At 71.0% G+C, this 111920-nt stretch carries 106 protein-coding genes, 8 tRNA genes and 1 other RNA gene (2 of these 115 cut by a window edge); 58 read left to right on the plus strand and 57 right to left on the minus strand.

The window, feature by feature from the left end:
* The 8 genes from ACZ7LU_RS22565 to ACZ7LU_RS22600 form a co-directional block, all read left to right on the plus strand.
* Positions 1-53, plus strand: partial view of an Lsr2 family protein gene (locus tag ACZ7LU_RS22565; RefSeq protein WP_398301551.1) — the 3' portion only. It extends 265 nt beyond the left edge of the window; 53 of the gene's 318 nt are visible here — the last part of the coding sequence; the start codon falls outside the window, past its left edge; it ends in the stop codon at positions 51-53.
* Between the two features lie 123 nt (positions 54-176).
* Positions 177-248 (plus strand) — tRNA-Gly (locus ACZ7LU_RS22570).
* A gap of 79 nt (positions 249-327) precedes the next feature.
* Positions 328-403, plus strand: a tRNA-Gly gene (locus tag ACZ7LU_RS22575).
* A gap of 149 nt (positions 404-552) precedes the next feature.
* Positions 553-1524, plus strand: coding sequence for an ABC transporter ATP-binding protein (locus tag ACZ7LU_RS22580; RefSeq protein WP_468561828.1), 972 nt, complete (start codon positions 553-555; stop codon positions 1522-1524).
* Positions 1521-2300, plus strand: coding sequence for an ABC transporter permease (locus tag ACZ7LU_RS22585; protein WP_471917818.1), 780 nt, complete (start codon positions 1521-1523; stop codon positions 2298-2300). Before ACZ7LU_RS22580 ends, ACZ7LU_RS22585 begins: the two co-directional genes overlap by 4 nt.
* A 13-nt stretch (positions 2301-2313) precedes the next feature.
* Positions 2314-3621, plus strand: a complete 1308-nt coding sequence (locus tag ACZ7LU_RS22590) for a sensor histidine kinase (protein ID WP_471917819.1) — start codon at positions 2314-2316, stop codon at positions 3619-3621.
* A complete protein-coding gene (locus tag ACZ7LU_RS22595) occupies positions 3618-4226 on the plus strand; it encodes a response regulator (RefSeq protein ID WP_471917820.1) in 609 nt (202 codons plus the stop codon). The genes ACZ7LU_RS22590 and ACZ7LU_RS22595 overlap by 4 nt, the downstream gene beginning before the upstream one ends.
* Before the next feature lie 23 nt (positions 4227-4249).
* Positions 4250-4325 (plus strand) — tRNA-Gly (locus tag ACZ7LU_RS22600).
* Positions 4326-4372: 47 nt separating this feature from the next.
* Here ACZ7LU_RS22600 and ACZ7LU_RS22605 read toward each other — a convergent pair.
* The 6 genes from ACZ7LU_RS22605 to ffs all read right to left on the minus strand — a co-directional run bounded on the left by ACZ7LU_RS22605 (position 4373) and on the right by ffs (position 13733).
* Positions 4373-5269 carry a phosphoribosylaminoimidazolesuccinocarboxamide synthase gene (locus ACZ7LU_RS22605; protein ID WP_398301560.1) on the minus strand — a complete coding sequence of 299 codons (897 nt, stop codon included), beginning with the start codon at positions 5267-5269 and terminating at the stop codon, positions 4373-4375.
* 173 nt (positions 5270-5442) lie between these two features.
* The gene (locus ACZ7LU_RS22610) at positions 5443-6924 is read right to left on the minus strand and encodes a N,N-dimethylformamidase beta subunit family domain-containing protein (RefSeq protein WP_398301562.1); all 1482 of its coding nucleotides are present in this window, start codon (positions 6922-6924) and stop codon (positions 5443-5445) included.
* A gap of 357 nt (positions 6925-7281) precedes the next feature.
* A complete protein-coding gene (locus ACZ7LU_RS22615) occupies positions 7282-9096 on the minus strand; it encodes a M48 family metalloprotease (RefSeq protein ID WP_471917821.1) in 1815 nt (604 codons plus the stop codon).
* A 379-nt stretch (positions 9097-9475) separates the two neighbouring features.
* Entirely contained in the window at positions 9476-10729 is a 1254-nt protein-coding gene (gene purD / locus ACZ7LU_RS22620; protein ID WP_471917822.1) for a phosphoribosylamine--glycine ligase, read from the minus strand.
* Between the two features lie 524 nt (positions 10730-11253).
* Complete coding sequence (locus ACZ7LU_RS22625) at positions 11254-13590, minus strand: DNA polymerase III subunit gamma and tau (protein ID WP_471917823.1); 2337 nt, start codon at positions 13588-13590, stop codon at positions 11254-11256.
* Positions 13591-13634: 44 nt separating this feature from the next.
* Positions 13635-13733: signal recognition particle sRNA small type (gene ffs, locus ACZ7LU_RS22630), an RNA gene on the minus strand.
* 120 nt (positions 13734-13853) lie between these two features.
* Between ffs and ACZ7LU_RS22635 the strand changes: the two genes are divergently transcribed.
* Positions 13854-13938, plus strand: a tRNA-Ser gene (locus ACZ7LU_RS22635).
* Between the two features lie 77 nt (positions 13939-14015).
* Here the strand turns inward: ACZ7LU_RS22635 and ACZ7LU_RS22640 are convergent.
* From ACZ7LU_RS22640 to ACZ7LU_RS22680, 9 genes are read right to left on the minus strand one after another with little or no spacing between them, the layout of a single operon-like run.
* Positions 14016-14279 (minus strand): hypothetical protein, encoded by a 264-nt coding sequence (locus ACZ7LU_RS22640; RefSeq protein ID WP_398301580.1) that lies wholly within the window; start codon positions 14277-14279, stop codon positions 14016-14018.
* Positions 14266-14493 (minus strand): hypothetical protein, encoded by a 228-nt coding sequence (locus ACZ7LU_RS22645; RefSeq protein WP_470973233.1) that lies wholly within the window; start codon positions 14491-14493, stop codon positions 14266-14268. Before ACZ7LU_RS22645 ends, ACZ7LU_RS22640 begins: the two co-directional genes overlap by 14 nt.
* Before the next feature lie 42 nt (positions 14494-14535).
* Entirely contained in the window at positions 14536-15390 is an 855-nt protein-coding gene (locus ACZ7LU_RS22650; protein ID WP_468715175.1) for a peptidoglycan-binding protein, read from the minus strand.
* 17 nt (positions 15391-15407) lie between these two features.
* Complete coding sequence (locus ACZ7LU_RS22655; protein ID WP_468715174.1) at positions 15408-16043, minus strand: hypothetical protein; 636 nt, start codon at positions 16041-16043, stop codon at positions 15408-15410.
* 46 nt (positions 16044-16089) lie between these two features.
* Positions 16090-16266 (minus strand): hypothetical protein, encoded by a 177-nt coding sequence (locus tag ACZ7LU_RS22660; protein WP_398301587.1) that lies wholly within the window; start codon positions 16264-16266, stop codon positions 16090-16092.
* Positions 16263-18644 (minus strand): hypothetical protein, encoded by a 2382-nt coding sequence (locus ACZ7LU_RS22665; RefSeq protein ID WP_471917824.1) that lies wholly within the window; start codon positions 18642-18644, stop codon positions 16263-16265. Before ACZ7LU_RS22665 ends, ACZ7LU_RS22660 begins: the two co-directional genes overlap by 4 nt.
* Positions 18631-19449 (minus strand): hypothetical protein, encoded by an 819-nt coding sequence (locus tag ACZ7LU_RS22670; RefSeq protein WP_471917825.1) that lies wholly within the window; start codon positions 19447-19449, stop codon positions 18631-18633. Before ACZ7LU_RS22670 ends, ACZ7LU_RS22665 begins: the two co-directional genes overlap by 14 nt.
* A gap of 45 nt (positions 19450-19494) precedes the next feature.
* Positions 19495-20607: a hypothetical protein gene (locus ACZ7LU_RS22675; protein WP_398301593.1), complete on the minus strand. Its 1113-nt coding sequence runs from the start codon at positions 20605-20607 to the stop codon at positions 19495-19497.
* A gap of 41 nt (positions 20608-20648) precedes the next feature.
* On the minus strand, positions 20649-21215 hold the full coding sequence (locus ACZ7LU_RS22680) for a hypothetical protein (protein WP_468561846.1): 567 nt from the start codon (positions 21213-21215) through the stop codon (positions 20649-20651).
* A 67-nt stretch (positions 21216-21282) separates the two neighbouring features.
* On the opposite strand from ACZ7LU_RS22680, the gene ACZ7LU_RS22685 reads away from it, so the two are divergent.
* Positions 21283-21816 (plus strand): hypothetical protein, encoded by a 534-nt coding sequence (locus ACZ7LU_RS22685; protein ID WP_471917826.1) that lies wholly within the window; start codon positions 21283-21285, stop codon positions 21814-21816.
* Between the two features lie 16 nt (positions 21817-21832).
* On the opposite strand, the gene ACZ7LU_RS22690 is transcribed toward ACZ7LU_RS22685, so the two are convergent.
* The 7 genes from ACZ7LU_RS22690 to ACZ7LU_RS22720 all read right to left on the minus strand — a co-directional run bounded on the left by ACZ7LU_RS22690 (position 21833) and on the right by ACZ7LU_RS22720 (position 24984).
* On the minus strand, positions 21833-22234 hold the full coding sequence (locus tag ACZ7LU_RS22690; protein WP_468561850.1) for a hypothetical protein: 402 nt from the start codon (positions 22232-22234) through the stop codon (positions 21833-21835).
* A gap of 8 nt (positions 22235-22242) precedes the next feature.
* Entirely contained in the window at positions 22243-22533 is a 291-nt protein-coding gene (locus ACZ7LU_RS22695) for a hypothetical protein (protein ID WP_471917827.1), read from the minus strand.
* Positions 22534-22692: 159 nt separating this feature from the next.
* The gene (locus ACZ7LU_RS22700; RefSeq protein WP_398301603.1) at positions 22693-23301 is read right to left on the minus strand and encodes a phage tail tube protein; all 609 of its coding nucleotides are present in this window, start codon (positions 23299-23301) and stop codon (positions 22693-22695) included.
* Positions 23302-23387: 86 nt separating this feature from the next.
* The gene (locus ACZ7LU_RS22705; protein WP_471917828.1) at positions 23388-23789 is read right to left on the minus strand and encodes a hypothetical protein; all 402 of its coding nucleotides are present in this window, start codon (positions 23787-23789) and stop codon (positions 23388-23390) included.
* 240 nt (positions 23790-24029) lie between these two features.
* A complete protein-coding gene (locus ACZ7LU_RS22710; protein ID WP_471917829.1) occupies positions 24030-24227 on the minus strand; it encodes a helix-turn-helix domain-containing protein in 198 nt (65 codons plus the stop codon).
* A complete protein-coding gene (locus ACZ7LU_RS22715) occupies positions 24224-24778 on the minus strand; it encodes a hypothetical protein (RefSeq protein WP_471917830.1) in 555 nt (184 codons plus the stop codon). The genes ACZ7LU_RS22710 and ACZ7LU_RS22715 overlap by 4 nt, the downstream gene beginning before the upstream one ends.
* Positions 24778-24984 carry a hypothetical protein gene (locus ACZ7LU_RS22720; protein WP_398301611.1) on the minus strand — a complete coding sequence of 69 codons (207 nt, stop codon included), beginning with the start codon at positions 24982-24984 and terminating at the stop codon, positions 24778-24780. Before ACZ7LU_RS22720 ends, ACZ7LU_RS22715 begins: the two co-directional genes overlap by 1 nt.
* A 529-nt stretch (positions 24985-25513) precedes the next feature.
* Here ACZ7LU_RS22720 and ACZ7LU_RS22725 point away from each other — a divergent pair.
* The 5 genes from ACZ7LU_RS22725 (at position 25514) to ACZ7LU_RS22745 (ending at position 30066) form a co-directional block, all read left to right on the plus strand.
* Positions 25514-25870 (plus strand): helix-turn-helix domain-containing protein, encoded by a 357-nt coding sequence (locus ACZ7LU_RS22725; RefSeq protein ID WP_468302169.1) that lies wholly within the window; start codon positions 25514-25516, stop codon positions 25868-25870.
* Between the two features lie 52 nt (positions 25871-25922).
* Entirely contained in the window at positions 25923-26771 is an 849-nt protein-coding gene (locus ACZ7LU_RS22730; RefSeq protein WP_471917831.1) for a hypothetical protein, read from the plus strand.
* Positions 26772-26893: 122 nt separating this feature from the next.
* Positions 26894-28348, plus strand: a complete 1455-nt coding sequence (locus ACZ7LU_RS22735; protein ID WP_471917832.1) for an FG-GAP-like repeat-containing protein — start codon at positions 26894-26896, stop codon at positions 28346-28348.
* A 99-nt stretch (positions 28349-28447) separates the two neighbouring features.
* Positions 28448-29254: a hypothetical protein gene (locus ACZ7LU_RS22740; RefSeq protein WP_471917833.1), complete on the plus strand. Its 807-nt coding sequence runs from the start codon at positions 28448-28450 to the stop codon at positions 29252-29254.
* The gene (locus tag ACZ7LU_RS22745) at positions 29191-30066 is read left to right on the plus strand and encodes an ankyrin repeat domain-containing protein (RefSeq protein WP_471917834.1); all 876 of its coding nucleotides are present in this window, start codon (positions 29191-29193) and stop codon (positions 30064-30066) included. The genes ACZ7LU_RS22740 and ACZ7LU_RS22745 overlap by 64 nt, the downstream gene beginning before the upstream one ends.
* A 69-nt stretch (positions 30067-30135) precedes the next feature.
* Here ACZ7LU_RS22745 and ACZ7LU_RS22750 read toward each other — a convergent pair whose 3' ends face one another.
* A complete protein-coding gene (locus ACZ7LU_RS22750; protein WP_471917835.1) occupies positions 30136-30711 on the minus strand; it encodes a GNAT family N-acetyltransferase in 576 nt (191 codons plus the stop codon).
* A gap of 129 nt (positions 30712-30840) precedes the next feature.
* On the minus strand, positions 30841-32442 hold the full coding sequence (locus tag ACZ7LU_RS22755; protein WP_471917836.1) for an ABC-F family ATP-binding cassette domain-containing protein: 1602 nt from the start codon (positions 32440-32442) through the stop codon (positions 30841-30843).
* A gap of 171 nt (positions 32443-32613) precedes the next feature.
* Between ACZ7LU_RS22755 and ACZ7LU_RS22760 the strand changes: the two genes are divergently transcribed.
* The 3 genes from ACZ7LU_RS22760 (at position 32614) to ACZ7LU_RS22770 (ending at position 33882) form a co-directional block, all read left to right on the plus strand.
* The gene (locus tag ACZ7LU_RS22760; RefSeq protein WP_471917837.1) at positions 32614-33222 is read left to right on the plus strand and encodes an HhH-GPD-type base excision DNA repair protein; all 609 of its coding nucleotides are present in this window, start codon (positions 32614-32616) and stop codon (positions 33220-33222) included.
* 88 nt (positions 33223-33310) lie between these two features.
* Entirely contained in the window at positions 33311-33640 is a 330-nt protein-coding gene (locus ACZ7LU_RS22765; protein ID WP_471917838.1) for a hypothetical protein, read from the plus strand.
* 71 nt (positions 33641-33711) lie between these two features.
* Positions 33712-33882 (plus strand): hypothetical protein, encoded by a 171-nt coding sequence (locus ACZ7LU_RS22770; protein WP_471917839.1) that lies wholly within the window; start codon positions 33712-33714, stop codon positions 33880-33882.
* Between the two features lie 60 nt (positions 33883-33942).
* On the opposite strand, the gene ACZ7LU_RS22775 is transcribed toward ACZ7LU_RS22770, so the two are convergent.
* Positions 33943-35589: a helicase HerA-like domain-containing protein gene (locus ACZ7LU_RS22775; protein WP_471917840.1), complete on the minus strand. Its 1647-nt coding sequence runs from the start codon at positions 35587-35589 to the stop codon at positions 33943-33945.
* Positions 35590-35735: 146 nt separating this feature from the next.
* Here ACZ7LU_RS22775 and ACZ7LU_RS22780 point away from each other — a divergent pair, with 146 nt between their 5' ends.
* The gene (locus tag ACZ7LU_RS22780) at positions 35736-36032 is read left to right on the plus strand and encodes a type II toxin-antitoxin system VapB family antitoxin (protein WP_003955420.1); all 297 of its coding nucleotides are present in this window, start codon (positions 35736-35738) and stop codon (positions 36030-36032) included.
* A gap of 165 nt (positions 36033-36197) precedes the next feature.
* Positions 36198-36857, plus strand: coding sequence for a LytR C-terminal domain-containing protein (locus ACZ7LU_RS22785; RefSeq protein ID WP_398301636.1), 660 nt, complete (start codon positions 36198-36200; stop codon positions 36855-36857).
* A 141-nt stretch (positions 36858-36998) separates the two neighbouring features.
* On the opposite strand, the gene upp is transcribed toward ACZ7LU_RS22785, so the two are convergent.
* Positions 36999-37634 (minus strand): uracil phosphoribosyltransferase, encoded by a 636-nt coding sequence (gene upp / locus ACZ7LU_RS22790; RefSeq protein WP_398301638.1) that lies wholly within the window; start codon positions 37632-37634, stop codon positions 36999-37001.
* 156 nt (positions 37635-37790) lie between these two features.
* On the opposite strand from upp, the gene ACZ7LU_RS22795 reads away from it, so the two are divergent.
* The 9 genes from ACZ7LU_RS22795 (at position 37791) to ACZ7LU_RS22835 (ending at position 43399) form a co-directional block, all read left to right on the plus strand.
* Positions 37791-37961, plus strand: coding sequence for a hypothetical protein (locus ACZ7LU_RS22795; protein ID WP_362992040.1), 171 nt, complete (start codon positions 37791-37793; stop codon positions 37959-37961).
* Positions 37962-38164: 203 nt separating this feature from the next.
* Positions 38165-38719: a tRNA adenosine deaminase-associated protein gene (locus tag ACZ7LU_RS22800; protein ID WP_471918126.1), complete on the plus strand. Its 555-nt coding sequence runs from the start codon at positions 38165-38167 to the stop codon at positions 38717-38719.
* A gap of 105 nt (positions 38720-38824) precedes the next feature.
* Positions 38825-39256 (plus strand): tRNA adenosine(34) deaminase TadA, encoded by a 432-nt coding sequence (gene tadA, locus ACZ7LU_RS22805; RefSeq protein ID WP_471918127.1) that lies wholly within the window; start codon positions 38825-38827, stop codon positions 39254-39256.
* Between the two features lie 71 nt (positions 39257-39327).
* Positions 39328-39415 (plus strand) — tRNA-Ser (locus ACZ7LU_RS22810).
* Positions 39416-39789: 374 nt separating this feature from the next.
* Entirely contained in the window at positions 39790-39969 is a 180-nt protein-coding gene (locus ACZ7LU_RS22815) for a hypothetical protein (protein WP_150169725.1), read from the plus strand.
* Positions 39970-40024: 55 nt separating this feature from the next.
* Positions 40025-40318 (plus strand): Dabb family protein, encoded by a 294-nt coding sequence (locus ACZ7LU_RS22820; RefSeq protein ID WP_030780402.1) that lies wholly within the window; start codon positions 40025-40027, stop codon positions 40316-40318.
* Positions 40319-40559: 241 nt separating this feature from the next.
* The gene (locus ACZ7LU_RS22825; protein ID WP_471917841.1) at positions 40560-41420 is read left to right on the plus strand and encodes an RNA polymerase sigma factor SigF; all 861 of its coding nucleotides are present in this window, start codon (positions 40560-40562) and stop codon (positions 41418-41420) included.
* A gap of 244 nt (positions 41421-41664) precedes the next feature.
* Complete coding sequence (locus ACZ7LU_RS22830; protein ID WP_471917842.1) at positions 41665-42528, plus strand: RNA polymerase sigma factor SigF; 864 nt, start codon at positions 41665-41667, stop codon at positions 42526-42528.
* 628 nt (positions 42529-43156) lie between these two features.
* Positions 43157-43399 (plus strand): hypothetical protein, encoded by a 243-nt coding sequence (locus ACZ7LU_RS22835; RefSeq protein WP_471917843.1) that lies wholly within the window; start codon positions 43157-43159, stop codon positions 43397-43399.
* Positions 43400-43718: 319 nt separating this feature from the next.
* Here ACZ7LU_RS22835 and ACZ7LU_RS22840 read toward each other — a convergent pair whose 3' ends face one another.
* On the minus strand, positions 43719-43919 hold the full coding sequence (locus tag ACZ7LU_RS22840; RefSeq protein WP_398301646.1) for a hypothetical protein: 201 nt from the start codon (positions 43917-43919) through the stop codon (positions 43719-43721).
* 175 nt (positions 43920-44094) lie between these two features.
* Here ACZ7LU_RS22840 and ACZ7LU_RS22845 point away from each other — a divergent pair, with 175 nt between their 5' ends.
* The 4 genes from ACZ7LU_RS22845 to ACZ7LU_RS22860 all read left to right on the plus strand — a co-directional run bounded on the left by ACZ7LU_RS22845 (position 44095) and on the right by ACZ7LU_RS22860 (position 49126).
* Positions 44095-44598: a MarR family winged helix-turn-helix transcriptional regulator gene (locus ACZ7LU_RS22845; RefSeq protein WP_468301919.1), complete on the plus strand. Its 504-nt coding sequence runs from the start codon at positions 44095-44097 to the stop codon at positions 44596-44598.
* 97 nt (positions 44599-44695) lie between these two features.
* Positions 44696-47170: an MFS transporter gene (locus ACZ7LU_RS22850; RefSeq protein ID WP_471917844.1), complete on the plus strand. Its 2475-nt coding sequence runs from the start codon at positions 44696-44698 to the stop codon at positions 47168-47170.
* Between the two features lie 264 nt (positions 47171-47434).
* A complete protein-coding gene (locus tag ACZ7LU_RS22855) occupies positions 47435-48256 on the plus strand; it encodes a YceI family protein (protein ID WP_398301652.1) in 822 nt (273 codons plus the stop codon).
* Between the two features lie 228 nt (positions 48257-48484).
* The gene (locus ACZ7LU_RS22860) at positions 48485-49126 is read left to right on the plus strand and encodes a DUF4232 domain-containing protein (protein WP_471917845.1); all 642 of its coding nucleotides are present in this window, start codon (positions 48485-48487) and stop codon (positions 49124-49126) included.
* 415 nt (positions 49127-49541) lie between these two features.
* Here the strand turns inward: ACZ7LU_RS22860 and ACZ7LU_RS22865 are convergent, their stop codons facing one another.
* From ACZ7LU_RS22865 to ACZ7LU_RS22905, 9 genes are all read right to left on the minus strand, one after another.
* Positions 49542-50318 (minus strand): TetR/AcrR family transcriptional regulator, encoded by a 777-nt coding sequence (locus ACZ7LU_RS22865; RefSeq protein WP_468561885.1) that lies wholly within the window; start codon positions 50316-50318, stop codon positions 49542-49544.
* A 59-nt stretch (positions 50319-50377) separates the two neighbouring features.
* The gene (locus ACZ7LU_RS22870; RefSeq protein WP_471917846.1) at positions 50378-51880 is read right to left on the minus strand and encodes an MFS transporter; all 1503 of its coding nucleotides are present in this window, start codon (positions 51878-51880) and stop codon (positions 50378-50380) included.
* Positions 51881-52090: 210 nt separating this feature from the next.
* Positions 52091-52840 (minus strand): response regulator transcription factor, encoded by a 750-nt coding sequence (locus ACZ7LU_RS22875; protein ID WP_398301659.1) that lies wholly within the window; start codon positions 52838-52840, stop codon positions 52091-52093.
* Between the two features lie 144 nt (positions 52841-52984).
* Entirely contained in the window at positions 52985-53899 is a 915-nt protein-coding gene (locus ACZ7LU_RS22880; protein ID WP_471917847.1) for an amidohydrolase family protein, read from the minus strand.
* On the minus strand, positions 53880-54224 hold the full coding sequence (locus ACZ7LU_RS22885) for an antibiotic biosynthesis monooxygenase family protein (RefSeq protein WP_398301663.1): 345 nt from the start codon (positions 54222-54224) through the stop codon (positions 53880-53882). Before ACZ7LU_RS22885 ends, ACZ7LU_RS22880 begins: the two co-directional genes overlap by 20 nt.
* A gap of 113 nt (positions 54225-54337) precedes the next feature.
* Complete coding sequence (locus tag ACZ7LU_RS22890) at positions 54338-55234, minus strand: DUF2797 domain-containing protein (RefSeq protein ID WP_471917848.1); 897 nt, start codon at positions 55232-55234, stop codon at positions 54338-54340.
* A gap of 259 nt (positions 55235-55493) precedes the next feature.
* Positions 55494-59072 (minus strand): DEAD/DEAH box helicase family protein, encoded by a 3579-nt coding sequence (locus tag ACZ7LU_RS22895; RefSeq protein WP_471917849.1) that lies wholly within the window; start codon positions 59070-59072, stop codon positions 55494-55496.
* 185 nt (positions 59073-59257) lie between these two features.
* The gene (locus ACZ7LU_RS22900) at positions 59258-60505 is read right to left on the minus strand and encodes a restriction endonuclease subunit S (RefSeq protein WP_471918128.1); all 1248 of its coding nucleotides are present in this window, start codon (positions 60503-60505) and stop codon (positions 59258-59260) included.
* 5 nt (positions 60506-60510) lie between these two features.
* The gene (locus ACZ7LU_RS22905; protein ID WP_471917850.1) at positions 60511-62031 is read right to left on the minus strand and encodes a type I restriction-modification system subunit M; all 1521 of its coding nucleotides are present in this window, start codon (positions 62029-62031) and stop codon (positions 60511-60513) included.
* 311 nt (positions 62032-62342) lie between these two features.
* Here ACZ7LU_RS22905 and ACZ7LU_RS22910 point away from each other — a divergent pair, with 311 nt between their 5' ends.
* Complete coding sequence (locus tag ACZ7LU_RS22910; RefSeq protein ID WP_471917851.1) at positions 62343-63281, plus strand: DUF3800 domain-containing protein; 939 nt, start codon at positions 62343-62345, stop codon at positions 63279-63281.
* A 32-nt stretch (positions 63282-63313) separates the two neighbouring features.
* Here ACZ7LU_RS22910 and ACZ7LU_RS22915 read toward each other — a convergent pair whose 3' ends face one another.
* Positions 63314-63784 (minus strand): NUDIX domain-containing protein, encoded by a 471-nt coding sequence (locus ACZ7LU_RS22915; RefSeq protein ID WP_471917852.1) that lies wholly within the window; start codon positions 63782-63784, stop codon positions 63314-63316.
* A 2-nt stretch (positions 63785-63786) separates the two neighbouring features.
* Positions 63787-64530 carry an XRE family transcriptional regulator gene (locus tag ACZ7LU_RS22920; RefSeq protein ID WP_471917853.1) on the minus strand — a complete coding sequence of 248 codons (744 nt, stop codon included), beginning with the start codon at positions 64528-64530 and terminating at the stop codon, positions 63787-63789.
* 107 nt (positions 64531-64637) lie between these two features.
* Between ACZ7LU_RS22920 and ACZ7LU_RS22925 the strand changes: the two genes are divergently transcribed.
* From ACZ7LU_RS22925 to ACZ7LU_RS22935, 3 genes are all read left to right on the plus strand, one after another.
* Positions 64638-64880: a hypothetical protein gene (locus ACZ7LU_RS22925; RefSeq protein WP_471918129.1), complete on the plus strand. Its 243-nt coding sequence runs from the start codon at positions 64638-64640 to the stop codon at positions 64878-64880.
* 247 nt (positions 64881-65127) lie between these two features.
* Positions 65128-65571, plus strand: coding sequence for a glycine-rich domain-containing protein (locus ACZ7LU_RS22930; RefSeq protein WP_471917854.1), 444 nt, complete (start codon positions 65128-65130; stop codon positions 65569-65571).
* 70 nt (positions 65572-65641) lie between these two features.
* Entirely contained in the window at positions 65642-66478 is an 837-nt protein-coding gene (locus tag ACZ7LU_RS22935) for a protein kinase domain-containing protein (protein WP_471917855.1), read from the plus strand.
* Positions 66479-68030: 1552 nt separating this feature from the next.
* On the opposite strand, the gene ACZ7LU_RS22940 is transcribed toward ACZ7LU_RS22935, so the two are convergent.
* Positions 68031-68516, minus strand: coding sequence for an SCO5717 family growth-regulating ATPase (locus tag ACZ7LU_RS22940; protein WP_471917856.1), 486 nt, complete (start codon positions 68514-68516; stop codon positions 68031-68033).
* A gap of 172 nt (positions 68517-68688) precedes the next feature.
* On the opposite strand from ACZ7LU_RS22940, the gene ACZ7LU_RS22945 reads away from it, so the two are divergent.
* On the plus strand, positions 68689-69012 hold the full coding sequence (locus ACZ7LU_RS22945; RefSeq protein ID WP_471917857.1) for an SCO3933 family regulatory protein: 324 nt from the start codon (positions 68689-68691) through the stop codon (positions 69010-69012).
* A 156-nt stretch (positions 69013-69168) separates the two neighbouring features.
* Here the strand turns inward: ACZ7LU_RS22945 and ACZ7LU_RS22950 are convergent.
* Together ACZ7LU_RS22950 and ACZ7LU_RS22955 are read right to left on the minus strand one after the other, a co-directional pair.
* Positions 69169-69241: transfer RNA gene (locus ACZ7LU_RS22950), tRNA-Arg, on the minus strand.
* 204 nt (positions 69242-69445) lie between these two features.
* Positions 69446-69536 (minus strand) — tRNA-Ser (locus ACZ7LU_RS22955).
* Between the two features lie 241 nt (positions 69537-69777).
* Between ACZ7LU_RS22955 and ACZ7LU_RS22960 the strand changes: the two genes are divergently transcribed.
* Entirely contained in the window at positions 69778-70200 is a 423-nt protein-coding gene (locus ACZ7LU_RS22960; protein WP_468091577.1) for an SSI family serine proteinase inhibitor, read from the plus strand.
* A gap of 167 nt (positions 70201-70367) precedes the next feature.
* A complete protein-coding gene (locus ACZ7LU_RS22965; RefSeq protein WP_471917858.1) occupies positions 70368-74894 on the plus strand; it encodes a PAS domain-containing protein in 4527 nt (1508 codons plus the stop codon).
* Between the two features lie 118 nt (positions 74895-75012).
* On the opposite strand, the gene ACZ7LU_RS22970 is transcribed toward ACZ7LU_RS22965, so the two are convergent.
* The gene (locus ACZ7LU_RS22970) at positions 75013-75591 is read right to left on the minus strand and encodes a TetR/AcrR family transcriptional regulator (protein WP_471917859.1); all 579 of its coding nucleotides are present in this window, start codon (positions 75589-75591) and stop codon (positions 75013-75015) included.
* A 162-nt stretch (positions 75592-75753) separates the two neighbouring features.
* Here ACZ7LU_RS22970 and ACZ7LU_RS22975 point away from each other — a divergent pair, with 162 nt between their 5' ends.
* Entirely contained in the window at positions 75754-77025 is a 1272-nt protein-coding gene (locus tag ACZ7LU_RS22975) for an MFS transporter (protein ID WP_471917860.1), read from the plus strand.
* Here ACZ7LU_RS22975 and ACZ7LU_RS22980 read toward each other — a convergent pair.
* From ACZ7LU_RS22980 to ACZ7LU_RS23020, 9 genes are all read right to left on the minus strand, one after another.
* Entirely contained in the window at positions 77012-78682 is a 1671-nt protein-coding gene (locus ACZ7LU_RS22980) for a long-chain fatty acid--CoA ligase (RefSeq protein WP_471917861.1), read from the minus strand. The two genes, ACZ7LU_RS22975 and ACZ7LU_RS22980, sit on opposite strands and share 14 nt — an antisense overlap.
* 118 nt (positions 78683-78800) lie before the next feature.
* On the minus strand, positions 78801-79382 hold the full coding sequence (locus tag ACZ7LU_RS22985) for a SigE family RNA polymerase sigma factor (RefSeq protein WP_398301676.1): 582 nt from the start codon (positions 79380-79382) through the stop codon (positions 78801-78803).
* Positions 79383-79565: 183 nt separating this feature from the next.
* Complete coding sequence (locus tag ACZ7LU_RS22990; RefSeq protein WP_471917862.1) at positions 79566-80402, minus strand: DUF1906 domain-containing protein; 837 nt, start codon at positions 80400-80402, stop codon at positions 79566-79568.
* A 52-nt stretch (positions 80403-80454) separates the two neighbouring features.
* Positions 80455-81621: a lipid-transfer protein gene (locus ACZ7LU_RS22995; protein WP_471917863.1), complete on the minus strand. Its 1167-nt coding sequence runs from the start codon at positions 81619-81621 to the stop codon at positions 80455-80457.
* On the minus strand, positions 81618-82025 hold the full coding sequence (locus ACZ7LU_RS23000; RefSeq protein ID WP_471918130.1) for a MaoC family dehydratase: 408 nt from the start codon (positions 82023-82025) through the stop codon (positions 81618-81620). The genes ACZ7LU_RS22995 and ACZ7LU_RS23000 overlap by 4 nt, the downstream gene beginning before the upstream one ends.
* Positions 82026-82144: 119 nt before the next feature.
* Entirely contained in the window at positions 82145-83173 is a 1029-nt protein-coding gene (locus tag ACZ7LU_RS23005; protein ID WP_471917864.1) for an acyl-CoA dehydrogenase family protein, read from the minus strand.
* A 1-nt stretch (position 83174) separates the two neighbouring features.
* Entirely contained in the window at positions 83175-84197 is a 1023-nt protein-coding gene (locus ACZ7LU_RS23010) for a bifunctional MaoC family dehydratase N-terminal/OB-fold nucleic acid binding domain-containing protein (protein WP_471918131.1), read from the minus strand.
* An 87-nt stretch (positions 84198-84284) separates the two neighbouring features.
* Positions 84285-85451, minus strand: coding sequence for an acyl-CoA dehydrogenase family protein (locus ACZ7LU_RS23015; protein ID WP_471917865.1), 1167 nt, complete (start codon positions 85449-85451; stop codon positions 84285-84287).
* 265 nt (positions 85452-85716) lie between these two features.
* Entirely contained in the window at positions 85717-86028 is a 312-nt protein-coding gene (locus ACZ7LU_RS23020) for a hypothetical protein (RefSeq protein ID WP_468091597.1), read from the minus strand.
* A gap of 407 nt (positions 86029-86435) precedes the next feature.
* On the opposite strand from ACZ7LU_RS23020, the gene ACZ7LU_RS23025 reads away from it, so the two are divergent.
* Complete coding sequence (locus tag ACZ7LU_RS23025) at positions 86436-87332, plus strand: bifunctional DNA primase/polymerase (RefSeq protein WP_468301883.1); 897 nt, start codon at positions 86436-86438, stop codon at positions 87330-87332.
* Positions 87333-87811: 479 nt separating this feature from the next.
* Positions 87812-89293 (plus strand): MFS transporter, encoded by a 1482-nt coding sequence (locus tag ACZ7LU_RS23030; protein WP_471917866.1) that lies wholly within the window; start codon positions 87812-87814, stop codon positions 89291-89293.
* Between the two features lie 59 nt (positions 89294-89352).
* On the opposite strand, the gene ACZ7LU_RS23035 is transcribed toward ACZ7LU_RS23030, so the two are convergent.
* Together ACZ7LU_RS23035 and ACZ7LU_RS23040 are read right to left on the minus strand one after the other, a co-directional pair.
* Positions 89353-89437 (minus strand) — tRNA-Ser (locus ACZ7LU_RS23035).
* A gap of 54 nt (positions 89438-89491) precedes the next feature.
* Positions 89492-91057, minus strand: coding sequence for a S1C family serine protease (locus ACZ7LU_RS23040; protein ID WP_471917867.1), 1566 nt, complete (start codon positions 91055-91057; stop codon positions 89492-89494).
* 342 nt (positions 91058-91399) lie between these two features.
* Between ACZ7LU_RS23040 and ACZ7LU_RS23045 the strand changes: the two genes are divergently transcribed.
* From ACZ7LU_RS23045 to ACZ7LU_RS23055, 3 genes are all read left to right on the plus strand, one after another.
* On the plus strand, positions 91400-92233 hold the full coding sequence (locus ACZ7LU_RS23045; protein ID WP_468301810.1) for a glycerophosphodiester phosphodiesterase: 834 nt from the start codon (positions 91400-91402) through the stop codon (positions 92231-92233).
* A 53-nt stretch (positions 92234-92286) separates the two neighbouring features.
* Positions 92287-92904, plus strand: coding sequence for an ATP-binding protein (locus ACZ7LU_RS23050; RefSeq protein WP_468561915.1), 618 nt, complete (start codon positions 92287-92289; stop codon positions 92902-92904).
* Between the two features lie 61 nt (positions 92905-92965).
* Positions 92966-93946: a DUF5926 family protein gene (locus tag ACZ7LU_RS23055; protein ID WP_471917868.1), complete on the plus strand. Its 981-nt coding sequence runs from the start codon at positions 92966-92968 to the stop codon at positions 93944-93946.
* A gap of 240 nt (positions 93947-94186) precedes the next feature.
* On the opposite strand, the gene ACZ7LU_RS23060 is transcribed toward ACZ7LU_RS23055, so the two are convergent.
* Entirely contained in the window at positions 94187-94738 is a 552-nt protein-coding gene (locus ACZ7LU_RS23060; RefSeq protein WP_471917869.1) for a hypothetical protein, read from the minus strand.
* Positions 94739-94793: 55 nt separating this feature from the next.
* Entirely contained in the window at positions 94794-95471 is a 678-nt protein-coding gene (locus ACZ7LU_RS23065) for a bifunctional DNA primase/polymerase (RefSeq protein WP_471917870.1), read from the minus strand.
* A 453-nt stretch (positions 95472-95924) separates the two neighbouring features.
* Between ACZ7LU_RS23065 and ACZ7LU_RS23070 the strand changes: the two genes are divergently transcribed.
* Positions 95925-97460, plus strand: coding sequence for a PP2C family protein-serine/threonine phosphatase (locus tag ACZ7LU_RS23070; protein WP_468301797.1), 1536 nt, complete (start codon positions 95925-95927; stop codon positions 97458-97460).
* Positions 97461-97560: 100 nt separating this feature from the next.
* Positions 97561-99024, plus strand: coding sequence for an aminopeptidase P family protein (locus ACZ7LU_RS23075; RefSeq protein WP_398301708.1), 1464 nt, complete (start codon positions 97561-97563; stop codon positions 99022-99024).
* A 77-nt stretch (positions 99025-99101) separates the two neighbouring features.
* On the opposite strand, the gene ACZ7LU_RS23080 is transcribed toward ACZ7LU_RS23075, so the two are convergent.
* The gene (locus ACZ7LU_RS23080) at positions 99102-99659 is read right to left on the minus strand and encodes a carboxymuconolactone decarboxylase family protein (RefSeq protein WP_471917871.1); all 558 of its coding nucleotides are present in this window, start codon (positions 99657-99659) and stop codon (positions 99102-99104) included.
* Between the two features lie 47 nt (positions 99660-99706).
* Between ACZ7LU_RS23080 and pdxR the strand changes: the two genes are divergently transcribed.
* Complete coding sequence (pdxR, locus tag ACZ7LU_RS23085) at positions 99707-101161, plus strand: MocR-like pyridoxine biosynthesis transcription factor PdxR (RefSeq protein WP_471917872.1); 1455 nt, start codon at positions 99707-99709, stop codon at positions 101159-101161.
* 58 nt (positions 101162-101219) lie between these two features.
* On the opposite strand, the gene ACZ7LU_RS23090 is transcribed toward pdxR, so the two are convergent.
* Entirely contained in the window at positions 101220-101681 is a 462-nt protein-coding gene (locus ACZ7LU_RS23090; protein WP_468715117.1) for an ATP-binding protein, read from the minus strand.
* A 250-nt stretch (positions 101682-101931) separates the two neighbouring features.
* Here ACZ7LU_RS23090 and ACZ7LU_RS23095 point away from each other — a divergent pair, with 250 nt between their 5' ends.
* The 9 genes from ACZ7LU_RS23095 to ACZ7LU_RS23135 all read left to right on the plus strand — a co-directional run.
* Positions 101932-102828, plus strand: a complete 897-nt coding sequence (locus ACZ7LU_RS23095; RefSeq protein WP_468561927.1) for a hypothetical protein — start codon at positions 101932-101934, stop codon at positions 102826-102828.
* Between the two features lie 143 nt (positions 102829-102971).
* Entirely contained in the window at positions 102972-103694 is a 723-nt protein-coding gene (locus tag ACZ7LU_RS23100) for a YcnI family protein (RefSeq protein WP_398301717.1), read from the plus strand.
* Positions 103695-103785: 91 nt separating this feature from the next.
* Positions 103786-104472 carry an SCO family protein gene (locus ACZ7LU_RS23105; RefSeq protein ID WP_471149114.1) on the plus strand — a complete coding sequence of 229 codons (687 nt, stop codon included), beginning with the start codon at positions 103786-103788 and terminating at the stop codon, positions 104470-104472.
* A gap of 41 nt (positions 104473-104513) precedes the next feature.
* Entirely contained in the window at positions 104514-104966 is a 453-nt protein-coding gene (locus ACZ7LU_RS23110; RefSeq protein WP_398302598.1) for a copper chaperone PCu(A)C, read from the plus strand.
* Positions 104967-104980: 14 nt separating this feature from the next.
* Positions 104981-106948 (plus strand): copper resistance CopC/CopD family protein, encoded by a 1968-nt coding sequence (locus ACZ7LU_RS23115; protein WP_471917873.1) that lies wholly within the window; start codon positions 104981-104983, stop codon positions 106946-106948.
* Between the two features lie 11 nt (positions 106949-106959).
* The gene (efeB, locus tag ACZ7LU_RS23120; RefSeq protein WP_471917874.1) at positions 106960-108204 is read left to right on the plus strand and encodes an iron uptake transporter deferrochelatase/peroxidase subunit; all 1245 of its coding nucleotides are present in this window, start codon (positions 106960-106962) and stop codon (positions 108202-108204) included.
* A 205-nt stretch (positions 108205-108409) separates the two neighbouring features.
* Positions 108410-109345, plus strand: a complete 936-nt coding sequence (pheA, locus tag ACZ7LU_RS23125; protein ID WP_468301771.1) for a prephenate dehydratase — start codon at positions 108410-108412, stop codon at positions 109343-109345.
* 618 nt (positions 109346-109963) lie between these two features.
* On the plus strand, positions 109964-111241 hold the full coding sequence (serS, locus tag ACZ7LU_RS23130; RefSeq protein ID WP_468561934.1) for a serine--tRNA ligase: 1278 nt from the start codon (positions 109964-109966) through the stop codon (positions 111239-111241).
* Positions 111238-111920, plus strand: the 5' portion of a protein-coding gene (locus tag ACZ7LU_RS23135) for an HAD family hydrolase (protein WP_398301728.1). It continues 142 nt past the right edge of the window; only the first 683 of its 825 coding nucleotides appear in the window; it begins with the start codon at positions 111238-111240; its stop codon lies beyond the right edge, outside the window. The genes serS and ACZ7LU_RS23135 overlap by 4 nt, the downstream gene beginning before the upstream one ends.

Here is a 111920-nt window from a genome sequence, read left to right on the forward strand (position 1 = left end):
CCCGCGGCCGCATCCCCAAGAAGGTCTACGAGGCCTTCGAAGCGGCCAACTGAGCACGGGCCGCACGCCGTCCGGAGCCCCTCGCCGGCACCGACTTGCGCTGCACCCCTCCCGGTCGGCTAAAGTCTGGAGCACGCCGAGGGGCGAGGCCGAAGGGCCGGACCTCACGGAGTCTTGCGGGTGTAGTTCAGTAGTAGAACATCCCCCTTCCAGGGGGAAGGCGCAGTGTGCAATTCCTGTCACCCGCTCTGCATCGCTCACCGACCGGTCCTCCGGTTGCGGTAAGCTGGTGCCCGCGCCGGTCGGTGAAAGCCGATCGGAGGCAATGCGAACGTAGCTCAGTTGGTAGAGCGCAACCTTGCCAAGGTTGAGGTCGCGAGTTCGAACCTCGTCGTTCGCTCCATGTGAGAGGCCCCGGTCCTGTGACCGGGGCCTTCTTCGTATCCCCTGCCTTCTGCTGCCTTCTGCCTCGTGGGCGCTTCTGACATTTGTCATGCGGGCCGGTGACAGCACGCACTGCCGACGTCCCCCGGGCCCCGGGACGCTTGAGTCATGACTGACCAAGTGATCGACGTGACCGATCTGCGGCGCGTGTACGGAGGGGGTTTCGAGGCAGTACGGGGGATCTCCTTCGCCGTGGGACGCGGCGAGCTCTTCGCGCTGCTCGGCACCAACGGCGCAGGCAAGACGTCCACCGTCGAACTCCTGGAGGGGCTCGCGGCACCGGCCGGCGGACGGGTGCGGGTGCTCGGGCACGACCCGTACACCGAGCGGAGCGCGGTGCGCCCGCGGACCGGCGTCATGCTCCAGGAGGGCGGCTTCCCCGCGGAGTTGACCGTCGGCGAGACCGCGCGGATGTGGGCGGGGTGCACCAGCGGGGCCCGGCCCGTCGGCGAGGCCCTGGAGATCGTCGGGCTCGCCGGGCGGTCCCGGGTCCGGGTGAAACAGCTCTCCGGCGGCGAGAAGCGGCGCCTCGACCTGGCCATGGCGCTCCTCGGGCGGCCCGAGGTGCTCTTCCTCGACGAACCCACCACCGGGCTCGACGCGGAAGGCCGGCGCGAGACCTGGCAGCTGGTCGGGGAACTGCGCGACAACGGCACGACCGTGCTGCTCACCACGCACTACCTCGAAGAGGCCGAGAGCCTCGCCGACCGGCTCGCGATCCTGCACGAGGGCCGGATCGCCGCCGAGGGAAGCGTCGCCGACGTGGTGGCCGAGCAGCCCTCCCACATCTCCTTCGAACTGCCCGTCGGGTACTTCGTGGGCGACCTGCCGCCGCTCGCCGAACTCGGCGTGACCGGACACGAGACGGACGGCCGCCGCGTCCGGCTGCGCACCGGAGAACTGCAACGGGCCGCCACCGGGCTCCTGTTGTGGGCCCGTGACGCACGGGTCGAGCTGACCGCCCTTGACGTGCGCGCGGCCACGCTGGAGGAGGCGTTCCTGCGGATCGCGCGGGGCGCGCGGAGCGGGACGGACGAGGCCGCCGGGCGGCGCCTCGGCGACAAGGAGATGGCGGTATGAGCACGGCGACCGTGACGACCCCGGCGGGCCGGATGCGGGCGCTGGCACGCGCCGAGCTGACGCTGTTCGGACGGAACAAGGCGATGCTGTTCGCGGCGCTGTTCGTGCCGATGGTGATCCCGCTCAGCATGCGGCAGGCGGCCGAAGGCATGGACCTGAAGGGCACCGGGCTCGACGTCGGCACCGTCGTCCTGCCCAGCGCCCTCGGCTTCTCCCTGCTCTTCGCCGTGTACTCCGCGCTGACCGCCGTCTACGCCGCCCGGCGCGAGGAGCTCGTGCTCAAGCGGCTGCGCACCGGTGAGCTCCGGGACCCCGAGATCATCGCGGGCGCCGCGCTGCCGTCGGTCCTCATCGGGATCGTGCAGTGCCTCGTGCTCTCCGTGGGCTGCGCGGTGCTCCTCGACGCCGGGGCGCCGAGCGCGCCGCACCTCGTCGTGCTCGGCCTCGCCGCGGGGCTCGTGATGTTCTCCGCGCTGGCCGCCGTCACCGGAAGCGTCAGCAGGACCACCGAGTCCGCGCAGGTCATGAGCATGCCCCTGATCTTCGTGTCGATGATCGGCTCCGGGCTCTTCATCCCGCTGGAGGTCATGCCCGACAAGGTCGCCTCGGTCTGCGAGCTGCTTCCGCTCTCACCGGTCATCGAGCTGATCCGCGGCGGCTGGGCCGGCAGCCTCTCGGCCCGGGACGCGCTGGGCGCCACCGCCACCGCGGTGGCCTGGACCGTACTCGCGGTGTTTGCTGTACGGCGATGGTTCCGCTGGGAACCCCGGCACTGAGGGAGGAGCCTCCGTGATCGACCGCATGCGGGCCTGGCAGCGCGACTGGCACGGGCGCAGCAAGATCGAGAGGGTCGAGCTCCAGAGCACCGCCATGTGGCACGCCATGCCGTGGATCTTCTTCCTCAGCTGGCTCTCGGTGCCGCTCGGCCTGAGCCTGCGCCCGGGACTCGCCGCCCAGCTCTTCGGCTGGTCGCTGATCGTCCTCGCGGCCGCGCAGTGCGTGCACGTCAACCGCTCACTGCGCCGGTCGATCGACCACTACCTCCGGCGGGCGCCCCTGCCGCGCCGTGACCTCACCGCGGCCGCCGTCCTCATGGGCGCCACCATGGGACTGGCCGTCGGCCTCCAGGCCGTGGACGGCGTGGACAACGGAATGCTGGGCCTCACGACCCTGTACATGATGATGCCGTTCGCCCAGGCGCTCGCCTTCTCCGTGCCCATCCGTGGCTTCCTGGCCTGCGTGGCGCTGGTCGACGCCGCGGCCGTGGCCGCCTTCGCGGCCGGCGGGGCCCGCGGCGGGCAGCTCGCCGCGGTCGGCGGCCTCATCGCCTTCGCCGGCCTCCTTGCGCTGGTCTCCACGCGCTGCGGCGCCTGGACGCTCTCCGTGATGTGGGAGGGCGACCGGGCCCGCGAGGTCGAGGCGCGGCTCGCGGTCGCCGAGGAGCGGCTGCGGTTCGGCCGGGACCTGCACGACGTGATGGGGCGCAACCTCGCCGTCATCGCGCTCAAGAGCGAGCTGGCGGTGCAGCTCGCCCGCCGGGGCCGGCCCGAGGCGGTGGACCAGATGGTCGAGGTGCAGCGGATCGCGCAGGAGTCGCAGCGGGAGGTGCGCGAAGTCGTACGGGGCTACCGCGAGGTCGACCTCGCGGTGGAACTCGCCGGGGCCCAGGGCGTGTTGGAGGCGGCGGGGATCGTGTGCCGGGTGACCGGGTCCGCGGCGACGCTGCCCGCATCGGTGCAGTCGGCCCTCGGATGGGTCGTGCGGGAGGCGGCGACGAACGTGCTGCGGCACGGTGACGCGGGGCGCTGCGACATCACGCTGGAGGTGGACGAGAGGCGGGCTGCGCTGGTGGTGGAGAACGACGGAGCGCCGGAGGTCGCGCCCGAACGGCAGGGGTCCGGCCTCGCGGGGCTGCGGGAGCGGCTGGCCGCGGTGGACGGGGTGCTGGACTTCGCGTCCGGCGAGGGCCTGTTCCGGCTCACCGTGGAGATACCCCTGCCGCCGCCCGCGGCACACGACCCGGCACCGGCGCCAGAGCGGGACCGGGACGGGGACCGGGAGCGGGAGCGGGACCGCGGCCAGGGGGTGGCCGCGTGAGCCTGCGCGTACTGCTCGCCGATGACGAGCACCTCATCCGAGGGGCGCTCGCCGCGCTGCTCGCCCTCGAGGACGATCTCGTCGTGGTCGCCGAGGCCGCGTCCGGTCCCGAGGCACTCGCCATGGCACGGGCCCACCGGCCCGATGTCGCCGTGCTCGATCTGCAGATGCCGGGCGCCGACGGTGTGAGTGTGGCCACATCCCTGCGGGAAGAACTCCCGCAGTGCCGCACCATGATCGTGACGAGCCACGGCAGACCGGGACATCTCAAGCGGGCCCTCGCGGTGGGGGTGCGCGGCTTCGTGCCGAAGACCGTGAGCGCCCAGCGGCTCGCCGAGATCATCCGCACCGTGCACGCAGGAAACCGCTACGTGGACCCGGAGTTGGCTGCCGACGCGATCTCCGCCGGGGACTCGCCGCTGACCGCCCGCGAGGCCGAGGTGCTCGAACTCGCCGCCGACGGGGCGCCCGTCGCGGAGATCGCCGAGCGCGCCGCGCTCTCCCAGGGGACCGTCCGCAACTACCTCTCGTCGGCGGCCACCAAGATCGGGGCGGAAAACCGTCATGCCGCGGTGCGTCTCGCACGCGAGCGAGGTTGGGTATAGTTGGTCTCGCGCTTCGGCGCAACGCGGACGTAGCTCAGTTGGTAGAGCGCAACCTTGCCAAGGTTGAGGTCGCCAGTTCGAACCTGGTCGTCCGCTCCAGATGAAAGGCCCCGGTCGTCTCGACCGGGGCCTTCTTCGTGCGCCGGCTACCAGGACGTGCCGGTCAGCCGCTCGTACGCCTCGATGTACTTGGCGCGTGTGGCGTCCACCACATCCTGCGGCAGCGCCGGCGGCGGCTGCTCGCTGTGGCGGTCCCAGCCCGAGGCCGGGGAGGTCAGCCAGTTCCGCACGAACTGCTTGTCGTACGACGGCTGGGCGCGGCCCGGCTCCCACTGGTCCGCGGGCCAGAAGCGCGAGGAGTCCGGCGTCAGGACCTCGTCGCCGAGGATCAGCGCCTCCCCGTCGAAGCCGAACTCGAACTTCGTGTCGGCGAGGATCAGGCCGCGGTCGCGCGCGACGTCCCGCGCCCGGCTGTAGACCGCGAGGGTCGACTGGCGCAGCCGCGCCGCGGTGTCCGCGCCGACCTGGCGGGCCACGTCCTCGTACGACACGTTCTCGTCGTGCTCGCCGACCGCGGCCTTCGCCGCCGGCGTGAAGATCGGCGCGGGCAGCTCCGAGCCGTCGACCAGGCCCTCGGGGAGGGCGAGGCCGCAGACGGTACGGGTCGCGTTGTACTCCAGGAGGCCCGAGCCCGTCAGATAGCCGCGGGCGACGCACTCGACCGGGACCATCTGCAGGGACTTGCAGACGAGGGTGCGGCCCTCCCAGTCGGCGGGCGCGCCCTGCGGCACGTCCGTCGAGATGACGTGGTTCGGGACGAGGTCCGCGAGCTGGTCGAACCACCACAGGGAGAGCTGGGTGAGGACGCGGCCCTTGTCGGGGATCTCCGAGGGCAGCACCCAGTCATAGGCGGAGAGGCGGTCGCTGGCGACCATGACGAGCTCGCCCGCCTCGTTCTGGTACAGCTCGCGCACCTTGCCGGTGTGGAGGTGGACCAGGCCCGGCACCTCAAGGGGCTCGGGCTTTTCTACGAATCCGGACACGGTTCCCTCCCGTGGTTCTGGCCAAGTGAGGTCGATTCTCCCGTATGGGAGGCGTGGTTTTGGCCATGGGTCGAGCGGGGCTGTGCGGTGGCGCGTACCGGTGCGGTGCCCGCCGCGCGCGGCGGCGGGGTCAGTCGCGCCTGGCGGCGGGGCCGGTCACGCCTGCGGCGGGGTCAGTCGCGCTTGCAGATGCGGTCCAGGAGATTGGCGGTGGCGCGCTGGATGCGCGTGTCCACATGGCCCGGGCGGTCCAGCGCAGGGGACCAGGCGAAGGTGCCGGACGCGAAGACCAGGGCGCCGGACGGGGCGCGGTAGAGCGACGACTCCTGGTGGCGGGTGACGCCCTCGGTGTCCTCGTACGGCGAGTGGGCGAGCAGGATGCGGCCCTGGTGCTGGGGGAGCGCGGTGCGCGGGAAGTAGCGGTCGGCCTCGCCGGCGACCAGGCCTTCGATCTCGTCGTTCTCGTGCGCCCCGGTGGCCTCCCACAGCCAGTGGTCGGCGTTGCGGACGACGAGGGGGCGCGGCTCGGGGACGCGGCCCGCGTACTGGATGCCGAGCAGTTGCTGCTCCGCCTTGTCCTGCTCGCGCCACAGGGCGGGGCGGCCGGGGCCGCGGCGCTTGCGGCAGGTGAGGAGGCGGTCCTCGACGCCGGACGCGGACGGGCCGAGCTCCACCTGCCAGTACATGGTGTTGGCGGAGAGGAAGACCAGGGAGGTGCCGTGCTCGCGGGCCAGCTCGGTGGTGCGGCGCATGCTCGGCGACCAGTACTCGTCGTGGCCGGGGAAGACCAGGCCTCGGTACCGGGTGGGGTCGATGCGGCCGGCGTGCAGGTCGCGGGCGTCGGCGTACGCCAGGTCGTAGCCGTACCGCTCGGCCCAGCGGATGAAGTCGTAGGCGTGGCCGACGTGCAGGGGCAGGCCCGCGCCCGCGTACGGCCGGTCGAAGGAGACCGTGACGGCGGCCTCGCTCTCGCCGAGGAGGCTGCCCTCCTCGTCCCACGCGTGGTAGAGGCTGGCGCCCGTGCGGCCGTCCTCGGGGTAGAGGTTGTACGCCTGCCAGGTGATGTCCGGCAGGAGCAGCAGGAGGTCGGCGGGGTGGCTGTCGCGGACCGTGAAGGGGACGTGCGAGCGGTACCCGTCGGCGGTGGTGAGGACCGCGACGTACGCCCCGATGCTCCAGTAGCTCGGGATCTGCAGGCGCCAGGAGAGCCACCAGTGGTGGCAGGAGACCGTGCGGTCCGCGGTCAGCGGGGCGGGCTGGACGATGCCGGAGAGGCGCGGGCTGGTGGTGATCTTCGAGGCTCCGTCGCCTCCGTAGTGCCCGATGCGGTAGATGTCGACGCTGAACTGCTGGGGCGGGTCCACGGTGACGTGGAAGTCGATCGCCTCGCCCGGGGCGGCGGCGCCGGTGGAGGTGAAGCCCTTGATCTGGCGGTGCACGTCGTCGGCGGTGAGCGGGCCGCCGGTGCGCGGCTCAGGGATGTTCGCCGCGCCGGGGGCCGGGGCATGGTCGACGTACCACGGCACGACCCGGCCCGTGTCGTCGAAGTAGTGCTCGGATCCGCGCAGCCAGGGCAGTGGGCCCTGGCCGAAAGGATCCGACACGGCGTGCGCCAGCGCGCCCGATTCCCAGCGGCGGATCGGCTCCGACTTCATGTGTGCCCCTCCCTCGCTCCCCCGAGCCTGCGGCGCCTCATGGTGCGTACGGTCCGGCGCGCCGCTCCCAGCACATCACATTACGCACGCGCCTCGTCACCGTTCGTCGCGAATTGGTGTGAACGGAGCGTGATGCTCCGGGTGGGTCGACGGGCGGGGTGGCGGTGGGGTGGCGCCGGGGTGGCGGGCTGCGGCGGGTGGACGGCGGCGGGTGGACGGGAGGTCGGCGGGTCGGCTGTGCGGGCCCTTGGACCGGGGGCGGAGGACTGTGGCGGGTGCGAGCGGCGCGCGCTGGGGCGCGCGGGCCGGTGGGCGCCGGGTTCCTGGGGGCCGGGTGTGGGGCGGTGGGTGCCGGGGTCAGACGAGGCGGACCGGCTTCTCGGGGCGGATGCCCAGGCGGGTGAGCCAGTCCCGCAGCGGGGACGGGTCGCCGTCCTCGACGAGGCTCAGGACGCGCGGCGTGAGGTCCGCCGCGCGCTCGCCGTCGACCAGCAGGGCGGGCCCGTCGAGCCAGTCGAGACCGGGGGTGGCACCCGCGGTGTCCACCGCCGCACAGCACACCATCGCCGTCACGTGGTCGGCGAGGAGCTCGCGGCCCGTGCGCGGCGGCTGGAGCGGGAAGAGCGGCAGCGCACCGTCGTCCCAGAGGGCCTCGTCCGGGCCCTGGCCGGTGGGGGCGGGGCGGGGCGGGGCCGCGGCCTCCTCGCGGGCGAGCTCGGCGGTGAGGCCCGCGGCGAGCATGCCGCCGATGCTGTGCTCGTCGGCCTCGTCGGTGTCGTCGTCCGCCGGGAAGAGGGATGCGGCGTGCTCCGGGGAGCCGGGGGCGAGGCGGTGCCGTGGGGTCTTCGACGCCGGGCCGACGCCCGCGGAATCGTCACTCTGCGTGCTGTCCGGGCCAGGCGTCGTCAGGTGTTCGAGGACGCGGCCGAGCGTCGGCCCGTCGGGGTCGGGGGCCGTCGGGTCGGCGGAGTGGCCGACGCCGAGGGAGTCCAGGACGCGGTGCAGCCGGGCGGCGTCCATGCGCCATTTCCGGTCGACGACCTCGTCCGGATACTCCTGCCACGCCACCGGCGCCCAGTCCGGCCCCGCCTCCGCGGGCCCGCCGTGGAAGAGCCGGGCGGCAAGCAGCGACGCCGCCTCGTCCACCGAACCGGGCTCCTCCAGAAGGTCGCAGGCGGGACGCTCGCCCAGGCGCGAGGCGAAGCCCTCCGCGAGGCGGTCCCTGCGGGACAGCTCGGTGAGCGCGGAGACCACGCCCGCGTCGAGCCGGGAGGGCCAGCGGCCCATGCGCCAGGCGGGCAGCGCGACCCGGGTGAGGAGGCGGTCCCAGCCCGCGTACGCGAGGCCGACCTGTTCCTGAGCGACGATCCGTACGCCATAGTCCACGGCTTGGGCGCGCTCGGCGGCGGCCGCGGCGACGCCGCGCTCCATCTCGGCGGCGTGCACGCGGCAGTGGCGCAGCAGGAGCCGGGCGATCCGGCCGATCCCGGCGAGCACCACACGCGAGACGGGGTCGCGGCCCGGGGCCGTGGCGACCGCGACCGCCGCGTCGAGCCCGCGCACGAAGCGGCGGGCGGCGGCTATGTCGGGGTGCGCCGAGGGTCCCGTCCCCGCCACGACGGGGGCGAGCACCGCGCGCAGCTCACCGACCCGCATCCACCACAGGAAGGGGGAGCCGATGACGAGCACGGGGGCGACGGACGACGGGCGCTGCGGGGTGCGCGGCTGCTCCCCGCGGCCCTGCGCGGGCGTGCCGCCGTGCGCGGGGTGGGTGCGGTCCTCCAGCCAGCTGTCGCAGTCCGGGGTGAGCGCTATCGCCGAGGGCGCGGGCACGTCCAGGCGGTCGGCGAGGTCCCGCACCAGGCGGTACAGGTCGGGGGCGGACTCCTCGGTGATCGGCACCGTCGGACTCAGGGCGGGCCTGGCCCGTGCGACGACCAGGCCGACGCCTGCCGCGACGAGCAGCGCGAGCACGGCCACGCAGGTCACGACCCAGCGGACGGCATCCCAACGCCCGCCGCCCGCATGGCCCATGGCCCCGGCCGCGAGCAGCACGACGGCGACGGCCGCGGGCAGCAGGGCGACGGCCAGTGCCCTGCTGCGCAGCCGCAGCACGGCGAGGGCCCGGGAGCGCGCGGCCTGCGCGCCCACCTCCACACCCGTACCTGACACGACCGATGGCACCCCCTGCCTGCCTATTGCTCGGCCGTCGGCCGGGGCCGACGGCACACATCAACGGCGTTCGTGTTGCTCACTCCCCCACTGTGGCACCCGCCACCGACATCGCAATGCCGGTGGTCTGTTTGGCTCTGGGCGCCTTGAACGCTTTCGCCGCACCCTAGTTGGGGTGCCCGCCATCGTCAGCCGGATGGGCCACCGGTCACTCGATGGAATGGCTTTGGCTAAAGCTGGCTGCCGAAAAGGCCCCGGATCCAGTGTCAGATCCGGGGCCTGGGGTCGGCGGGAGTGGCCGAAAGTCACGCGGGGGTGGCCGGGAGGAAGCGGGGTGTCCGGGAGGAAGCGGGGGTGTCCGGGGGGGGAGGGGGACGGGTTACGCCTCCGCGGCGGCCTTGGCCGCGATGTCCGTGCGGTGCTGGGAGCCGTCGAGGCGGATGCGGGACAGCGCGGCGTATGCGCGCTCCCGCGCCTCGGTGAGGTCGGCGCCCGTCGCCGTCACGGACAGCACGCGGCCGCCCGCGCTGACGACCGCGCCGCCGTCGTGCTTCGTCCCGGCGTGCAGGACGTACGCATCCGGGGCATCCTGTGCCGCGACCTCGTCCAGGCCCTCGATGGGGTCGCCCGTGCGCGGCATGCCGGGGTAGTTGTGCGAGGCGACGACCACGGTGACCGCGGCGTCGTCGCTCCAGCGCAGCGGGGGCAGGTCGGCGAGGTTGCCGGTCGCCGCGGCCATCAGGAGGCCGGCGAGCGGCGTCTTGAGGCGGGCGAGGACGACCTGCGTCTCGGGGTCGCCGAAGCGGGCGTTGAACTCGATGACGCGCACGCCGCGGCTCGTGATCGCCAGGCCCGCGTACAGCAGCCCCGAGAACGGGGTGCCGCGGCGCCGCAGCTCGTCCACGGTCGGCTGCAGCACGGTCTGCATGACCTCGTCGACCAGCTTCGGGTCGGCCCACGGGAGGGGCGAGTACGCGCCCATGCCGCCGGTGTTCGGGCCCTCGTCGCCGTCGAGTGCGCGCTTGAAGTCCTGGGCGGGCTGGAGCGGGACGACGGTCTCGCCGTCGGTGACCGCGAAGAGGGAGACCTCGGGGCCGTCCAGGAACTCCTCGATGACGACGCGGTCGCAGGCGAGGGCGTGCGCGCGGGCCGCCTCGACGTCGTCCGTGACGACGACGCCCTTGCCGGCGGCGAGTCCGTCGTCCTTGACGACGTACGGCGCTCCGAAAGCGGCGAGTGCCTCGTCGACCTCCGTCGGGGTCGTGCAGACGTACGACCGGGCGGTCGGCACGCTCGCGCCCGCCATCACGTCCTTGGCGAACGCCTTGGAGCCTTCCAGCAGGGCGGCTTCCTTGGACGGCCCGAAGCAGGGGATGCCCGCCGCGCGCACGGCGTCGGCGACGCCCGCGACGAGGGGGGCCTCCGGGCCGACGACGACGAGCGCCGCGTCCAGCTGCTGGGCGAGGGACGCCACGGCGGCGCCGTCGAGGGCGTCGACCCGGTGCAGCTCGGCCACGTCTGCGATGCCGGCGTTGCCGGGGGCGCAGTGCAGCTCGGAGACGGCGGGGTCGAGGGACAGAGAGCGGCACAGGGCGTGTTCGCGGGCACCACTGCCGATGACGAGGACCTTCACGTGGTCAGCCTAGCCCGGAGGGCTGGGCCGCTTTGTACGGGCCGCCCACCTTGGGCCTCGGGGGCTTTTGTAGGTTCCTCCAGCTCGCCGGTCCGTTCGGGCCTGTCCCGCCGCTCCGCGGCGGATGCTTCCCACCCACCCGCCCGTGCGCCCTGCACCGTCCGACGGAGGTAGGGGCCCCGGGGGGGAGCGGAAGGAAGCAGGTAGAAGCAGGGGAAGAATCCGCCGCGAAGCGGCGGGCTGGCTACTCCCGACCCCGGCGGGACGCCGCAGGCAGACCCCACGCGTCCCCCCACCCCAGAGGGACGTCGCGGGGCAGCCCCCGCCCACCCCTCCTCCGCTGTACGGCGCGGGGCAGCCCCCCCACCCCGCCCCTGCTCCCGCAGGACGGCGCAGAGCAGCCCCACCCACCCCGCCCCTACCCCCGCAGGACGTCGCGGGGCAAACGGGTGGGTGGGTGGGAAACATCCGCCGCGAAGCGGCGGACTCGGCGCTCCTACCCCAGCGGGGCGGCGCCGAGGGCGCTACTCGTTCGGGTACTCGTCGACCACCGTCGCGCCCAGTTCCCGCACAATCAGGTCGTGGCCCGACAGGGCCGACTCCACCAGGTCCGGGTCGTCGTCCTCGGGAATGTCGTCCTCGGGGGACACGTGTTCCGGCGCCGGAGCCGGGGCGGGGGCCGACGCGCGGGGAGGCGGGGCCGCCTCCGGGGCGGGCCGGGGCGGCGACTGGGGGGCGGCCGGTGCCGGAGCCGGTGACGGCTGCTGCGGCGGCGCGGCGGGGCGGGAGGCCATCGGGGCACCGCCACCGAAGTTACCGCCACCGAAGTTCCCCGCGGCGGGCGGCGGCGCGGAGCCACCGGACGGGTCGACGATCGCCTCGACCTTCCACTGCACGCCGAACTGCTCGGACAGCGCCTGCCGCAGCACGTCCTCGCTGCCGCTGCTCGCGAAGTTGTCCCGCGCGCCCGCGTTGACGAAGCCGATCTGGAGGGTCGTCCCGTCGAACCCGGCCACCTGCGCGTTCTGGCTGAGCAGGATCCAGGTGAAGCGGCGGCGGTTCTTCACCGCTTCCAGGATGTTCGGCCACAGGGTCCGCGGGTCGGGCCCGCCCGCGGGGGGAGCGGCGGCCGCCATGGGGGCGGGTGCCTGGGCGGACGGAGCCGTGGGCGCGGAGGACTTGGGGGCCGGGGCCTGCGGGGCAGGAGCCGCCGGGGCGCTGCTCCCCGCGGAGGCCGCCGTCGGCCAGCCGCCCGGGCGGGGGGCGGCCCCCTGCGGTGCGGGGGCGGCGGCTGCCGGGCCGCTGCCGGGTGCCGAGGCCGTCGGCCAGCCACCGGGGCGCCGCTCGGCCGCCGGAGCAGCGGGAGCGGCAGCAGGAGCCGGAGCCTGCGGAGCGGGCGCCTGCGCCGCCTCAGGAGCCTGCTGGGCCGGCGCGGACTGGGCGAGGGCCTGCGGCCCGCCGTCCGGCGCCTGCCCACCCCCTCCAGCACCAGCACCACCCTGCGGCGCCGCCGCCCCGGCCCCCCGCACCGCCGCACGCGCGGCCGCCGGACCACCCCCCGGCGGAACGGGCGGCCCGGGCGGGACGGGCGCAGGTCCGCCCACGGGCATGGCGACCCCGGGCTGCTGCACGCCCGCGTGGGCCTCGGGCCCGGGAACGTAACCCATCGCGGGGCCGGGGCCCTGGCCACCGGCGACGAAGTTCCCGCCGCGCTCCAGGCGCTCGAGGCGGGCCATCATCGAGCGCTCGTCGTCATAGGCGGCGGGGAGCAGCACGCGGGCGCAAATGAGCTCCAGCTGGAGCCGCGGCGAGGTGGCGCCGCGCATCTCCGTGAGGCCTTCGTTGACGATGTCGGCGGCGCGGCTGAGCTCGGCGCCGCCGAAGACGCCGGCCTGTGCCTGCATGCGCTCGACGACGTCGGCCGGTGCGTCGATCAGCCCCTTCTCTGCGGCGTCCGGCACGGCGGCGAGGATCACGAGGTCGCGCAGCCGCTCCAGGAGATCGGCGACGAAGCGCCGCGGGTCGTTGCCGCTCTCGATGACGCGGTCGACGACCTCGAAGGCCGCCGCCCCGTCCCCGGAGGCGAAGGCCTCGACGACGGAGTCGAGCAGCGAGCCGTCCGTGTAGCCGAGGAGGGAGGTGGCCATGGCGTATGTCACACCGTCGTCGGCGGCGCTGGCGAGGAGCTGGTCCATGACGGACATGGAGTCACGCACGGAGCCGGCGCCGGCCCGCACGACCAGCGGGAAGACACCGTCCTCGACGGCCATCTCCTCGCGCCCGCAGACCTCGGCGAGGTAGTCCCGGAGGGTGCCGGGGGGCACGAGCCGGAACGGGTAGTGGTGGGTGCGCGAGCGGATCGTGCCGATGACCTTCTCGGGCTCGGTCGTCGCGAAGATGAACTTGAGGTGCTCCGGGGGCTCCTCGACCACCTTCAGCAGGGCGTTGAAACCCGCTGAGGTGACCATGTGGGCCTCGTCGATGATGTAGATCTTGTACCGGCTGGATGCGGGGCCGAAGAAGGCCTTTTCGCGCAGGTCACGCGCATCGTCCACGCCACCGTGCGACGCGGCGTCGATCTCGATGACGTCGATCGATCCCGGGCCGTTCCTCGCCAGGTCGCGGCAGGACTGGCACTCGCCGCAGGGCGTGGGAGTGGGACCTTGCTCACAGTTCAGACAGCGGGCCAGGATGCGCGCGCTCGTCGTCTTGCCGCAGCCGCGCGGGCCACTGAACAGGTACGCGTGATTGACCCGGTTGTTCCGCAGCGCCTGCTGCAGCGGGTCTGTCACATGCTCCTGCCCGATGACCTCGGCGAAAGACTCCGGGCGATAACGGCGGTACAACGCGAGAGACGACACGCATACGAGGTTATAGGCGACCACTGACAACCCGGACCGCCCCAACGCAAAGCGCCCCTCACGCACCCGCCAGAGCCGACCTACCCTTGCTGCCTTCCGGCCCTGGGGGAGTTCAGTCAGATAGCGCCACGTGAGGGGCTGACGCCCACCCTAGCGGATCCGGGCCCGCGGAGGCGACGCCGGGACCCACCCTCCCGACCTCGGGAAGCCGCCGAGTGGATCGTGTTCGCGAGCACTCCCCAACGTCTTGTATTGTTTGCGGCGGAGGATTCGCCTAGTGGCCTAGGGCGCACGCTTGGAAAGCGTGTTGGGGGCAACCCCTCACGAGTTCGAATCTCGTATCCTCCGCACCCGCCCGCAAGGGCAGACGAAGGCCCCGACCGGTTCGCCGGTCGGGGCCTTCGTCGTTCTTCGGGCTCACCGCGTCACCTGCCGCCCGCCTGCCAGAGCGTGACCGCCAGGGCCGTGCAGGAGGTGATGGCCGCCAGGGAGGGCAGCGGCCAGCGGGCGCGTTCCAGGGTGTCCAGGCGGTCCTCGTGGTCCGAGAGGGTCTTGTCGGTCTGGTCGGCCCGTTGCAGGAGGAGGGCCAGGTCGCCCCGGGTGGTGGCGAAACCCACGTCTACGGAGCGGCGCAGTCTCTCCAACTCCAGGGGGATGATGCTGACGCTTCCCGTGTCAGTTCCGGGCATCGTGCGGCCCCTTCCTCCGGAGCCACGGAGGCAGCAGCGCCTCCACCGCCGGGAGGGCCATCAGCCGGCTCAGTGCCGTGGCGAAGGCCACCAGGCCCGCGATCGCCGGGATGTCGGTGATGGCCGGGTCCGCCGCGAGGAGCGGAAGCGCGGCGAGGAGGGTGAAGAGTGTCTGCACGGCGGTGCGCAGGCCTCTGCGTGTGGTGTCGCTCATGGGCGTCCTCCCAGGACTCGGTGGACTCGGTGGACTCGGTGGTCAGGAGCGCGGGACGCGCAGCCGGTCCCAGCTGGTCCGGCCGGGGATGCCGTCCGCGTCCCGGCCCCGGTAGCCGAGCTTGTGCTGCCAGGCGGCGTACGAGGCACGGTCGGCCTCGCTCCAGACCGGGCCCGGGCCGACGGCGTACCGTCCGCAGCCCTCCTTGACCAGTCGGCGCCCGACCGCCGTGCACAGCGCGCTGTGCCGCCCGATCGTGAAGAACGCGGCACCGGGGAACGGTGCGTACGCGGTGTCGTCGTCACCCGGCGCTTCGGAGCCGAGGCGCGTGGCCACCCGGCCGCGCATCACCGGCATCGAGAACGTCGGGTCGATCTTCCGGCGCGTCCACTCCTTGTGGCCGATGACGCTCGCGCCCGACCAGCCGTGCGCCCGGCACAGGGCCGCGGACAGGCGCTCCACCGTGTCGAGCTGGGCGGCCGGGAAGGGGTCGCGGCCGTTGCCGAGGTTCTCGATCTCGAAGCCGTAGAAGCGGGCGTTGCCGTCCACGGCGTCGGGGCCCGGCCTGGACGGCGGCACCTTTGACCTGCGTACCGCGTCAAGCACCGCGGTCGAACCGTGGCCGGCGTGGTTGGTGCGGCCGTAGCCGACCAGGTGGAGCGTGCCGTCCTTGGTGATCAGGCCGATGCAGAGCGGGCCCGGCAGGGCGGACATGCCCGTGCGGCAGAGCGCGAGGCTGTCGGTGCCCGCGGTGTGGTGCAGCATGACGCCGTGGACCGGGCCCCAGGCGCCCTTGTGGTTGCGGTTGTGCGTCCTCCAGTTGCCGTGTTCTCTCATGCGGACGCCCTCGCCGCGCAGGGCGCGGACGAGGGCGTCGGGGGTCAGAGGTGTGGCCATGGGCCCTCCCCGGTACGTCAGTTCATGGGCGTGATCGTGAGGAAGCGGTTGGTGAGGCTCGTCGAGGTGGCGGTGGTGCGGAAGGCGCCCGTGACGGTGTGGGCGGCGCCCGCGGTGAGGCCGGAGACCGGGTACTGGATGCTCGCCGAGACCTGGTTCGTGCCGCCGACGGTGGCCGCGCGGGAGTCGGCGGCGGCGGATACGACCCGCGTGCCCTGCTTCACGGAGGCCGAGAAGTAGGTGAGGCCGGCCGCGCTGTTGTTGAACCGGGCGCCGACCGTGATGAGCGCGATGCCGGACGGCGGGGCGATGAACGAGACGGCCAGCGGGTCCGTGGCGCCGGTGAGCGTCTCGACGTACGCGGCCGAATTCGTCGTACCGGTCAGCGTGCTGAACCAGTGCACCGGGCCGGGGACGAGCGGCGCCCACTGCTTGGCGGCGGTGAAGTGGTAGTAGCGGCCGGGGTTGTTGAGCCAGGCGACCATGCCGGGGATCGGGTCGGTGACCTTCGCGTCGCGGGCCGCGGCGTCGGCGAACCGCAGCACGGTGCGGCCGTCGACGGCCTCGGCGAGGGACTGCAGGTGGACGGGGATGTCGGCATTGTCGGTGGGCTGCGGGTAGGGCAGGCTGCCGAGCGGGGTGAGAGCGACCATGGGTTCGGGTTCCTCCTGGCAACGAGGGGCTGATCGGCGGGGTGGGTCAGCCGTCTAGGGGCGGCGGCAGCGTCTCGCTCGGGTCCATGCCCTCGTCGTCCGCCGCCACGAGGGGGTCGTCGATCTGGACGGGGCCGGGCGGGGGCACGTACGCGTCGGTGGCGTCCGTCAGGCCGTCATAGGAGGCGGCCACATCGCCGACCGGGGTCTCGGACTCGTTCATCCCGTCGCTCCCGGGGTCGTGAGCAGCGTCCGGTAGCTGATCGCCGCCGCGGTGAGCGGGGCGAGCGTCGCGTACTGGGCGGTGAGCCGCTGGTACGTCCGCTGCTTGCCGTAAGCGGGGTCGACCGGGCCGTCGGGGGTGAGGCCGTCGTCGGCGGGGACGCCGTTGTAGGCGGTGCCGCGCAGGGTGAGGGTCTGCTGCGGCGCGCTGCCGGCGGCGTGTGTGGTGCGGATGCCCACCACCCAGGCGAACGTGTCCAGTTCGGCGCCCGCGGAGTCGACCACGCGGACCACGTCGCCGAGCTGGATGCGCGGGTCGTGCAGGACCTCGACCTCGCCGAGGAGCGGCACGGGGTAACGCCCCGCGGTGAGCATGGCGTTCGAGAGCGCGGAGGCGGACGTGGAGGTCTGCACCCACTCGGTGGCGGGGGCCGTGTACTGCTGCTTGCCGTAGTGCTGCTGGCTGGTGGTGTTCCACCGGGCGTACGAGCGCTGCTTGGGGTCGGCCGAGCGTTTGATCGGGACGATGCGCACAGAGGGCTTGCCGTCCTTGGTCGCCGTCCACACGCTGGTCGTACCGCGGTTGGAGAACCGTACGAAGTACGTCGGGCCCTCCCGCCAGCAGCTCACCGACACCTTGCCCTTGACCGCGGTGCCGCCGGTCTTCGCGGTGCCGAAGCGCACCCGGTGGCCGTCGTTGACGACGCTGTCGTCCGTGATCACGAGCGGGCCGATGTCGTTCTCGTCCTCGGCCATGGCGTACTGCACGACGACGGCGGTGTTCGGTTTGATCTCGCGCACCACCGTGTCGTCCACCGCCTCCCCCGCCCGGGCGCTGATGCCGTTCCAGTCCTGGTAGGGCTGCTCGCAGTGGTTGCGGCAGGCGTCGATCTCCTCGGTGACGGTGAGCGAGGCGATGTCCCTGCGCGTGGTGACGGTGAGGTCGGGGGCGGCCGGCACCTTGGTGAAACGCGAGGGGCCGCGCCAGCGGAAGATGCCCTGTTCGTCGAATTCGGCGGTGGACATGCTGGCCCGCGCGATCTCGGTGATCACGTCCCACTGGGAGCCGGACACCTTGGGGATGTCGTAGAGCGGCAGTTCGGGGAGGTCGAGGACGGCGCCCTTCGTCCACCAGCCGGGCGGCTCCCACGCCGTGCCCGTGAAGCTGTCGACGTCGGGCAGGAACCGGTCGGTGACTTGGAGGCACTCCACGGCCATGTCGGTGGTCAGGTCGATCCGGTTCAGCTCCGAGATCGGCTGGAACGCGGCTTCGTTGGTGAAGGTGTACTTGCCGCCCACGCGGAGCGCACCGTCGGGGGCGGTGAGGCGTGGCTGCACGGTCGGGGCGACGGTCGTCCCCGTCGACCTGGTGTCCACCAGGAAGCCGAGGTGCCAGATGCCGCGCAGGGAGCCCAGTTTGTCGATGCCCCAGGTGACCTTGGCCGAGCCGACGTCCTTGGTGCCCGCTTCGATGCCGACGACACCGGTGGAGATGTCGAAGGAGCCCTTGATGAAGCCGGTCTTGGTGCCGCTCTGGTCGAAGACCGTCGAGATCTCGACCAGATTGCCGCGCGTGAGCGCCGTGTTGACCCAGCACTCCACCAGGAACACCTTGCCCGGCATGACGAACCGCGAGCGCGGCATCCAGGAGGCGGTGAGCCCGGCGGCCTTCGGCATCAGGGCGATCTCGTGGGGCGCGCCCTCCTGGATCCAGTCGTACGTGGTGGGGCTCGGCAGGACCTCCGGCTGGCCGTACGTCGAGTTGAAACCGCCGTGCAGCGAGGCGTAGAGCACGGTGAACGGGTTCTCGTCCGCCGTGTCGTCCTTGTCGACGAGCGGGGCACGCGGCGGCGGGCAGGTGTGGATACCGCCCTGGCGGAGGAGCTCGTCGACGCACCAGGTGGCGGTGGCGACCGGCCGGCCGTAGTAGTAGCCGTGGTACGGGCGTGGCAGGGAGGCGGGGCCGCGCAGCCGCTCGGCGCCGTCCAGGGCCTGCACGGTGACGGTGTCGCTGCCGGAGGCGGCGGTGCGTGAGCGGACGGTGCCGCGGAAGGCGGGCAGGGTGCGGCTGCCCGCGCCCGCCGTGTGGACGACGGACTGCCCGGGCCGTACGACGTCGCCCGTCCCGCGGTCGGCCCAGGCGGAGTAGAGGCGCGGGGCGGGGATGTTCTCCGTGCCGCCGAGGAGCAGTTCCAGCTGGGCGGAGGCGCTGCCGGAGAAGGCGCGCATCGCCTCGGGCAGGTCGGTGGCGTAGGCCCGCTCGACCTTCCACGACTGGACCTGGCGGCCGAGCTCCTTGCCGCCGAGGCGGGTGGAGTGGGCGGGGACCCGCTCGGGGGAGGAAAGGGCGTTGTCGAGTGCCTCGTCAGAGGGCTGCACGGCGCACCTCCACGAGATCGATACTGATGTTGCGGTACGGCAGCGGGCGCGCCGGGACGTCGCTGTACGCGGTGACGGTCATGGCCGGGCAGCCGTCGCCGAGGGCGTGTGCGACGGGGGTGTCGCCGAGGGTGAGGCAGGCGCCCGCGAGTCCGAACAGGCCGATGGCGCCGGGCCGTCCGACGGGCGTGGCGAAGGCGGCGCCCGTGGGGGCGGTGGCGGTGAGGGTGGTGCCGTTGGTGTGGCTGGTGCTGAGGTATGTGCCGTCCGCGGCCTTCCAGTCCAGCTGGGCGGTCGCGGTGGCCGGGTCCCAGCCGGCCGGCAGCAGCCAGGAGGCCTGCATGCCCGGCACGACCGGCCACCCCACCCATGTGCCGTGCACCCAGCCGACGGCGGCTGCCGGGTCCTGGCAGTCGGCGGTGGTGACGGCGTCGGCGTTGCGGGTGAGCGCGATGTCGCCGTTCATGGTGAACCAGTGGTCCCAGCCGCCGGAGACGTCCGACTGCCCGGCCGCCTGGTAGGGGTCGAGGAGGTTGACGGAGGCCGGGTCGAGCACGACGAGCGGGCCGCGGCCGGTGCCGACGCGGCGGGCGAGCCGGGCGAGGTGCTGGGCGTCGGCGGGTTCCAGCGCGTCGAAGGAGAGCTTGATGCGGCGGACGGTGCGGGTGGGCGCGAAGGTGGTGACGCGCCCTTCGAGCGCCTTGAACTCGGTGACGTTGAGCTCGGCGGTGCGCTCCCAGCTCTTCGCCGCCTGGTGGATCTCGCGGAGCCGGCCGGGGGCTCCGATCCACAGGTTCCTGGCCATGGAGTCCTCCTGTTCTGTCGTGGGTCGCGGGATGGGAGGCGGCGGCTAGCGGCGGGCGAGGGCGCGCTGTCCGGCGAAGACGGCGCGGGCGATGGTCTGCGAGTCCACGTCGACGTGCACGGGCCGCTCCGCGAGCCGCTCCATGGCCTCGGCGAGGCGGCGCAGGGCGGCGCCGTTGCCGCCGCCGCGGGCGAGCATGCGTTCCAGCTTGGAGAGCGGGATGACGGCCTCGGACTCGCCGGCCTCGCCGATGAGGGCGAGGGTGCCGCCGTTGCGGGCCTGGACGACGCCACCCTGGGCGAGGTGCGGGACGGGCACGTGGAGGCGCGGGAAGCCGAAGGACTTGCCGCCCCACTTGGGCACCCAGCCGGGGATGGAGATCTTGATCCCGGCGAGGACGCCGAACACGCCGTTCAGAGCGGTGGCCAGCCCCTTGATGGGGGTCAGGATCAGATTGCCGAGCCCCTTGACCAGCGGCTTGATGAAGTCGACGGCGGAACGGGTGCCGGACTTGATGCCCCGCCACGCGGCGTCCATGCCGCGCTTGAGGGCGGCGGTGACCTTGTCCATGTTCACGAACTGGGCGATCAGCGGGGCGGCGAGCGTCATGATCAGCCCGAAGGGGCTGGCCGCCATGGCGAGGTTGAGCCCCTTCTGCGCGGTGCTCGCTCCCTTGAGGCCCTTGCCGAGGCCGTTCATGGACTTTCCGCCCTTGTCGGCGTTCTTGCCGGCCTTGCCGACGGACTTCTCCACGGCGTCGGCCTGGCGTTTCACGTCACGCAGGGCGTTCTTGGTGCGGTCGGCCGAGCCGCGCAGCTTGTCGAGGGAGCTCTTGAACTTGTCGGACCCTTTTCGGGCCTTGGAGAGGGAGCTGTCGGCGTTACGGAGACCGGTGTTCAGTTTCCGTACGGCACTGTCGCCGTTGTTGGCGGACGTACGGAGCCTGCCGATGGCGGTGGAGGCGGTGCCCGTCGACTTGCCGAGCTTGCCGACCGCGGTGGAAGCGGTGCCGCTCGCCTTTCCCAGCTTGGCGACCGGATTGTCGGCGGAGCCGGTCGACTTTCCCAACTTGCCGATCTGGGTGGCGGCTTGGCTCGCGGCGCCGCGCATGCGGCCGAGTTGGGCGGCCGCGGTTCCTATGGATTGGTTCAATGCCATGGGGGTCTACTCCTCGGGGTCTCTACTCCTCGTGTGCCGGGTCAGAAGCGGGCATTGAGCCGGTCGATCTCGTCCTCGAGGGCCTGGACCGTGGCTCTGGTCTGGTGGGCCTCGCGGCGCAGGGCGCTGACCTGAGTGCTCCGCAGCCCTTCGAGCCGGCTGTCCTGCCGGTCCGCGGTCTGCCGGAGGTCGGAGAGGTCGGCCTTGCGGGCGATCTTTCGGTTCAGTTCAGTGGAGAGGTCGGTGATGCGCCGGTCGGTCCGACTGCCGAGGCCGGTCAGGTCCGACTTGATACGGGTGATATCGGACTGGGCGGCGTCGAGATCCAGCCGGAGCTTCTCCGGATCCCTTCGCGCATTTTTGTCCTGCCTCTTCTCCCACTCCGCCTTGATATCCAGCTCGGCGCTCCAGAGTTTTACGCCGGTACTGAATCCGGTGAACTCGGCCGAGGCTCCGGTGGCCGCAGCGGTGGCACCGACGAAGTCCGCCTTGGCGCCGCCGTATTCCATCTTGGTCTTGAAGGACTGGACCGACTCCTCGAGACCCTGGACTGAGCCCTCAAGATCTGTAACTCTGTCTTTCATTGGCTTGCCCTCGCTGCCACTCACGGCTCTCATCTCCTTGGAAGGTTCAGTCATGTCTGGGAAAACCGGTACTCAATTTTCCGGTCGCGGAATGTTCGAGTTCGACGTCCCCAAGCACCTGGTCGGGGGAAAATTCGTTATCGAGGCACGATGCAGGATGTTCGGCCCCGGTTTTGCCCTGCACGGCGAGATCCGTGAGGACGACGTCACGAAGCACGAGCACATAGGCTTCGTGCACTGGGGTGCCCCCATTCACCTGATGATCCCCGGGAAGTACGAAAAGCTGGTCGTCAAGGGCGCATCGAGTGATCGAAAAACCGGCCACTGGAGCCTGGAATGCAATAGCTTCTCGGAACTCCCTGAGCTGTCATGGGAGAACTCGGCCGGCGCATCGCGCATGTTCCTCATACGCGAGGGAGCGAGGCGGGCGGATGTGGAATTCGCGGGCGCAGGCGCTGTATGGCACTTCGATCTCGAAGGCGGCAAGGAGCAGGAGATCGTCAGCAACACCGGCAGCTTCCGCGGCACCATCACGATCCCCGGGCCGGGCGTGGTCGCGGTCACCCAACCCTTCGGCGGCTGGGGCCCGATGCAGAAGTGGAAACTCACCCTTCGCCGTCGCTGACCCCGTCGGCTCCTCGTCAGGAGAAGAAGGCGGCCAACTGCTCCGCCGACGGCATGGCGGGTTCGGAGTCAGGGGTCCGCTCCCCGGCGCGGCCCTCCGGGGGACGAGGCGCGCCCGGGCGCGGCAGTGGCTTCGGCGGGTCCAGAGGGTCCGCGTCCTCGTCGCGGTTGACCGTGGCGAACATCCAGTTCGCGTCCGCCAGTTGGTCCACGACATGGGCGAGGAGATAGTCGCCGACCGACCACTCCGCCGCCTCGCCCTCCGTCTCCCGGGCCACCGCCCCGTCCCGTGGGAGGTGGCGGATCAGGACCGCGAGGCGGCGGGAGGAGAGGCTGCCGCGGTGCCAGTCCAGGAGGTCGAGGCCGTAGAAGCGGAGGAGGTCGGCCTCCAGAGCCTCGGCGTGTTCGTCGACGAACACGCCGAGGCTCAGCCTTCCCCCAGGCCGAGCCCGGTCTCCTTGCCGTACGCCTCCAGGATCGCCGCGATGTCCTGCATGGTGACCTCGTGCCGCTCGAAGCGGACGTACTGCTCCTCCCCCAGGAGGAGTTCGAGCAGGCCGTCCACGTCGTTGTCGTCGAGGTCGCGGAGCTTGCGCGCGGTGGCGCGGGTCAGTTCGGTCGGCAGCTCGAAGCTGTCGGAGTCGAGCTCGAAGGTCCAGGCCCGGCCGAGCGCTTCGAGGCGCTGGGCGCGGGCGGCGTTGACGTTGAAGCCGGACACGGGTGTCTCCTTCGGCAGGGCGACGCCCGGCCGTGCTGGGGGCACGGGCCGGGCGTCGCTCGGATCCTAGACGGTCGCGCGCAAGCGCAACCGGCGATTTCGCGCAATCAATCAGGTGGGCAGCAGGGCGGGTCGCCCTTGCCGGTCACGCGTACCGGCTTACGAGTACGACGTGGCCAGTTCCTTGATGCGGAAGCTCGCCAGCGGGGCGTTGTCGTCCTTGGCGAGCGCCGTGAAGGTGACGCCCAGCTTCACCGCACCGGTGCGGGTCAGACCGATCTCCTCGGTCTCGGTGACCTGACCGCGCGGCACCACGAAGCGGTACTTCGACGCGCCGTCCGTGAACTCGATGCCGAGCGCCCGCTCGTCCGGCGCCGGGGTGTTGGCGAGGTCGTACGTGAACTCCTTGAACTCGTCCCCGGCCAGTGCGTCGAGCGTCGCGGGCGGGGTGGTCGCCGCCTTCACCTCGCCGCCGCCCATGAAGAAGGCGAGGTTCGCCTTGTTCAGCTGCAGCAGCTGGAACTTCACGGTGAGGTCGCGGTCGGAGTAGATGAACCGCGCCGGGCTCACGGACTGCCAGGTGTCGACCGGGTCGATCTTGTCCTTCTTGTTGAACTTGATGCCGTCGGTCGTGGTGTAACCGAGGTCGGTCCACTTCGCCTTGTCCCAGTCGGTGGCGATGGTGGCCGGCGCGTCGGTGCCGACGGGCGCGATCAGGACGCGTCCGGTACCGGCGACGCGGATTTCCTTGCCGTTGTTGCCTGCCATGCGTACTCCTCAGAACTCTGAACGGATACGACGAAGGCCCCGCCGGGGTCGGCAGGGCCTGTGGTGCGCGGGCGGACGGGGGTTGCTCACTCGGGGCGGATCGAGACCCGTACCGTCGACAGATAGCGGCTGCCCGCCGGGCGGTTGTAGTCGGGCAGCCAGCGCGGCCCGTCCGCCTCGGCGACGTCGGTGACGACGGCCCCGCCGTACGAAGTGCCGGCCAGTTCGAGCACACAGGCACGGGCGGCGAGGGAGATGCCGTGCGCGGTGGACTTGTCCGGGCCGTACACCTCGAAGTCGAGCAGCGGCTGGTCGAGATGCCGGTCGTCGACCCACGCGCCGCCGACGCGGGAGACGAGGACGGCCTTCTGGGTGCCGTCGAAACCGGCGGGCGGCTTGTTGTCGACGACCGAACCGGCGAGCTCCGCACGGTTCTTGAGGAAGTCGACGACGAGCCGTTCCGCGTCGGGAAAGGTCAGGATGGACACATGGACACTCCCTGTCATCAGAAGGGATCCCTGTCATCCGGAGGGATGAGTGCGGGCAACACAAAGCGGCAGGTCCGCCGCCCCGGTGTGGGGCGCAGCTCTGCCGCTGCTTCAAGTGTGATCCAGGGCCTCGTATCCCGCAACTGAGGTCGCGGCGGGGTGGGTTGAGGCTGGTGGGAGTACGCGGAGAGGGCCCCGCACCACCCGGTGCGGGGCCCTCTTCACTGCGTCTCCGTAGGACTACGTCTGCGGCCGCGTCGCCCGCGCTCCCCGGACGGAGCGCTCGGCGGCGAACACGTCCTCCAGGCGGTACATCGCCCGCCGCCCCTGCCGGCCCGCGGCCTTCAGATGGCCGAGCTGCACCCACTTGCGGATGGTGGCGGGCGAGACGTCGGCCTCGGTGGCGGCGAGGTCTCCCGAGATCAGCGGCGTGTTCATGCCTTCTCCTCCCCGTCCGGGCCGTCCAGTTCGCCCAGCTCATCCAGTACGTGTCGGCACGGCGGATTCACGCACATCGCGACCCCGCGTTCGGGCAAGGCGCGCAGCGACACGGAGTCGCAGGCGGGACAGCGGCCGGGCAGCCGGACCAGCTGTTCGGGGTCGCCGAGGGCGCGGGCGCAGCGACGGGCCATGCGGCGCGTCTCCTCCTCGACGTGGGCCGCCAGCTCGGGGATGTCCCGTACGGCATCGAGGAGTTCGGCGAGCCGGCGCAGGCGGACCGGCACCGGGGCCGCCGTGATGCGGCGCAGGCCGAGCCGGTCCCGTACGGCCTCCTCCAGTTCGACCACGCCGTCGCCGATGTCGCGGAGGGCGTCGGAGACGTAGAGGCGGACCGGCGCGACGGCGGACGCGGCCGGGCCGCCGCCCCGCACCTCGCGGAACGTCCGTCCCGTGCCGGGCGCCAGCTCCTCCAGGAGCAGGGGGTACCGGCGGCGCAGGGAGTCGATCCAGAGGGCCGCGCGTTCGGCGGCGGTGCTCGTGGTGCTCATCACGGCCTCCCCGCGGCGGACTTGCGCGGCTTGACCTCGCGGCCGTTGCGCCAGAGGCGCCCGCCGCTGACCCCGTCGAACCAGGTGTGCGAGGGATCGACGATGGCCTCGCACTCGCGCCGGATCGGACACTGATTGCAGGCGCGCAATACCGGTGCCGCCTCGGCGGGGCTGCGGGTGAAGACGTACTGCTGTGGGAGATCCACGCAGGCGGCGTTTCGGCGCCAGTCGAGAGCTTCGTCCGAACGTTCCCGGGTGTCTCGTGTGTCAGGAAACGCGCTGTTCAGAGCAGGTGCGAGGAGAACAGTCCGATGAGACATGCGCAGCCCCTCCGCGGGTATGCGAACATAAGTTCGAGTCGTGGATGCGTGATCAGAGTTCCACGCTGCGTGCGCATGCGCAACTAAAAACGGAGGGGTGTGGGACAGGAGAGGAAGTCGGAGATGGCTGAAAACGCGTACGCCTGCGCGGGATCTTCACAACAACGTGCGAGCGCGCACATATTTCGGTGCGCGCGCGATCGGTACGCTCGCCCTGCGACGAGGGGAGAGCGACGACATGGTGTCCAGCTCACGGGCCAGCGCCCGCAGCGACCAGGTGTACCGATCCGGACCCGGACCCAGACCCGGTTCCGGCCACGGCCACGGCCCGGGCCAAGGCCGGGAGAGCGGCAGAGAGAGTGGCCGGAACCGGGCGGACGAACTGGACGAGTTCGCCGAGTGGATCGAGGGCGTGATGCGCGAGCGCGGTTACGACATCGACAGCCCGCGCGGCGGCGGCAAGTCGAAGCTGGCGGACGACGCCGGCGTGCACCGGGCCGCGGTCAGCCGCCTCATCCAGCGGCAGAGCATGCCCGACCTGGAGACGATGCGACGCCTGGCGACGGTGCTCGGAGTCCCCTTGCGGGACATGCTGATCCGCTCCGGCCGACTCTCCGAGAACGACCTGCCGATCGCGGGCGTCCGGGGCGGTGACACCGACGCCCCCCGACTGCTCAGCCCCGAGGAAGCGGCCCGGAAGATGGGGATTCCTCCGGAGTTGCAGGCGGTCTTCGTGAGAGTCACGAAGGCGTTTCTGCCGCAGGTCGAGTAGTCGAACAGCAGGGGGCCGACTTACGCAGCCCGGGCGCAGAGGGAGTGCGAACATGCCGACTGACGAAGCGGAGGGGCCGTCCGGCGGCGCACGTCGTCGCGGAGCGGGACACCACGGCACCGGGCACCACGGTGCGGGACACCACGGAGCGGGACACCACGACGTCGTGAGGGAGACGACCGCGGCGGAGGAGGTGGCCTACCTCGTCGGCGGGCTGCTGATCGAACTCGGTTCGAAGATCCAGGAGGCCGGGATCGACGGCGTACGGATCCTCACCGAGGAGGAGGCGCAGCAGACCCAGTTGCGCTGGTTCCGCGAGGGCTGGGCGGAACACGCCCGCGCGACGGAGCACGCACGGGCGGCCGACGCGGAGCACGGGGGCCGGACCGGGGCCTGGGCCGGGGCCGGAGCCGGGGGCGGACCTGGCTCCAGGGACGGAGAGGCGGCCGGCCACGACGACGCCGATACCCGCGCCGACACCGATACGTGCGCCGACACGGACCCCAGCGCCGGCACCGGTACTTGCACCGGCACCCATGTCCGCCCCGCCGCCGACACCCACGCCTGCCCCGACAGCCATGCCTGCCCCGACACCCACACCGCTGCCGACACTCACGCCGACGCCGACGCCCACACCGACGCCGCTATCCACCCCACTACCCACCCCACCGCCGACACGAGGCCGTCTCCCGACTCCTCCGCCCGGCTCCTCCACTTCCCCGCGGGCCCCCGAGGCACCCACCCCCTCCCCATCGTGGGGACGGACGAGGCCCGCGGCACGCGGGACCTGATGGCGCACCGGCCGCGCAGGCGCCGCGACGACGCACCGAGGCGCCCGCGATCCGGGCCGGGCCCCGGCCCCGGTCCCGGTCCCGACCCCGACCCCGACGACCAAGACTGAACACTCGTACAACCTCCGTGCCCCCACGAAGGTCTTCTGTGCGCCGAAGCGCCCCGCTCAAGGGCCGCCAGGCAGAGGCGCCCGAATCGCGGGCGTCCCGATTTCCGCGCAGGAGAACCCGCATGCCCAAGATGTTCCGTACGGTCCTGGCCGGTGCCGCCACGGCCGCCCTGACCGGATCCCTCCTCGCCGCCACGGCGGCCACGGCCGGTGCCGCGCCCGCCGACGGCCCGGACGAGGTACGCGCCGACTTCAACGGCGACGGCTACGGCGACCTCGCGATCTCCGCGCCCCTCGGCACCGTCTCGGGCAAGTCCGGCGCCGGTTACGTGGCCGTCGTCTACGGCACCGCGAGCGGCCTCGACACCACCAAGCGCACCCTCATCAGCCAGGCCACCGCGGGCATACCCGGCACTCCGGAGAGCAGCGACTACTTCGGTGACCGGATGACCACCGGTGACCTCGACGCCGACGGCTACACGGACCTGGTCGTCGGCGTGCACGGCGAGCAGCTCGGCAGCACCGGCGACTCCGGCGCGCTCACCGTGGTCTGGGGCGGATCGGGCGGCCTCAAGACGGCGACCGACATCACCTCGCCGCTGCCCGAGAACCGCAACGAGCTGGGCTGGGCCGTGGCGGCCGGCGACTTCGACGGCGACGGCAAGACCGACCTCGCCGCCGCCAACAACGCCTCTCCGGGGCTGAACATCTTCAAGGGCCCCCTCTCGCGGGACGGCAAGGCCGCGGCCCTCACCGGCATCGACACGTACGACGCGACCGGCATCAACACCGACAAGCTCGTCGCCGGTGACGTCAACGGCGACGCGGCCACCGACCTGCTGGTCATGGGCCAGGAGGAGAACGGCGACGGGTACCGCACCCGCAGCGTCCTCTACAAGGGCGGTACGACGCTGAAGCCGGCCGGCAAGGTCGCGGGCGGCTACGCAGCGACGGTCGCCGACGTGAACAAGGACGGTTACGGCGACATCGTCACCGGAAACTTCATGGAGAAGTCGGCCGACGAGCCGAACGGCGGCCCCGGCGGCGCGGTCACGGTGACGTACGGCAGCGCGACCGGCCTCAGCACCCGTACCCCGGTCCGCATCACCCAGGACACGGCGGGCGTGCCCGGCGCCGCGGAGAAGGGCGACGCGTTCGGCTGGAGCCTGTCCGCGGGCGACACCAACGGCGACGGCTACGCGGACATCGCGGTCGGCGCGTACTCCGAGACGCTGGGCAGCGCGAAGAAGGCCGGTTCGGTCGTCGTCCTGCGCGGCTCCGCGAGCGGCCTGACCGGCACGGGCGCGAAGGCGTTCTCGCAGAGCACGGAGGGTGTGCCCGGCACCGCGGAGTCCCAGGACTTCTTCGGGTCCTCGGTGCGCCTGACGGACGCCGACGGCAACGGCCGCGCCGAGCTCGTGGCGGGCGCGTACGGCGAGAACGACGGCGCCGGTTCCGTCTGGCTCTTCAAGACCACCGCGTCCGGCACCACCGCGACCGGCTCGAAGTCGGTCAGCGGCACGGGACTCGGCGGCCCGGCGGGCCTTTCGTACTTCGGAGACGTACTCGCGGGCTGACAGCAGCCCGCCACACCCCCGCAGCTGCCCCGGCCCCTGTCCCTGTCACGTATCCTCCCCATTCGCCCGCCCGAAGCGCATGAAGAGGATGAACAGCTGGTGTCACGCCTGGTCGTCCGTCTTGCGGCCCGGTGCGGGGACGCGCTGCTCCGGGAGTGGCGGAACGTCGTCGTAGAGCCGTTCCGCGCACTCCGGAAGCGCGGCCCCCTGGGGGTCTCCCTGGCCGCCCTCGCCACCCTCGCCGTGATCGGTCTGCACGAGTTCCAGCAGACCGGCACGGGGGCCGGTGTGGTGCGTGTGCTCAGTGAGGTGCGGGCGGACCAGCCCCTCTGGCTCTCCCTGCTCCGCACGCCCGTCTCGGTGTTCGTGCCCGCGGCGGACCTGCCCGCGTGGGGCGGGCTGCCCCGGCTGTTCCTGGCGTTCGCGCTCGCCGAGCTGCTCTTCGGGCGCGTCCGCACGCTGGTGGTCGCGTACGCCGTCACGCTCGCCGGGACTCTCTCGGCGCGCGTGATGATCGCCCTGGGACCCGACCGGCTCGGGCTTCCCGCCGACGCCGCGCACACGGTGGACACCGGTGCGTCCGCGGCGATCGTCGGCCTCTTCGCCTTCACGGCCGTGGCGCGGCGGGCACCGGTCCTCTTCCTCGCCGCGGTGGTCCCGACGGTGGCGGGTTCGCTGGCCGAGCCGAGCCTCGCGGGACGCGAACACCTGGTCGCGGTGGCCGCGGCGATCCTCCTCGCCGCCCTCTGGCACCGGCCTGGGCGAATCGTTTCGCCGGACGGGGAACGGCCGATGTCAGTGCCCGCTGACACAATCGACGGCAGTCGATCAGGAGGTCGGGCATGGCAGTTCTCGACGCGGAGGACCCACTTCTCGACGCAGAGGACCCGCTGGCCGTCGAGGTGACCGGAGCGATCCGTTCCGGTGACGTGAGCGCCCTGCGGCGCCTCCTCGACGCGCATCCCGGACTCGCCGCCACGGGAATCAGACAGACCGGCGAGGCCGCGGGCACCCGCAGCCTGCTGCACATCGCCACGGACTGGCCCGGGCACTTCCCCTCAGGCCCCGAGGCCATCGCCGTCCTGGTCGCGGCAGGCGCCGACCCCGACGCCCGGTTCGTCGGGGCGCACAGCGAGACACCCCTGCACTGGGCCGCGAGCAACGACGACGTAGCGGCGCTCGACGCCCTCATCGCGGCGGGCGCGGACATCGAGGCGACGGGGGCGGTGATCGCGGGCGGCACCCCGCTGGCCGACGCCCGCGCGTTCGGACAGTGGCGGGCGGCCCGGCGACTCCTGGAGCACGGAGCCCGGACAACCTTGCAGGACGCGGCGACGCTTGGCCTCCTACCTCGCGTGACGGCCCTGATCGAAGGCGGCCCCGAAGAGACAGGGACGAGGACGAGGACAGCGACGGGAGGGGGAGCGGGAGCGGCAACGGGAGCGGGAGCGGCAACGGGAACAGAAACCGAAACAAGACCCGACCCCGCCGCCATCACCAGCGCCTTCTGGGGCGCCTGCCACGGCGGGCACCTGCCCACCGCACGCTATCTGGCGGAGCACGGAGCCGACCTCAACTGGATCGGATACGACGGCATGACACCCCTGGACATCGCCACCGCCCCCGGCGCCGGCCCCGGCGCCGAGGACGTCGCACGGTGGCTGCGCACCCAAGGCGCCCGACACAGCAGCGAGTCGACGCCCGGAGAGACGCCATGACCGGCGGCGCCCGGGCAGACGTGCTCACAACCCAGCACGCGGTGGCTGAGCCGCAGGGCCCCGTCGCCGTCACCCCTTAGGCGAAGGCTCCGGTTCCGGTGGGGCCGCGTAGCAGCGCAGGGTGACTCGTTGGTCCGGGCCCCACTCCTGTTCCACGACGGACAGCAGTTGCCAGCCCATGCGTTCGTAGAGCGCGGCGGCCGCCGTGTCGGTGGAGACGACGTCCAGGACCGGATGCAGTCCGCGCGTCCGCGCCTCCCGCACGGCTCGTCCCATCAGCAGGGCGCCGATGCCGTGCCCGCGTGCGTCCGGGGCGACGAAGAGGCGGCTGACGACCGCCGCGCCGGCGGCCCCCACGCCCGCGCGCTCGCCCCACAGGCCGGGGGCTTCGTCCCCCTCACCCGGGTGGGACAGGCCGACATGGCCGACGACCCGACCGTCGAGCTCGGCCACCCAGGCCCCGAGCGAGCCGGCCCCCTCCAGCCAGTCCGCGGGATGGGCAGGCCAGTTGACGGGGTAGCCGTCCGACTTGTGGACGCCCGCGAGCACACCGACGCACGCCTCCAAGTCGTTCTGGCCCGCACGTTCCCTGACCCGGAGCACCGGATGTCCGTCGGCCGCGTCGGCGGCACGGTCTCGCTTCATCGCAGCATCGAACCACAGCGGCCGGTACGGCGCGTATCGCATTCTCAGGTCGCCTCCTCGCGTCGCCTTCTCAAGTCGCCGTCCGGTTCTCAAGTCGCCGTCCGGCCGCAGTGGTTGGAGGTGTCCCGGTCAGGCGAGCGTGACCAGGTCCTTGTAGTCGGGGCTCCACAGGTCCTCGTCGCCGTCCGGCAGCAGCAGCACCCGGTCCGGGCGCAACGCGTCGATCGCGCCCTCGTCGTGCGTGACCATCACGATGGCCCCCGGGTAGGTGCCGACGGCGCCGAGCACCTCGTCCCGCGACGCCGGATCGAGGTTGTTCGTCGGCTCGTCGAGCAGCAGGACGTTCGCACCCGAGTGGACGAGCCCGGCCAGCGCGAGCCGCGTCTTCTCACCGCCGGAGAGGACCGCGGCGGGCTTGTCCGCGTCGTCCCCGCCGAACAGGAACGATCCCAGCACGCGCCGCACCTCCCCGTCCGTCAGCTGCGGCGCCGCGTCCGCGAGGTTCTCCCGGACGGTCCTCGCCCCGTCCAGCGTGTCGTGCTCCTGCGCGAAGTACCCGAGCCGCAGTCCCGGCCCCGCGACGACCCGCCCCTCGTCCGGGAGTTCACGCCCGGCCAGCAACCGGAGCAGCGTCGTCTTCCCCGCGCCGTTGAGCCCGAGGACGACCAGCCGGCTGCCCCGGTCGACCGCCAGGTCGACGCCCGTGAGGACGCGGTGCGAGCCGTACGCCTTGGTCAGGCCGACCGCGCCGAGCGGCATCCGGCCGCACGGCGCGGGCTCGGGCAGCCGGATCCGCGCCACCTTCTCGCCCCGCCGCACCGGCTCCGTCCCCGCGAGCATCCGCTCGGCCCGCCGGTCCATGTTCTTCGCGGCGGTGGCCGTCGCGACATGGGAGCGCATCTTGTCGGCCTGGGCGCGCAGCGAGGCCGCCTTCCGTTCGGCGTTGGCGCGCTCCCGCACACGCCGCCGCTCGTCCGCAGCGCGCTGCGCGAGATAGGCGTGCCAGCCGGTGTTGTGCACGTCGATGGCCGCGCGCCGGGGGTCCAGGTGGAAGACGCGGTTGACCGTGTCGGCGAGCAGCCCGGTGTCGTGGCTGATGAGCACGAGTCCGCCCGGGTATCCCGCCAGGTAGCCGCGCAGCCAGGCCACCGAGTCGGCGTCGAGGTGGTTGGTCGGCTCGTCGAGGAGCAGGGTGTCGTGCTGCGAGAACAGGATCCGCGCGAGCTCGACGCGGCGCCGCTGGCCGCCCGACAGGTCGCCCACGGGCTGGTGCAGGGTGCGCTCGGGCAGCCCGAGCCCGGCGGCGACCCGCGCGGCCTCCGCCTCCGCGGCATAGCCGCCCCGCGCCTGGAACCGGTCGTCCGCGCGGGCGTACGCGGCCATGGCCCGCTCCTGCGCCGCGGGGCCCTCGGCCGCCGCCATCGCGGCCTCGGCGGTGCGCAGCGCGGTGACCGCCTCGTCCAGGCCGCGCGCGGACAGGATGCGGTCGGTGACGGTGACGGCGGGGTCGGCGGCGCCCGGGTCCTGGGCGAGGTGGCCGACGGAACCCGCGCGGGTGACGGTGCCCTCGGCGGGGGCCGCCCGGCCCGCGAGGATCTTCATCAGGGTGGTCTTGCCGGCGCCGTTGCGACCGACCAGGCCGACGCGGTCGCCCGGGGCGATGTGGAAGGAGACGCCCGACAGCAGCAGGCGGGCACCGGCGCGCACGTCGGCGCCTCGTACGGTGATCATGAGGTAACGCTCCGCAATAGCGAATGGACACACGGGTGGCGTGGAGGCGTGTGTCCTGGCTAGGAAATGCGGGGCGTAGACATGCCTTCTACGGTAACGAACCCCCCGAAGCACCCGCATCCGGATTTCCCGCGCGCTGCGACGGGTCCGCCCGCGAGGGATCATCGAGCCATGGACGTGACCCTTCACCTCGCACAGGAGCCGGACGCCGACGAGCTCCTCGGCCGCAGTCCGCTGGCAGCGCTGGTCGGCATGCTCCTGGACCAGCAGGTCCCCATGGAGTGGGCGTTCGCGGGGCCGCACACGATCGCTGTGCGCCTGGGGGCGGACGACCTGGACGCCCAGGAAATCGCGGCGTACGACCCCGAGGCCTTCGCCGCGCTCCTCGCCACGAAACCGGCCGTGCACCGCTACCCGGGCTCGATGGCCAAGCGGATCCAGCAACTCTGCCAGTACCTCGTCGAACACTACGAAGGCGATCCCACGGCCATCTGGCAGGACGCCGCCACCGGAGACGAACTCCTCAAGCGCCTGAACGACCTCCCCGGCTTCGGGAAGCAGAAGGCCCAGATCTTCCTCGCCCTCCTCGGCAAGCAGCTGGGCGTACGCCCCAAGGGCTGGCGCGAGGCCGCGGGCGACTACGGCGCCCCCAAGGCGTACCGCTCGGTCGCGGACATCACGGGCCCCGAATCGCTCCGGAAGGTCCGCGCCCACAAACAGGAACTGAAGGCCGCGGCGAAGGCCGCGTCGACGAAGACGACAAAGGCAACAAAGAAGTAGCGGCTCTCCCCGCCCGCGGCCGTAGTCCAAGCGAGCGGATCTCGGCGTACGGCGGTCCGTGCGCGGCGCGGGCGGGGACATGCCCTGCATGAGCGTTCCGGATCCGCCACGTCTGCGCCCCACGTGGCCCCGCGCACTGCTCACCCTCCTCGCGCTCCTCCTCGCCACGCTCGCCACCGCCCCCGCCGCCCAGGCGGGCCCGCCTCCTCCGGCCGCCCTCGCCGCGGAGATCGGCGGCGAGGTCCAGCAGGACGCCACCGAGACGGCGCTGCGTCTCCCCACCCGGCACGCCACGCGCCTGCCCACCGCGCGCCCGCCCGCCCCGGTCCCGGCCCGGCGCGCCACGCCGCCCGCCCCACGCCCCCAGGGCCTCCACCCTCACGTCCCGACTCCGCGCACAGCGGTCCTGCGCTGCTGACAGGGAGGCGCACGCACGCCCTCCCCCCCCCACCAGCACCAGTACTCCAGCGCAGATCGAAGGACGTTCCCATGCCCATGGACCCCTACGCGGCCCTGCAAGCCCTCCTCCGCGCGGAAGCCGCGCGCACCGCACCCCACGAACCCGCCCGCCGCCCGGCGTCCGCCGAGCAGGACGAGGACCACCACCGGCAGCGGGACCCGCAGCAGCAACACCAGCACCCGCACTCAAGCGACGCCTGACAACCCCGGCCCCGGCGCAGACGCAGACGCAGACGCAGGCGCTCAAGGCGCCCCCGCAGGTCAGCGTCTGCGCCGAGCCGTCCCGAACACCGAGCGCGAGATCTCCCGGCCGATCTGCGTCCCCATGGACCGCAGCAGGGACTTGAACATTCCGCTCTCCATCACCTGCTCCACGACGGAACCGGACCCGGACTTGGACCCGGACTTGGCCCCGGGTCCGGACCCGGGCCCGGACCCCTGAGGTGCCGGCCCCGGGGACGCCTGCCGAGCCGTCAGCTTCTCGTACGCCGACTCGCGGTCGACCGCGTCCGCGTACCGCTCGTACAGCGGCGACGACCGCACCGCTCGGGCGAGCGCGTCCGCCTCCACGGGGGCCATCAGCGACTCGGGGGCCCGCAGCCGCGTCGCCGCGACGGGGGTCGGTGCGCCCTTCTCGCTGAGCACGGTGATCACGGCCTCGCCCGTACCGAGGCCGGTCAGGACCTCCTCCAGGTCGTACGCCGAGTCGGGAAACGTCCGTACCGTCGCCTTCAGCGCCTTCTGGTCATCGGGAGTGAACGCCCGCAGCGCGTGCTGTACGCGGTTGCCGAGCTGTCCGAGCACGTCCGCGGGCACGTCCTTCGGCGTCTGCGTCACGAAGAAGACGCCGACGCCCTTGGACCGGATCAGCCGCACGGTCTGCGTGACGGCTTCGAGGAAGGCCTTCGAGGCGCCGTTGAAGAGGAGGTGCGCCTCGTCGAAGAAGAAGACGAGCTTCGGCTTCTCCACGTCGCCCACCTCGGGCAGGTCGTTGTAGAGGTCGGCGAGCAGCCACATCAGGAACGTCGAGAAGAGGTGCGGCTTGTTCTGGACGTCGGCCAGTTCCAGGACGGACACCAGGCCGCGCCCGTCCGGCGCCAGGCGCAGGAACTCGCCCGTGTCGAACTCCGGCTCCCCGAAGAAGTCGGCCATTCCCTGCGCCTCGAAGGCGGTGAGCGCCCGCAGGATGACGCCGGCCGTGGCGGACGAGAGGCCGCCGATGCCCTTGAGCTCCGGCTTGCCCTCGTCGGAGGTCAGGAAGGTGACGACGGCCCGCAGGTCCTTCAGGTCGACCAGTTCGAGGCCCTTCTGGTCGGCGTAGTGGAAGATCAGGGCGAGGGACTGCTCCTGGGTCCGGTTGAGCTGGAGCACCTTGGAGAGCAGCACGGGGCCGAAGCTGGTGACGGTGGCCCGGACCGGGATCCCGGTGCCGATGCCCCCGAGCGCGTAGAACTCGCTCGGGAATCCGGTCGCCCGCCACTCCTGCCCCACGTCCCGCGCCCGCTCCGCGACCCTGTCGCCCGCCTCGCCGGGGGCCGAGATCCCGGAGATGTCGCCCTTGATGTCGGCGAGGAAGACGGGCACGCCTCGCGCGGCCAGCTGTTCGGCAATGAGCTGCAGGGTCTTCGTCTTGCCGGTGCCGGTGGCGCCGGCGACGAGGCCGTGGCGGTTGAGCATGGGGAGGGGGACGCGGATCTGCGCGTCGGCGTGGCACCGCCCGTCCCACAGCAGCGCGCCCAGTTCGAGGGCGGGGCCCGCGAAGGCGTATCCGGCGGCGATCTCCGAGGCCTCCCGGGGCAGCGAGGCCCCGGCGTCGGCGCTCCCGGCCGCACCCTCGGAATTCTTGCTTCCGCTCGTCACTCCCCCGGCCGGCGGAGACTCGTTCGGGCGGTTCGCATGATCCGGCATGGACGGAATCGGCTGGCTCTCGCTCACTTCGGCCCCTGTTCCGGCTGACGTGTTTCCGTTTTGAGCCGATTTAAGGCGGCATTTCCCAGGCTCGCACTCCGTCGCCATGGCTGCGCCCGGAGAGCCTTGCCCGGTAGGCTTTCCGTGTGATCTTCAAGCGCATCGGAAACGGCCGGCCGTACCCCGACCACGGCCGGGAAAGCACCCGGCAGTGGGCGGACGTCGCGCCGCGCCCGGTCCGCCTCGATCAGCTCGTGACGACCAAGGGCCAGCTCGACCTCGAGACGCTGCTCGCCGAGGACTCCACGTTCTACGGCGACCTCTTCGCGCACGTCGTGAAGTGGCAGGGCGACCTCTATCTGGAGGACGGACTGCACCGCGCGGTCCGCGCCGCGCTCCAGCAGCGCCAGGTCCTCCACGCGCGCGTGCTCGAACTGGGCTGACGCCACCCGCTCTCCCGCCCGAGCACCCTCCTGCCCTCGTCCGGGCGCCCTCCCGGCTCCCGTCCGAGCGCCCTCCCGGCCCGCATTGACCCTTTCGGGTTGCACTGAGCACCGGGCAATGATCATTTAGTAGGCATCGCCGCCCCGCCGCACTACGCTGCGCCCATGAGCATGCTCACTCCCCCCGACATGGGCGGCCCGTACCGCATCACGGGGGACAAGTACCCACGGATGCGCCGCCCGAGCGGTCGCCGCAGGATCGCGCTCGCGGTCGTCGCGGCCACCGTGGTGGTGGGGCTGATCGGCTGGGGCACCCTGCAGCTCATCGACGTCTTCACGGGGGGCGACAAGGCCTCGGCCGCGGCCCGCGCGAGCGGCGACTGCGACCGCGACCGGGACCGCGCGCCGGCCGGCCCCGCCCGGGCCGCGAAGCCGAAACCGCTGCCCCGGCCGGGCCAGATCAAGGTCAACGTCCTCAACGCCACGCCCCGCGCCGGCCTCGCCAAGAAGACCGCCGACGAGCTCAAGAAGCGCGGCTTCGCCATCGGCAAGGTCGGGAACGCGACCAAGGAGTACGACAAGAAGGTCAAGGGCACCGGGCTGCTGCTCGGCGCCAAGACGGCCGCCGACACCGCGCTCCCGGTGCTCGGCACACAGCTCGCGGACGCCGAGCGCAAGGCCGACGGCCGCAAGGGCGGCGAGGTCGACCTGGTCATCGGCGACCGGTTCAAGGAGCTGGCCAAAAAGGAGGACGCCGACAAGGCCCTGGCCGCACTGGCCAAGCCCGAGCCGACGTCCAAGCCGTCAGGCAAGAAGAACTGCTAGCCGGACACCGGCCCGGCCACGAGAACGGCGGAGCCACTCCGCCGTCCCCGCACAACGGAGCCACTCCGCCGTCCCCGCACAACGGAGCCACTCCGCCGTCCCCGCACAACGGAGCCACTCCGCCGTCCCCGTACGGTGGAGCTACTCCGCGGTCCCGTACATCCGGTCGCCCGCGTCGCCGAGGCCCGGCACGATGTAGCCCTGCTCGTTGAGCCGCTCGTCGACCGAGGCCGTCACGACCGTCACCGGCGTCCCCGCCAGCTCGCGCTCCATGATCTCGACGCCCTCGGGGGCGGCGAGGAGCACCACGGCGGTCACGTCGTCGGCGCCGCGCTTGATGAGCTCCCGGATCGCCGCGACGAGCGTGCCGCCGGTGGCGAGCATGGGGTCGAGGACGTACACCTGACGCCCGGAGAGGTCCTCCGGCATGCGCGTCGCGTACGTGGAGGCCTCCAGGGTCTCCTCGTTGCGGATCATGCCGAGGAAGCCGACCTCGGCGGTCGGCAGGAGCCGGACCATGCCGTCGAGCATGCCGAGACCGGCACGCAGGATCGGCACCACCAGCGGGCGCGGGTGCGACAGCTTCACGCCGGTCGTCCCGGTCACCGGGGTCTCGATGTCGACCTGCTCGGTGCGCACATCCCGGGTGGCCTCGTACGCGAGCAGGGTGACCAGCTCGTCGGCGAGGCGCCGGAAGGTCGGGGAGTCGGTGCGCTTGTCGCGCAGCGTGGTGAGTTTGTGCGCCACCAGCGGGTGGTCGACGACGTGGATCCGCATGGCATCAACAGTAACCGGGCGCGGAGCCACTCCCTCCTCGCCGGCACCCCACCAGCACCTCACCAGCGCCCCATCGGCATCTCACCCGCATCCCACCGGCATCAATGCCGCCGACCGAGGGAAGGTGGGGACGTACGGACTGAGGTGGTGTGGCCCATGGTGGAGCGCAAACCGGAAGACGAGACCGACGCCGAGCGTCGTAGGCGCCGCGCCCAGTTCCTGCGCGAACGCGCCGAGGCCATCGAGCTCCGCGACCGGGTGAAGCCGCGCCGCGCCCGGGCGGCACGCATGCGACAGCAGATGCGCATGCGTACGTTCCGCTGGTAGCGGCCCGCCCGGCGACGGGCCCGTGGGAGCCGGGGAAAAACGCGACGCGGAACACAGCGGCCGGAAGACCTCTCCTGACGGCGCTGTTTCTGCCACGATTCCGAATGGGCGGGGCTTGGCATCAGCACTCCCCGCTCCCCGACCTCGCCGGGGGGACCCCAAACCGCCAACCGGCACTGCCTATGACCAGTGGGAGAGTCACGGTGTACTTCGCCGCACTGCTCGCGCGCACCGAAGACGGGTGGGAAGCGAGCGACACGGAGCTCGACGATGTGGAGACCCTGTCGGATCTGGCCGACCTGGCCCGCGAAGCCACAGCCGACTACGAGGACGACACAGTGCTCGTCTTCATCGAACAGGAAGACGCGTGGTTCGGCGTCGTCCGCGTGGACGGGGAGGAAGACCCCCGTATCTACGTCTCGGACGCGGCCGCGGCCGCCCGCAGCTCGTACGGGGAGATCCTGCTCACCGCCGAGATGCTCGGCCGCGACCCCGACGGCGAGGAGGCGGTCGACCTGGACGCCCTCGATCTCGACGGCACGGAGGACGGCGAGCCGGAGGCGTCCGACGCCGAGCCGGACGCCGAGGACGACGCACCCGGTACGTCGGGCGTGCCGTCCGGGCCGCTCGGCGACACGGAGATCCTCGCCGACCTCGGCGTGCCGGAGAAGGATCTGCTCGGTCTGGAGGCCGGCGACGCGCTCAACGACATCGCCGACGTCCTCGGCGCGGCGGAGGTGCTCGAGACCGTCCGCTAGGTTCCCCGTGTGACCGACCCGACCGACCCGACCGACCACATCACCGACCGCATCACCGTTCACAGCACCGAGAACGATCCCGTACGCGACCGCTGGCGGGCGCCCATGCGGCTCGCTCTGGCCGAGGCCGAGCGCGCCGTCGAGGGCGGTGACGTCCCCGTCGGCGCCGTCGTGCTGTCCCCGGACGGCACGACGGTGCTCGCCGTGGGGCACAACGAACGCGAGGCGGCCGGCGACCCCACCGCGCACGCGGAGGTGCTCGCCCTGCGCAGGGCCGCCGCCACGACCGGCGAGTGGCGGCTGACCGGCTGCACGCTCGTCGTGACGCTGGAGCCGTGCACGATGTGCGCGGGCGCGCTCGTGCAGTCCCGCGTGGACCGGGTCGTCTACGGAGCGCGGGACGAGAAGGCCGGCGCGGCGGGCTCCCTCTGGGACGTCGTGCGCGACAGAAGGCTCAACCACCGCCCCGAGGTCATCCACGGTGTCCTCGCGGACGAGTGCGCCGCCCAGCTGACGGACTTCTTCCGCAAGCGCTGATTCAGGGCCTCGCGGGATCCGGCGCCGAACGGATTTCTGTCCGCGGGCCACTTTGGGCTAGAGTTCCTCTCGGTAGCGTGTCCGAGCGGCCGAAGGAGCTCGCCTCGAAAGCGAGTGAAGGGTAACCCCCTTCCGTGGGTTCAAATCCCACCGCTACCGCTCTTGATACGAAAGGGCCCGACCAGCCGAGCTGGTCGGGCCCTTCGTCGTTCCGTGAGCCGTGAGTATGGGCGGGGGAAGCGGCATCGGGGGGACAGCCGCTTCCCCCGACGAGGACCAGGCCCTCAAGTCGACGCCGCCGCCGGGGGAAGCGGACGGCGCGGACCCCGCAGTGGGGCCGGTCCCTCACCCCGCGGACTCCTGCCAGATCCGCCGGGCTCACCCCCATCCTGCGTCCCCGCGCCCCCGTGGAGCGCGGGCAAAGGGCCTCCGCCACCGGGCCGTTGGTCCCTAAAAACCCCGTCAGTACCGTCCGGGTTAGACTCGCCGCCGTCACAGGGGTCACACGGGGCACGGCAAGGGGAGGCCAGATCGTGGCAGTGCAGTGGAAGAAGCTCGGCCTCTTCGCGGTGGTCGTCTTCGTGCTCTACGTGATCATCACCGACCCCGCCAAGGCCGCCGACTACGTGCAGATAGGGTTCGAAGGCATTTCGAGCGCCGCTCAGAGCATCGGTGACTTCATGACGTGGGTCGCCAACGGAGGCAAGGACTGAGCGGCCGCCCAGGCCGCCGGCGCCGCCCGGCCCCAGCCCTCTCCAAGGAGTGCCCGTGATCCGCCATCTGGTCCTCTTCAAGCTCAACGACGGCGTGCGGCGCGACGAGCCGCGCGTGGTCGAGGGCGTCAAGGCCTTCCGCGCCCTCGGCGAGCAGATCCCGGAGCTCACGTTCTGGGAGTGCGACTGGAACATCACCGACCGCCCCATCGCGTACGACTTCGCCATCAACTCGGCGGTCGAGGACACCGATGCGCTGAAGCGGTACATCGAGCACCCGGCCCACCAGGCGGGCGTCGCGCTGTGGCGCGAGTTCGCCACGTGGGTGATCGCGGACTACGAGTTCTGAGTCGGCCACCCCGCCGCCCCGCCCGCCGAACGGCCCCGCACCGCGATGGTGCGGGGCCGTTCCGCGTCGTACGCCCCAACTTGCCTTCAACACGGAGTTATCAGGTGCTTGCACACAGTGCACATGTCTTGTGATGCTATGACCGCTTTTGACGGATGAGTTGACCGAGGTCGACCGAGCGTCGACCGAGCTTGACTGTGCCTGACTGACAGTGCCTGTCTGAGAAGGGGTGGCGTTGACCGTGCCGGCCAGTACTGCGCCCGAAGCGCCGCCCGCGAGGACCGCACAGAGTTCCGAAAGTACGCAGAGTTCCGGAAACACCCCGAGCTCCGGAAGCACCCGGGGTGCCGACACCCGCGCCCTGACCCAGGTGCTCTTCGGCCAGCTCAAGGAGCTGGAGCCGGGCAGCCCCGAGCACGGCCGGGTGCGCGGCGCCCTCATCGAGGCCAACCTGCCGCTCGTGCGGTACGCGGCCGCGCGCTTCCGCAGCCGCAACGAGCCGATGGAGGACGTCGTCCAAGTCGGCACCATCGGGCTCATCAACGCCATCGACCGGTTCGACCCGGAGCGCGGGGTGCAGTTCCCGACCTTCGCGATGCCGACCGTGGTCGGTGAGATCAAGCGGTACTTCCGCGACAACGTCCGCACGGTCCACGTGCCGCGGCGGCTGCACGAGCTGTGGGTGCAGGTGACGGGGGCCACCGAGGACCTCACCACCGCCTTCGGGCGCTCGCCGACGACCTCGGAGATCGCCGAGCGGCTGCGCATCACCGAGGACGAGGTGCTCGCCTGCATCGAGGCCGGGCGCTCGTACCACGCGACGTCGCTGGAGGCGGCCCAGGAGGGCGACGGACTGCCCGGCCTGCTCGACCGGCTCGGCTACGAGGACCCCGCGCTCGACGGCGTCGAACACCGCGATCTCGTCCGCCACCTCCTGGTCCAACTGCCCGAGCGCGAGCAGCGGATCCTTCTCCTCCGCTACTACAGCAATCTGACGCAGTCACAGATCAGCGCCGAATTGGGCGTTTCCCAGATGCATGTGTCGAGACTGCTCGCCAGAAGCTTCGCGCGCCTTCGGTCCGCAAATCGGATCGAGGCGTAACCGTAACGAGTGGAGTGCCGTCGGAGCTCTTCCCGACGGCACTCTTTGCTGAAATGGCGCAGACCCCCTCTTTCCTGCACGGATGTCACCCTTGTTTGTCGACAAGTAACTACAGCGCGTTGCCGACATGTGACATTCTGCTGGAACCGCGTTTGCCGTAGCCCCACCTCCGGTATTCAGGTGGAGGCTGCGTTCCTCCGACGGGAGCGCCCGCCGCGACCGTCCGCGACCTCAAGGGGGTGGCATGTCCGCAGACCAGGGCAGCTCGAAGGTGCTCACGCTCACGCTCACCAAGAGCCCGAGCGAGTCCGCGCCCGACGCGCTTCACAGCTCACCGGCTTCGGAAGCCATCGACACCCGGACCCTGTCCCGCTCCCTCTTCCTGCGGCTCGCCACGCTCGCCCAGGACAGCCCGGAGCGCGTCTATGTACGGGACACGCTCATCGAGCTCAACCTCCCCCTCGTGCGGTACGCCGCGGCCCGCTTCCGCAGCCGCAACGAACCGATGGAGGACATCGTCCAGGTCGGCACCATCGGCCTGATCAAGGCGATCGACCGTTTCGACTGCGAACGGGGCGTGGAATTCCCGACGTTCGCCATGCCGACGGTCGTCGGTGAGATCAAGCGCTTCTTCCGGGACACCAGTTGGTCGGTGCGGGTGCCGCGCCGCCTCCAGGAGCTGCGGCTCGCGCTCACGAAGACCAGCGACGAGCTCGCCCAGCGGCTCGACCGCTCGCCGACCGTGGCCGAACTGGCCATCGCGCTCGGCGTATCGGAGGAAGACGTCGTCGACGGCCTCGCCGTCGGCAACGCGTACACGGCGTCCTCCCTCGACTCCCCGACCCCCGAGGACGACGGCGGCGAGGGCTCCCTCGCGGACCGTCTCGGGTACGAGGACTCGGCCCTGGAGGGCGTGGAGTACCGCGAGTCCCTCAAGCCCCTGCTCGCCAAACTCCCGCCGCGCGAGCGCCGCATCATCATGCTGCGCTTCTTCGCCAACATGACGCAGTCGCAGATCGGCGAGGAGGTCGGCATCTCGCAGATGCACGTGTCCCGCCTCCTGACGCGGACGCTCGCCCAGCTGCGCGAGGGCCTGATCTCGGACTGACGGCGTCCTGACGGCGTCGCCACGCGGCCGTGGCGGGACCGGTGTTGCTGACGGGGTTCCTAATTGACGGACCGTCAGCCACACTGACGCGATGCGACGAGGTGTGCGGAACATACTCGGTGCGGGGTGCGCTGCGCTGTGCCTCGGCGGGCTGCTGTCCGCCTGCGGCGGCGGCAGCGGTGACGGGTACGTGGCGACCGGGGCGGCGGGCTCCTCCCCGGGAGGCGCCCAGGCCCCCGACAGGCCGGTGGGCCCGACTGCGGACGTGCGGCTGATCCCTCTTGAGGGAGGCGACGGGACTGGCGGGGCCAAGGGTGGTCGTGGGGGTGCCTCGGAGGGGAAGTCGTCGTCGGGCGGGGCTTCGAGGGGTACGGGAGGGGGCTCTGCGGATCCGTCGACGGGGCCTTCGGAGGGCCCTGTCAGAAACAGGAACTCCCCGGATACGCCGGGTACGCCGGGTGCGCCGGGTACGCCGAGCTCACCGGGTACGCCTGACAGGCCTGGCACACCGGACAGGCCTGGCACGCCGAGCGCCCCGGGAACCCCGAGTAACTCGCCGAGTGGGCCCGCGAAGCTCAGCTTCGGTGACCCTGAGCGTGAGCCCGGAGCCAAGCGCTGGTGCGACAAGGTGACGGTCACCTTCCGCAACACCGGTGGCTCACCGGTCCGTTCGGGAACGGTCACCTTCGGTACGCACATCATCGGCGCGCTCGGCGTCGACTGGGCCACGATCGAGTCGACCGTGCAGTTGCCGGCGCCGATCGGCCCCGGGCAGAAGAGGGAGAAGTCCTGGCCGGTGTGCGTGGACGCGTGGCGCGTGCCGCTGGGCATGCACGTCGAAACGCGGGACGTCTCGGTCGAGTGGCACTAGCCCGCCCCTCCCGGCGGGGGGGGCGGTTCCGTTTCGCCTGCGGGCGCGTCGTGGTCGCTCGCGCAGTTCCCCGCGCCCCTGACCGTGGTCCCCCCGGCCGGTCCTTCGCCTGCGGGCGCGTCGTGGTCGCTCGCGCAGTTCCTCGCGCCCCTTGGGGGGCCAGCCATTCCGTATGGCTCAGGGTGGACTTCCTCAGGGGCGCGGGGAACTGCGCGAGCAACCACAGCGTGCCCGCAGAGAGACAGTCGCGGTAAGAGGTGGGGCGGTCCGAGTGGGACAGGGTGCCCCCACCCGCGTAGAGACGTCGAGTTCGTTGCCGTTACTTAAGGGCGAGCCACGCCACGCCCGCCACCACCAGGATCGCGAGAACGACGCCCACGATCAGGCCGACGCGCGGCCCCGAAGACGTCGCGGCCTGCTGTCGGCGGCCCTGCGGCGCCTCGTCGACGAAGGCGCGGAACATCTGCGTGCTGCCGGCGGGGTCGGGGTTGCCCGGGTTGCCCTGGGGGTTGTGTGCCATGGGGCAGGACACTAGCGAATCCAGCGCCATCGGCCCAACCCCCTCTGGCCAGGGACTTTACGAGCGGGCCCCCAACGCTTTGCCGACTCTTTAGTCCGATGGGCCCCTTTTAGTTTGCCTGCAGCAACCAACTGCTCTTATCGTTGCCCTAAGCAACAAATATTCAGGAGGTGCCGTGGCCGCGCAGCGTCAGTACGAGGAGCTGGCCCGACAGCTCAGCGCCATCGGTGCCGTGAAGCGTGGCCTCGGCCGGGGGCTCCCCCACGACTGCCCGGCCGGATCCGCCGCCGTGCTCATCCTGCTCGACCGCCACGGCGCGATGCGGATGAGCAGGCTCGCGGAGCTGCTCGCCGTCGACATGTCGGTCACCAGCCGGCACGTCGCCCACGTCGCGGAGAAGGAGTGGATCGTCCGCGATCCCGACCCCGCGGACAAGCGGTCCCGGATCCTGCGGCTCACCACCGAGGGCAAGGCCAAGGTGGACGAGCTCTCCGAGCTCTCCATCCGCACGCTCACCCACTACCTGCACGACTGGACCGACGACGAGGTCGTCCAGCTCAGCACGCTGCTCGCGCGACTGCGCGACAGCTTCGGGGACTGCCGCGCGGCTTCGGCCCGGCTGTCCCCTTCCCCCCACGACGTACAGACCACGTCGGAGACCACCCGTACACCCGCGTAAGAAAAGGAATTCCATGGCAACAACCACACCAGCCGGTGTGCGGGGCAGCCATGCCAAGCACGGAGCTCACCACGGTCACCACGGTGAGAACGCTCCGATGACGCACCGGCAGATCATGGAAGCGCTGTCGGGGCTGCTGCTCGGCATGTTCGTGGCGATCCTCTCGTCGACGATCGTCTCCAACGCCCTGCCCGAAATCATCGGCGACCTCGGCGGCGGCCAGTCCGCCTACACCTGGGTCGTCACCGCGTCGCTGCTCGCGATGACCGCGACGACGCCCCTGTGGGGCAAGCTGTCCGACCTCTTCAGCAAGAAGGCGCTCGTACAGATAGCCCTGATCATCTACGTCGGCGGATCGGTCGTCGCCGGTCTCTCGCAGAGCGCAGGGATGCTGATCGCCTGCCGCGTTGTGCAGGGCATCGGCGTGGGTGGCCTCTCCGCCCTCGCGCAGATCGTGATGGCCGCGATGATCTCCCCGCGCGAGCGCGGCCGGTACTCCGGCTACCTCGGCGCGACCTTCGCCGTCGCCACCGTCGGCGGTCCGCTGCTCGGCGGCGTCATCACCGACACCTCGTGGCTCGGCTGGCGCTGGTGCTTCTACGTCGGCGTGCCCTTCGCGATCATCGCGCTGATCGTCCTCCAGAAGACCCTGAAGCTCCCCGTCGTCAAGCGCGACGTCAAGGTCGACTGGGCCGGCGCCTTCTTCATCAGCGCCGCCGTCTGCCTGCTCCTCGTCTGGGTCACCTTCGCCGGTGACAAGTACGACTGGATGTCGTGGCAGACCGGCGCCATGGTCGGCGGCTCGGTGCTGCTCGCACTGATCTTCGTGTTCGTCGAGTCCAGGGCGAGCGAGCCGATCATCCCGCTGCGGCTCTTCCGCAACCGCACCATCACCCTCGCCTCGCTCGCCTCGCTCTTCGTGGGTGTCGCGATGTTCGCGGGCACGGTGTTCTTCAGCCAGTACTTCCAGCTGGCGCGGGGCGAGTCCCCGACGATGTCCGGCGTCATGACCATCCCGATGATCGGTGGTCTGTTCATCTCGTCCACCGTGTCCGGCCAGGTCATCACCAAGACGGGCAAGTGGAAGGCGTGGCTGGTCAGCGGTGGTGTGCTGGTGACGGCGGGCCTCGGTCTGCTCGGCACCATCCGGTACGACACCGAGTACTGGCACATCGCGATCTTCATGGCCCTGATGGGCCTCGGCATCGGCATGATGATGCAGAACCTGGTCCTCTGCACGCAGAACCAGGTCGCCCCCGAGGACCTCGGCTCCGCCAGCTCCACCGTCACCTTCTTCCGCTCCCTGGGCGGTGCGATGGGTGTCTCGGCGCTCGGCGCCATCATGTCCACGCGCATCACCGACTACGTCAAGGACGGCATCACCGACCTCGGCCCCAAGGCCGCGGCGCAGTTCGGCCACGGCGGCACGGGCGGCGGCGGCATCCCCGACCTGGACAAGATCCCGGAGCCGTTCCGCACGGTGATGGAGAGCGCGTACGGGCACGGCATCGCCGATGTCTTCCTGATCGCCGCGCCGATGGCGCTGATCGCCTTCCTGATCACGCTGTTCATCAAGGAGGTTCCGCTGCGGACGTCGGGTGGGCTCGCCCAGGCCGCGGAGAACACGGAGGGTGCGGCCCCGACCGCTGCCACGGCCCCCGCAGACACTGCCGCCACCACCGCCGAGCAGCCCGTGCTCGCCTCCGTCACCTCGACGACCGAGACCGGGCCCGAGGGCACGCAGCGGCTCGCCGCCACGGCGTCCGCCGCGCAGCCCGGCGCGGGATCCGGTGAGCTTCCGCAGATCACCGGCGGCATTCCGGTACGCGGCTTCGTCCGCGGCGCCGAGGGCGCGCCCGTGCCGCAGGCCGCCGTCACGCTGATCTCCCTCGGGGGACGGCAGCTCGGCCGCTCGGTCGCGCAGGGCGACGGCGCCTACACCGTCGACGCCCCGGGCGCGGGTTCGTATGTGCTCATCGCCTCCGCCGACGGCTTCCAGCCGCAGGCCTCGACTGTGGTCGTGGGCGAGGAAGCGCTGTCGTACGACATCCTCCTCAGCGGCACCAGCGGGCTGAGCGGCCTCGTGCGCGACGCCGACAGCAAGCTGCCCGTCAGCGGTGCGATGGTCATCGTGACCGATGTACGCGGTGACGTCCTCGCCACCGGACTCTCCGGCGAGCAGGGCGAGTTCACCTTCGCCGAGCTGGTCCCCGGCACCGTCACCATCGCGGTGAACGCCGCCGGACACCGGCCGCTGGCCCTGCCCGTCGAGGTGGGCGGCACCGGGGTCACCCGGGTCGAGGTCGAGCTCAGCTCCGGTGCGCGGGTGCTCGGCACGGTGCGCGCGGGCGGCGGCCTGCTGAACGACGCGCGGGTCACGCTGGTCGACGCCGCGGGCAACGTCGTCGCCACCGCCACCACCGGGACGGACGGGGCGTACGCCTTCACCGATCTGGACAGCGGGGAGTACACGGTCATCGCGACCGGGTACCCGCCGGTGGCCACGGGCCTGACGGTCGCCGGCAGCGGCGTCGAGGGCCACGACATCGAACTCGCCCACCCGGGCGAGTGACCGACCCCGGCCCGTGGCCGCGGACGCGCTTCGAGCGGAGGCGCGGCGGCCCCGGGCCGGTCGTGGGGAAGGCCCCCGGGCCGGCGGTGGCATTCATGGCAGGGGACGGCCGGCCACCGCCGCCGGGGGCCGCCCGCGTTCTGTGGGCCTGTTGGGGCTTGTGCGGCCTGTGCGGCCCGCACGGCCTCCATGAAGCGTGAACGAACGTGAGCTGGACTGTGAGGCTTCCGATCGGATCGGAAGCCCGGCAAGGAGTAAAACGGGATGGGACTCAACGCTCGGATCCGTACGCGTGACGGGTGGGCCGTGCCCCACGCCGTCGTCACGGTGACCGACATGACCGGGGCGCAGGTGCTGCGGGCGGACGCGGACGCGGAGGGCGTCGTACGGGACGGGACGGCGCTCGCGGCCGGGCCGTACACCGTCATCGTCACCGCCGTCGGCTACGCGCCGGTCGCCTCCACCGCGCTCGTCACCGCCAGCGGGCGGGCCGAGGTCGGCAACGTCGTCCTCGCCCGGCAGGGCGGCACGGAGCTGCCCCCGCCCGGGGCGTGGACCGTCGACCCCGCGCACTCGACCGTGGGCGCCGTCGCCCAGCACCTCGGGATCACCAGCGTGCACGGGCGGTTCCTGGAGTTCGGCGGCCGCATCGAGATCGCCGAGGACGTCGAGAAGTCGCGGGTCGAGGCGGTCATCCGGGCGGCCTCGATCGACACGGGGAACGGTATGCGGGACGGTCACCTGAAGTCGGCCGACTTCCTGGACGTCGAGCAGTACCCGGAGATCACGTACCGGTCGAGCGGGCTGAGCCCCGTGGGGCCCGACCGGTGGACGGTCCACGGTGAGCTGGGCATGCACGGGGTCGTGCGCCCCGTCGACCTGGACCTCAGCTACCTCGGCACCGGGGCGGACCCGTGGGGCGGCACACGCGCCGCCTTCCGCGCCACGGCGGAACTGCGCCGCGAGGACTTCGCCATGAACTACAACCAGGTGGTCCAGGCGGGCATCTCGGCGATCGGCACGACGCTGCGGGTGGAGCTGGACATCCAGGCCGTGCAGGGGGAGAGCTTGCCGCAGGCGGGCTGAGGGCTGCGAGCTGCGGGTTGCGGGCTGTCGGCGGGCTGACGGCTTAAGGCGGGCGCCCGAAGGTGAAGCCCCTTCGGGCAGTTGGGGCAGCGCGGGGGCAACAAGGGCAACGCCTGTGACAGAACGAAGACAGCGCGGAGGACCGGCCGTAACTCGGTGCGGGCTACAAATAGTTACGACCACACGCACGGCACCCGCACACCCGCCGCACTTCTTCTGGGGGAAACCATGAAGAACACCCGCATCACCGCTCTCGCCGCCGTCAGCCTCGCCGCCGCCCTCTCGCTCACCGCCTGCGGCGGTGACGACGACGGGCCGGACGCGTCGTCCAAGGGCTCGAACTCCTCGTCTTCATCCTCATCCGCGGGGAGCTCCGAGGCGGGCAACGCGGGCAACAAGGAGTCGGGGTCCGGCGAGGACACCAAGACCGAGGCAGCCGCGGGCGGCGCGAAGCCCGGCGCCAAGGCCACGTTCTGCAAGACGGCGGACCTCACCATCGACGCCCGGGACGCCGCCCCCGACGAGAACACCGGCAGCATCGACATCACCATGACCAACCGGGGTTCGACCACCTGCTCGGCGACGGGCTTCGCGGGCGTCGACATCAAGGACGTCGACCACACCTCCAGCTCGATCGAGCGCGGCCGGGCGCAGCCGCGGGTCACCACCCTCAAGCCGGGTGACGCCGCCGTCTTCAACATCGCCTACGACATCGACACCAGCGGCAAGAGCCTCGCGTCGCCGACCCACATCATGGTGACGCCCCCGAACGAGACCCACACCGTCACCCTGAAGTGGCCCGCAGGCGCCGGCGCCATCAAGGGCGCCTACACCGACATGCAGGTCTACCCCACCCACACAAAAAACTAGCCCCGCTCCCCCCGCCCGACCCCGACAACACGTAGCGGAGCCACCCCACCCACCCGCCCTGCTCCAGCGGGGACATCACAAGGGCACCCCACCGCCACCCGCCCGACCCCTCAGCAGGTCACAGGGCCAACCCCACCCACCCGCCCTACTCCCGCAGGAACATCACAAGGGCACCCCACCCCCGCGCCCCCGCAGGACGTCGCGAGGAACACCCCCACCCACCCGCCCCTACCCCGGCAGGACGACACAGGCAGACCCCACCCACCCGCCCCTACCCCCGCAGGACGTCGCGGGGCAAACGGGTGGGTGGGTGGGAAACATCCGCCGCGAAGCGGCGGGCTAGGTGCTCCTACCCCAGCGGTACAGCGCAGGCCAAGCCCACCCCACCCCACCCACCCACCCGCCCCGCGCCGGCTCACGCCTCCCGGGAAAGGAGGGACTCGATCCCCGCGACCATCAGGTCGAGGGCGATCGTGAAGTCCCGTTCCCACATCTCCTCAACCGTGTCCCCCTCCCGAGCCGCCATCAATTCATCCGCACTCTCCAACAGCCCGTGCGACGCCAGCTCGTCGCGAACCGTACCGGCCGCCTCCCGGTAGTACTCCTCCTGCGTCATCCCCACCTCCGCGCACCGCGAGATGTAGTGGCCCTCGATGGTGCCGAAGCCGTACACGAACTGGAAGACCGCCGAGATCGCCCCGTTCTGCGTGTAGGCGGGAAGCCCGGTGTTGCGCACCGCGTTCTGGATGGCGAGGGCGAAGGCCAGCCAGTTGGGTCCGATGTTGAGGAAGCGGCCGACCAGCGGTGACACCCAGGGGTGCCGGATCAGCGCCGCCCGGTACTCGCCGGCCAGCGCGCGGAGTTGTTCACGCCAGTTCTCGGGCGACGCCTCCGTCTCGGGGAGCCGCATCTCGCCGCACACCGAGTCGAGGGCGAGCTCCAGGAGGTCGTCCTTGGTGTCGACGTACCAATAGACGGACATCGCCGTGACGTTCAGTTCCCCGGCGAGCCTGCGCATGGAGAACTTGTCGAGCCCTTCCGCGTCCAGGAGCCGGACCGTGGCCTGGGTGATGCGTTCCCGGTCGAGGCCGTTCGGCTGATCGCCCTTGCGGCCGCCGCCGCGGGGTGTCCTGGCCTGCAGCCAGACACTGGTCCGCGCCGTGTTCTTCGTGCGGCCGGCTGCCTTCGCCATGGCGCACCTTCCTCGTTGGTCCTCGGGCCCCGGAGCCGTTGTCTCCGGGGAGGGGAATGCTATGCCGCTGTCTTACCCACGGAGTCTGCCCTCTCCGCCCTGCGCAGCAACGCCGCCGCCAGCATGCCGCCGACGAGCACCGCAGCCGCGCCGACCAGCTGGCTGGTCTCAAGCCCCGAGGAGAACGCGTCAGCGATCCGCTCCCGTTCACCCGTCGACTTCGCCGCGGCCATGGCCGCCGGGAACGACGCGGCGGAGACCGCGACGAGCGACGCGAAACGGGAGTTGAGGACCGCGCCGAGCACGGCGACGCCCAGACCGTTGCCGAACTCCGCGAGTGTGCCGTTGATGCCCGCGCCCACGCCGGCCTTCTCCGGCGGGATGGCGCTCATGATGGCGTTGGCCATGGCCGGCATGGCGAGCGCGATGCCGGCGCCCATCACGATCAGGCCGAACAGCAGGCCGTTGTAGTTGTCGCCGCCGAGCACCGCTATGGCCGCGAGGCCCGCGGCGAGCAGGCTCATGCCGGACATGATCGTGACGGGCGTGCCCATCTTGGCGTGCAGCTTCGCGCCGATGCCCGCCAGGTTCAGGGCCACGATGGTCACCGCGAGCGGCGCCGTGCGCAGGCCCGCCTCCAACGGCTCGTACCCGAGCACGAACTGCAGGTGCTGGGTGAGGAGGAAGAGCGAGCCGCTCAGGCCGAAGGCGACGAGGATGGCGCCCGCCACGGCACCGACGAAGCGCTGGTTGCGGAAGAAGTGCATGTCCAGCATCGGATACGGGATGCGCAGCTCCCAGAGCGCGAACGCGCCGAGCACCAGTACGCCGACGGTGGCGGAGACCAGGACCTGCGCCGACGTCCAGCCGTGCTCGGGGCCGGAGATGATCGCGTAGACCACCGCGGCCATGCCGATGGTCGAGAGCAGGGCGCCCAGCAGGTCGGGGCGGTCGCCCTGGGGGTTCTTGGACTCCGGGACCAGCTTCAGGACCGCGGCGAGGCCGAGCAGCGCCACGGGGATGTTGATCAGGAAGATCGAACCCCACCAGAAGTGGTCGAGCATGAAGCCGCCGAGCAGCGGACCGGCGGCGAACCCGAGGGAGTTGATGGTGGCCCAGAGGCCGATCGCCTTCACGCGCTCGGTGTCGTCGAAGATCTGCACGACCACGGCCAGGGTGGTGGTCATCAGGAGCGCGCCGCCGATACCCATGCCCGCGCGGGCGGCGATGAGCTGTGAGGAGCTCTGGGCGAGGCCGGCCGCCAGCGAGCCGATGCCGAACAGGGCGAGGCCCGCGGCCAGCATCTTCTTGCGGCCGTAGCGGTCGGCGGCGCTGCCCGCGGTGAGCAGCAGACCGGACTGGACCAGCGAGTACGCGTTGATCATCCACTGGATGTCGGACGTGGACGCGTCCAGCTCCCGGGTGAGGGAGGGGATCGCGACGCTCAGGACGGTGTTGTCCAGCAGCACGGTGAGCTGCGCCAGGCAGATGACGCCGAGGATCAGCCAGCGCTGCGGGTGCCTCTGCGAGGCGGTGGGGGTCTCGGCAGTCGTCGCCGTCATGCAGCCCTCCCTTTCCGGGGACCGGTTCTTCTACGGTGTACGGGGTTCTGACGATGTACACCGTAGAACCACCCTCGTACGCCGTACAAGAGATTTTCCGGAAAGGGAGTCGCGCGCCGCGCCGCGCATGCCGCCCGCGCGGCTTGTCGCCGTCCGGCGCGACGGCGGAGAGGACGAGCCGTGTCCGTAGGGTCCCCGGGCCGGGACCTCTCACGCGGAGACGGGGACGGCGGCCTTGATCAGATAGCCCGCCCCGCGCCGGGTGTGGATCATCGGCTCCCGGCCTGCGTCGATCTTCCTGCGCAGATACGAGATGTAGAGCTCGACGACGTTGGCCTGGCCCCCGAAGTCGTAGTTCCACACCCGGTCGAGGATCTGCGCCTTGCTGAGCACGCGCCGCGGATTGCGCATGAGGTATCGCAACAGCTCGAACTCGGTGGCGGTGAGGTGGATGCTGTCGCCGCCCCGCGTCACCTCGTGGCTGTCCTCGTCGAGGGTCAGGTCCCCCACGACCAGCGTCGACTCGCTGCGCCTGTCGGCGGCACCGGCCCGCCGGATGAGGCCGCGCAGCCGCGCCACGACCTCCTCCAGGCTGAACGGCTTGGTGACGTAGTCGTCGCCGCCCGCCGTGAGCCCGGCGATGCGGTCCTCCACCGCGTCCTTCGCGGTGAGGAACAGCACGGGCACGCTCGGCATCTCGCGGCGCAGCCTGCCGAGCAGCGAGAGCCCGTCCATGTCGGGCAGCATCATGTCGAGCACTACAGCGTCGGGGCGGAACGCGCGCGCGGCCCGCACCGCGCCCGCGCCGTCGGCCGCGCTGCGGATCTGCCAGCCCTCGTAGCGCAGGGCCATGGACAACAGCTCGGTGAGCGACACCTCGTCGTCCACGACGAGCACGCGGACGGGGCTCCCGTCCGGCCTGAGCAGTTCGGTACGCGCCTGAGGCGTGGTCGTGGTCATGTCCCACACCCTGCGACCCGCCCCTGAGAGCACTCTTGCGTCAACCTGTGAATTCCCTGAGAAACGGCGCGGGGAGCGCCTTCGGGCGTCGGCCCCGACCGAGAGGAGCGCCCTCAGGCGTCGAGCCCGACCGAGAAGAGCGCCTCAGGCGTCGAGCCCGAACAACCGGACGCCGTTCCCGTGCAGCACTCCTCGCAGCCACGCGTCCCCGAGCCCGAGCCGCTCCAGGGACTCCAGCTGATGGACGTACGCGTACGGGATGTTGGGGAAGTCGCTGCCCAGAAGCACCTTCCCGCCCAGGTCCGCCAGGCGCGCCGTCTCCTCCTTCGGGAACGGCATGAGCCGCTCGCTGAAGTCCGTGAACGCCATGGTCGTGTCGAGGCGCACCTCCTCGTACCGCTCCGCGAGCGTGAGGAACTCCGCGTACTCGGGCATCCCCATGTGCGCGACGACGACCGGCAGCCGCGGATGGCGCGCGAGGAGCCGGGCGACCGGCTCGGGCCCGGTGTGCTCGCCGGGCGCCGGGCCGGAGCCGCAGTGCATGACCACCGGCACCCCGGCCTCGGCGAGCAGGCCCCACACCGGGTCGAGCAGCGTGTCGCCGGGATCGTAGCCGCCCACCTGGACATGCGACTTGAAGACCCGCGCGCCCGCCTCGACGGCCTCCCGCACATACCGGTCCACGCCCGGCTCGGGGAAGAACGTCGCGGTGTGCAGACAGCCGGGCGTACGCCGCGCGAAGTCGGCGGCCCATCCGTTCAGCCACTCCGCCATGCCCGCCTTGTGCGGATAGACCATCGAGGTGAAGGCCCGCACCCCGAACTCCCGGAGGAGCTCGACGCGCCGCTCCTCCTCGTGCCGGTAGGTGATGGGCCACCGCACCACGCCGGTCGCGTCGTACGAGTCGAAGTACGCCCAGACCTTCCTCAGCACCCGCTCCGGCATGAAGTGCGTGTGTACGTCGACGAGACCGGGAACCCCGACCCGCTCCAGGAACCGCCGTACGGCAACACCGTCCCCACCACTGCCACTTCCACGGCTACTCCCGCACAAAGCCATGACTTCGCTCGACCTTGGCGACGTGGAGGACGTACGACTCGTACCAGTCCTCGCGCCCGCGCCGCTGGGCCGCACGGTGCTCCAGATCGCTCCGCCAGGCCTTGATGGCCTCCTCGTCGCGGAAGTACGCGACGGTGATGCCGAGGCCTTCCGGGTCGCGGGCCCCGTCGACGCCGAGGAACCCCGGCACCTCGGCGACCAGCTCGTCCATGCGGTCGGCGGTCTTCCCGTAGCCGTTGTCGCCCGCGGTGCGCACGGAGGAGAAGACGACGGCGTAGTACGGCGGTTCGAAAGGCCCGGCGGGACCTCTGTCGTGATCACTCATGGCGTCACATTCGGGCCCGCGCCCCGTGCCCGTCCACCCCTTTCCCCCATCTCTTGCCCAACGGTCAGCAGGAATTGACCATTCGGTCAGCGAGAACGCAGCGGTCGCGGCTCTCAGAAGAGCCCGTCCTGCTCGACGCCACCGCCACCGCCGCCACCACCACCCGCGACCTCCACCGCATGCACCGGGACCGTGACGCCCGCGCCCGCGCCGGCCGCCACCAGCTCCCACCCCACGAGCACCCGCGTGTCGACCACCAGCGCGCCGCCGCCCGCGATCTCCAGGTGCAGGTCGGGCCCCGCCGCGGCGACGAGCCGCCCCGCGACCGTCCCGCCGTCGACCAGCTCCCGCACGACCCCGCCCCCCGGCGCGGGCCCACCGCGCGCGCCGAGCCCGAACTCCTCCGCGTGATCGACGGCCTCGAAGGCCACCCGTTCCAATGCCTCGGCCCACCCGTCGAGCGCCACGGCCCGCCGGTACAGCTCGTCCAGCTCCCGCGCACGCTCCGGCCGGGCGGGGAGCTCCGCCCGTACTCCGCGCTTGCGGGCGTACGCCACCCGGTCCGGCACCCCGAGCGCCGCCCGCAGCAACTCCTCCGTACGCCGCGCCGCCATCAGCGGCCCGCGCCCCAGCCAGCAGAACGCCACCGCGCCCTGCTCCAGGAGCCGCCGGGAACCCCGCTCCTCCGCGGTGATCCCGACCTTCACCAGACCGGCCCCGAACCACGCGAGATACACCCGGTACGTCCGCGGATCGTCGGGCACGCCGTCCGCCGCCACCGAGAACGCCCGGTCGAGCCGCGCACACTCCGCGCAGCGCGCCTGCGTGGCCCGGCCCGGCACGACGGCCCGCAGCGGACACGGATTCCCCCGCGCCCCCACGCACCGCCGCTCACCCACGGCCCGGAACCCGATGTCCGTCCCGTACGCGAGGGCGCTGCGCCGGCCGCCTTCCCACCGCAGCACGGGTCTCCCATCCGGCCACCCGAGCCCCGCGCACCGCCACGCCATCCGCGACTCCCTCATCAACCCCATCAACGCAAAAGGCCCCCGGATCATCTCCGGGGGCCTTTCGACTGTGTGCACTCGGCAGGATTCGAACCTGCAACCTTCTGATCCGTAGGATCGGGCAGGCCGCTGGGCGGGGGCTCCGCTCTGCTCCCGCCTGATCGCTGATCGTCGTGGTCAATCGCCTCTGTGTGCCGTCGTTGCCGTCAGCTCGGACCAGTGGCACCAGCTCGCAGCGTAGGCGATCGCCGCGACGCCGAGCCTAGGCCGCCAAGGTCGTGGGCTTGGCTGTCCGCTCCAGTTCCTTGAAGATGACGTTGAGGACTTCGAGTTCCTCACCGGTGAACAGGTCGTCGGGGCCGCCCGGGGCAAGATCGACAAACGAATCCTCGTAGAGGTCGCCCAAGCCCAGGATTCCGCGCTTCGCCACTGTATCGATGATCAACGTCAGGAAGTCGATCTGGCGGGAGCTGAGCTGCTTACCCGTGCAGAAGACCTCGAACGCCCTCTGTGCGGCCTGTCGATCCAGCCCACACAGCCCGCGCACGAACAGGCCGAGGCCGCCGGAGGACCGCACCTCGTCGAGATCCTCCGGGGAGGCGATGGCCTCTGCCAGGAAAATCTCCTCCAGCTCCGCGAGATCGAGTTCGGTGATCTGCTCATTGAGACGCAGTTTGCGAACCACCGGCTGGTCCTCGTGGCGCAGGAGGTAGGCGCGGGCCTTCTGCTTGAAGCGCTGCTCGTCCGTGCCCTGAGGCATTCCTTGGATCTCGGCCTCGGTGATGTCACCAAACTGGTCGACGAAGTCGGTGTAGACGACGTTCCGCTTGACCTTGGGGTCGGTGAGCCGGGCGAGCCGACGCATACGGCGGCGCATGTCCTCCAGCATCGGGAGTGTCACGTCGTTCCACCACTCGTCGCCCGCCACCGCTTCCAGCAGCTCGGCCTGTTCACCGACCGCCGGGATGTTGGTCTTGGTGAGCAGGTTGGACGCGATGTCTCGGATCTTCGTGCGCAGCTTGGCGAAGTCCTTGCCGCCTTCCAGTGCGGCGAGCTGGAGACCATACGCCATCAGGTCGAACCGCTTGGCCTCCTCGCCCGTCTCCTCGTCGTCCGGGCGGAACTCGCTGGGCAGTCCGAGCAGGTGGTCGCGGATCGCGGTGTCCGCGTCGTCGTCCACTCGGTGCCAGCTGCCGAAGTCGCTGAAGACCTCGACCTCCCGGCGGTGCGGGCGCACCAGGAAGTTGTCCAGGTTCATGCCGGTGACGGTGTGGTGCAGCCGGTGGGCCAGCGACCAGCGGATCTCCGCCTCGGTACCGATCGCGTCGGGGCCGGCGTCACGTGCCGGGTCGGGCTGCTGCCGCTTGTCCAGGACCCGGACCAGGTCGAGCTGGCGCTGGAGGAGCTTTTCGGTGAGGGTGACGGCCCTGCGCCCCTCCGACCGGTCGAGCTGGCTGTTGAAGAAGTCGATGTTGCCGCAGAAATCAAAGACGTAGAAGTTCTGCTTGTTGTGATCGGGGTTGTCGGGGTCGGGGCCGTAGAGGGCGGGGCGCAGGCGGGTGCCGCGGCCGATCATCTGCCAGAACTTGGTCTTGGAGAAGACCGGCTTGGCGAAGACCAGGTTCACCACCTCCGGTACGTCGATGCCGGTGTCGAGCATGTCGACGGAGATGGCGATGTCGGGGGCGTTCGGCGGGTTCTTCGGGTTGGAGAAGTCGTCGATGAGGGACTGGGCGTACGTCTCCTTATACGTGATCACGCGCGCGGTGTGGCCAGCACCCTGCGGGTAGTTCGCGTTGTAGCGCTCCTCTATGTACCGGGCGTGGTCGTTGTTCTTGGCGAAGATGATCGTCTTGCCGAGCCGGTCGCCGCCTTCGACGCGGTGGCCGCGCGTCATCAGCGTCTCCAGCATCTTGTCCACGGTGTCCTCGTTGAAGAGGATCTTGTTCATGTCGTGGCGGCCCACCGCGTCCGGGATGTCACCGTCCTCGGTCCACTCCTTGGCGTCCCACTCGGCCTTCTCCTCCTCCGAGAGATCGGCGTAGCGGATGCCCTGCTCCATGAACTTCAGCGGTACCTTCACCGCCTTAGGGAGGACGAGGTAGCCCTCGGCGGCGGCTTCATGGAGATCGTAGGAGTCGGTCGGGACTCCGTCCTCCATGGCGAACAGCTTGTACGTGTTGTGGTCGATCTCGTCCTTGGGCGTGGCGGTCAGGCCGAGCAGCAGCGAGTCGAAGTACCGGAACAGCTCGCCGTACTTCGCGTACACGGAGCGGTGCGCCTCGTCGATGACGATCAGGTCGAAGTGGCCGGGCCCGAAGCGGCGGCGGCCCGCTCCGTCGATGACGTCGATCTGCTTCATCATCGTCTGGTACGTGGAGAGATAGACGCGGGCCGCGGCGGCCTTGTCGTCGAGGAGGCTGGCCGCGGGGGTGTTCGGCAGGTTCTCCTTGAACGCCTTCATGGCCTGGGTGACCAGCGCCTGCCGGTCGGCGAGGAAGAGCACCCGCTGTGCCCAGCCCGCCTTCATCAGCTGGTCCACGAGGGCCACGGTGGTACGGGTCTTGCCGGTGCCAGTCGCCATGACAAGCAGCGCCTGGCGGCCCCGGTCCCGCTCGAAGGTCTCGCCCACCCGCTTGATCGCGCGGAGCTGGTAGGGGCGGCCGGCGATCTTCTCGTTCACCGGTGTGGACGTGAGGGAGAGGCGTCCGGCGCGCTGGCGGATGTGCCAGTGCAATTCGTCCTTGGTGAAGAAGCCCTGCACCTGGCGGGGCGGGTAGCCGAGGCTGTCGTCCCAGAGATAGGTCTGGTACCCGTTGGTGTAGAAGATCACCGGGCGGCGGTTGAACTGTGCTTCGAGCGCGTCGGCGTACAGCTTCGCCTGCTGCTGCCCGTCACGGGCGTCCCGCTGGGTCTTCTTGGCCTCAACGACGGCGAGGGGCTTGCCGTCATCGCCCCAGAGCACGTAGTCGACGTACCCCTTGCCCGTCTTGGTGGGCATCCCGGTCGCTATCGGGTACTCGGTGTCCTTGCCCGGGATGAGGAGGTCCCAGCCCGCTTCCTTGAGGAGCAGGTCGATGAAGGCGTCGCGGGTCGCCTTCTCGTCGTAGTCGTGGGTGTCCTGTACGGCCTGGTTGGCGGCCTTGGCGGCGGCGATCTGCTTCTTGAGCTCTTCGAGCTGTCGGGCGAGGTCCGCGTTCTGGGCGCGCTCGGCGGCCAGCTCCTCCGCCTGCTGCTTGAAGCGTGCCTCGTCCTCCGCCTCCTTGGCCTTGAGTTCGGCCTGCTTCAGCGCGCGGGCCTGCGGGGAGAGGGGGCGCGGTACGGCGCTGGTGTCGAACTCCAGCCCGGCGGGCGGCAGAGCCGAAGCCTGGCGGGTGTAGGTACGGGCGAACCAGTACAGGGAGTGGAATAGCTCCTTGACGCTGGCCTCGGCGACGGCCTTCGGGACAGGGGCGGCCTTGTGCACGGCGTTGTTGCCATGCCGGCGGATGAGGTCCATCTTGGCGTTGACCGTCGGCCCGACGAGCTGCCGGAAGCTCGGCTCGTGGAGCATCGCCGCGAGATCTTTTTTGTAGGGCTCGCTGAGGCTGCTGTCCTTGTCGTACATCCAGCGGGCGGTGATCTCGATGGCGCGGCGGGCGTAGAAGCAGGCGGCACGGGGGTCGTGGTGGATCAGCCGTTCGGCGTGGATCGCCTCATCGTAGAGGGACGGCCACTCCGCGCGGAGGAAGGTGAAGTTGCCGCCGGTGGTGCGGCTGATGCTTTCAGCGGCGGCGCGGTCTCGGGCCTGCTTGTCCTGCCGGGTCTGCTCCTGGTTGTCGCGGTTCCGCTCGTTCCCCATGGCAGTGTCCCTCCCCTGTTGCACGGCCCCTGTCGTACGGGTCCGGGACGCCCCGGACCCGTACAAGGCCAACGTTTCTTGTCCGTCTCCTACGGCAGAGCCGCCCCTCGGTCGGACTCCCCTGCCCGGCCCAGGGGCGGCGTGTGACGCGGTCGGTACCGCGTGCCGTGTGCGACGAGAGCGGCCTACGCCCCTCCGCCGGTCGCTTCATGATCCCAGAGGGTGCCGGAGAAGGCACGGTGCTGAAGAGAGTGGAAGAGCTCACCGAGGGCGGCGAGGTGCCTCCGATTAATCTCCCGCACCTTGTCCACACGCTCAAGCGCAGATCGGAAGCTCTTTTGCTTACCGATCGGCGGCAGGGGGATCTCCAACGCTGAAATTTCCTTGGAGTTAATGTTGTATTGAACTGCCGAGCGACGGGTCGCCTTAAGGAAAATCGATCGACCGCCTGGACTCCCTAGCAATGCCTGAACAAACCGCGGATCCGCCTTTTGGGGATTGAATCTGAGACGCATGATATGAGAGTCGAATGCCCATTTCTCATCTCCCGGGTCGGCCACGATCGCCTTCCCGAGGTGCTCCTGTGTGGCGATAGCCCTTGCCATCAAAAGATCGCCGGCCGCCACTCCATGACGATCAATGTCCGACGGAGGCAGATTGACGTACTTCCGGCTGGAGAGATCCAGGGACCAATCTTGGATATTCGCAACGCGAATACAGAGACAACCGACCGTTTCATCCGTGGCTGGAATCATTGTTCCGTAGCTCGGCTTAATCGAGAGGAGCGAGCCAATTTTCTCCGCGCCCCAATTGTGCGGGTTGCGCAACGGGTCACCAAACATGTCAAGGAAGATGGATTGGGCGAGGTCGTCGAGGAGAGCGATGGCTTCGCGGCGTTTGGCGCAAAGGGTGTCCACCTGGTCAAGCACGGCTGCGATGCGCTTCTGCTCGGCTACGGAAGGTGCCGAGATGCGCAGTCGAGATCGGAAACGATCAAGGCTGACCTTTTTCTGCGCCGCCCCCGTGGTGATTGCATCAATCTGTCGGCGGGCGTTCGGCGTCCGCAAGGAGTGGACCAGATACTTTCGATCGAATCCGGATGTAGGCCTCAAGCGAATACAGTCAGCTGTAATAATTGCGGGCACATCACCGTCGTACAGAGCTACATCCCCGGGCGGGTCTCCCATCTTCGTGATCAAGATGTCACCTGGGAGAACCTGATGCGCTTCAAGCGCAGCAGCTTTAGCAGTCGAGACATAAGCCCGCGGGCGAGAGAAATTTTGAGCACGGATGTCCTTGACGAAGACAAGAGGAACACCTTCGTCACGGTAATCACTGGTTTTGAGGTCACTGCCGAAGGGGCCGATAACCAAGGCGTCCTTCGCGAGACCAGCAATATCATGCGGCGTGTAAAGCGTCCACGTAACTGGCATTGCGGTCACGCCAGCATCCCCTTCAGCTCATCCATACCCTTAGCAATCTCCTCGTTCAACTGCTCCAGATCTGCCAGGATCTCCTTCGGCGCCCGAGTGGCGATCTCCTCGTGAACGACCTCCTTGTAGCGATTGTGAGAGAGGTCGTAGCCCTGGGCCGCGATGTCCGCCTTGGGTACGCAGAAGCTCTGCTCGGTCCTCGCCCGCTCTCTCTCCGTGCCGTCTCGTTCCTGCCAGCGGGCCAGGACGTCCGGGAGGTTGTTCTTCAAGAGTTCGTCCGGCGTCAGCGGGTCGCCCTGCGGGCAGACACCCAGACGCCCTACCGGAAGCAGCGCGTTGCGCTTGTCGTCCAGGCTCAGGCCGTCCGCCTGAACGTCGTAGAACCAGACGTGGTCTGTACCGCCCGAGTCCGTCTTCGTGAAGAACAGGATCGCCGTCGAGACACCGGCGTACGGCTTGAAGACCCCGCTCGGGAGCTTGACCACCGCTTGCAGTTGCTGTTCCTCCACCAGGATGCGGCGCAGTTCCTTGTGCGCCTTAGTCGAACCGAACAGCACCCCTTCGGGAACGATGACGGCCGCCCGACCACCGGGCTTCAGGAGCCGCAGGAACAGGGCCAGGAACAGCAGTTCCGTCTTCTTCGTCTTGACGATGCGCTGGAGGTCCACCGCTGTGGACTCGTAGTCCAGGCTCCCCGCGAAGGGTGGATTCGCGAGGATCAGGGAGTAACGCTCGGCCTCGCCGGCCGCGCTCTCCGCGAGCGAGTCGCGGTAACGAATGTCCGGGTTCTCGATGCCGTGCAGCAGCATGTTCATCGAGCCGATGCGGAGCATCGTGGAGTCGAAGTCGAAGCCGTGGAACATTGACTCGTTGAAGTGCTTGCGCTGCTCCGCCCCGAGCAGCGCGTCACGGTGCACCCGCTGTACGTACGCCGCCGCCTGCACCAGGAAGCCGGCCGTGCCGCACGCCGGGTCACAGATCTCGTCGCGCGGCCCCGGCTGGGTCATCTCGACCATCAGGTCGATGATGTGGCGCGGCGTGCGGAACTGACCGTTCTGGCCGGATGTGGCGATCTTCGCGAGCAGGTACTCGTAGATGTCGCCCTTGGTGTCGCTGCTGTCCATGGAAATGTCGTCGAGGAGGTCGACGACCTTCGCCAAGAGGTTGGGGCCCGGAATCGTGAACCGGGCGTCCTTCATGTGGTGGGAGTACGTCGACTCGTCCCCGCCCATGCGGCGCAGGTACGGGAAGACGCCGTCGGCGACGAGCCCGTACATGATCTCGGGGTCCTTGACCTTGAAGTTCTGCCAGCGCAGATCCTGCTGATCGTCCGAGAAGAAGGGGTCCGGGTCGGGCTTGCCCGTTGCAGCCGCCTTGCGGTCCTTGCGGGTCTGGATTTCGTCTAGCCGCTTGATGAAGAGCAGGTACGTGATCTGCTCCATCACCTCCAACGGATTGGAGATGCCACCCGACCAGAACGCGTCCCAGACGCGCCCCACCTTGCTCTTCAGCTCGCCCGTAATCACACAGAGGATCCTACGGCCCCCGGACCTCACGCCATCCAGACTTGACGATCCCGAGGCTCCGCCACATTGCGGCTCAGACGTCGACCTCCGCGCACACCGCCTCGCCGTCGCGCCAGCCGCCTGGGGGGCGTTCCTCGGCTTCACCCGTCAAGGTTGACCGAAACTCGTACCACCTAACGTGCTCTCAACTTGACCGACCGTAGTCGCTCTCGGCAGGATCGGCCTCAGCAAGCAAAACATCGCGCATATGGCTGCGCAGACCCTGTGGCCGTCCCTTCGGGGGCGGCCACAGACGTGTTTCGGGAGGATCGGTGCATCTGTGCTACATCGACGAGGCGGGCAACGGGCAGACGCTCGATCCCATGAGGCCGGACGCCCCTCCGGTCCTCGTCGTGGGCGGATTCACCGTGCCCCGGGCCCAGGTCAAGTCCCTCACCTGGGCCTTCCTCGACGTCAAGAAGCACTACCGGCCGCAGTTGCGGAACGCGACCCAACTCTCCGACGTGATCCAGCATGAGATCAAGGGCTCGGACGTCCGCAAGAACCTCCGTGCCGGCAACCACGGCTGGCGACGTGCGGCCATGGAGCTGGTGGCTTCGCTGCTCGGAATATTGGAATCCCACGAAGCCCGCATCCTCGCCCGCGTGTGGATCAAAGAGGAAGGGCTGGCGTTCGACGAGTCCGGGGTGTACCCGGCCTCCGTTGCCGCGCTGAACGAGACCTTCCAGGCTCAGCTCGCCCATGAGCACTCGCGCGGCATGATGGTCCTCGATAGCCGCACGAAGGTGAAGAACGCTCCCAATGTGCACTGCGTGACCACCCGCAAGTACCGCACGGGCGGTGACAGCCTCCGCGGGGTCATCGAGTCGCCGGTCTTCGGCCACAGCGACACCCACACGCTCCTCCAGCTCGCCGATCTCGTGGTGTCCTCCCTGCTGTTCCCGATCGCGTGCCACGCCTACCTCGGCGACGTGACGTGGAACGTGCACTGTGACGACGCTTACCGGCCATTGCGGGAGCAGTACGGGCAACGGCTGAAGAAGCTGCAGTTCCGGTACCAGGACCCCACGGGGAAGTGGCGCGGCGGGATCGTCGTATCCGACCGGCGGACGCAGCAGCCGTCCAGCCTGATGTTCGGGCCTAAGGAGCCGGTCACCGTACCGACTACTGCGATCCCGGGACAGCCGGGAGCTCCGGCCCCCGAGCGGCGCGAGGCCGAGCCGGACGGCGGTTTGCCGCCTCTCCCGTAACGGGACGACCTACGACAGGGTCGCGGGTGCGATCAGCCAAGATAGGGTCGCTCGCGGTGTTCCAGGAAGTGACGGACCCGGAGCCGCTGCGTGTGGTGCATCGGCAGTTGATCTATCTCTTCCGGCTGGACGAACCGCAGCTCCGTGGACTCGTCCGAGATTGCGAGCCGGCCCCCGACCACGCGGGCGGTGAAGCAGACGTTGAACTGCCTGCGCACCTCACCGTCCGAGTAGGCGATGATGTGGCGAGGGTCGGTGTACGTGCCCACGAGCCCGGTGATCTCTACGTCCAGCCCGGTTTCTTCCTTCACCTCGCGGACAGCCGTCCCTGGAAGTGAATCGGTCATCTCCATGCCGCCGCCAGGTAGCGCCCATAGATCGTTATCCCGGCGGCGCTGAAGGAGTACGCGCCCTTCGTCGTCGGTGACCACGGCGGACGCGGCGACCACCAAGCTGTTCGGCTCTGGGGCCGCTGGGTCGTCGTAGTACTCGGTCCGTGCCATGGTCACCCTTCTCGTACCGGCGTCGCGGTTTCCCACACCGCGCCGAAGCTGCTGGCGTAGGTGTCGAACATGCCGCCCTTCCCGCTGCGCCGGAGATGCCACACGGGAGCACCGTAGGCGTTCACGCCCCAGACATGGGCATTGACCAGTGCCTGGTCATCCGCACGATAGATCGAGTTGTAGAGCGTGGTGGCATGGGTTCGAACCTCGATGCCAGGTACCCCGGCAAGCGGGCGGTAGTGCATGAGGGCGAGTCGGCAACGGGACTCGATCCCGTGGCCGAACCTCTCCTCCGCACCGCGCTGTTGGACATTCGTACTGTCCGGGTCGCCGATCGCGATACGGACCGCACACCCGTCGTCCGCTCGCTCTCGCAACAAGTCGTTGAGCCGCGGGTACGTCTCGTGCAGGAAGACGGCGGCGTACACCAGCACGTCGATGTGCTCGCGCGCCTGGGTCAGCATGTCCACGAAGGTGGACACGGGGATGTCCGCCCGCTGGTCGTAGAGAGCCACAAGTTCCGGACTGACAGCGCGGGCAGGGCGTGCCTGCCGGAGCGCGGGCCATAGAGCGTGCACGTCTTCTCCTAGTATTTCCGCTGCCAGCATGGCCGTGGCCCGGCGCGGCGTACGCCCCAGATTGGCCCATCGTTCAACGGACTTGGGGTCGACTTCGGCCTTGTCCGCAAGGGCGGCGTAAGTCCAGCCGCCGGCCGCCATGGCAGCACGTAACCTCTCGTTCGGCATCCCAATCTCTCCTAACAACCGGGGACGGCACTAGGGACGTTCTACCCGACGCGGGACGTCCCGAAGTGGGGTTTGTCGGAGGTTCCGACGTCCTGATGAGCGGCAGGATGCTCGTCCGCATGGCGAGCAATCAGCAGACCAGACCAGGCATCGGTGAACTGGCGAAGGACACTGCCAGTGGACGTGTCGGCGTCGTCATGGGCGAGATCGGCGCCCGGGTGCAGATAAGGCCCGTCGGCGGCGGCGTCGAGTGGGATGCCCTGCCGGACAACGTGGTGGCCCCGACCGCGCGGGAAGAACTGAGCGCCCGCCTGGCCATCAAAAACGGCAACAGCCGGGACGGCCTGTGATGCGCGCCATCGGCCGGTATGCCGGGGTCCTGTTCATCATCATGATCAGCGGGTCGTGTGGCCTGGTGATCGGTATGGCCCTCGGAACCAGCCAGTAGACCGGCCGCCCCGAACGGGGTGCCACCTTCCCTGGCTTCCCCTTCCCCGTTCGGGGTCGGCCTTCCATCCCCCGGTCGCCGTAGGCCGTGCCTCGGCGACCGATGCGGGCGCAAGTGCCAGAGCACAGCGACACTCAAGGAGTATTCGCATGACGGCAACGGCCAACGACCAGAAAACCGGTCGCGCGGTGGCTGGTGAGGAACTGTTCGACAGACTCACCCACTTCGTGATCGTCCACAACGGGCAGTCCCGCGAACGGGCCGAGCGGATCGCGGACCAGGCGGTGGCCTTCGTGGTCACCGCCGCGACCGCGACCGTCCCCATGGTCCCGTCCGACGATGTGGACCTCGGTCTGCACGCCCTCATCCTGCACACGAAGGAGTACGCCACGCTCTGCGACCGGTACGCGGGCCGCTTCCTCCACCACAACCCCATGCCGGGCGGAGGGCCCCGTGACCCGAAGAAGGTCGCCGGGTCCGCACACGCGATGAAGGCGGCCGGGTTCATGGTCTTCGACGACCTCTGGACCGTGGACGGCACGAACCTCGCGCAGTGCGACGCGGACTGCGGCCGTCCGTACGGTCAGGCGTAGCGACACGACACCAGCGGCGCGGCCGGCCTCGATGCGGGGTCGGCCGCGCCGCCCGGAAGGAGAACAGACGTTGTCCGGGACAGCCCCTGAACTGCCGATCGTCGTGCTCGACGCACTCATGCCCAAGACTCAGCGCCTCGTCGTCAACCGCCGGGGCTCGATGGTCTGGGAGGTCGAAAGCCATCGGGGGCGGTACGCCGTGAAGGTCGGCTACCCGATCGAGGCTACGGCCGACTGGCCCGCTCAGCCCTGGACGGCACTCGCCCCCGCACGGGAAGGGGCCGTGCTGTACCGACTCGGCCTCGATGACTTCGCGTACGGCGAATGGGAGCTGGGCACCTGGAACTTCCAGCCGTGGCACGAAGGGCCCGACCTGTACGAGCTGTGGAAGCCCTGTCGTGAGCCGGACTCTCGTACGGAACCTGATACCAGCGCGGCCCTCGGCTGCGTAGAGGCGCTGGCCGAGCTACATGGCAAGGGCTGGGCCCACGGCGACGTGCAGCCCGCACACTTCATCATCGGCCCGGATCGCACGCACCTCATCGACCTGGCCTTGGCACGCGGCGGACACGTCCCCGAGGGGTACGACTTCCCGTTCCGCGGCTGCCTCGTCCACTACGAGGCGCCGGAGATCGCGCGCAGCGTGCTTGCGACCGGAGAGGCGCAGCCTACGCAGGAAGCGGACATCTATGCGCTCGGCGCGTCCCTGCTCATTTCCGCCACGGGTTGGCGGGCCGTCGAGTACTCGGACGACGCACCGCGCCCCGAGCAGAGACAAGCCGTCGCGAGTGGCAAGCGCCGGCCTGTGAAGGTGCATGGCGAGCTGGGCGAATTGATCGACGCCATGCTCAGTCCGGCGCCCGAGGACAGGCCCACGATCTACGAGGTCGGTAAGGCCGTGAGCTGAGCCGTAGACCCACAAACAGAAGACCGGACCACCCCTCCGCCTGGACAGCATTCAGGGTGGCCCGGTCGCGGAATCCCTGGTCAGGACCCCGGTGTCGATGGTACCGGGGCGGTTGGCGTGCTCGTATGCGGGTGCTGCTGGAATCCCGATTCCCCGTTGTCGAGTTGGAGAGGAGTTCTGACCTGAGCCACCGAAAGTCAGCCACGACGGCGGGTGCGCCGAACGAGCACCCGTCACGTGTGTTTCCAGCAACCACCCGCCGGCCTCGACCACGCTTCTTCAATGCGTCACGGTCCTCGGTCCCATTCCGGCCGGAGCGTTGTCAGCGCTGCATGACGCATGGGCACCGCATGCGGCTCTGCGGCCCATCCGACTTGAAGCAGTGGCCGGTTGGGCAGTGTGGTCACGCAGGGTCGGCGTCGGCCTGGTCCTGGTGCTCGGGGAGGTCGGGTTTCCTCCTGCCCTGGTCGACAGCCTTGGCGGTGCTGCGCGCTGAGCGGCGGGGGGCCGCCGGAGGGGCGGCGGAGACAGGGAGCGGCGGCGGCCACGGGCCGCCAGCGCGCGCGGCCCGCCGCAGGCGGGCCGCCTTGATCCAGTAAAGAAACTCTGAACAGCTCCGCCATACCGGGCCCTCGCCGATCGCGTGGCCATGCCGGATCTCGACTTCTCGACTGCTGACGGCTTACTGCGCCGCTTTGGACCCGGTACATCCGCATTCGAGTCTGTTTGTTCTGATGGTCGCCGAACTTTATCCACAGCGCTGGGATTGCAGGATGCCGTTGCGGGGTTGGTCGGGGCCACCGAGCCACTCCGTGGCCGTTTCGTGACCTTGGTCGGGCGCTGATGGTCGGTGTCGTGGTCGGTGGTGGATGGTGGGCTGATCTCTGGTCTACCACTGTCACACCGACTGACTTTTCGACACCTGTAGCAGATGAGCCGGGGCTTCAGGCCGCCCCGGAACCCGCGCGAAGGAGCGACGTGGATCACAGGAATGAGTGTCACACCACTGCGGATTTCGACACCTCTATAGGCGTCCCTCGGTACACCGAGCGCCGCAACATAGACGACGATCGCCGGTTTCCCAAACCGGCGATTCTCCGGACCATTGATGCCTGGCCAGCGACAGCAAGGAAGAGCGGCGTGAGCACACGAACGCACGGCCCCGCCCGGCGGGACGCGACGAAAGGTCTCCTCCCGGCCGACGGGAGTGCCGCACCGCTCGCCTCGAACGTGTCCGGTCCGGCATGTAGACCTGGCTCACCGGCCGCGATCACGGCTTGCCGATTGATGCGGGCAAGTCCTGGTCCGGCAACGCATGGTCGCTGGGCAAGCCTTCGGGCAAGCCCTCAGCGGTTGGCTGAACGCAACAAGGAACACCAGCACGACAGCGAACGGGGAAAGATGTCCGAGCAGATACGCAATCCCGAGAGGAAGACGGTCAGCACTCACGGCCAGGACACGGCACAGGCGGTCGCGCTGGTCCGGGAGATGACAGTCATGGTTGCAAGGCTCGGTCGCGAAGTGAGGGAGATGCGGGAAGAGGTCGCCCGACTCAGGGCTTCGACTCCTGCTGCGCTCTCTTCAGGGCCTCGACTTCCCGACGCAATTCCTGGTGCTCCGCACTGAGCGCTCGAATCTCGTCGCGCAGGGCCGTGAGTACATCGGTGAGGGAAGCCCCGGCGGGTTCTCCGTCGGGCTCCCCTTCCCCGCCTACTTCTTCCGCTTCCACTTCGGCCTTCTTCGCGAGATACCAGGCCGGCGGGTTGTAGTCGATGGTGAATTCGCCCGTGCCATCGCTGATGTCCGCGACGAAGCTGCCCCTGCCGTGGATCGTGTAGATCAGCCCTTCGTCCCGGAGCACGTTCAGGGCACTTCTGGCTGTCATGTTGGCAATGCCGAAGCGTTCTTGCAGCTCGCGGACGGATGGCATCTGCTCACCCGGCTTGATGCGGCCCCGCTTGATGTCGCGCCGAAGCTCGTCGGCGGCGTGCTGGTACGGCGGCCGGCGGTCGGGCTTCTTGTCGGGCGCGGGCGTCATGCCCCTCAGAGTAGCCACTTCCATCTCCCCTAGCACACCCCGCTGACGTAGCTGATCTGCGTCAGTTGCCATCTAGCTCACCGGTCTCACTTGATAGCGCTAGGTCACCTAGGTTCTATAGATCACGCCCCGCCTCCTTCTGGCGGGACTCGTACCGAAAGGACGTACTGCCATGGCCCGTATCCGAGTTGGCCTTCTGCCCTCCGCGTCGTTCATCGTCGGCACCCCGCCCGTGCCGAAGTACGCGGACGCCGAGAAGACGCAGTTCGCGGTGGACCGGGAGACCGGCGCCAAGCTCTGCACCCTCACCCTCTTCTTCATGGAGGAGGACCGCGCGGAAGCCATGAAGATCACCATTCCGGAGACCGGTCTTCCCAACGGCCTCAAGCCCGGTGTGCCGGTCATGCCGGTGGAGCTGTTCGCCACGCCGTGGGCGCGTACGGCTCGACTCCCAGCGCTCCGCCTTCGACCGCGTCGGCGACGCGCTGAGGGGTGACGGCGACGGGCCGGACGATGACGACGGCACGGCCGGCGCCCTCGTAGCCCTCTGACCGACCCCTTCCGCCCCGCTGAGGCGGTTGCCGTCAAACACTGCCGTCAAGGCAAAAGCCAGAGGCCCTGTGGATCACTCCACAGGGCCTCTGGTCTGCTGTGCACTCGGCAGGATTCGAACCTGCAACCTTCTGATCCGTAGTCAGATGCTCTATCCGTTAAGCTACGAGTGCTTGTTTTTTCTTTTGTTTCCGTCTCCGCTTCCCGGCCCTTCGGCCCGCTCGCGGCGACAGGAAGAACATTACATGACTGCCGCCGCCATGTGAAATCCGTTCTCCGGACCCCTTGTGAGCTGCGGAAACACCCTTCAGCGCGGCGGCGGGGCCACGACGCGCCGAAGCCCCGGTCCTCAGGGACCGGGGCTTCGGATCATGCTGCGGAGGCGGAGGGATTTGAACCCTCGATGGGCTTTAAGGCCCAAACCGCATTAGCAGTGCGGCGCCATAGACCGGACTAGGCGACGCCTCCAGCTTGCACACCTGCGCGAGCGCGGGGGGTGCGTGCAGATGATGACACAGCCGAGCGGTCTGTCACCAATCGCGGACTCCACGGTACTAGTCGCGCGGCCCACAGGGCAAAGCGTTTCGCCGCGCCGCGAGACACCGCAACGAAGCGCGGCGTACGGCGTTAGAGCGGTAGAGCCACCCGTCCCGTCGGACTCCGACCGTCCCGCGTCTGACTCCGGCCGCCCTATGCAGAGGAGCCCGCCATGCTGCGTCGTCTCGCCCTCACCGCCGCCGCCTCCGCCGCCGCGCTGTCCGCCCTGCCCGCCACGGCCCACGCCTCGACACCCCCCACGACCCCGATCGACCGGCTCACCGTGACGGTCACCGGCATGGGGGCCGAAGGCGACGGGACGTACCGGCTGAACTGCCACCCGGCCGGCGGCACGCACCCGCAGGCGAAGGAAGCGTGCGCGCGGCTCGACGAGATCAGCGTCTACGGAAGGGACCTTTTCGCCCCGGTACCGCCCGGCACGATGTGCACGATGCAGTACGGCGGGCCCGCCACCGCACGCATCACGGGCACCTGGCACGGGCGGCCCGTCAACGCCACGTACGACCGCAGCAACGGCTGCGAGATCGGGCGGTGGAACGCTCTCGTACCGGTGCTGCCCGCGACCTCCGCGTGACCAGGCAGTACCGAAAACTCACATGTTCTGCGTGCGACCTCCCTCTCATCCGGCGTCGCGCGCACAACCACTCCCCGTAGACTCACTCCCGTGACACGCCACGGGCCGAGGGGCAAAATGGCCTGAGCGAGTCGGCAAGCAGCGGTAACCAGGGAGGAAGCGTCGTCGTGAGCAGCAGGCCATCCCGAGGCGCTGCTCGCCTCGCAGCCATACTCGACGCGCTCCCTGACGCGCTCGTCCTCGTCAACGCCAACGGCACCGTGGTGAACGCCAACGCCATCGCGCTGGAGGCGTTCGAGACACCCGGCACCGCGCTCGTGGGGCGCGGTCTGCTCGATCTGCTGCCGGAGTTCGACTCCCGGCTCATCCCCGGGTCCATGCGGCGCCCGGACACGATCGACGAGCGCGGGCGCACCAAGCCGACGCGGATGACCGCCCGGCGCACGGACGGCAGCGAGTTCCCCGTCGAGGTCACCAGCTCCCCGCTGGAGGACGGCAGGGACGCGTACGACCAGTACGGGTACACCGGCGACGAGCTGCTGATGCTCGTCGTGCGGGACCTGTCGGGCACCGTGGACACCGAGGCCGAGCTGGCGCGTTCGCAGCGGCAGACCGAGATGATCCTGCGGGCCGCGGCCGAGGGCGTCGTCGGCACGGACACCGACGGCCGGGTCGTCCTCGTCAACCCGGCCGCCGCCCAGATACTGGGCTTCCGGGCGAGCGACCTCGGCGGGCGGGAGCTGCACCCGCTGGTTCTGCACTCGCGCGCCGACGGCGAGCCCTTCCCGTACGAGGAGTCCCCGCTCGCCGACACCCTGCGCTCCGGACGCAAGCACCGGGTGCGCGGGCAGGTCCTGTGGTCCAAGAGCGGCGCCAAGGTGCCGGTCGACCTCACGACGTCGCCGGTGCGCGACGGGGACCAACTGGTCGGCGCGGTGATGACGTTCACCGACCGCAGGCCCTACGACGAGCTCAACGAGAAGTACGAGGCCGCCCTCGCCCGGCACGCGGAGGAACTCACCGCCGCCGCGGAGGAACGCGCCGCCGAGATCAAGGCCGCCGAGGAGCAGCGCGCCGAGGCCCTCGCCGCCGAACAGGAGCGGTACGCGGCGCTCGCCGAGCGCGAGAAGGACCGCTTCGAAGAGCTGGCCGAACGCGAGAAGGCGCGGTACGACGCGCTGGCCGCACGCCACGAGCAGCTGCTCGCCGTGCTCGGCTCCGCCCTGCGCGGGCCCCTCGACGAACTGCGCCGCGAGCTCGCCGCGCTCGCCTCGGACGACGCGGGACAGCTGTGGCCCGAGGCCAACCAGGTCCTGCACCACCTGTCGGCCGGGTACGCCCGGATGACCACCCTCGTCGACAACGTCCTCGGCTACCAGCGGCTCGACGCGGGCGCCGAACAGCTGTCCCGTACGAGGGTCATGCTCGACGCGGTCGTCGCCGCCGGCGTGGAGGGCGCGGTCGAACTGATCGGTCCCGGGCGCGCCCAGTTCGCGGTGCACGCGCCGCCGATCGAGCTGGTGGCCGACGCGGAACGGCTCGCCACGGCGGTCGCCCACCTCGTCGCGGACGTGGTCGGGATCGACGCGACCGGCAACACGCGCGCGGGTGGCTATCCGGGCGGCTACGCGGACTCGACCGTCGTCGTGGCCGCGGCCCAGCGCGGCGAGGTCGTCCGCATCGAGGTGCGGGGCCCGTACAGCGGTGGAGACCCGGTGCACGAGCCGATCGTGCGGGGCATCGTGCGGGCCCACGGAGGCGTCCTCCAGACGCACGAGGTGCCGGGCATGGGCGGCAGTGCGTATGTCCTTGAGGTGCCGATCGGGGCGGGGTCTACGGAGGGTGCGTCTTCTTCGGGTGCCCCGGGTTCCTCGGGCTCTGCGGTGTCCGCGGGGTCTGCGGGGGCCGCAGGGTCTGCGGGATCTGCGGGGTCTTTGAGTTCGGTGCCTTCTGGGGGTGCCGCTCCGGGTAGGGCGGTGGTGGTGCCCGAGCAGGCGTCGGCCACTTCCGGCGGCGGGCGCCGACGGGCTCGGCGCCCCTCGGTGGACTCCTTCCTGGAGAGTGCGAGTTCGAGTTCGAGTGCTGTGCCGGGGGCCGCGGGCTCTTCTGGTGGGGCCGGGGCGGAATCCGACACTGACGGCTCCGGCTCCGGTGTCGCTGGTGCGCAGGGTGCCGCGCCGAGCGGCGGTACGGGGCGTCGCAGGGGCAGGCGTGCGGCGGAGGCCTCTTCTCCGGAGACGCTCGGCGGAGCGGTGGCCACGGAGCTGGTGAGCGGCCCCGGCACGGGGACGCAGGCTGCGGAGGCGGCCAGTGGCGGTACCGGACGGCGCCGCGGTCGGCCGAGTGCCGCCGAGGGCACTGAAGGCACCGAAGGTGCCGTGATGACGGCCGCCGAGCACGCTGCGGGGTCCGCCGCGCTGGGCGAGACGGTGCCGCCGCAGGGCGTACCCGTGCCCAACGGGCCGACGGGGCGCCGCGCCCGGCGCACCGGCGAGCAGCACGCGCTGCCCGCGCTGGCCTCGGGGCCCGCTGAGACTTCCGGGGCCGCCGGAGCCGTCCCGGGCACCGAGCTCGCCGCGGTGGAGGCCGGCCACGGTGACGCCGCGCGGCCCACGGGGCGGCGGGCGCGGCGTGCGCTGGCCGCCGCCAGGGAGCGTGCCGCCGCCGAGGAGGCGAACAACGGCCGCGTCTTCGCGCTGCCGCCCGCCACGGCCGACCGCGCGCCGGGCCAGGACACCGCGGGACAGGAGTACGCGGCTGTCCAGGGCGACACCGGGCATCATGCCGCGGCCGTACGTGGGGGCGATGACCACACGCCGCCGCAGCCTCATCCGGTGCAGGCCCCGCCGCATGCCTCGACGCAGGCCCCGTCGCAGGCCGCGTCGCAGGCCCCGACGGGGCGCCGTGCCCGACAGGCGCCTGCGGGGGGTCCTGCGGCTCCGGCTGCTTCGGGGACGCCCGCGCAGGGAACGCCCGCGCAGGGCGTGCCCTCTCAAGGGGTGCCCTCTCAGGGTGGCCAGGTCCCGAGGGGTCCGCAGCAGGGCGGTCGGGGCGCCGCCGCCGAGCCCGGCCCGCTGCCCGCGCCGCAGCCGTGGCCGGACGGCACCACTCCGGCGCAGGGCATTCCGACGCCGGCCCATGGAGCCGCACTGCCGCCCGAGCGCGGCGCGCAGGCCAGGGCCGCCCAGCCGCTGCCCGCCGAGGCCGCGCCCGGTGCGCCCGGTGCGCCCGGTGACCCCAACTCGACGCAGGGGCGTGCGATCAGCGTGCGTACCCTCGGGCAGGGCGTGCCGTTCAGCCGGCAGATCGTGGAGCAGCAGCGCGGTCCGCAGGGTGGAGCGCAAGGTGGACCGCAGGGGGGTGGCGGCCCGGCCGTACCCGGCCAGGGCCAGCAGCCGCCGCGGAACGCCCGCATCCCCGAGTCGCCTCAGCCCCCGCTGCCGCCCCAGACACCTCACACACCTCAGACGCCTCCGTCCGGTCAGACGGCAGCGGCAGCGGGCGCGGGTCCGATGCCCGCACCCCAGGCCCCGGCTCCGGCTCCGGCTCCGGAGGCCTCGCCCACCGACCCGCAGCAGCAGGCCCGGACACCGGGACAGACACCGGCTCACGCACCGGGGCAGACGCCTGCTCAGCCGCAGGCTGCCGCCGCGCAGTCGCACACCCTCGGCGGCTCCGGGCGCAGGCGCAGGCTGGCCACGCCGCCCGAGCCTGCTGCCGAAGGGCGCCCCGACGCCTCGGCGCGCCCGCACCCGCTGCCCCAGCCTCAGCCCCACACCCCGTCTCACCCGCAGCCGTCGGCACCAGTGCACCCCCAGTCCCGTATCGGGTCCACCACCGAAGGGGCCGGTCGTTCGTACGCGATCGGCGCCCCGGACGAGGACGCCGACGAGGGACCGGAGCCGTTGGACGGGCCCGGCGGTGCCGTCGAGGTCGCGAACCGGCCCCAGCCGCAGCCGATGGACGACGAGCTGCCCCCGGAGCCGCTGGACAACCCCCGCCGTCTCCTGGTGTGGCCCGCGCCCGACGCCACCACCCAGCAGGCGCTCAGCGACCGCGGCTACCGTCCCGTGATCGTGCACTCGCGCGAGGAGGTCGACGCGCAGATCGCGGCGTTCCCCGCGGCTCTCTTCGTGGATCCGCTGACCGGCCCGATCACGCGCACGGCGCTGCAGTCGCTGCGTCAGGCCGCCGTGGCCGCCGAGGTGCCCGTGCTCGTGACGGCGGGCCTCGGCCAGGCGACGCGCGAGGCGGCGTACGGCGCCGACCCCGCCGTACTCCTGAAGGCCCTCGCTCCGCGCGACAGCGAGCAGCACCCGTCACGCGTCCTGCTCATCGAGGAGCACGAGGAGATCGCGCTCGCCCTGACGGCCACTCTGGAGCGGCGCGGCATGCAGGTCGCGCGGGCCGAGAGCGACGCCGACGCGGTGACGCTCGCGGCACAGATGCGGCCGAACCTCGTGGTGATGGACCTGTTCCAGGTACGTCGCCGCAGGGCGGGGATCGTCGACTGGCTGCGCGCGAACGGCCAGTTGAACCGCACTCCGCTGGTCGTCTACACCGCGGCCGTCGACGAGACGGAGCTGCCGAAGCTCGCGGCGGGCGAGTCCGTGCTGTTCCTGGCGGAGCGCTCCACCAGCACCGAGGTGCAGAGCCGGATCGTGGACCTGCTGGCGAAGATCGGCACGAACTAGCGGACCGGCCGGGGCGCGAACCAGCGAACCGGCCGGGGCGTGAATCCGCGAACCGGCCGGGGCAGTAACCGGCGAACCGGCCGAGGCACAGGCGGCGTCAGGCGGCCGTCAGACGGCGTCAGACGGCCGTGATGCTTCGTACCGCCGCCTTGATGGAGGCGCGCAGCCGCTCGCGGTCGGCGTCCTCGTCACCGACGAGAATCCGCCGCATCTGCGGCACGGCCGTCGACCAGCCGGCCAGCGCGACCACCATGAAGAGCAGGTGGGACGCGGGGATCTCGTCACTGATGACGCCCCGGGCCTGGGCGTCGGCGAGGACGGCGACCTTGCGGTCGTAGTGGTCCCGGCGCTCCCGCTCGTCGGGCAGCTCCTCCGTGCCGTACTCGATGCCTTCCCAGAAGAGCAGGCGCAGCAGCTCGGGATGGGCGGCGTGGTAGTCCATCAGCCGGTCCAGCCAGCCGTCCATGTCGTCCGCCTCGACCGGGTTGGCGACGGCCATGTCCAGCATGCGCTTCTCCAGGACCTGCGCGAACAGCTCCGCCTTGTTGCCGAAATAGGCGTAGATGAGCTGCTTGTTGGCCTTCGCCTCGCTCGCGATGCGGTCGATGCGGGCGCCCGCGATGCCGTACCGGGCGAACTCGGCGACCGCCGCCTCGAAGATCCGCGCCTTGGTGGCCTCGGGGTCTCTCACTGCCATGAGCACAGGTTAGGCGAACCCGTTCGGGTAACCAACTGTTTGGTTGCTTGACAGCCCGATCTCGACGGGCGCAGACTTTTCCCAGCAGCCAACCAACTAGTTAGTTACTACGGCCTGATCCCTGCCCCGTGCCCGTCCTCGTCCCCGGAGGAGCCCCCGCCCATGCCCTCATCAGCGACCTCCAACTCCGCCTCCGCCTCCACCTCCCCACCAACATCCCCCCTCACCCCCGCACCCCCTGCTCCCCTCCCCGTCCCGCCCACCGTGTTCCTCGTCCTGATCGCCGTCTGCACCGCGGTGACGGCCGCCAACATCTACATAGCCGCACCGCTGCTCCCCTTGATGGCCCGGGACTTCGGGTCGACCCCGTCGGCCGTCGCGTGGATCGCCTCGGTGGCCCAGTTCGGGTACGCGGCGGGGCTGCTGTTCTTCGCCCCGCTCGGCGACCGGGTCGACCGCCGCAGGCTCGTCGCGGCGCTCTCCGTGGTCACGGCGCTGGCGCTCGGCCTGGGCGCGGCCGCCTCGGGGGCCACCGCGCTCGCAGCCGCCGTCCTGGTGGCCTCCGCCGCGACGGTCGTGCCGCAGCTGCTCGTGCCGCTGGTCGCCGAGCGGGCGCCCGCGCACCGGCGGGCCAGCCACGTCGCGGCGCTCATAGCCGGCCTCTTCACGGGCATCGTCGCGGCCCGCGCCCTCGGCGGCCTCGTCGGCCAGGCCTTCGGGTGGCGTTACGTCTTCGTGGGCGCCGCCGCCCTCACGGCCCTGCTCGGCCTGGCCTCCGCCGCAGTACTGCCCGCCGAACACCGCCGGCGGACCGGACCGCTCTTCGCCGGTCTCGCCCAACTGCCCGCCGTGGTGCGGAGCTCCGCCGAGCTGCGGCGCGCCTGCATACGCCAGGGCGGGATGTACGGCGCGTGGAGCGCGCTGTGGACCTCGCTGGCCCTGCTGCTCACCGGCAGCGGCGGCGACGGGTACGGCATGTCGACCGCCACGGCGGGCCTCTTCGGCCTCTTCGGCCTCGCCGCGGCTGTCGTGGCACCGCTCGCTGGCGGCCTGGTCGACCGCTTCGGCGCGGCCAAGGTGGTCTCGTCCGCGTACGGCACGGCCGCTGTGTCGGTGCCGCTGTTCTGGCTGGGCGGCGGGGCGCTCTGGGCCCTGTGCGCGGCGGCGGTCGTCCTCCACATGGCGCTGGTCGCCAACCACATCGCCAACCAGACGCTCGCGCTGACGACCACCTCCACCCCCGCGGTCGCCAACACCGCCTATGTGGTGGCTGGTTTCGCGGGCGGCGCGATCGCCTCCGCCCTCGCGGGTACCGCGTTCACCCACTGGGGGTGGACCGGCGTGTGCGCGGTCGCCGCCCTCTGGCTCGCGCTCGGCTGGGCGACGACCGCGATACCGGGCCGCCGCCCCGGACGACCCGTCAGAGCCGCGTGACGTCCAGCTCGCCGTCCGCGTACTGCCTGCGCAACACCTTCTTGTCGAACTTGCCGACGCTCGTCTTCGGGACCGCGGGGATCACCGCCCAGCGCTCCGGCAGTTGCCACTTGGCGACGTGCTCCGCGAGGAAGTCGCGGAGGGCGGCGTAGTCGGCGGTCGCGTGTTCCTTCAACACGACGGTGGCGAGCGGGCGTTCGCCCCACTTCTCGTCGGGGACGGCCACGACCGCGGCCTCGGCGACTTCCGGGTGGGACATGAGGGCGTTCTCCAGCTCGACCGACGAGATCCACTCGCCGCCCGACTTGATGACGTCCTTCGCACGGTCGGTGAGGGTCAGGAAGCCGTCCGCGGTGATCACGCCGACATCGCCGGTCTTCAGCCAGCCGTCCTCGCTGAACTTGTCCTCGGGCCGGAGCATCTCGCCGCCCGCGCCGCCGTAGTAGGCGCCCGCGATCCAGGGGCCGCGCACCTCCAGCTCACCGGCGGACTCGCCGTCCCACGGCAGGTGTTCCCCGCCGGGGCCGATCAGCCGGCCCTCGACGCCGGCGGGGAAGCGGCCCTGCGTGAGCCGGTAGCCGAATTCCTCGTCGGTGCCGATGGCGTGGGCCGGCGGGCGGGCGACCGTACCGAGCGGGGATGTCTCCGTCATGCCCCAGGCGTGACAGACCCGCATCCCGAACTGGTCGAAGGCCTCCATCAGGGCGGGCGGACAGGCCGAGCCGCCGATGGTGACCTGGGCCAGCGAGCTGACGTCACGCGGCTTCGCGGTGAGCTCGGCGAGGAGGCCCTGCCAGATGGTGGGGACGGCGGCCGCGTGCGTGGGCCGCTCCGACTCGATCATCTCGGCGAGCGGGGCGGGCTGCAGGAAGCGGTCCGGCATCAGCATGTTCACGCCGGTCATGAGGGTGGCATGCGGCAGTCCCCACGCGTTGACGTGGAACTGCGGGACGACGACCAGCGACGTGTCCGCGTCCGTCAGGCCCATCGACTGCGCCATGTTGACCTGCATCGAGTGCAGGTAGATGGAGCGGTGGGAGTAGACGACGCCCTTGGGGTCGCCGGTGGTGCCGGAGGTGTAACACATGGCGGCGGCCGCACGCTCGTCGAGCTCCGGCCAGTCGTAGGCGGTGGGCTTGCCCGCGATCAGCTCCTCGTACTCGTGCACCTGCGCGTGCGAGCCCGCGAGCAGGGAGCGGTCGCCCGGGCCCGACACCACCAGGTGCTCGACGCTCGTCAGCTGCGGGAGGAGCGGCGCGAGCAGGCCGAGGAGGGAGCCGTTGACGATGATGACGCGGTCGGCGGCGTGGTTGACGATCCACACCAGCTGGTCGGCGGGCAGCCGCAGGTTGAGGGTGTGCAGGACGGCGCCCATGCAGGGCACCGCGAAGTAGGCCTCGACGTGCTCCGCGTTGTTCCACATGAAGGTGGCGACGCGCTCGTCGTCCGTGACGCCGAGGTCCTCGCGCAGGGCGTGGGCGAGCTGAGCCGTGCGCTCGCCGATCTCGCGGTAGCTGCGGCGCTGCGGGTCGCCCTCGCCGGTCCAGGTCGTGACCTGTGATGTCCCGTGCACGGTCATGCCGTGCCGGAGGATGCGGGTGACAGTCAGCGGTACGTCCTGCATCGTGCTCAGCACGGCGTCCTCCTGGGGCGACATCGCCTGCGCGGCGCTAAGGGCTGCGCGGCAGTAAGGGTTGGCGCTGATTCTGCGCGCATACCACTTGGTATGTCACTACTCCAGGGGATGATCGATCATCCGCCCCCGGCGCGCCCGCTCAGCGGACCGGCGTGAGTTCCGGGTCTTCGCGGAGCTTGCCGAGCGCGCGGGACACCGCGCTCTTGACGGTGCCGACGGACACCCCGAGCACCTCGGCGGTCTGCACCTCGCTCAGGTCCTCGTAGTACCTGAGGACGACCATCGCCCGCTGCCGCGCCGGCAGCTTCAGGATCGCGCGCCACATCGCGTCGCGGAGTACCTGCTGCTCGGCCGGGTCCCCGCCCGGCGTCACGTCCGGCTCCGGCAGCTCGTCGCACGCGAACTCGTCGACCTTCCGCTTGCGCCACTGCGACGTACGCGTGTTCAGCAGGGCCCGGCGCACATAACCGTCGAGGGCGCGGTGGTCCTCGATCCGGTCCCACGCCACATACGTCTTGGTCAGCGCGGTCTGCAGCAGGTCCTCGGCATCGCTCGGATTCGCGGTCAGCGAGCGGGCGGTGCGCAGCAGTACGGGCTGGCGGGCCCGTACGTAGGACGCGAACGACGGGTACGTGGAGGGCCCTATGGCCCGCGTCGGACCCGTGCCCCGCGTCGCGGCCGTGGAAGCGCTGGTGCACACGGACACCATGGATGCGGTCATGGCTCCACGCTAGAAGCGCCCCCTACTTCAGCGGATCGGCCGGAGGTCCCGAAGCCGTGTCCGCCTCAGGTTGTACGAGGGGTGTTGTCTACACCTCCTACAGGTGGAGGAGACGGAGCACGTCTCTGAGGGTTCGCCCCCGAGAGCCGCCCGGGCGCACGGTCCGCCCGGGCGGCCGTCCGGCTAGCCGATGCGCGCCACCGGAGCGTGCACGAGGTTGCGGTCGATCACCAGCGTGCGCCCGCCGTGCCGCTCCTTCACGTTCCCCGCGTACTGGTGGATGCGCCGCGCCGGGCGCCACGCGTTGTCGCTCAGCGAGGGCTCCCCGTACAGGTGCGGCTTGGTGCGCCAGCGCGCGAACCACATCACCGACGGCAGGTCACCCACGCCCGCCCGCCGTGCCGCCTCCATGTGCCGCACGCCGGAGTCGGCACTGCTGTAGAAGCCGGGGACGTAGCCCTGCCTGCGCACTTCGCGGTCCCAGGAGCGGACGAAGGAGAGCGTGGTGTTCGCGCAGCTCTTGTTGCGGTAGGCGTACGCCTCCATGTCCAGGTAGAGCGGGCTGTCCTGCTGGATCCCGACCGCCTTCGCCGCGCGTACCGCGTCACGCCCCTCCTGCTTCCCCTGGCTCCAGGGCTGCCGCCCGATGCGTACGTTCTTCTTGTTCTTAGCGACGACACACGGCGACTGCGACCCCACGTACAGCGGGAGGACGCGCCAGCCCATTCCCTTCACCGCGCGCATCCAGGCGTGGCTGAGGTGCGGCTGCCGCTTGCAGGCCCGGCCGCGGCCTCCGAAGTACACGCCGACGGCGCCGTACTTGGACTGCCGCCAGCGCCGCATGGTGTCCGTGGACCGGGTGAGGCAGGTGTCGAAGGCCCAGCCGCGGAAGGTCGACACCTTCGCGGCTGCCCCGCGGGCGGTGTGGTCGGAGGCGACGCCCGGTGGTGAGGCGGTCATGTCCGCGGCCAGGGCCGTCAGGACGAGGACGAATCCAATGATCATCGTTCGAAGACGCATACGCCGAGTGAAAGCGTCCGGGCCCGATCCGCGGCCGGGACACGCGCCGCGTTCAGCCGTCCGACCGCAGAATCAACCCCGATGTGGGAACGCCCGTGCCCGCCGTGACCAGAGTGCGCGCCGCGCCCGGTATCTGATTCACGGAGGTGCCGCGCACCTGCCGGACGGCCTCCGCTATGCCGTTCATGCCGTGGAGATACGCCTCTCCCAACTGTCCGCCGTGCGTGTTCAGGGGCAGCCGCTCCTCCGCGACGAAGCCCGCGGCCTCGCCTGGCGGGCAGAATCCGAACTCCTCCAACTGCATCAGCACGAACGGGGTGAAGTGGTCGTAGAGCACCCCGACGTCGATGTCCCCCGGCGCCAGCCCCGAGGTGCGCCACAGCTGCTTCGCCACCACGCCCATCTCGGGCAGCCCCCTCAGGTCGTCGCGGTAGAAGCTGGTCATCTGCTCCTGCGCCCGGCCCGCGCCCTGGGCCGCCGCCGCGATCACGGCCGGCGGACGCGGGAGGTCGCGGGCCCGCTCCACGCTCGTGACGACGATCGCCTGCCCGCCGTCCGTCTCCTGGCAGCAGTCCAGGAGACGCAGGGGCTCGACGATCCAGCGCGACGCCGCATGGTCCGCGAGCGTGATCGGCTTCCCGTGGAAGTACGCCGCGGGGTTGGTGGCCGCGTACTTCCGGTCCATGACGGCCACATGACCGAAGGCCTCCGGCGTCAGACCGTACGCATGGAGATAGCGCTGGGCCGCCATCGCCACCCAGGAGGCGGGCGTCAGCAGTCCGAACGGCAGGGCCCAGCCGAGCGCCGCGCCCTCGGCGGACGGCTCGCGCCGCTGCACCCCGGAGCCGAATCTGCGCCCCGACCGTTCGTTGAACGCGCGGTAGCAGACGACGACCTCCGCCACCCCGGACGCCACCGCGAGAGCTGCCTGCTGGACGGTGGCGCAGGCCGCCCCGCCGCCGTAGTGGACGCGGGAGAAGAAGGACAGCTCGCCGATGCCGGCCGCCTGGGCGACCGTGATCTCCGGGCTGGTGTCCATGGTGAAGGTGACCATGCCGTCCACGTCGGCCGGGGTGAGCCCGGCGTCGTCGAGCGCGGCGCCCACCGCCTCCACGGCCAGCTTGAGCTCGCTGCGCCCCGAGTCCTTGGAGAACTCCGTCGCCCCGATCCCGACGATCGCGGCCTTTCCACCGAGGCTGTCGCGCGTACGGATGCTCATGCGGCACCTCCCGCGGGGACGGTGACCGTGACCGTGCCGGTCACGTGCTTGCCGATGCCGTTGGTGCCGACGACCGTGACGACGGCCGTGTCGCCCCCGGGCGCGGCCTCGACGTCCTCGACCGTTCCGGTCAGCACCATGGTGTCCCCCGGGTAGTTGGGCGCCCCGAGGCGTATCGCCACCTTGCGCAGCACGGCGGTGGGGCCGAAGTGGTCGGTGATGTACCGCCCGACGAGGCCGTTGGTCGTGAGGATGTTCATGAAGATGTCGGGGGAGCCCTTCGCCCGCGCGAGCTCCGCGTCGTGGTGCACGTCCTGGTAGTCGCGGGACGCGATGGCCCCGGCGACGATGAGTGTCCGGGTGATGGGGATCTCCAGCGGCGGCAGCTCCTCACCCTTCGTCACACCGGCCCCCCTCTTCACGACACCGGTCCCGCCCTTCACGACACCGGACCCGCCCTTCGTGACATCGGTCCCGCCCTTCATGACATCGGCCGCGCTCTGCGTCACACCGGTCTCCCCCTTCATGACGGCTCCCCCTTTGCGATCAGGTCACCCAGCTCTTGGAGCACTTCGCTGCCGCACCCCAGATACGCGTCCAGCTGCCGCCCCCACAGGAAGTGCCGGTGCACGGGGTGGTCGAGGTCGGCGCCCATGCCGCCGTGCAGATGCTGGCCCGCGTGCACGACGCGCTTGCCCGCCTCCGAGGCCCACCAGGTGGCGGTGAGGGCGTGCGTGTCGTACGGCAGGCCGGTGTCACGTCGCCAGGCCGCCTCGTAGGTCGTGACTCTGATCGCCTCGGTGTCCATGTAGGCGTCGGCGGCGCGGAGTTGGACGCCTTGCTTCGCGGCGAGGGGGCGGCCGAACTGCTCGCGTGTGTTCGTGTGGGCGACCGCGCGGGCCAGCGACCCCGCGCACACCCCGGCCTGCAGCCCTGCGAAGGCCGTCCGTGCGCACGCCTGCACGTCCTCGTATGCGGCGGGGCCGCCCAGCCGCTCCCCCGGCGTCCGGTCGAGGACGAGCCGGCCCGCCGCCCAGGGCGCCGTCAGCTCGACCGGCTCCACGCGCGCGTCGGCGACCCGCACCAGCCACAGGCTCCGGTCGGCCGCCGCCACCAGGACCCGCGTCGCGTCCCGCAGCCACGGCACCCATGTCACCGTGCCGCTCAGCACCCCGTCCGCGGACGCCTCCACCCCGCCGCGGGCGGGCAATGCTCCCGTGACGACCGCGCTCCCCTGCCTGAGCGCCGGCAGCAGCCGGTCCCGCTGCTCGGCCGTGCCGTGCGCGGCCACCGCGAGCAGGCCGTAGACACAGCTCGCCGCGAACGGCACCTGTGCCGTCACCCGCCCCTGCTCCTCCAGGAGCAGCACCAGCCCGAGCAGCCCGATGTCCTCGACCGCGCCCGGCAGCCCCGCCGCGCACAGGGCCTTCCAGAGCTCGGCGTCCGAACCCGTCCCCACCGCCGCGAGCCGCTCCGGCGTGGCGAGGTCGGTGAAGATCTCCCGGGCGAGGTCGCGCGCGGCCGCCTGCTCCTCCGTAGGCGTGAAGTCCACGTCAGCCACCGCCTTCCGTCGTGCCCCCGGAGGCCGCCACGCCCCCGGAGGCCGCCGCACCCCCAGAAGCCGCCACGCCTTCGACGGCCTCCCCGCCCTCGACGGCCCGGAACACCGGCAGCTCCAGCTCCGCGTCCACCCGCTCGAACGCGAGCCGCACCGGCATCCCGATCCGCACCTTGTCGTACGGCACGCCGGTCACGTTGCTGATGATGCGCACGCCCTCCGCCAGTTCGACGAGCGCCACGGCGTAGGGAGGGTCGAAGGCGGGGAAGGGCGGGTGGTGCATGACGACGTACGAAAAGACGGTGCCCTCGCCGCTCGCCTCGACTGTGTCCCAGTCGGGCGAACCGCAGGCGTTGCAGCCGGGGAGCCAGGGGAAGCGGAGTGTGTCGCAGCCGCCGCAGCGCTGGATCAGCAGGCGGTGCGCGGAGACGCCCTCCCAGAAGCCGGCGTTGTCCCGATTGATGACCGGGCGGGGGCGCTCGCCCTTCGTTTTCCGCTTCGCCGGGGCGTATTTGAGGATGCGGAAGCGGTGGGTGCCCGCGAGCCGGCCGCCCGCGCGGACGTCCATCCGTGTCGTGACGAAGTGCCCCGTGCCCAGCTTGGTCGTCTTGCGCTCCGACACCGACTCGATCACCGCGTCGAAGGTGATCTCGTCACCGGGCCGCAGCGCCCGCAGATACTCCTGCTCGCAGTCGGTGGCGACCACCGAGGTGTACCCGGCGCCGTCGAGCAGAGCGAACAACGCGTCGTACGCCTCCGAACGGCCGTCGTGGCCGGAGAGTCCTCCCATCGTCCAGACCTGGAGCATCGTCGGGGGCGCCACCGGGTCCGCGCCCCTGTACGCGGGGTGTGTGTCGCCCATCGCCTCGCACCAGTGCCGGATCATGGGTTCGTTGACCGGGTCCTTGCCCAGGCCCGCCTCCACCGCCGGCCTGCCTTCGAACGCCCGCAACTCCTCGTACGCGATCTCCTTCACCGCTGCCCCCGCCGTCGCCGCCCCCTGGGCCGCCTCCGTCACCGCCCCCTGGGCACCCGCCGCCACCGTCACCTGGGCCGCCTCTGTCTCCGACACCTGGGCCGCCTCCGCCCTCGTCACCCCCCACAGTCACCGTCGTCCCCTCCGCATGCCGAGCCGCATCGTCGCGACGATCTCTCGTTGCACCTCGCTCACCCCGCCCCCGAACGTGTTGATCTGCGCGGCCCTGTTCAGCCGCTCCAGCTCGCCGTCGTCCCCGAGACCGCCCGGCGAACCGGCTCGCACGAGCCCCGCTTCGCCCGCGATCTCCTGACACATTCGGTACACCTCCACGGCCGACTCGGTTCCCGCGAACTTCACGCCGCTCGCGTCGCCCGGCGCCGGACCCCCGGTCCCCACATCACCCACCAAACGCCAGTTGAGCAGGCGTGTTGCCGCAAGCCGGGCATGCGCTTCGGCCAGCCTCGACCGCACCCACGGAGCGTCAATCCGGCGCTCACCCGTCACCGGATCGGGTGTACGCGCACGGTCCAGCGCCGCCGCGTAGAAGTCCTCGGCCTGCATGCCGATCGCGGCGAGCGCGACCCGCTCATGGTTGAGCTGGTTGGTGATGAGCCCCCAGCCGCCGTTCTCCTCGCCGACGAGGTTCGCGGCCGGCACCCGGACTCCGTCGTAGTACGTCGCCGTCGTCGTCAGTCCGCCCACCGTCTCGATCGGTGTCCAGGAGAAGCCGGGGTCGTCGGTCGGCACGAGGAGGATCGAGATGCCCTGGTGCTTGGGGGCTACGGGGTCGGTGCGGCAGGCCAGCCAGATCCAGTCGGCGTTCTGCGCGTTCGAGGTGAAGATCTTCTGTCCGTCGACCAGCCAGGTGTCGCCGTCGCGCACGGCCCGGGTCCGCAGCGCCGCCAGGTCCGTCCCGGCGGAGGGCTCGCTGTAGCCGATCGCGAAGACGACGTCGCCGCTGAGGATGCGGGGCAGGAAGGTGGCCTTCTGCTGCTCGGTGCCGTATTTCATGAGGGTCGGCCCCACGGTGTTCAGGGTGACCATCGAGACCGGGGCGCCCGCGCGGTGCGCCTCGTCGAAGAAGACGAACTGCTCGTCGGCGCCGCGCCCCTGGCCGCCGTACTCGACGGGCCAGCCGAGGCCCAGCATGCCGTCGGCGCCGATGCGGCGCAGCAGGCGCCGCTGTCCCTCCGCGTCCGTCCCGTCGGGCGGCCCTTCGGGCATCACCTCGCGGAAGTACGCGCGCAGTTCGGCACGGAGTCGGCGCTGGCGTTCGGTGGGGGCGAGGTGCACGGGGGCGGCCTCTCCGTCTCGTACCGGCAGGGTTTCTGACTGTCCGTCAGGCAGGGTTCGGTGTCAAGGGATCACCCGCCGCCGGCCCCACGGAGGAGCCACCCCCCGGACCCGTCACCCCCCCGGACCCGTCACCACCCCCCAGCCCCGTCACCCCCCCCGGACACGCCTGTGCGGCGGCACCGAAGCGCCGCCGCACAAGAGCGTCACACCCCACAGCTCACGCCCCTTGGAGCCGTCCCGAGCGGCTCCAGAGGGCACCGGCTCACCAGAGCTCGGCGAAGTTGACCGCGACGTTGTCGTTCGACTGGTCGATCGCCGTGAAGCCGGATCCGTTCACCTGGGCGGTGTTGTTCTGGTTGGAGGCTCCGTTGCCGATGGCCTGCTGCTGCGTCGTGGTCGAGTTGCCCCCGTTGTCATCACCCACGCCACTGCCGTTCACAGTCGCCACACCGGCGTTGGATCCGTTGTTCGCGAAGGCTCCGTTGTCGGCCATCGCGACGCCCGAGAAGAGCGCGGCGGCCAGCGGCACGGCTGCGGCGGCGGCGATGATGCGGGCGCTACGGATACTTGCCATGTCTGTTCCTCCAGAGCAGGAGGCACGCGTCGGCCGAGGCCTGGCGCACCTGAAGTACGGCTTGTTCCAAGGCAGTTGGCCGACCGCCCCGGCGTGTGCTGCACGACGTCGCGGGTCCAGAGTTGCCCACCGAATCCCCGGCGAACCACCCCGGAAGCCGTGATTCCCCCGCAAGCGTGAGGACATATCGATAAACGCTCCGTGCGCCCCACCGGTCTGCTCCGAGGCCCATGGACCCCCAGCCGCATCGCACCCCGGGCCGGGCATCGCACGAGGTGAAGCGTTACGGCAGCCTTCCTCCCGAAGGCCGCGCAGGGGGGCGGCGCCCCCTCCCGGATCACCCCGTCCGGCCCAATCCCGGCCCGCTCCCTCTTCCCTTCTTCGAACGTGCGTACGAAAATGAGGTCATGGCCACCACCGACCGCCATGCCACCACCCTCGCGCTCGCCCACGCCCTGTCGGCCGCCGAACGCGGCCTCGCGGTGATCCCGCTGTCCCGCACCAAGCTCCCCGCCCTGCGCTCCCCCCACCACGGAGACCCCCGGCCCGCCCTCTGCCACGGCGAATGCGGACGCCTCGGGCACGGCGTGTACGACGCGACGACCGACCCCCGGCGCATCCGCGAACTCTTCGCCGCCGCCCCCTGGGCCACCGGCTACGGCATCGCCTGCGGGCTGCCGCCACACCACCTGATCGGCATCGACCTGGACACCAAGTCCGGTACGGACGCCTCGGCGGCCCTGCGCGAACTGGCGCTGCGCCACCTCTTCACGATCCCCGACACCGTCGTCGTGATCACGCCCAGCGGCGGCCGCCACATCTGGCTCACCGGACCACCGCACACCGTGATCCCCAATTCGGCGGGGCGGCTCGCCCCCGGCATCGACGTCCGAGGCGCCGGCGGCTACCTCGTCGGCCCCGGCTCCCGCACCGAGCACGGCCTCTACAGCACCGCGCCCGGCACCGCCCACCTGCCCCCAGCGCACTGCCCCCCGGCCCTGCTGCGCCTGCTCACGCCCCCGCCCCGCACCCACCAGCACGCACCCCGCGCGGCCGACAGCGCGCCGGCCGGACACCCTGACGCGTTACCCCAACGCGGCCAGGGGCTGGTGCAGTTCGTTCTCGCGGCGCACGAGGGCCAGCGCAACACCCGCCTCTTCTGGGCCGCCTGCCGGGCCTACGAGAACGGCATCGGCGAGACCCTGGCGCCCCAACTCGTCGACGCCGCCCTCCGCGTCGGCCTCACCGAACGCGAGGCCCTCTCGACGATCGCCTCGGCAGCCCGCCTCACGGGTAACACGTGACCCCACCCGGCCCGCCAGGGGCATGCCTAAAGGGCGCCCAAGCGCCCAACGGGACCCCAAGCGCCCAACGCGACAGGCCACTGCAACCTTCTGCTCCGTGCGTCGGCCGGGGCCCCTCGTAATCCGCTGTACGAAGGGCCCGGAGATGTCGTAGCGTGGTAAGGCTTCTGCTCCGGAGGTCTCGGCAGCAGTGGCTGAAGTTCCTGTTCCTCCTGCTTCCTGTTCCTTCTGCGTCGATCTTGAGGTGACGTCCTATTAACCAGGCCATGTAGCCGTCCGCGTTCCCCACGTGCTGTTTTGTCGCACGTGTCCGGGGGCGGACGTCGCGCTGGCCTGAGTTGCGTCACCCCCGTGTGTCCCCCCGCAGTTTTCTGTCTTTCCTCGGGTGCAGCTCTGCCGTCTGCCCCGGGTTTCGTGTTTCCGCCCCGGTGCGGCTGTCGGCAGGGCTCCCCGATCCCCTTGGATCAGGAGTTTCCGTCGTGTCTTCCTCCGCGCTCGACAACGAGCCGCAGCACACCACCCAGTCCCCGCCCCGCCCAGCACCCGGACCGTCGAAGTTGGGCCTGGCTGCCTGGATCGCTCTCTTGGTGCTCCTCGGCGCCGAGCTGATGGACATGATCGACCAGTCGGTCGTCCTCACCGCCCTGCCCGCCATCCAGGAGTCCACCGGCGCCGGACCGGACGCGGTGCAGTGGGTGACCACCGGCTATTCACTGCCCATCGCCGTCGGGCTGATCACCGGCGGACGCCTCGGCGACCTCTACGGCCGGCGCAGGATCCTGCTCATCGGCACCGTCGTGTTCACCGCGGCCTCACTGCTGTGCGGCCTCGCTGCCGGGCCGGGTCTGCTGATCGCCGCCCGCGCGCTCCAGGGCGTGGGAGTGGCCGTGATGATCCCGCAGATCCTGGCCACCCTTCACGTCACCTTCGAGGGACAGAACCGCAGCAAGGTGTTCGGCCTGTACGGGGCCGTCATGTCGCTCGCCAATGTCCTGGGCCCGGTGATGGGCGGTCTGCTGACCGAGGCGGACCTGTTCGGGCTGTCCTGGCGGCCGATCTTCCTGGTCAACGTGCCCGTCGGCCTCGCCGTACTCCTCCTGGGCCGCAGGTTCATCCCCGAGTCGACCGTGCAGAAGGCCGACCGGCTCGACCTCACCGGCATGCTGCTGTCCGCGCTGGCCATCGTCCTGATCGTCTTCCCGCTCACCGAGGGGCACCTGCATCACTGGCCACTGTGGTGCTTCGCCCTGCTCGCCGCGGGCGTTCTCGTCCTCGGCGTCTTCCTCCGCCACCAGCGGCGCAAGCAGGGCGACGCACCCCTCGTGGCCCTGTCCCTCTTCCGGAGTCGGCAGTTCTCCGGCGGCATGGCCGCGCAGCTGATGCACGGCCTGCTGTGCGGGCTGTTCTTCATGACCTGGACGCTCTACCTCCAGCGCGGACTGGGCATGAGCCCCCTCCAGGCGGCCCTGGCCTTCGTGCTGCTCTCCCTCGGAGAGCTGGCCGGCGCGACGATCGTCGCGAAGAGCGGCGGGCGCTTCGCCCGTCGGCTGCCGCAGACGGGAGCTCTTGTCGCGCTCGCCTCGATGGCTGCCTACGGACTCCAGGTCGACGCGGGCCAGGCGGGTCTGACCCTGCCGGCGATGACCGCTCCGGTGGTACTGATCGGGTTCGGACTCGGCATGGTCGGCGGCCCGCTCGCCGACATGTCGCTGGCGCGGGTGCCGCATGAGGACGCCGGGTCGGCCTCGGGCCTGTTCAACACCGTCATGCACCTGGGCATCGCCCTCGGCACCGCGCTGACCGCCCTGGTGTTCTTCACCACCACTGGCGGCTCGCTCGACGCCGGGCTCAACCGCGACGCGTTCCTCACCGTGCTGTGGTGGGCCGGCAGTCTCCTCGCCCTCCTGTGGGCCCTGATGTTCTGCCTGCCCAAGCGGCCGAACGGCCGGGCCGATTGCTGAAAAAGGGTGTCTCCCCATGGGAGACACCCTTCTGCACTGCTACTGCTCTGACCTGCAAGCGGTGGGTGTGGGATTTGAACCCACGGTGGCGTGAACCACGACGGTTTTCAAGACCGTTCCCTTAGGCCGCTCGGGCAACCCACCCCGCGCCGTCCGACGGAAACCGCATCAGGACCGCGCGGGGACAAGACTAGCGGGTCAGCTGTCGCCCTTGCGCTGGCCCAGGGTGACGTCGACCGTGCGCTCCTTGCCGTCGCGCTCGTATGTGATCTTGACGGTGTCGCCCGGCTTGTGGGTCCAGATCTGGCCGATCAGGGTCGGGCCGCTGTCGATCACCGTGTCGTCCAGCTTCGTGATGACGTCGCCGGGCTTGAGGCCCGCCTTGTCCGCCGGGCCGTTCGGGGTGATCGGTTCCGCGCCGCCCGTGGCCTCCTGGGAGATCGTCGCGCCGTTCGTGCCCTCCTGCTGGAGGGAGACCGAGGCGCCGATCACGGGGTAGACCGGCTGACCGGTCTTGATCAGCTGCTGGGCGACCTGCTTCGCCTGGTTGACCGGGATCGCGAAGCCCAGGCCGATGGAGCCGGACTGGCCCGATCCGCCGAGGCCGCCGCCGCTCTCGGCCGGCTTGATCGCGGAGTTGATGCCGATGACCGCGCCGCGCGAGTCGAGCAGCGGGCCGCCGGAGTTGCCCGGGTTGATGGAGGCGTCGGTCTGCAGGGCGCTCATGTACGAGCTCTTGCCGCTCTGCCCGCCGTCGCTGGAGGTCACCGGGCGGTTCTTGGCGCTGATGATTCCCGTGGTGACGGTGTTCGACAGGCCGAAGGGGGCGCCGATCGCGATGGTCGAGTCGCCGACGGCCACGCGGTCGGAGTTGCCGAGCTTGAGCGGCCGCAGACCGTCGGGGGCGTTCTTGAGCTTGATGACCGCCACGTCGTAGCCCTCGGCGCGGCCGACGACCTCGGCGGCGTACTTCTTGCCGTTCGAGAACGTCACCTGGAGCTTGCCGCCCTCGGCCGCCGACGCCACCACGTGGTTGTTGGTGAGGATGTGGCCCTGCGTGTCGTAGACGAAGCCGGTGCCCGTGCCGCCCTCGCCGCCGCCGCTCTGCGCCTCGATGGTGACGACGCTCGGCAGTGCCTTGTTGGCGATGTCGGCGACCGAACCGGGCTCGCGCTTGAGGTCGGCGGGGGTGTCGGGGGCGGACACCGTGGTCGAGCTGGTGTCGCTGTCGTTCCGCTCGGCCGCCCAGTAGCCGACGCCGCCGCCGATGCCGCCCGCGATCAGGGCGGCCGCGAGCACCGCGGCGACCAGGCCGCCGCGCCGGCCGCCGGGCTTGGGCTCCTGCGGGTGGTACGAAGCGCCCCAGCCGGACCCGGAGCCGCCGCCCGTGGCGTATGACGGCATGGCGGGCGGCTGCGGGGGCGGCCAGTCGGCACCGGCAGCGCTCGGAGCGGCGCCTTGCGGGGCGCCTTGCGGGCTGCCCGGTACAGCACCTTCCGGGGCACCTTGCGGGGCGCCCGGCACAGCACCTTCCGGGGCACCCGCGGAGGCCGGTGCGGGAGCATGCCCGGGGGCGTGTGCGGGCGCGGCGTGCGAGGGGGCAGCGTGCGCGGGAGCAGAGTGCGCCCCCTCATGCCCCGACTGCCCGCCCGGCGCACCGGACCCGGCTGCACTGGAGTCGGCGGGAACAGCGGGAGCGTCCACCGGCGCGGGGGGCGCGGACGGGGCCTGGGGTACCTCGTTGCCCTCGTTCTCGGTGCTCACAGCTCTTCTCCTCGGTCCATGCTGTCGTTACGTACGTTCTCGGTCACGGCCAGGGGTGTGCCGACTGTGCAGTTGTCAGCGGGTGCCGGCGGGTGCCGGCGGGCGACAGCGGGGGCCGGCGACTGTCGGCTGTCGTCCGCCCGTCATCTGCCCCGTCATCTGCCATCCGTCATTTTTGTCTGCTGTCAGCTTTTCCCATGGGCTGTCAGGGCACCATAAGCCGATCCTGTGTGTTCGGCGTCCCGGTGGGGTGTCGTCGGGCGGGGTGTCGTCCGGTGGGGTGTCGTCGGCGGAGTGTCGTCCGGCGAGCCGACGGGTACCCCGTGATGGCACCATGACGCGGTGACCCTCGCACGACAGCACCAGATTCAGGTCATCGCCCACCGCGGAGCCTCCGAGGACGCCCCCGAGCACACGCTGGCCGCCTACAAGAAGGCGGTCGAGGACGGTGCCGACGCCCTCGAATGCGATGTGCGGCTGACCGCCGACGGCCATCTCGTGTGCGTCCACGACCGCCGCGTGAACCGCACGTCGAACGGCCGCGGGGCCGTCTCCGCCCTTGAACTCGCCGACCTCGCCGCCTTGGACTTCGGCTCCTGGAAGAGACATCACGGCGAGGCCGAGGAGGACCCGGACTGGGAGGGCTCAGCCGAGGACACCTCCGTGCTGACCCTGGAGCGCCTGCTGGAGCTGGTGGCCGAAAGTAATGCCTCGGGACGACAGGTGCGGCTGGCCATCGAGACCAAGCACCCCACCCGCTGGGCGGGCCAGGTGGAGGAGCGCCTGCTGCTTCTGCTCAAGCGCTTCGGCCTGGACGCGCCGCCCGCCGACGGTCCTTCGCCGGTACGGGTCATGAGCTTCTCGGCGCGTTCACTGCACCGCGTCCGGGCCGCTTCGCCGACGCTGCCGACCGTCTACCTGATGCAGTTCGTCTCGCCGCGCCACCGCGACGGCCGCCTTCCGCAAGGGGTGCGCATCGCAGGTCCCGCCATGCGGATCGTGCGCAACCACCCGTCGTACGTGGCGAAGCTGAAACGCGCGGGGCACGAGGTGCACGTGTGGACCGTGAACGAGCCGGCGGATGTCGAACTCTGTGCCGAACTGGGCGTCGACGCGATCATCACCAACCGCCCCAAACAAGTTCTGACCCAACTGGACCGGCTGGGACTCCGGTAACTCCCGTTACAGGGAGTGCACCGGCGCGTTCGGTGCGTATTCGATCGTTACGAGTGCGTCACCGGGCGTGGGTTGGCCGGTTTCCGGTCCAGTCCATTGGGGCATCCACACCGTGGCGTGGGGCGAAGGAGGTCTCGGGGGTGGCGTTGGTGGTGGCACGGGAGGTGCCCACGTCGTCGAGCATGGCCGTACCCCATGGCCCTGCGGGCGTGGGGGAAGCAAGACACCGTATGCGTGATCAGCTGCGCATGAGCGGGGTCTCGGAGTCGGTCGTCGACGATGCCGTACTGATCCTGTCGGAGTTGCTCAGCAATGCCTGTCGGCACGGCAGGCCGCTGGGCCGCGGGATGGTCGGGGACGGGGACGTGCGCGCGGCCTGGCACGTCGACAAGGCGGGCCGGCTGACGGTCGAGGTGACGGACGGCGGCGGTCCGACCCGTCCGGCCCCGGCCACCCCGTCGGTCACGGCGCACGGCGGCCGCGGGCTCAACATCATCACGGCGCTCGCCGACGCCTGGGGAGTCCGTGACGACGTGCACGGCGAGGTCACCGTGTGGGCCGTCGTCCAAGCCGCCCACCACCGCGAGGATTTCGCTACGCGCGTCGCCGCCCCGTCGGCGGCCGCGATATCCGACCTCGCCTTCGTGGACCCCTTCGACGAGTCGGACTGAATCCGCGAACGGCTAGGCTCGCGCCCGTACGCAAGAGAGCCGTAGCCGGGAGACACCCAAGATGGCCAAGAAGCGCCCCCAGCCCAAGGGCAAGCAGCAGCCGCAGCTCAAGGGCGGCCCCGGCGACGGGGAGATTCCCGTCGTCGGCGCCCGTGAACCCTGCCCCTGCGGCTCGGGCCGCCGCTACAAGGCCTGTCACGGCCGGGCCGCCGCGCACGCGGTGACCGAGCTGGTGCAGCGCCCCTTCGAAGGCCTGCCCGGCGAGTGCGACTGGGTCGCGCTGCGCGAGCTGGTCCCCGCCGCCACGGTCGAGCTGACGCTCAAGGGTGGCCTCCCCGAGGGCATCCCCTCGGTCTCCCTCGCCACCGTGCTGCCGATGGCCTGGCCCGCGCTGCGCCGCGACGACGGCTCGGTCCTGATCGGCCTGCAGAACGACACCTCGTCCGGTGACATCAGCCGCGACCTCGCCGACACCCTGCAGCGCGCCCTGGAGGCCGACCCCGGCACGCCGGTGAAGGGCCGCCGCGCGCCGGCCGACGGTCCTCGGCTGCAGGACCTGCTCGACCCGGAGGGGGCGTTCGAGCCGGTCGTGCACCCGGGCTTCGAGTTCTGGGTGCCGGACGCGGACAACGCCACGGCGGAGGTGGCCGCGTCCCTCGAGCGGGCGAACGACGCCGCCATCCCGACGGCGAAGCTGACCGGTGTCGACGCCGCGTACTGGTGCGAGGCCCCGGAGAAGAATCACCTCCGCTGGGTCATGCCGCACCCCGAGGAGAAGCTTCTGGACGCGCTGGCCCGGCTGCACGCGGCCGGCACGTCGAGCCTCGGCGAGGGCACGCGCCTGGTCGGCTCCTTCCGGGCGCACGGCCTGACCGTGCCGGTGTGGGACCTGCCGACCGGGGTCTCCGCCGCGGACGTCGAGAAGCCCGCCGCGGAGTTCGCTGAGCGGCTGGCGGCGGCGCTCGCCTCGGACGCCCCGCTGACCGCGGACGAGCGCCGGGCGCGCGGCGGTCTCACCAACCGTCAGGTGACGCTCAGCTGAAGCGCGCTGCCCGACTGACCGTGCCGTACCGACTGACCCACCAGTCAGTCGGTACGGCACGAAGTGGAATGCGTGGCTCCTGTCACGGCTCCCGGTAGTCACGGATAAATCGCTGTCCGGATAACTGGGATCGAATTTGCCAGGAGCCGATCTCTTGTTACCGTTCAGGTAGCCCGGTTGCTGGTGCATCCCCCGTCGCCAGCAACCGGGCCCTTTTGCGCCCGGAGACCGGTTCAGGACTCAACTGTCCTGCGGTGATGCCGAGTTGCTGCCCGCCCGCAGCAGCAGCCCTTCCGCTTCGCCCGCCGCGTACTCCGCCACCGCCGAGTACTCCGTCGCATCGCCCGCCGACCGCTCGCGCGGGGTCTCACACGCTGCCGGTTCGTCCCCCGCCGCCACCTCGCAGTACATCTGCACGGTGCGCGCGTCCGGGCCCATCAGGGTCAGGACCGCGGTCAGCTCCTCGCCGGTGGCATTGCGGTAATAGGTACGCGCCCACGTGTCGCGGCCCAGCGTGAGGACACAGGCCTGCGCTTCGAGGCCGTCGGGCGAGGAGAGTTCGGGGCCGCACCGGGCGGCGGTGGCCGCTCCGAGGCCCGTGAGCAACGAGGACTCCGGGCCCGTCTCCGCCGCCCGGCGCTCCCCCGAAGAGGCGTTCGAGGGAGGGGGCGACGGGGAGGGGAGGGGCGACTTCGCGTCACGGTCGCCGACCGGTCCCGCGGACGCGCCCGCGAGCGGCAGGAGGGCCGTGACGGCCACGACGCCCAGGAGCACGATCAGGCGGGGTTGCATGAGCCGAAGATAACGACCGCGGGCGCGCGGCCTGCTCGCCGCGCGCCCGAATCCCCTACAACTCGGGGGCGCTCACACCCGTACGAGTGAGCGCGTCCACCACGGCGTCCACCACCGCTTCGACGTCCGGCACCCAGGGGGCGGCGGAGCCGGGCAGCGGGGCGCGCTCCCAGCGCACCCGGCCCTGTCCCGTGTCGGAGGGCGGCAGGGCGATATAGCCGCCCTCGCCGTGGAAGCGGAGCGAGCCCGGGACGTAGTCCTTGGCATAGAGGAGCTCGCCCAACTGGGCCATGGAGTACGGCGCGACGAGCAGATGGAGTCTGGCCTCGGTGGCGACCACCGGGCCGAGCCTGATGCCGGCCTCGTCGAGTGCGGCGAGGGCGCGTGCGCCCGCTTCTGCGGGGAGGCTCACGGCGCACGGGGCGCGGCCTCCGGTGGCGAGTACGACGGGTGCGCCGGGTCGGTTGGTCCACCACCAGCGGACCATCCGCTCGTCGGTGGTGGCGGCGAGGAGGCCGGGGTCGAGGGGGTGCGCGCCCGGTACCGCGCAGTCGGGGTCGGGGCAGGAGCACCGGCTGCCGTCGCGCCGGTCGAGACCGACTCCCGGCAGTACGGGCCACCGCCATGCGGTCGCGAAGGTCAGAGCCGCGCCGAGCTGTCCGGCACTCCGGCCGGGCTTCCTTCCGATTCGCCAGGACAGGAGCCTGCGTCGCCTTCCGAGGATCTCGCGCATGAGCGCTCGTTCCTTTCCGTTGCACGCCGGCGTTAGCCGGGGAGACTGCGGGCCACATCACACCATGTGTGGATCACTTCGCTGTACGTACGAACTGGCACATCCGACCCCAGCCTGCGGCATGGGGAACCACTCTGAACCGAGCGTTGACGTGGCGTGGGGTGGCGGCGCCTGGCGTTTGCCGTCCCGCGATATTGCTTGCCGCCTCCGCCACGGGAGGATGGGGCACGGTCGTCGTGAATGAGGACGCCCGGGTCCTTGGTCAGGTTCCGGACGGACCCCAACTGCCCCTGGCCATCACTGAGTACGTACCCAGCGCGACCACTGCAACGCTCTACCGAACAACGTCAGTCGACCCTAATATGCCCTAACCCGGCGCTGTTTTCAGCCAACTTCACAAGATCTTTTACGGCTCTCGCAAATACCTCGGACACCAGGAATCCCAGCAGGACAATGCTGGACATCCCCTCACCAGGGCGTGTACATCTGGAGACATTGCTAGCGGCGCATAATGACATGGGGGTTTGCGATGCTATCGAGCATTACGCACCGGCCGGAAAGCCGTCAGCCATGAACGCCCCGCACCTCCCGAAAGTGGCCGGAATCGATTCAACAGTTCCGCCACCGGCCCACACTGTCGCGCCCACCGCGCAGACCCCGCCCGCCGCAGCACCCCCGGAGGGCCCTTCCGTACCGAGCGCGCCCTGCGCCGTGCTCCAGGACCGGCTCGCCGGCTGGGTCTCCGACCTCACCACGCTGCACGAACTCACCGAGCGGCTCGCCCGCACGGGCACCCTCGACGAGGCGCTGCGGGAGCTCCTGCGCGCCGGTGCCGCCCTGGTGGGAGCGCGGCGCGGACTCGCCGTCGTCGAACCCGCCGACGGCCTCGGGCCCGACACCACCGTCGGCCTCGGCCTGGCCCGCGCCGACCTCGGGCACATCGAGACGGTGCCGCGCGCCGCCACCTCGTACGGCAGGATCCTGGACGCCCCCGAGGGCCGGCCGGGTGCCGTGCCGGTGGAGATCGCGCAGCCCGACCTGCTCGCCGAGGAGGGCCTCGACCCGCTCCACCGCGAGGTCGCCCACCGCATCGGCTACGCCGCCAGTTACGCCCTCCCCCTCGCCACCGAGACGGCGGGCCGGATCGGCGCCGCCGCCTGGCTGTACGACGAGCCCGCCGAACCGGACGAGCGCAGACGCCACCTCGTCGGGCTCTACGCCCGGCAGGCCGGCGAGCACGTGGCGCGGCTGCTCGAACTGGACCGCGCCCGCACGACCGACGCCACCCTGCGCGAGGAGCTCATGCCGTCGCGGCTGCCCCGGGTCGCCGGGGTGCAGCTCGCCGCCCGGCACCGCACGGGACCGCGCGGCGGCGGCGACTGGCACGACGCGCTGCCGCTGCCCGACGCGGCGCTGGGCCTCGCGGTGGGCTCCGTGACCGGGTCGGGGCCGAGCGCGGTGGCCGCGATGGGGCGGCTGCGGGCGTCCCTGCGGGCGTACGCCGTGATGGAGGGCGAGGACCCCGTCGCCGTGCTCTCCGATCTGGAGCTGCTGCTGCGGCTCACCGAGCCCGCGCGGTCGGCGACCGCGCTCTTCGCGTACTGCGAGCCCGCCCTGCGCAAGGTGGTGCTCGCCGGGGCCGGACACAGCCCGCCGCTGATCATCGGGGAGCGCCGCACGGAGTTCGTGGAGACCTCCCTGTCCGCGCCGCTCGGCATGCTCGCCTGCTGGGAGGCGCCGAGCGTGGAGCTCAGCCCCGAGCCGGGAGAAACGGTGCTTCTCTACACCGACGGGCTCCTGCACCGCACCGGCGACCCGATGGACCGGGCCTTCGCGCGGCTGCACGCGGCGGCGGCGAGCGTGCCGAGGGCCATCAGGGACGACCCCGGTGCGATCGCCGACCACGTGCTGCACGCCGTCCTGCCCGACGGGCTCGACGCCGTGGACAGCGAGGAGGACGTGGTGCTGCTCGCCGCCCGCTTCGAGTGAGGCTGCGGGCACTATCGGTAAGTGGCCTTCTGGCCCTGGGCCCCCTTCCGTACGCCCGTACGATGGAGGACGGCCCAGTGTCGTACATAGGAGGCAGATCGTGTCGGAGGCGCTCAACCCGGCGAACCCGGAAGAGACCGAAGAAGAGCCGATCAAGCAGCGCAAGAACGGCCTGTACCCGGGCGTTTCCGATGAGCTCGCCGAGAACATGAAGTCCGGCTGGGCCGACACCGAGCTGCACGACCTGCAGCCGATCGCCCAGGCCGAGCACACCGCCGCCCGTCGCGCCGCGCTCTCCGCGCGCTTCCCGGGCGAGCGCCTGGTGATCCCCGCGGGCAACCTGAAGACCCGTTCGAACGACACCGAGTACGCCTTCCGCGCCTCCGTCGAGTACGCGTACCTGTCGGGCAACCAGACCGAGGACGGCGTCCTCGTCATGGAGCCGAGGAGCGGCGGCGGCCACGACGCGACCATCTACCTCCTGCCGCGCTCCAACCGCGAGAACGGCGAGTTCTGGCTGGACGGGCAGGGCGAGCTCTGGGTCGGCCGCCGGCACTCCCTCACCGAGGCCGAGAAGCTGTACGGCATCCCCGCCTCCGACGTGCGCGAGCTGGCCGGCAAGCTGCGCGAGGCGACCGGCCCGGTCCGCGTCGTGCGCGGTTACGACGCCGGCATCGAGGCGGCCCTGACCGACAAGGTCACCGCCGAGCGCGACGAGGAGCTGCGCGTCTTCCTCTCCGAGGCCCGCCTGGTCAAGGACGAGTTCGAGATCGGCGAGCTGCAGAAGGCCTGCGACTCGACCGCCCGCGGCTTCGAGGACGTCGTGAAGGTCCTCGACAAGGCCGAGGCCACCAGCGAGCGCTACATCGAGGGCACGTTCTTCCTGCGCGCCCGCGTCGAGGGCAACGACATCGGCTACGGCTCCATCTGTGCCGCGGGTCCGCACGCGACCACGCTGCACTGGGTGCGCAACGACGGCCCCGTCCGCTCGGGCGACCTGCTCCTGCTCGACGCCGGTGTGGAGACCCACACGTACTACACGGCGGACATCACGCGGACCCTGCCGATCAACGGCCGCTACACCGAGCTCCAGAAGAAGATCTACGACGCCGTGTACGAGGCCCAGGAGGCCGGCATCGCGGCGGTGAAGCCGGGCGCCAAGTACCGCGACTTCCACGACGCGGCGCAGCGCGTGCTCGCCGAGAAGCTCGTCGAGTGGGGCCTCGTCGAGGGTCCCGTCGAGCGCGTCCTGGAGCTGGGTCTGCAGCGCCGCTGGACGCTGCACGGCACCGGTCACATGCTCGGCATGGACGTCCACGACTGCGCCGCCGCGCGCACCGAGACGTACGTGGACGGCACGCTGGAGCCCGGCATGTGCCTGACGGTCGAGCCCGGTCTGTACTTCCAGGCGGACGACCTGACCGTGCCGGAGGAGTACCGCGGCATCGGTGTCCGGATCGAGGACGACATCCTCGTCACGGAGGACGGCAACAAGAACCTGTCGGCCGCTCTGCCGCGTACGTCCGACGAGGTCGAGGCGTGGATGGCGCGGCTCAAGGGCTGACCCGCACACGTGTGACGAAGGGCCGGTTCCCCGCGGGGGCCGGCCCTTCGGCGTGCCTCGGTGGGCCACGGCGTGGCTCAGTGGGCCGCCCGCTCGTCCTCGCCCGCGACCTTGGCGGTGCTCAGGGCGATGCGGTTCCAGGTGTTGATGGTGAAGATCAGGGCGAGGACGCGGGCCAGTTCGGACTCGTCGAAGTGCCGAGTGGCCTCTACGTAGACGTCGTCCGGGACGCCGCCTTGGGAGACGAGCGTGACCGACTCGGTCAGGGCGAGGGCCGCCTGCTCCTTCGCGGTGAAGAAGTTACGGGCCTCGCGCCACACGCCGATCATGTGCAGGCGTGCCTCGTCCTCGCCGGCCTTGCGGGCGTCGGAGGTGTGCATGTGGAGGCAGTAGGCGCAGCCGTTGAGGAGCGAGGCGCGGATCTGGATCAGTTCGACCAGGGCCGGGTCGAGGCCGTCGCGGGCGGCGGCGTCGAAGCCGATGAGGGCCTTGAATGCCTTGGGTGCGGCCTGGGCGAAGTTGAGGCGGGGGGTGGCGGCGGGGCCGGCGGAGGTGCTGGTGGCGGGGGCGGGCGCGGTCTGCGTGATGGTGGCGGTGGGGGTCGTGGTCTGCGTGATGGTCGCGTTGTTCGTCATGACCACGAATCTAGGGGCGGGAAAGACCTCGCGTAGGGTGCATTCCCATGCCGGAATCATGGGTCAATTTGGCGGAGCGCATCGGCAGTGACCTGCACCTGGACCTCTCCGGTCCCGGCAGTCGCCGCGGCGTTCTCATCCGTGCGCTGCGGGACGCCGTGCGCGAGGGGCGGCTCCCCCCTGGCACCCGGCTGCCGCCCTACCGTTCGCTCGCCGCCGACCTCGGTCTGGCCCGGAACACGGTCGCCGACGCCTATGCGGAGCTGGTCGCGGAGGGCTGGCTGACGGCGCGGCAGGGGTCGGGGACGCGGGTGGCCGAGCGGGCCGCGCCGCCCAAGCGCCCCCGCAAGCCGAAGCCCGCTCCGGCACGCCCCGCCGCACCCGCGTACAACCTGCGCCAGGGCACGCCCGATACGGCCTCCTTCCCGCGCACGGCCTGGCTCGCGGCCGCCCGGCGCGCCCTGGCCGCCGCGCCCAACGAGGCCTTCGGGCCCGGCGATCCGCGCGGCCGCGTCGAGCTGCGCCGGGCGCTCGCCGACTATCTGACGCGGGCCCGCGGGGTGCGCGCCGACCCCGAACGGATCGTGGTCTGCTCCGGTTTCGCGCACGCCCTTCGGCTGCTGTTCGCGGGGTCGCGCGGGGCGGGCGGCGCGGTGCTGCGGGGGCCCTTCGCCATGGAGTCGTACGGGCTCGGGTTCCACCGGGAGATCCTGGCGGACGCGGGCGTGCGGACCGTACCGCTGGGCCTGGACGAACAGGGTGCCAGGGTCGAGGAGTTGGCGGAGGGTCCGCGGGTCCGCGGCGTACTGCTCACGCCCGCACACCAGTTCCCGACCGGCGGCCCGCTCCACCCCGCCCGGCGCGCGGCGGTCGTCGACTGGGCCCGTAGCAGCGGCGGTCTCATCCTTGAGGACGACTACGACGGCGAGTTCCGCTACGACCGTGAGCCGGTCGGCGCCGTACAGGGTTTGGATTCCGAACGGGTCGTCTACCTCGGCTCGGTCAGCAAGAGCCTCTCCCCGGCGGTGCGCATCGGTTGGATGGTGCTGCCCGAGCAGCTCGTCGACGGCGTGCTCGCCACCAAGGGGGAGCGGGAGGCGTGGGCGAGCGTCCTCGACCAGCTCACGCTCGCCGAGTTCATCGCCTCCGGTCAGTACGACCGGCACATCCGCCGGATGCGGCAGCGCTACCGGCACCGTCGGGACCGGCTCGTCACCGCTCTCGCCGAGCGCGCCCCGCACATCACGGCCACCGGCATCGCGGCGGGCCTGCACGCGGTGCTGCGGCTGCCGCCCGGGACGGAGGCGTCCGCGGTCAAGGCGGCGGCCTGGCAGGGGATCGCGCTGGACGGGCTCGCCGCGTTCCGTCACCCGGGGGCGACGATGCCGGCCGGGGACGGTCTCGTCGTCGGGTACTCGACGCCGACGGAGCACGCGTACGGGGCCGCGCTGGAGGCGTTGCTGCGGGCGCTGCCACCGGCCGACGGGGAAGCCGGTGAATAAGCCGGTCCGGTGCAGAAGCCGGCCCGGTGCAGAAGCCGGTCAAGAGGTCGGCGCTTCCTCACGCCGTCATCAACGGCGCGTCCTCCCGCCACTTGAGGATCTTGTCGAAGCTGATCACCGCACCGCTCCTGCCCGGCTTGTTGCCGAGGTGGACGTGGTCGGCGAGTTCTCTGATCAGGCACAGGCCCCGGCCGTGCTCGTCCGTCTCCGCGGCGGGCGGCCGGGGCGCGGGACAGCCGCGCGCCGTGCCGGGAAAACCGGGCCCGGAGTCGTCCACCTCGATGCGGCACTTCTCGCCGTCCAGGTAGGCCGTGACGCGGTATCCACCCGGTGCGGATCCGGGCGCGCCGGCGCCGCCGTGCTCGACGGCGTTGGCACACGCTTCGCTGAGGGCGACCGACAGATCGTAGGAGACGTCGGGGTCCACGCCCGCCGTCTCCATCGTGCCGATCAGCAGCCGGCGGGCGAGCGGAACGCTCGCGGCCTCGCGCCGCAAATGGAGAGACCACCAGATGCTCATGCTCCAGCCTCCTGGCTGCGGCTCGACATACCGATACGTATTGCCGCGCGCGCCCCCGAATAAGCGCCCGAAGGACGTGAGACCGCCCATACGGCGGACGCGCGCCCCCCGTCAGCCGGTGTAGGACGGCGGGACGGAACGCGGCGCTCGCACCGCCGCAGGCCCACCAGAGCCGCACCCATCACCTGGAACAGGACCTTCCGGACCTGCCGTACGCATGGGGCGGGCCCAGTGCGATGATGGCCCGGCCATGACTGCCCCCCACCAGCGCCTGCCGCGCGACGGAGCCGACCTCCGGCTGCTGAGGGCCGCGACGTTCGCCGCGGTCTGCGTCGTGCTGTCCGCCGGGGGCCATGTGCTCGCTTCCTGCGTCGCCGTCCCTCTGTGGACGCTGGGCGCGGGCTTCCTCGTCGTCCTCGCGGTCGCGCTGCCGCTCGCCGGGCGGGCCCGCTCGCTGCCCGGTATCGCCGCGCTGCTCGCGGTGGGACAGCTCGCTCTGCACGCCCTGTTCGGCCTCGGCCAGCACGGCATGGGAGCGGCGACCCCCATGAACGGTGACGCGTCCCTCGTGGAGCGGGCGGCACGCCTTGTCTGCGGGGCGGGCGCGGCGACGATCACGCCCGCGCAGGCCCACCGGATCCTCACCACCGCCGGGCTCGGACCCGGCGGCGCGGGCGCTTCCGGAGCGGGTCAGTCCGCCGGGCATCAGCACGGCCGGTCCGCCGCCGCGGCCGCGGACACCGCGCTGGACTCGGTCGCGGCCGGCGCGTCGCACACCGGTGGCATGGGGTCGACGGGCGCGATGGCGCTCGTGCCGTCCCTGCCCATGCTCGTCGCCCACATCCTCGCGGCCCTCGCCGCCGGCTGGCTGCTCCGCAGCGGCGATCTCGCGCTGCTCCGCCTCGTCCGGCTCGCCAACGGAGCGCATGGTGTCGCGGAAGGGGCGCTCGTACGCTCCCTGCGCTCGGCTCTCACTCTCGTACGCGCCCTGCGGGCGGGTCTGCCCGGCGCGCCCGAGACAACCGGCCCGCGCCCTCCGCGCACCACGCTGCTCGTGACGCCGAAGCCGCGCACCGTCGCGCTGGAGGACGCGGTGATCAGGCGCGGTCCCCCGGCCGGGGCCCACGACGTCGAACTCGCCGCCTGACGCGACACGCTCCACACCGCTGCACGGAGAACACTCCACACCGCAGTACGGAGGGGTCGCTCGGCGCGCACGCGCGCGTGCCCGACGCGGCCGCGCCCACCCCTCGTACTGATCACCACTGACGAAAGTGGAGTGTCCCTGTCATGAAGATGTCCCGTATCGCCGCTGCCGGCACCGTCGCCGCCTCCGCCGTCCTCGTTCTCTCGGCGCCCGCCTTCGCGCACGTCAGCGTCTCGCCCGAGGGCCAGGCCGCCAAGGGCGGGTACGCCACGGTCAACTTCAAGGTGCCGAACGAGATGGACGACGCCTCGACCAACAAGCTCGAGGTCTCCTTCCCGGCCGACCACCCGCTCGCCTCCGTGATGACGCAGCCCGTCCCCGGCTGGACCGCGAAGGTCACCAAGAGCAAGCTCGACAAGCCGCTGGAGATCCACGGCGAGAAGATCGACGAGGCCGTCACCAAGGTGACCTGGACCGCCGACGGCAAGGGCATCCAGCCCGGCACCTTCCAGAAGTTCCCGGTCTCGATGGGCCAGTTGCCCGAGGACACCGACGAACTCGTCTTCAAGGCCGTCCAGACGTACGACAACAAGGAAGTCGTCCGCTGGATCGAGCCGCAGCAGAAGGGCCAGGAGGAGCCGGAGCACCCGGCGCCCGCCCTCCCGCTGACCGCCGCGTCCGACGGCCACGGCGGTGGCGCCGACACCGCGAAGTCGGACGACAAGTCGCACGACACGGAGAGCGCGTCGTCCGACTCCGACAGCAGCGACACCACCGCCCGCGTCCTCGGCATCGTCGGCATCGTCATCGGTGCCGCGGGCCTCGCCTTCGGCGTGGTCGCGGGCCGCCGTCGCGTCACCGGCTGAGCCGCCGGCCGAGCCACCCGCGGGGCGCACCGGCGCGGCGTACAGCCGCCCCGGTGCGCCCCGGCCCCCCTCACATCTGGGACATTTTCGTATGCGCACCAAGAGCTCGAAGAGCTATGCGAAGAGCACCGACAAGAAGCTCGCCGCCGCTGCCCTGCTGGCCGTGGCCGCCCTCACCCTGACCGCCTGCGGCGGTGGTGACGACAACAAGAAGCCGGTCGCCGAGGTCTCCGTGGAGACCGACTCGGGCAAGGCCGCCACGGTCCTGGACAAGCCGTACAAGAAGCCGGACCTCGTCCTCACCGACACGCACGGCAAGAAGTACGACCTGCGCGAGGAGACCAAGGGCAAGCCGACGCTCATCTACTTCGGCTACACGCACTGCCCCGACGTCTGCCCGCTGACGATGAACAACATCGCGGTCGCCAAGAAGGCCCTGCCCAAGGCCGACCAGGACAAGCTGAAGGTCGTCTTCGTGACCACCGACCCCGAGCGTGACACCCCCGCCGAGCTCGGCAAGTGGCTCAAGGGCGTGGACGCCGACTTCATCGGCCTGACGGGAGACTTCGACACCATCCAGGCCGGTGCCCGCCAGCTCTCCATCAGCATCGAGCCGTCCAAGAAGGACAAGAAGGGCAAGATCGTCTCGATGCACGGCACGCAGGTCTTCGCCTTCTCCCCGAAGAACGACGCGGGATACGTCCTGTACAGCGACAAGGCCACCGCAGGCGACTACACCAAGGACCTGCCCAAGATCGTCAAGGGACAGACCCCGTGAACCACCGCACCACCAAGCACCGCACGCTCGCCGCAGGGGCCATGGCGCTGACCGCCGCGCTGGCCCTCGCGGGCTGCGGTGACGACTCGGGCTCCGGCTCCGGGGACACCCCGAAGAAGCCCGAGCTGAAGGTCAGCGGGGCCTATGTCCCCGAGCCCACCATGGACGACATGGCGGCGGGCTTCTTCACGCTGACGAACAAGGGCAGCGCCGACCGGCTCACCTCCGCCACCAGCGACATCGCGGGCGCCGTCACGCTGCACAGCACCAAGGGCGGCGCGATGAAGGAGGAGAAGTCCTTCGACGTGCCGGCGAACGGCGAGCTCGACTTCGCCAGCGGCGGCAACCACCTGATGCTCGAAAAGCTCAAGCGCAAGCCGAAGCAGGGCGAGAAGATCGCCATGACCCTGCACTTCCAGAAGTCGGACCCGATCACCGTCGAGGTTCCGGTCAAGGAAGCGACGTACAGCCCCAAGCAGCACAAGTCGCACTGAGGGACGGATCGTTGATGCAGACCATCGCTCCCCGCTCCAGGGTCGTTTCCCGGGCCGGTACAGCTCCCCGCCTCTGGCGGCTCCTTCTGGTGCTTCTCGCCGCGACCGGCGTCTTCCTCGCCGGTGCCGGGCCCACGTCCGCGCACGCCGCGCTGACCGGCAGCGACCCGAAGCAGGGAGCGGTGGTCGACAAGGCCCCCGACCAGGTCAAGCTCACCTTCTCGGAGAAGGTCGCCATGTCGGACGGCTCGGTGCGGGTGCTCGACCCGTCCGGGAAGCGGGCCGACACCAAGAAGACGACGGACCTGGGCGCCAACACGTACGGCGTGAAGCTGCGTCCGGGCCTGCCCGACGGCACCTTCACCGTCGCCTACCAAGTGGTCTCAGCCGACAGCCACCCCGTCGCCGGTGCCTTCACCTTCTCCATCGGCGCGCCCTCCGACACCACGGTCGCGCTGCCCGACCAGGAGGCCGGCGGCGGCCTGGTCGGCACGCTCTACGACATCGTGCGCTACTTCTCGTACGCCGGGTTCATCCTGCTCGTCGGCGGCGCAGCCTTCGTCCTCGGCTGCTGGCCGCGGGGCGCCGGGGTGCGGCCGGTGCAGCGGCTGGTGACGGCCGGCTGGGTCGCGCTCACCGCCTCCACTCTCGTCCAGCTGCTCCTGCGCGCCCCCTACACCGGCTCAGGGAAGCTCGCCGACGCCTTCGACATGGGCAAGCTCGGCGACGTGCTCAACACCAAGACGGGCGCCGCCCTGGTCTCCCGGCTGCTGTTGCTCGCCGCCGCCGCGCTGTTCATCGCGGTGCTCTTCGGCGCGTACGAGAAGCGTGAGGACCCGAAGGAGAAGAAGGACCTCACCTTCGGGCTCGCCATCGGCGGCACCGTCGTCGCCATCGGCATCGCGGCGACCTGGGCGATGGCCGAGCACGCCTCGACCGGCATCCAGGCGGGCATCGCGATGCCCGTCGACGTCCTGCACCTGCTGGCCGTCTCCGCCTGGCTCGGCGGACTCGCGTCGCTGCTCGTCGCGCTCTTCCGCACGACCTCGGTGGAGGCGTCGGCCGTGCAGCGGTTCTCGACCGTGGCGTTCACCAGCGTCGTCGTGCTGGCGGCGACCGGCACCTATCAGTCGTGGCGGCAGGTCGGCTCGTGGTCGGCGCTGACCGGCACGTCGTACGGACAGCTGCTCCTCGTCAAGATCGGTCTGGTCGTCGTCCTGGTGGGCGTCGCCTCCGTCTCGCGGCGGTGGACCGGACGGATCGCCGCCGAGGCGGGCGGCATGGCTCCGGAGAGCGCCGCCGCCGTGGTCGTCGAGCAGCGCGCGAAGCAGTCGGCCAAGCAGGCTTCGAAGCAGGCCCAGAAGAAGCCGGTCACGGTACCGGCCTCCTCCGGAGACGCGGGCGACGACCCCAAGCGCTCCGCCCAGCTGGCGCGCCAGCAGGCCGCCATGGACAGCGCCCGCGAGAAGCGCCTCCGCGACGCCGACCCGCACCGCTCGGGCCTGCGCCGCTCGGTGCTCACCGAGGCCGGCATCGCCGTCGTCCTGCTGGCCGTGACGACCCTCCTCACCACCACCGAGCCGGGCCGCACCGAGGAGGAGGCCGCCAACGCCACCGCCGCGGCGGCGACGCAGCGCTCCGGACCGCTCAAGCTCAAGGTGCCCTTCGACACGGGCGGCACCGACGGCAAGGGCGCCGTCCAGCTGGACCTCGACCCCGGCCGCGGCGGCAGCAACACCCTGCACCTGTATGTGAAGCGTCCCAACGGCAGCGCCTTCGACGTCCCCGAGGTGAAGGTCTCCTTCACCCTCGAGTCGAAGGACGTCGGCCCGCTGCCCGTCGCCCCGGACCGCATCGCCACCGGGCACTGGACCGCGAACGGCGTGCAGATCCCGATGGCAGGCAAGTGGAAGATCGCGGTGACGGTGCGGACCTCCGACATCGACCAGGTCACCGTGAAGAAGAACGCGCAGATCGGCTGAACGGAACAACCATGGCGGACAACGGGATTTCCAGGCGGCGGCTGCTCGGCACCGCCGGCGCGACGGGCCTCGCGCTCGGCGCGGCGGGCGGCGCCGTCGGATACGCGGCGGCCCCGGACGCCTCGGCGGACTCCGCCGACGCGTCGCGGACGGAGCTCGCCTCCGTGGGCGCCGAACAGGTGATGTTTCACGGGAAACATCAGCCCGGCATCACCACGCCCCTCCAGGCCCGTGGCCACCTGGTCGCGTTCGACCTGACGGCGGGCGCGGGCCGCAAGGAGGCGGCGGCTCTGCTGCGCCGCTGGTCGGCGACGGCCGAGCGGCTGATGGCGGGTGAGCCGACCGGCGGGGCGGACACGGCGGTCGCCCGGGACGCCGGCCCGTCCTCGCTGTCCGTCACGTTCGGCTTCGGTGCCTCCTTCTTCTCCCGCACGGGCCTGGAGAAGCGGCGCCCTGCCGCCCTCGCCCCGCTGCCGGACTTCTCCTCGGACCACCTCGACAAGGCGCGCAGCAACGGCGACCTCTGGGTGCAGATCGGCGCCAACGACTCGCTCGTCGCCTTCCACGCGCTGCGCGCGATCCAGCGGGAGGCGGCCGGTACCGCGCGCGTGCGCTGGCAGATGAACGGCTTCAACCGCTCGCCGGGCGCCACCGCGCGGCCGATGACGACCCGCAACCTGATGGGTCAGGTCGACGGCACGAACAACCCCAAGCCGACGGAGAAGGACTTCGACGAGCGGATCTTCGTGCCGCGCGACGGCGACCCCTCCTGGATGGCGGGCGGCTCCTACGTAGTCGTACGCCGTATCCGGATGCTCCTCGACGACTGGGAGAAGCTGGACCTGAAGGCCCAGGAGGCGGTGATAGGGCGGCACAAGTCGGACGGCTCACCGCTGACCGGCGGTACGGAGACGACCGAGCCGAAGCTCGACGCGACCGGCCCGGGCGGCAAGGTCGTCATCCCGCTCGACGCGCACGCCCGCATCACCCGGCCCGACCAGAACGGCGGCGCCGCGATGCTGCGCCGCCCGTTCTCGTACCACGACGGCTTCGACGCCAAGGGGGAGCCCGACGCGGGGCTGCTCTTCGTCTGCTGGCAGGCGGACCCGATGCGCGGCTTCGTCCCGGTGCAGCGCAAGCTCGACCGGGGCGACGCCCTGTCGGAGTTCATTCGGCACGAGGCGAGCGGCCTGTACGCGGTGCCGGGCGGGGCGGCGAAGGGCGAGTACGTGGGGCAGCGGCTCCTGGAGGCGTAGGGCGGCGCGCGCTGTTGGCGGTCTACGTAGAGGGCCGGGCCTTGTCGGTGGTCTACGTAGAGGGCGGGGCCTTGTCGGTGGTCTACGTAGAGGGCGGGCGCTGTCCGTGGTCTACGTAGAGGGCCTTCGTACGCGTGTACGTGAGGCGGGCGCCGCTCTGTGAGACGCGTGAGCCGGGCCACGTCGGGCCCATTAGGGTGACGGTATGTCGGCGACGCGCTATACGTACCTGGGCCCCGAAGGCACTTTCACCGAGGCGGCTCTCCGCACACTGCCCGAGGCGGCCGCCCGGGAACTCGTCCCGATGGTCTCCGTGCCCGCCGCGCTGGACGCGGTCCGCGGCGGCGAGGCGGCGGCGGCGCTGGTGCCGATCGAGAACTCGGTCGAGGGCGGCGTCACCACCACCGTCGACGAGCTCGCCAAGGGCGACCCCTTGATGATCTACCGCGAGGTCGTGCTGCCGATCGCCTTCGCGCTGCTCGTGCGGCCCGGCACGAAGCTCAAGGACATCAAGACGGTGACGGGCCACCCCGTGGCCCAGCCGCAGGTCCGCAACTGGCTGGCCGCGCACCTGCCCGACGCCCTGTGGGAGTCGGCGGCGTCGAACGCGGACGGCGCCCGGCTGGTCCAGGAGGGCCGCTTCGACGCGGCCTTCGCGGGTGAGTTCGCGGCGGCGACGTACGGCCTCGAACCGCTGGTCAGCGAGATCCACGACGCGGCGAACGCCGAGACCCGCTTCGTGCTGGTCGGCCGCCCGGCCCGCCCCGCCGCGCCGACGGGGGCCGACAAGACCTCCGTCGTCATCTGGCTGGGCGACGACCACCCCGGTGCCCTGCTCGAACTCCTCCAGGAATTCGCCGTGCGGGGCGTCAACCTCATGCGCATCGAGTCACGACCGACGGGCCAGGGCATCGGCAACTACTGCTTCTCGGTGGACGCCGAGGGACACATCACGGACCGCCGCGTCGGCGAGGCCCTGATGGGACTCAAGCGGATCTGTCCGCAGGTGCGCTTCCTCGGCTCGTATCCGCGGGCCGGAGTGTCGACAGAGGACGTCAGGCCGCTGCGACCCGGCACGACGGACAGCGAGTTCATCGCGGCGTCGGACTGGCTGGCGCACTGCCAGGACGGCCGTTTCTAGCCAGCCCCGCGCCACCTTCTGGTGGCGTCCCCGCGGCCATTCCTGCGGTCCTACCTGCAGATTTACGTTGTCCACAGAAGTTATCCACAGGCGCGCGTCTCGACCTGGGGACAAGTCGACAACGAAGCGCGACATGGTCGACAAATCGGCCCACAGCCCCCAAGTCCGTCCACAGGCCCGCACGTCACCCCTCGTCCACTCTTTTCTATTGATCAACTCTTTAGAGCGAGGCATTTCCACTCGAAAGAGGGTGTGCGGGTGGTTTGGGAAGGGATTCCCCGTGCGTGTGAGGAGCTTTGGAAACGGCCCGTTCCGACATCCACAGATCTTTCGCACACCCTGTGGATAACCGTCCGGAGGCGCTGGTTCCTGTGGACAACCGCGGTGGACGGACCGCCCAAGTCCCGCCTCCCGCAAGGGGTTCCGGTCAAGGCCGCAGACACGCTCTGCCCCCTTTCGGGGAATAGTGCCCTTTTTATTGACCGCAGGTCGGACTGCCCGGGACGGAGCTTTTCCGGCCGACCCGAAGCGGGAATTCACATTCCGGCAAACCGGGCATAACGTACACAATGGAATATGGAGTCGTGGGCCGGAAGCGCGCACCGGTAGCCTTGAGGGGTGATTGACCTTCGCCTGCTCCGTGAGGACCCCGACCGTGTTCGCGCCTCCCAGCGCGCCCGTGGAGAGGACGTCGCACTTGTCGACGCCCTGCTCTCCGCCGACGAGCGTCGCAGGTCGTCCGGCCTCCGCTTCGACGAGCTCCGCTCCGAGCAGAAGGCGCTCGGCAAGCTGATCCCCAAGGCCGCGCCCGAGGAGAAGCAGGAGCTCCTGAAGAAGGCGGGCGAGCTCTCCGCCGCGGTCAAGGCCGCCGACGCCGCCCAGAACGAGGCCGACGAGGAGACCCAGCGCCTCCTCAAGCAGCTGGGCAATCTCGTCCACCCGGACGTCCCCGTAGGCGGCGAAGAGGACTTCGTCGTCCTCGACACGATCGGCACCCCCCGCGACTTCGCGGCCGAGGGCTTCGAGCCGAAGGACCACCTGGAGCTCGGCGAGGCGCTCGGTGCCATCGACGTCGAGCGCGGCGCGAAGGTCTCCGGCTCGCGCTTCTACTACCTCACCGGTGTCGGCGCCCTGCTGGAGCTCGCCCTGGTGAATGCCGCGATCGCGCAGGCCACCGAGGCCGGCTTCATCCCGATGCTGACGCCCGCCCTGGTCCGCCCGCGCGCCATGGAGGGCACCGGCTTCCTCGGCCAGGCCGCGGAGAACGTGTACCACTTGGAGAAGGACGACTACTACCTGGTCGGCACCTCCGAGGTCGCGCTCGCCGGTTACCACATGGACGAGATCATCGACGCCGACAAACTGCCCCTGCGGTACGCGGGCTTCTCGCCCTGCTTCCGCCGCGAGGCCGGCACGTACGGCAAGGACACCCGCGGCATCTTCCGCGTCCACCAGTTCGACAAGGTCGAGATGTTCTCGTACGTCGACCCGGACGACGCGGAGAACGAGCACAAGCGTCTCCTGGAGTGGGAGAAGCAGTGGCTGACCGGCCTCGGCCTGCCCTTCCAGGTGATCGACGTGGCGACGGGCGACCTCGGCGCGTCGGCCTCCCGCAAGTTCGACTGCGAGGCCTGGATCCCCACCCAGGGGAAGTACCGCGAGCTGACCTCGGCCTCCAATTGCGACGGCTTCCAGGCGCGCCGCCTCTCGGTGCGCATGCGTGACGGCAAGAAGATCCAGCCGCTCGCGACACTGAACGGCACGCTGTGCGCCGTCCCGCGCACGATCGTGGCCCTCCTGGAGAACCACCAGCAGGCCGACGGCTCCGTAGTGGTGCCCGAGGTGCTCCGTCCGTACCTCGGAGGCCGAGAGATCCTGGAGCCCATCGCCAAGTGAGCCACCCTGCTCCGGTCACGCCCTCCTTCCCGTACAAGCTGGTCGCGACCGACCTCGACGGGACGCTGCTGCGCCCCGACGACACGGTTTCGGAACGGACGCGCCAGGCGCTCACCGCGGCCACCGCGGCGGGCGCCGCGCACATCATCGTCACCGGCCGTGCGGTGCCCTGGACCCGCCACATCCTCGACGACCTCGGCTACGACGGCCTCGCGGTGTGCGGCCAGGGCGCGCAGGTCTACCACGCGGGAGAGCACCGCCTGCTCACCTCCGTGACGCTCGACCGGCAGCTGGCGGGCCTGGCGCTCGCCAAGATCGAGGCGGAGATCGGGCCGCTCGCCCTCGCGGCGAGCCGTGACGGCCTCGAGGGCGAGGTCCTGGTCGGCCCGGGATACGCGGTCCAGGACGGCCCGCTTCCGGCCGTCCCCTTCACGGACGTCGCCGACCTGTGGGCCGCTCCGCTGAACAAGGTCTACATCCAGCACCCCGGTCTGAGCGACGACGCCCTCGCCGAGGTGGCGCGCAAGGTCGCGGGCGACCTGGTCGGCGTGACCATGGCGGGCGAGGGCATAGTCGAGCTCCTGCCCCTCGGCCTCTCCAAGGCCACGGGCCTCTCCCTGGCAGCACGCCGACTGGGTGCGAAGGCCGTGGACACGATCGCCTTCGGCGACATGCCGAA

This window comes from Streptomyces sp. NPDC039462 (assembly GCF_055639375.1).

Excerpts from the sequence above, each read along its gene's own strand:
- ACZ7LU_RS22580 (WP_468561828.1), top strand. The coding sequence starts at position 553 with ATGACTGACCAAGTGATCGACGTGACCGATCTGCGGCGCGTGTACGGA.
- ACZ7LU_RS22585 (WP_471917818.1), top strand. The coding sequence starts at position 1,521 with ATGAGCACGGCGACCGTGACGACCCCGGCGGGCCGGATGCGGGCGCTG.
- ACZ7LU_RS22610 (WP_398301562.1), bottom strand. The coding sequence starts at position 6,924 with ATGAAGTCGGAGCCGATCCGCCGCTGGGAATCGGGCGCGCTGGCGCAC.
- ACZ7LU_RS22640 (WP_398301580.1), bottom strand. The coding sequence starts at position 14,279 with ATGCCCGGAACTGACACGGGAAGCGTCAGCATCATCCCCCTGGAGTTG.
- ACZ7LU_RS22645 (WP_470973233.1), bottom strand. The coding sequence starts at position 14,493 with ATGAGCGACACCACACGCAGAGGCCTGCGCACCGCCGTGCAGACACTC.
- ACZ7LU_RS22650 (WP_468715175.1), bottom strand. The coding sequence starts at position 15,390 with ATGGCCACACCTCTGACCCCCGACGCCCTCGTCCGCGCCCTGCGCGGC.
- ACZ7LU_RS22655 (WP_468715174.1), bottom strand. The coding sequence starts at position 16,043 with ATGGTCGCTCTCACCCCGCTCGGCAGCCTGCCCTACCCGCAGCCCACC.
- ACZ7LU_RS22660 (WP_398301587.1), bottom strand. The coding sequence starts at position 16,266 with ATGAACGAGTCCGAGACCCCGGTCGGCGATGTGGCCGCCTCCTATGAC.
- ACZ7LU_RS22670 (WP_471917825.1), bottom strand. The coding sequence starts at position 19,449 with ATGGCCAGGAACCTGTGGATCGGAGCCCCCGGCCGGCTCCGCGAGATC.
- ACZ7LU_RS22675 (WP_398301593.1), bottom strand. The coding sequence starts at position 20,607 with ATGGCATTGAACCAATCCATAGGAACCGCGGCCGCCCAACTCGGCCGC.
- ACZ7LU_RS22685 (WP_471917826.1), top strand. The coding sequence starts at position 21,283 with ATGTTCGAGTTCGACGTCCCCAAGCACCTGGTCGGGGGAAAATTCGTT.
- ACZ7LU_RS22700 (WP_398301603.1), bottom strand. The coding sequence starts at position 23,301 with ATGGCAGGCAACAACGGCAAGGAAATCCGCGTCGCCGGTACCGGACGC.
- ACZ7LU_RS22710 (WP_471917829.1), bottom strand. The coding sequence starts at position 24,227 with ATGAACACGCCGCTGATCTCGGGAGACCTCGCCGCCACCGAGGCCGAC.
- ACZ7LU_RS22715 (WP_471917830.1), bottom strand. The coding sequence starts at position 24,778 with ATGAGCACCACGAGCACCGCCGCCGAACGCGCGGCCCTCTGGATCGAC.
- ACZ7LU_RS22725 (WP_468302169.1), top strand. The coding sequence starts at position 25,514 with ATGCGCGAGCGCGGTTACGACATCGACAGCCCGCGCGGCGGCGGCAAG.
- ACZ7LU_RS22730 (WP_471917831.1), top strand. The coding sequence starts at position 25,923 with ATGCCGACTGACGAAGCGGAGGGGCCGTCCGGCGGCGCACGTCGTCGC.
- ACZ7LU_RS22735 (WP_471917832.1), top strand. The coding sequence starts at position 26,894 with ATGCCCAAGATGTTCCGTACGGTCCTGGCCGGTGCCGCCACGGCCGCC.
- ACZ7LU_RS22745 (WP_471917834.1), top strand. The coding sequence starts at position 29,191 with ATGGCAGTTCTCGACGCGGAGGACCCACTTCTCGACGCAGAGGACCCG.
- ACZ7LU_RS22750 (WP_471917835.1), bottom strand. The coding sequence starts at position 30,711 with ATGAAGCGAGACCGTGCCGCCGACGCGGCCGACGGACATCCGGTGCTC.
- ACZ7LU_RS22755 (WP_471917836.1), bottom strand. The coding sequence starts at position 32,442 with ATGATCACCGTACGAGGCGCCGACGTGCGCGCCGGTGCCCGCCTGCTG.
- ACZ7LU_RS22760 (WP_471917837.1), top strand. The coding sequence starts at position 32,614 with ATGGACGTGACCCTTCACCTCGCACAGGAGCCGGACGCCGACGAGCTC.
- ACZ7LU_RS22765 (WP_471917838.1), top strand. The coding sequence starts at position 33,311 with ATGAGCGTTCCGGATCCGCCACGTCTGCGCCCCACGTGGCCCCGCGCA.
- ACZ7LU_RS22770 (WP_471917839.1), top strand. The coding sequence starts at position 33,712 with ATGCCCATGGACCCCTACGCGGCCCTGCAAGCCCTCCTCCGCGCGGAA.
- ACZ7LU_RS22775 (WP_471917840.1), bottom strand. The coding sequence starts at position 35,589 with ATGCCGGATCATGCGAACCGCCCGAACGAGTCTCCGCCGGCCGGGGGA.
- ACZ7LU_RS22785 (WP_398301636.1), top strand. The coding sequence starts at position 36,198 with ATGAGCATGCTCACTCCCCCCGACATGGGCGGCCCGTACCGCATCACG.
- upp (WP_398301638.1), bottom strand. The coding sequence starts at position 37,634 with ATGCGGATCCACGTCGTCGACCACCCGCTGGTGGCGCACAAACTCACC.
- ACZ7LU_RS22795 (WP_362992040.1), top strand. The coding sequence starts at position 37,791 with ATGGTGGAGCGCAAACCGGAAGACGAGACCGACGCCGAGCGTCGTAGG.
- tadA (WP_471918127.1), top strand. The coding sequence starts at position 38,825 with ATGCGGCTCGCTCTGGCCGAGGCCGAGCGCGCCGTCGAGGGCGGTGAC.
- ACZ7LU_RS22830 (WP_471917842.1), top strand. The coding sequence starts at position 41,665 with ATGTCCGCAGACCAGGGCAGCTCGAAGGTGCTCACGCTCACGCTCACC.
- ACZ7LU_RS22840 (WP_398301646.1), bottom strand. The coding sequence starts at position 43,919 with ATGGCACACAACCCCCAGGGCAACCCGGGCAACCCCGACCCCGCCGGC.
- ACZ7LU_RS22850 (WP_471917844.1), top strand. The coding sequence starts at position 44,696 with ATGACGCACCGGCAGATCATGGAAGCGCTGTCGGGGCTGCTGCTCGGC.
- ACZ7LU_RS22855 (WP_398301652.1), top strand. The coding sequence starts at position 47,435 with ATGGGACTCAACGCTCGGATCCGTACGCGTGACGGGTGGGCCGTGCCC.
- ACZ7LU_RS22860 (WP_471917845.1), top strand. The coding sequence starts at position 48,485 with ATGAAGAACACCCGCATCACCGCTCTCGCCGCCGTCAGCCTCGCCGCC.
- ACZ7LU_RS22865 (WP_468561885.1), bottom strand. The coding sequence starts at position 50,318 with ATGGCGAAGGCAGCCGGCCGCACGAAGAACACGGCGCGGACCAGTGTC.
- ACZ7LU_RS22870 (WP_471917846.1), bottom strand. The coding sequence starts at position 51,880 with ATGACGGCGACGACTGCCGAGACCCCCACCGCCTCGCAGAGGCACCCG.
- ACZ7LU_RS22875 (WP_398301659.1), bottom strand. The coding sequence starts at position 52,840 with ATGACCACGACCACGCCTCAGGCGCGTACCGAACTGCTCAGGCCGGAC.
- ACZ7LU_RS22880 (WP_471917847.1), bottom strand. The coding sequence starts at position 53,899 with ATGGCTTTGTGCGGGAGTAGCCGTGGAAGTGGCAGTGGTGGGGACGGT.
- ACZ7LU_RS22885 (WP_398301663.1), bottom strand. The coding sequence starts at position 54,224 with ATGAGTGATCACGACAGAGGTCCCGCCGGGCCTTTCGAACCGCCGTAC.
- ACZ7LU_RS22890 (WP_471917848.1), bottom strand. The coding sequence starts at position 55,234 with ATGGCGTGGCGGTGCGCGGGGCTCGGGTGGCCGGATGGGAGACCCGTG.
- ACZ7LU_RS22895 (WP_471917849.1), bottom strand. The coding sequence starts at position 59,072 with ATGGGGAACGAGCGGAACCGCGACAACCAGGAGCAGACCCGGCAGGAC.
- ACZ7LU_RS22900 (WP_471918128.1), bottom strand. The coding sequence starts at position 60,505 with ATGCCAGTTACGTGGACGCTTTACACGCCGCATGATATTGCTGGTCTC.
- ACZ7LU_RS22915 (WP_471917852.1), bottom strand. The coding sequence starts at position 63,784 with ATGGCACGGACCGAGTACTACGACGACCCAGCGGCCCCAGAGCCGAAC.
- ACZ7LU_RS22920 (WP_471917853.1), bottom strand. The coding sequence starts at position 64,530 with ATGCCGAACGAGAGGTTACGTGCTGCCATGGCGGCCGGCGGCTGGACT.
- ACZ7LU_RS22925 (WP_471918129.1), top strand. The coding sequence starts at position 64,638 with ATGCTCGTCCGCATGGCGAGCAATCAGCAGACCAGACCAGGCATCGGT.
- ACZ7LU_RS22930 (WP_471917854.1), top strand. The coding sequence starts at position 65,128 with ATGACGGCAACGGCCAACGACCAGAAAACCGGTCGCGCGGTGGCTGGT.
- ACZ7LU_RS22940 (WP_471917856.1), bottom strand. The coding sequence starts at position 68,516 with ATGACGCCCGCGCCCGACAAGAAGCCCGACCGCCGGCCGCCGTACCAG.
- ACZ7LU_RS22945 (WP_471917857.1), top strand. The coding sequence starts at position 68,689 with ATGGCCCGTATCCGAGTTGGCCTTCTGCCCTCCGCGTCGTTCATCGTC.
- ACZ7LU_RS22960 (WP_468091577.1), top strand. The coding sequence starts at position 69,778 with ATGCTGCGTCGTCTCGCCCTCACCGCCGCCGCCTCCGCCGCCGCGCTG.
- ACZ7LU_RS22970 (WP_471917859.1), bottom strand. The coding sequence starts at position 75,591 with ATGGCAGTGAGAGACCCCGAGGCCACCAAGGCGCGGATCTTCGAGGCG.
- ACZ7LU_RS22975 (WP_471917860.1), top strand. The coding sequence starts at position 75,754 with ATGCCCTCATCAGCGACCTCCAACTCCGCCTCCGCCTCCACCTCCCCA.
- ACZ7LU_RS22980 (WP_471917861.1), bottom strand. The coding sequence starts at position 78,682 with ATGTCGCCCCAGGAGGACGCCGTGCTGAGCACGATGCAGGACGTACCG.
- ACZ7LU_RS22985 (WP_398301676.1), bottom strand. The coding sequence starts at position 79,382 with ATGACCGCATCCATGGTGTCCGTGTGCACCAGCGCTTCCACGGCCGCG.
- ACZ7LU_RS22990 (WP_471917862.1), bottom strand. The coding sequence starts at position 80,402 with ATGCGTCTTCGAACGATGATCATTGGATTCGTCCTCGTCCTGACGGCC.
- ACZ7LU_RS22995 (WP_471917863.1), bottom strand. The coding sequence starts at position 81,621 with ATGAGCATCCGTACGCGCGACAGCCTCGGTGGAAAGGCCGCGATCGTC.
- ACZ7LU_RS23020 (WP_468091597.1), bottom strand. The coding sequence starts at position 86,028 with ATGGCAAGTATCCGTAGCGCCCGCATCATCGCCGCCGCCGCAGCCGTG.
- ACZ7LU_RS23025 (WP_468301883.1), top strand. The coding sequence starts at position 86,436 with ATGGCCACCACCGACCGCCATGCCACCACCCTCGCGCTCGCCCACGCC.
- ACZ7LU_RS23055 (WP_471917868.1), top strand. The coding sequence starts at position 92,966 with ATGGCCAAGAAGCGCCCCCAGCCCAAGGGCAAGCAGCAGCCGCAGCTC.
- ACZ7LU_RS23060 (WP_471917869.1), bottom strand. The coding sequence starts at position 94,738 with ATGCAACCCCGCCTGATCGTGCTCCTGGGCGTCGTGGCCGTCACGGCC.
- ACZ7LU_RS23065 (WP_471917870.1), bottom strand. The coding sequence starts at position 95,471 with ATGCGCGAGATCCTCGGAAGGCGACGCAGGCTCCTGTCCTGGCGAATC.
- ACZ7LU_RS23070 (WP_468301797.1), top strand. The coding sequence starts at position 95,925 with ATGCTGGACATCCCCTCACCAGGGCGTGTACATCTGGAGACATTGCTA.
- ACZ7LU_RS23080 (WP_471917871.1), bottom strand. The coding sequence starts at position 99,659 with ATGACGAACAACGCGACCATCACGCAGACCACGACCCCCACCGCCACC.
- pdxR (WP_471917872.1), top strand. The coding sequence starts at position 99,707 with ATGCCGGAATCATGGGTCAATTTGGCGGAGCGCATCGGCAGTGACCTG.
- ACZ7LU_RS23090 (WP_468715117.1), bottom strand. The coding sequence starts at position 101,681 with ATGAGCATCTGGTGGTCTCTCCATTTGCGGCGCGAGGCCGCGAGCGTT.
- ACZ7LU_RS23095 (WP_468561927.1), top strand. The coding sequence starts at position 101,932 with ATGACTGCCCCCCACCAGCGCCTGCCGCGCGACGGAGCCGACCTCCGG.
- ACZ7LU_RS23100 (WP_398301717.1), top strand. The coding sequence starts at position 102,972 with ATGAAGATGTCCCGTATCGCCGCTGCCGGCACCGTCGCCGCCTCCGCC.
- ACZ7LU_RS23105 (WP_471149114.1), top strand. The coding sequence starts at position 103,786 with ATGCGCACCAAGAGCTCGAAGAGCTATGCGAAGAGCACCGACAAGAAG.
- ACZ7LU_RS23110 (WP_398302598.1), top strand. The coding sequence starts at position 104,514 with ATGGCGCTGACCGCCGCGCTGGCCCTCGCGGGCTGCGGTGACGACTCG.
- ACZ7LU_RS23115 (WP_471917873.1), top strand. The coding sequence starts at position 104,981 with ATGCAGACCATCGCTCCCCGCTCCAGGGTCGTTTCCCGGGCCGGTACA.
- efeB (WP_471917874.1), top strand. The coding sequence starts at position 106,960 with ATGGCGGACAACGGGATTTCCAGGCGGCGGCTGCTCGGCACCGCCGGC.
- pheA (WP_468301771.1), top strand. The coding sequence starts at position 108,410 with ATGTCGGCGACGCGCTATACGTACCTGGGCCCCGAAGGCACTTTCACC.